At 60.3% G+C, this 114,128-nt stretch carries 102 protein-coding genes and 6 pseudogenes (2 of these 108 only partly in view); 62 read left to right on the top strand and 46 right to left on the bottom strand.

Annotated features, from left to right (window positions below; genetic code table 11):
- Together ACZ9DP_RS19545 and ACZ9DP_RS19550 are read left to right on the top strand one after the other, a co-directional pair.
- A protein-coding gene (locus ACZ9DP_RS19545; protein ID WP_074069284.1) for a branched-chain amino acid ABC transporter substrate-binding protein crosses the window boundary here: on the top strand, positions 1-394 show its 3' end. 728 nt of this gene lie to the left of the window's left edge; only the last 394 of its 1,122 coding nucleotides appear in the window; its start codon lies beyond the left edge, outside the window; it ends in the stop codon at positions 392-394.
- A gap of 133 nt (positions 395-527) precedes the next feature.
- Positions 528-1,496, top strand: coding sequence for a 2-hydroxyacid dehydrogenase (locus tag ACZ9DP_RS19550; protein ID WP_476203324.1), 969 nt, complete (start codon positions 528-530; stop codon positions 1,494-1,496).
- Between the two features lie 26 nt (positions 1,497-1,522).
- Here ACZ9DP_RS19550 and ACZ9DP_RS19555 read toward each other — a convergent pair whose 3' ends face one another.
- From ACZ9DP_RS19555 to ACZ9DP_RS19570, 4 genes are all read right to left on the bottom strand, one after another.
- Positions 1,523-2,707, bottom strand: a complete 1,185-nt coding sequence (locus ACZ9DP_RS19555) for an acyltransferase family protein (RefSeq protein ID WP_476203325.1) — start codon at positions 2,705-2,707, stop codon at positions 1,523-1,525.
- Between the two features lie 286 nt (positions 2,708-2,993).
- Positions 2,994-3,272 (bottom strand): N-acetyltransferase family protein, encoded by a 279-nt coding sequence (locus ACZ9DP_RS19560; protein WP_476203326.1) that lies wholly within the window; start codon positions 3,270-3,272, stop codon positions 2,994-2,996.
- Between the two features lie 48 nt (positions 3,273-3,320).
- On the bottom strand, positions 3,321-4,238 hold the full coding sequence (locus tag ACZ9DP_RS19565) for a response regulator transcription factor (protein WP_194727796.1): 918 nt from the start codon (positions 4,236-4,238) through the stop codon (positions 3,321-3,323).
- Complete coding sequence (locus ACZ9DP_RS19570; protein ID WP_194727795.1) at positions 4,231-7,617, bottom strand: hybrid sensor histidine kinase/response regulator; 3,387 nt, start codon at positions 7,615-7,617, stop codon at positions 4,231-4,233. Before ACZ9DP_RS19570 ends, ACZ9DP_RS19565 begins: the two co-directional genes overlap by 8 nt.
- A gap of 179 nt (positions 7,618-7,796) precedes the next feature.
- Between ACZ9DP_RS19570 and ACZ9DP_RS19575 the strand changes: the two are divergent.
- The 17 genes and pseudogenes from ACZ9DP_RS19575 (at position 7,797) to ureG (ending at position 23,629) form a co-directional block, all read left to right on the top strand.
- Positions 7,797-9,696: pseudogene (locus tag ACZ9DP_RS19575) on the top strand (acid phosphatase).
- 249 nt (positions 9,697-9,945) lie between these two features.
- Positions 9,946-11,238 (top strand): urea ABC transporter substrate-binding protein, encoded by a 1,293-nt coding sequence (gene urtA, locus ACZ9DP_RS19580; RefSeq protein ID WP_074069277.1) that lies wholly within the window; start codon positions 9,946-9,948, stop codon positions 11,236-11,238.
- A gap of 120 nt (positions 11,239-11,358) precedes the next feature.
- Positions 11,359-12,978, top strand: a complete 1,620-nt coding sequence (gene urtB / locus ACZ9DP_RS19585) for an urea ABC transporter permease subunit UrtB (RefSeq protein ID WP_476203327.1) — start codon at positions 11,359-11,361, stop codon at positions 12,976-12,978.
- On the top strand, positions 12,975-14,138 hold the full coding sequence (urtC, locus tag ACZ9DP_RS19590; RefSeq protein WP_239597763.1) for an urea ABC transporter permease subunit UrtC: 1,164 nt from the start codon (positions 12,975-12,977) through the stop codon (positions 14,136-14,138). The genes urtB and urtC overlap by 4 nt, the downstream gene beginning before the upstream one ends.
- Positions 14,139-14,144: 6 nt before the next feature.
- Positions 14,145-14,900: an urea ABC transporter ATP-binding protein UrtD gene (gene urtD, locus ACZ9DP_RS19595; protein ID WP_476203328.1), complete on the top strand. Its 756-nt coding sequence runs from the start codon at positions 14,145-14,147 to the stop codon at positions 14,898-14,900.
- A gap of 221 nt (positions 14,901-15,121) precedes the next feature.
- Positions 15,122-15,817 (top strand): urea ABC transporter ATP-binding subunit UrtE, encoded by a 696-nt coding sequence (gene urtE, locus ACZ9DP_RS19600; RefSeq protein WP_476203329.1) that lies wholly within the window; start codon positions 15,122-15,124, stop codon positions 15,815-15,817.
- Between the two features lie 161 nt (positions 15,818-15,978).
- Positions 15,979-16,800 carry an urease accessory protein UreD gene (locus ACZ9DP_RS19605; RefSeq protein WP_194727790.1) on the top strand — a complete coding sequence of 274 codons (822 nt, stop codon included), beginning with the start codon at positions 15,979-15,981 and terminating at the stop codon, positions 16,798-16,800.
- Between the two features lie 22 nt (positions 16,801-16,822).
- Complete coding sequence (locus tag ACZ9DP_RS19610; RefSeq protein ID WP_024315673.1) at positions 16,823-17,125, top strand: urease subunit gamma; 303 nt, start codon at positions 16,823-16,825, stop codon at positions 17,123-17,125.
- A gap of 10 nt (positions 17,126-17,135) precedes the next feature.
- A complete protein-coding gene (locus ACZ9DP_RS19615; protein ID WP_074069272.1) occupies positions 17,136-17,390 on the top strand; it encodes a DUF1272 domain-containing protein in 255 nt (84 codons plus the stop codon).
- An 11-nt stretch (positions 17,391-17,401) separates the two neighbouring features.
- Complete coding sequence (locus ACZ9DP_RS19620) at positions 17,402-17,707, top strand: urease subunit beta (RefSeq protein ID WP_022716977.1); 306 nt, start codon at positions 17,402-17,404, stop codon at positions 17,705-17,707.
- A 23-nt stretch (positions 17,708-17,730) separates the two neighbouring features.
- A complete protein-coding gene (locus ACZ9DP_RS19625) occupies positions 17,731-18,144 on the top strand; it encodes a lysozyme inhibitor LprI family protein (protein WP_074069271.1) in 414 nt (137 codons plus the stop codon).
- 11 nt (positions 18,145-18,155) lie between these two features.
- On the top strand, positions 18,156-18,779 hold the full coding sequence (locus tag ACZ9DP_RS19630; RefSeq protein WP_476205417.1) for a Urease operon accessory protein: 624 nt from the start codon (positions 18,156-18,158) through the stop codon (positions 18,777-18,779).
- A 3-nt stretch (positions 18,780-18,782) separates the two neighbouring features.
- Positions 18,783-20,495, top strand: coding sequence for an urease subunit alpha (ureC, locus tag ACZ9DP_RS19635; protein WP_022716980.1), 1,713 nt, complete (start codon positions 18,783-18,785; stop codon positions 20,493-20,495).
- 344 nt (positions 20,496-20,839) lie between these two features.
- Positions 20,840-21,706 (top strand): GGDEF domain-containing protein, encoded by an 867-nt coding sequence (locus tag ACZ9DP_RS19640; RefSeq protein WP_194727789.1) that lies wholly within the window; start codon positions 20,840-20,842, stop codon positions 21,704-21,706.
- Positions 21,707-21,784: 78 nt separating this feature from the next.
- The gene (gene ureE / locus ACZ9DP_RS19645; protein WP_039845664.1) at positions 21,785-22,264 is read left to right on the top strand and encodes an urease accessory protein UreE; all 480 of its coding nucleotides are present in this window, start codon (positions 21,785-21,787) and stop codon (positions 22,262-22,264) included.
- Positions 22,265-22,270: 6 nt separating this feature from the next.
- Positions 22,271-22,942, top strand: coding sequence for an urease accessory protein UreF (locus ACZ9DP_RS19650; protein WP_476203330.1), 672 nt, complete (start codon positions 22,271-22,273; stop codon positions 22,940-22,942).
- Between the two features lie 75 nt (positions 22,943-23,017).
- On the top strand, positions 23,018-23,629 hold the full coding sequence (ureG, locus tag ACZ9DP_RS19655; RefSeq protein WP_039845662.1) for an urease accessory protein UreG: 612 nt from the start codon (positions 23,018-23,020) through the stop codon (positions 23,627-23,629).
- Here the strand turns inward: ureG and ACZ9DP_RS19660 are convergent.
- On the bottom strand, positions 23,626-23,832 hold the full coding sequence (locus ACZ9DP_RS19660; RefSeq protein ID WP_476203331.1) for a DUF930 domain-containing protein: 207 nt from the start codon (positions 23,830-23,832) through the stop codon (positions 23,626-23,628). The genes ureG and ACZ9DP_RS19660 overlap by 4 nt on opposite strands.
- Here ACZ9DP_RS19660 and ACZ9DP_RS19665 point away from each other — a divergent pair.
- Entirely contained in the window at positions 23,808-24,023 is a 216-nt protein-coding gene (locus ACZ9DP_RS19665) for a hypothetical protein (protein ID WP_476203332.1), read from the top strand. The two genes, ACZ9DP_RS19660 and ACZ9DP_RS19665, sit on opposite strands and share 25 nt — an antisense overlap.
- A 135-nt stretch (positions 24,024-24,158) precedes the next feature.
- On the opposite strand, the gene ACZ9DP_RS19670 is transcribed toward ACZ9DP_RS19665, so the two are convergent.
- The 6 genes from ACZ9DP_RS19670 to ACZ9DP_RS19695 form a co-directional block, all read right to left on the bottom strand.
- On the bottom strand, positions 24,159-27,464 hold the full coding sequence (locus tag ACZ9DP_RS19670; RefSeq protein WP_476203333.1) for an efflux RND transporter permease subunit: 3,306 nt from the start codon (positions 27,462-27,464) through the stop codon (positions 24,159-24,161).
- A gap of 11 nt (positions 27,465-27,475) precedes the next feature.
- Positions 27,476-28,663 (bottom strand): efflux RND transporter periplasmic adaptor subunit, encoded by a 1,188-nt coding sequence (locus ACZ9DP_RS19675; protein ID WP_239597779.1) that lies wholly within the window; start codon positions 28,661-28,663, stop codon positions 27,476-27,478.
- Between the two features lie 413 nt (positions 28,664-29,076).
- A complete protein-coding gene (locus tag ACZ9DP_RS19680) occupies positions 29,077-30,048 on the bottom strand; it encodes an ABC transporter substrate-binding protein (protein WP_074069263.1) in 972 nt (323 codons plus the stop codon).
- A gap of 54 nt (positions 30,049-30,102) precedes the next feature.
- Positions 30,103-31,230 carry an ABC transporter permease gene (locus ACZ9DP_RS19685; RefSeq protein ID WP_476203334.1) on the bottom strand — a complete coding sequence of 376 codons (1,128 nt, stop codon included), beginning with the start codon at positions 31,228-31,230 and terminating at the stop codon, positions 30,103-30,105.
- Positions 31,227-32,111 carry an ABC transporter permease gene (locus ACZ9DP_RS19690; RefSeq protein WP_476203335.1) on the bottom strand — a complete coding sequence of 295 codons (885 nt, stop codon included), beginning with the start codon at positions 32,109-32,111 and terminating at the stop codon, positions 31,227-31,229. Before ACZ9DP_RS19690 ends, ACZ9DP_RS19685 begins: the two co-directional genes overlap by 4 nt.
- 12 nt (positions 32,112-32,123) lie before the next feature.
- Complete coding sequence (locus tag ACZ9DP_RS19695; RefSeq protein WP_455872522.1) at positions 32,124-32,906, bottom strand: ABC transporter ATP-binding protein; 783 nt, start codon at positions 32,904-32,906, stop codon at positions 32,124-32,126.
- Between the two features lie 99 nt (positions 32,907-33,005).
- Between ACZ9DP_RS19695 and ACZ9DP_RS19700 the strand changes: the two genes are divergently transcribed.
- Positions 33,006-33,419 carry a cupin domain-containing protein gene (locus ACZ9DP_RS19700; RefSeq protein WP_194727781.1) on the top strand — a complete coding sequence of 138 codons (414 nt, stop codon included), beginning with the start codon at positions 33,006-33,008 and terminating at the stop codon, positions 33,417-33,419.
- A 210-nt stretch (positions 33,420-33,629) separates the two neighbouring features.
- Here the strand turns inward: ACZ9DP_RS19700 and hydA are convergent.
- The 3 genes and pseudogenes from hydA to ACZ9DP_RS19715 all read right to left on the bottom strand — a co-directional run bounded on the left by hydA (position 33,630) and on the right by ACZ9DP_RS19715 (position 36,614).
- Positions 33,630-35,086: pseudogene (hydA, locus tag ACZ9DP_RS19705) on the bottom strand (dihydropyrimidinase).
- Complete coding sequence (locus ACZ9DP_RS19710) at positions 35,083-35,364, bottom strand: hypothetical protein (RefSeq protein ID WP_372414507.1); 282 nt, start codon at positions 35,362-35,364, stop codon at positions 35,083-35,085. The pseudogene hydA and the gene ACZ9DP_RS19710 overlap by 4 nt, the downstream one beginning before the upstream one ends.
- A complete protein-coding gene (locus ACZ9DP_RS19715) occupies positions 35,361-36,614 on the bottom strand; it encodes a Zn-dependent hydrolase (RefSeq protein ID WP_476203336.1) in 1,254 nt (417 codons plus the stop codon). The genes ACZ9DP_RS19710 and ACZ9DP_RS19715 overlap by 4 nt, the downstream gene beginning before the upstream one ends.
- 291 nt (positions 36,615-36,905) lie before the next feature.
- Here ACZ9DP_RS19715 and ACZ9DP_RS19720 point away from each other — a divergent pair, with 291 nt between their 5' ends.
- Positions 36,906-37,550 carry a TetR family transcriptional regulator C-terminal domain-containing protein gene (locus tag ACZ9DP_RS19720; RefSeq protein ID WP_074069255.1) on the top strand — a complete coding sequence of 215 codons (645 nt, stop codon included), beginning with the start codon at positions 36,906-36,908 and terminating at the stop codon, positions 37,548-37,550.
- 23 nt (positions 37,551-37,573) lie between these two features.
- Here the strand turns inward: ACZ9DP_RS19720 and ACZ9DP_RS19725 are convergent, their stop codons facing one another.
- The gene (locus ACZ9DP_RS19725) at positions 37,574-39,082 is read right to left on the bottom strand and encodes a GAF domain-containing protein (protein ID WP_476203337.1); all 1,509 of its coding nucleotides are present in this window, start codon (positions 39,080-39,082) and stop codon (positions 37,574-37,576) included.
- Between the two features lie 128 nt (positions 39,083-39,210).
- Positions 39,211-40,110, bottom strand: a complete 900-nt coding sequence (locus ACZ9DP_RS19730; protein ID WP_283068941.1) for a LysR family transcriptional regulator — start codon at positions 40,108-40,110, stop codon at positions 39,211-39,213.
- Positions 40,111-40,212: 102 nt separating this feature from the next.
- Here ACZ9DP_RS19730 and ACZ9DP_RS19735 point away from each other — a divergent pair, with 102 nt between their 5' ends.
- Positions 40,213-41,223 (top strand): zinc-dependent alcohol dehydrogenase family protein, encoded by a 1,011-nt coding sequence (locus ACZ9DP_RS19735; RefSeq protein ID WP_476203338.1) that lies wholly within the window; start codon positions 40,213-40,215, stop codon positions 41,221-41,223.
- A gap of 45 nt (positions 41,224-41,268) precedes the next feature.
- Here ACZ9DP_RS19735 and ACZ9DP_RS19740 read toward each other — a convergent pair whose 3' ends face one another.
- The gene (locus tag ACZ9DP_RS19740; protein WP_372414511.1) at positions 41,269-42,321 is read right to left on the bottom strand and encodes a magnesium and cobalt transport protein CorA; all 1,053 of its coding nucleotides are present in this window, start codon (positions 42,319-42,321) and stop codon (positions 41,269-41,271) included.
- Positions 42,322-42,432: 111 nt separating this feature from the next.
- A complete protein-coding gene (locus tag ACZ9DP_RS19745; protein WP_476203339.1) occupies positions 42,433-42,849 on the bottom strand; it encodes a rhodanese-like domain-containing protein in 417 nt (138 codons plus the stop codon).
- Between the two features lie 69 nt (positions 42,850-42,918).
- Between ACZ9DP_RS19745 and ftrA the strand changes: the two genes are divergently transcribed.
- Positions 42,919-43,908 carry a transcriptional regulator FtrA gene (ftrA, locus tag ACZ9DP_RS19750; protein ID WP_476203340.1) on the top strand — a complete coding sequence of 330 codons (990 nt, stop codon included), beginning with the start codon at positions 42,919-42,921 and terminating at the stop codon, positions 43,906-43,908.
- Positions 43,909-44,089: 181 nt separating this feature from the next.
- On the opposite strand, the gene preA is transcribed toward ftrA, so the two are convergent.
- The 4 genes from preA to ACZ9DP_RS19770 form a co-directional block, all read right to left on the bottom strand.
- On the bottom strand, positions 44,090-45,403 hold the full coding sequence (gene preA, locus ACZ9DP_RS19755; RefSeq protein WP_074069248.1) for an NAD-dependent dihydropyrimidine dehydrogenase subunit PreA: 1,314 nt from the start codon (positions 45,401-45,403) through the stop codon (positions 44,090-44,092).
- A 12-nt stretch (positions 45,404-45,415) separates the two neighbouring features.
- Entirely contained in the window at positions 45,416-46,777 is a 1,362-nt protein-coding gene (locus ACZ9DP_RS19760) for an NAD(P)-dependent oxidoreductase (RefSeq protein WP_283068933.1), read from the bottom strand.
- A gap of 398 nt (positions 46,778-47,175) precedes the next feature.
- Positions 47,176-48,129 (bottom strand): sensor histidine kinase, encoded by a 954-nt coding sequence (locus tag ACZ9DP_RS19765; protein ID WP_476205418.1) that lies wholly within the window; start codon positions 48,127-48,129, stop codon positions 47,176-47,178.
- A gap of 237 nt (positions 48,130-48,366) precedes the next feature.
- Entirely contained in the window at positions 48,367-49,161 is a 795-nt protein-coding gene (locus ACZ9DP_RS19770) for a response regulator (RefSeq protein WP_074069246.1), read from the bottom strand.
- 269 nt (positions 49,162-49,430) lie between these two features.
- On the opposite strand from ACZ9DP_RS19770, the gene ACZ9DP_RS19775 reads away from it, so the two are divergent.
- Entirely contained in the window at positions 49,431-49,637 is a 207-nt protein-coding gene (locus ACZ9DP_RS19775; protein ID WP_074069245.1) for a NepR family anti-sigma factor, read from the top strand.
- Positions 49,638-49,647: 10 nt separating this feature from the next.
- Positions 49,648-50,202: an RNA polymerase sigma factor gene (locus ACZ9DP_RS19780; RefSeq protein WP_022717008.1), complete on the top strand. Its 555-nt coding sequence runs from the start codon at positions 49,648-49,650 to the stop codon at positions 50,200-50,202.
- Positions 50,203-50,354: 152 nt separating this feature from the next.
- On the opposite strand, the gene ACZ9DP_RS19785 is transcribed toward ACZ9DP_RS19780, so the two are convergent.
- The gene (locus tag ACZ9DP_RS19785) at positions 50,355-51,725 is read right to left on the bottom strand and encodes an IS1182 family transposase (RefSeq protein WP_476203341.1); all 1,371 of its coding nucleotides are present in this window, start codon (positions 51,723-51,725) and stop codon (positions 50,355-50,357) included.
- Positions 51,726-51,837: 112 nt separating this feature from the next.
- Here ACZ9DP_RS19785 and ACZ9DP_RS19790 point away from each other — a divergent pair.
- From ACZ9DP_RS19790 to ACZ9DP_RS19805, 4 genes and pseudogenes are all read left to right on the top strand, one after another.
- Positions 51,838-52,794 (top strand): annotated as a pseudogene (locus ACZ9DP_RS19790) (IS110 family RNA-guided transposase); the annotation flags it as partial.
- 78 nt (positions 52,795-52,872) lie between these two features.
- A protein-coding gene (locus tag ACZ9DP_RS19795) for an IS630 family transposase (protein WP_476199126.1) occupies positions 52,873-53,816 on the top strand; the annotation gives its coding sequence in 2 pieces (ribosomal slippage) (positions 52,873-53,209 and positions 53,209-53,816; 945 coding nt in all).
- A gap of 14 nt (positions 53,817-53,830) precedes the next feature.
- A pseudogene (locus ACZ9DP_RS19800) lies at positions 53,831-54,046 on the top strand (IS110 family transposase); the annotation flags it as partial.
- A gap of 539 nt (positions 54,047-54,585) precedes the next feature.
- Positions 54,586-55,107, top strand: coding sequence for a cupin domain-containing protein (locus tag ACZ9DP_RS19805; protein ID WP_476203342.1), 522 nt, complete (start codon positions 54,586-54,588; stop codon positions 55,105-55,107).
- Between the two features lie 12 nt (positions 55,108-55,119).
- Here the strand turns inward: ACZ9DP_RS19805 and ACZ9DP_RS19810 are convergent, their stop codons facing one another.
- From ACZ9DP_RS19810 to hemP, 7 genes are all read right to left on the bottom strand, one after another.
- On the bottom strand, positions 55,120-55,521 hold the full coding sequence (locus tag ACZ9DP_RS19810; protein WP_194727736.1) for a hypothetical protein: 402 nt from the start codon (positions 55,519-55,521) through the stop codon (positions 55,120-55,122).
- A 9-nt stretch (positions 55,522-55,530) separates the two neighbouring features.
- Positions 55,531-55,878: an ElaB/YgaM/YqjD family protein gene (locus ACZ9DP_RS19815; RefSeq protein WP_074070363.1), complete on the bottom strand. Its 348-nt coding sequence runs from the start codon at positions 55,876-55,878 to the stop codon at positions 55,531-55,533.
- 146 nt (positions 55,879-56,024) lie between these two features.
- Positions 56,025-56,819: a heme ABC transporter ATP-binding protein gene (locus ACZ9DP_RS19820; RefSeq protein WP_074069242.1), complete on the bottom strand. Its 795-nt coding sequence runs from the start codon at positions 56,817-56,819 to the stop codon at positions 56,025-56,027.
- A 12-nt stretch (positions 56,820-56,831) separates the two neighbouring features.
- Positions 56,832-57,947, bottom strand: a complete 1,116-nt coding sequence (locus tag ACZ9DP_RS19825; RefSeq protein ID WP_239597807.1) for a FecCD family ABC transporter permease — start codon at positions 57,945-57,947, stop codon at positions 56,832-56,834.
- 1 nt (position 57,948) lies between these two features.
- Positions 57,949-58,872, bottom strand: coding sequence for a heme/hemin ABC transporter substrate-binding protein (locus ACZ9DP_RS19830; protein ID WP_476203343.1), 924 nt, complete (start codon positions 58,870-58,872; stop codon positions 57,949-57,951).
- Between the two features lie 11 nt (positions 58,873-58,883).
- Entirely contained in the window at positions 58,884-59,936 is a 1,053-nt protein-coding gene (locus ACZ9DP_RS19835; RefSeq protein ID WP_476203344.1) for a hemin-degrading factor, read from the bottom strand.
- Positions 59,937-59,945: 9 nt separating this feature from the next.
- Positions 59,946-60,122 (bottom strand): hemin uptake protein HemP, encoded by a 177-nt coding sequence (gene hemP, locus ACZ9DP_RS19840; protein WP_476203345.1) that lies wholly within the window; start codon positions 60,120-60,122, stop codon positions 59,946-59,948.
- Between the two features lie 143 nt (positions 60,123-60,265).
- On the opposite strand from hemP, the gene ACZ9DP_RS19845 reads away from it, so the two are divergent.
- The 6 genes from ACZ9DP_RS19845 (at position 60,266) to ACZ9DP_RS19870 (ending at position 63,525) form a co-directional block, all read left to right on the top strand.
- Positions 60,266-60,709 (top strand): hypothetical protein, encoded by a 444-nt coding sequence (locus ACZ9DP_RS19845; protein WP_476203346.1) that lies wholly within the window; start codon positions 60,266-60,268, stop codon positions 60,707-60,709.
- A 62-nt stretch (positions 60,710-60,771) separates the two neighbouring features.
- The gene (locus tag ACZ9DP_RS19850) at positions 60,772-62,052 is read left to right on the top strand and encodes an energy transducer TonB family protein (RefSeq protein WP_476203347.1); all 1,281 of its coding nucleotides are present in this window, start codon (positions 60,772-60,774) and stop codon (positions 62,050-62,052) included.
- A 109-nt stretch (positions 62,053-62,161) separates the two neighbouring features.
- Complete coding sequence (locus tag ACZ9DP_RS19855) at positions 62,162-62,575, top strand: DUF2325 domain-containing protein (protein WP_239597814.1); 414 nt, start codon at positions 62,162-62,164, stop codon at positions 62,573-62,575.
- Positions 62,572-62,838: a hypothetical protein gene (locus tag ACZ9DP_RS19860; RefSeq protein ID WP_476203348.1), complete on the top strand. Its 267-nt coding sequence runs from the start codon at positions 62,572-62,574 to the stop codon at positions 62,836-62,838. The genes ACZ9DP_RS19855 and ACZ9DP_RS19860 overlap by 4 nt, the downstream gene beginning before the upstream one ends.
- Before the next feature lie 10 nt (positions 62,839-62,848).
- On the top strand, positions 62,849-63,163 hold the full coding sequence (gene hmuQ / locus ACZ9DP_RS19865; protein ID WP_476203349.1) for a heme-degrading protein HmuQ: 315 nt from the start codon (positions 62,849-62,851) through the stop codon (positions 63,161-63,163).
- A complete protein-coding gene (locus ACZ9DP_RS19870) occupies positions 63,160-63,525 on the top strand; it encodes a bleomycin resistance protein (protein WP_194727728.1) in 366 nt (121 codons plus the stop codon). Before hmuQ ends, ACZ9DP_RS19870 begins: the two co-directional genes overlap by 4 nt.
- Positions 63,526-63,527: 2 nt before the next feature.
- Here the strand turns inward: ACZ9DP_RS19870 and ACZ9DP_RS19875 are convergent, their stop codons facing one another.
- A complete protein-coding gene (locus ACZ9DP_RS19875) occupies positions 63,528-63,899 on the bottom strand; it encodes a DUF423 domain-containing protein (RefSeq protein WP_476203350.1) in 372 nt (123 codons plus the stop codon).
- A 7-nt stretch (positions 63,900-63,906) separates the two neighbouring features.
- Positions 63,907-64,296: a group II truncated hemoglobin gene (locus ACZ9DP_RS19880; protein WP_476203351.1), complete on the bottom strand. Its 390-nt coding sequence runs from the start codon at positions 64,294-64,296 to the stop codon at positions 63,907-63,909.
- A gap of 151 nt (positions 64,297-64,447) precedes the next feature.
- On the opposite strand from ACZ9DP_RS19880, the gene ACZ9DP_RS19885 reads away from it, so the two are divergent.
- The 3 genes from ACZ9DP_RS19885 to ACZ9DP_RS19895 all read left to right on the top strand — a co-directional run bounded on the left by ACZ9DP_RS19885 (position 64,448) and on the right by ACZ9DP_RS19895 (position 66,606).
- Positions 64,448-65,011 (top strand): TetR/AcrR family transcriptional regulator, encoded by a 564-nt coding sequence (locus ACZ9DP_RS19885; RefSeq protein WP_476203352.1) that lies wholly within the window; start codon positions 64,448-64,450, stop codon positions 65,009-65,011.
- Between the two features lie 21 nt (positions 65,012-65,032).
- A complete protein-coding gene (locus tag ACZ9DP_RS19890) occupies positions 65,033-65,374 on the top strand; it encodes an SMR family transporter (RefSeq protein ID WP_074069229.1) in 342 nt (113 codons plus the stop codon).
- A 188-nt stretch (positions 65,375-65,562) separates the two neighbouring features.
- Positions 65,563-66,606: a Gfo/Idh/MocA family protein gene (locus tag ACZ9DP_RS19895; RefSeq protein WP_239597827.1), complete on the top strand. Its 1,044-nt coding sequence runs from the start codon at positions 65,563-65,565 to the stop codon at positions 66,604-66,606.
- Positions 66,607-66,648: 42 nt separating this feature from the next.
- Here ACZ9DP_RS19895 and ACZ9DP_RS19900 read toward each other — a convergent pair whose 3' ends face one another.
- Positions 66,649-67,839, bottom strand: coding sequence for a glycosyltransferase (locus ACZ9DP_RS19900; protein ID WP_194727723.1), 1,191 nt, complete (start codon positions 67,837-67,839; stop codon positions 66,649-66,651).
- 303 nt (positions 67,840-68,142) lie between these two features.
- Here ACZ9DP_RS19900 and ACZ9DP_RS19905 point away from each other — a divergent pair, with 303 nt between their 5' ends.
- The 4 genes from ACZ9DP_RS19905 to ACZ9DP_RS19920 all read left to right on the top strand — a co-directional run bounded on the left by ACZ9DP_RS19905 (position 68,143) and on the right by ACZ9DP_RS19920 (position 74,973).
- Entirely contained in the window at positions 68,143-69,483 is a 1,341-nt protein-coding gene (locus tag ACZ9DP_RS19905; protein ID WP_194727722.1) for a polysaccharide biosynthesis/export family protein, read from the top strand.
- A 32-nt stretch (positions 69,484-69,515) separates the two neighbouring features.
- Positions 69,516-72,776 carry a nucleotide-binding protein gene (locus ACZ9DP_RS19910; RefSeq protein ID WP_476203353.1) on the top strand — a complete coding sequence of 1,087 codons (3,261 nt, stop codon included), beginning with the start codon at positions 69,516-69,518 and terminating at the stop codon, positions 72,774-72,776.
- A 3-nt stretch (positions 72,777-72,779) separates the two neighbouring features.
- Positions 72,780-74,081 carry a glycosyltransferase family 4 protein gene (locus ACZ9DP_RS19915; protein WP_476203354.1) on the top strand — a complete coding sequence of 434 codons (1,302 nt, stop codon included), beginning with the start codon at positions 72,780-72,782 and terminating at the stop codon, positions 74,079-74,081.
- A gap of 208 nt (positions 74,082-74,289) precedes the next feature.
- Positions 74,290-74,973 (top strand): sugar transferase, encoded by a 684-nt coding sequence (locus ACZ9DP_RS19920; protein ID WP_074069225.1) that lies wholly within the window; start codon positions 74,290-74,292, stop codon positions 74,971-74,973.
- A gap of 450 nt (positions 74,974-75,423) precedes the next feature.
- Here ACZ9DP_RS19920 and ACZ9DP_RS19925 read toward each other — a convergent pair whose 3' ends face one another.
- Positions 75,424-76,917: an oligosaccharide flippase family protein gene (locus ACZ9DP_RS19925; protein WP_476203355.1), complete on the bottom strand. Its 1,494-nt coding sequence runs from the start codon at positions 76,915-76,917 to the stop codon at positions 75,424-75,426.
- 241 nt (positions 76,918-77,158) lie between these two features.
- Here ACZ9DP_RS19925 and ACZ9DP_RS19930 point away from each other — a divergent pair, with 241 nt between their 5' ends.
- A complete protein-coding gene (locus tag ACZ9DP_RS19930; RefSeq protein WP_476203356.1) occupies positions 77,159-77,953 on the top strand; it encodes a 4'-phosphopantetheinyl transferase family protein in 795 nt (264 codons plus the stop codon).
- On the opposite strand, the gene ACZ9DP_RS19935 is transcribed toward ACZ9DP_RS19930, so the two are convergent.
- The 4 genes from ACZ9DP_RS19935 to ACZ9DP_RS19950 all read right to left on the bottom strand — a co-directional run bounded on the left by ACZ9DP_RS19935 (position 77,877) and on the right by ACZ9DP_RS19950 (position 90,085).
- Positions 77,877-79,472 (bottom strand): glucosamine inositolphosphorylceramide transferase family protein, encoded by a 1,596-nt coding sequence (locus tag ACZ9DP_RS19935; RefSeq protein ID WP_476203357.1) that lies wholly within the window; start codon positions 79,470-79,472, stop codon positions 77,877-77,879. The two genes, ACZ9DP_RS19930 and ACZ9DP_RS19935, sit on opposite strands and share 77 nt — an antisense overlap.
- 49 nt (positions 79,473-79,521) lie before the next feature.
- Positions 79,522-87,123 carry an amino acid adenylation domain-containing protein gene (locus tag ACZ9DP_RS19940; RefSeq protein ID WP_476203358.1) on the bottom strand — a complete coding sequence of 2,534 codons (7,602 nt, stop codon included), beginning with the start codon at positions 87,121-87,123 and terminating at the stop codon, positions 79,522-79,524.
- Positions 87,120-89,039, bottom strand: coding sequence for an amino acid adenylation domain-containing protein (locus tag ACZ9DP_RS19945; RefSeq protein ID WP_476203359.1), 1,920 nt, complete (start codon positions 89,037-89,039; stop codon positions 87,120-87,122). Before ACZ9DP_RS19945 ends, ACZ9DP_RS19940 begins: the two co-directional genes overlap by 4 nt.
- Positions 89,040-89,302: 263 nt before the next feature.
- A complete protein-coding gene (locus tag ACZ9DP_RS19950) occupies positions 89,303-90,085 on the bottom strand; it encodes a glycoside hydrolase family 16 protein (RefSeq protein ID WP_237361706.1) in 783 nt (260 codons plus the stop codon).
- A 217-nt stretch (positions 90,086-90,302) separates the two neighbouring features.
- Here ACZ9DP_RS19950 and ACZ9DP_RS19955 point away from each other — a divergent pair, with 217 nt between their 5' ends.
- From ACZ9DP_RS19955 to ACZ9DP_RS19970, 4 genes are all read left to right on the top strand, one after another.
- Positions 90,303-91,736: a hypothetical protein gene (locus tag ACZ9DP_RS19955; protein WP_476205419.1), complete on the top strand. Its 1,434-nt coding sequence runs from the start codon at positions 90,303-90,305 to the stop codon at positions 91,734-91,736.
- Positions 91,733-92,989, top strand: coding sequence for a polysaccharide pyruvyl transferase family protein (locus ACZ9DP_RS19960; protein ID WP_476203360.1), 1,257 nt, complete (start codon positions 91,733-91,735; stop codon positions 92,987-92,989). Before ACZ9DP_RS19955 ends, ACZ9DP_RS19960 begins: the two co-directional genes overlap by 4 nt.
- A gap of 249 nt (positions 92,990-93,238) precedes the next feature.
- On the top strand, positions 93,239-93,946 hold the full coding sequence (locus ACZ9DP_RS19965; protein ID WP_194727712.1) for a Crp/Fnr family transcriptional regulator: 708 nt from the start codon (positions 93,239-93,241) through the stop codon (positions 93,944-93,946).
- 383 nt (positions 93,947-94,329) lie between these two features.
- Positions 94,330-95,097: a LuxR C-terminal-related transcriptional regulator gene (locus tag ACZ9DP_RS19970; protein WP_092586462.1), complete on the top strand. Its 768-nt coding sequence runs from the start codon at positions 94,330-94,332 to the stop codon at positions 95,095-95,097.
- Between the two features lie 680 nt (positions 95,098-95,777).
- Here the strand turns inward: ACZ9DP_RS19970 and ACZ9DP_RS19975 are convergent.
- A complete protein-coding gene (locus ACZ9DP_RS19975) occupies positions 95,778-97,217 on the bottom strand; it encodes an efflux transporter outer membrane subunit (RefSeq protein ID WP_476205420.1) in 1,440 nt (479 codons plus the stop codon).
- A gap of 565 nt (positions 97,218-97,782) precedes the next feature.
- Positions 97,783-98,307 (bottom strand): DUF6428 family protein, encoded by a 525-nt coding sequence (locus ACZ9DP_RS19980; protein ID WP_476203361.1) that lies wholly within the window; start codon positions 98,305-98,307, stop codon positions 97,783-97,785.
- A 42-nt stretch (positions 98,308-98,349) separates the two neighbouring features.
- Here ACZ9DP_RS19980 and ACZ9DP_RS19985 point away from each other — a divergent pair, with 42 nt between their 5' ends.
- From ACZ9DP_RS19985 to arsK, 6 genes are read left to right on the top strand one after another with little or no spacing between them, the layout of a single operon-like run.
- Positions 98,350-98,706, top strand: coding sequence for an ArsR/SmtB family transcription factor (locus ACZ9DP_RS19985; RefSeq protein ID WP_476203362.1), 357 nt, complete (start codon positions 98,350-98,352; stop codon positions 98,704-98,706).
- Positions 98,703-99,233: an arsenate reductase ArsC gene (locus ACZ9DP_RS19990; protein ID WP_476203363.1), complete on the top strand. Its 531-nt coding sequence runs from the start codon at positions 98,703-98,705 to the stop codon at positions 99,231-99,233. The genes ACZ9DP_RS19985 and ACZ9DP_RS19990 overlap by 4 nt, the downstream gene beginning before the upstream one ends.
- A 2-nt stretch (positions 99,234-99,235) precedes the next feature.
- Positions 99,236-99,928 carry an MIP/aquaporin family protein gene (locus ACZ9DP_RS19995; protein WP_476203364.1) on the top strand — a complete coding sequence of 231 codons (693 nt, stop codon included), beginning with the start codon at positions 99,236-99,238 and terminating at the stop codon, positions 99,926-99,928.
- Complete coding sequence (gene arsC, locus ACZ9DP_RS20000) at positions 99,925-100,347, top strand: arsenate reductase (glutaredoxin) (protein ID WP_074069213.1); 423 nt, start codon at positions 99,925-99,927, stop codon at positions 100,345-100,347. Before ACZ9DP_RS19995 ends, arsC begins: the two co-directional genes overlap by 4 nt.
- Positions 100,322-101,047 carry an arsenical resistance protein ArsH gene (gene arsH, locus ACZ9DP_RS20005; protein WP_476203365.1) on the top strand — a complete coding sequence of 242 codons (726 nt, stop codon included), beginning with the start codon at positions 100,322-100,324 and terminating at the stop codon, positions 101,045-101,047. The genes arsC and arsH overlap by 26 nt, the downstream gene beginning before the upstream one ends.
- Positions 101,044-102,270, top strand: coding sequence for an arsenite efflux MFS transporter ArsK (gene arsK / locus ACZ9DP_RS20010; RefSeq protein WP_476203366.1), 1,227 nt, complete (start codon positions 101,044-101,046; stop codon positions 102,268-102,270). Before arsH ends, arsK begins: the two co-directional genes overlap by 4 nt.
- A 29-nt stretch (positions 102,271-102,299) precedes the next feature.
- Here the strand turns inward: arsK and ACZ9DP_RS20015 are convergent, their stop codons facing one another.
- From ACZ9DP_RS20015 to ACZ9DP_RS20025, 3 genes are all read right to left on the bottom strand, one after another.
- On the bottom strand, positions 102,300-102,806 hold the full coding sequence (locus ACZ9DP_RS20015; protein WP_476203367.1) for a hypothetical protein: 507 nt from the start codon (positions 102,804-102,806) through the stop codon (positions 102,300-102,302).
- A gap of 46 nt (positions 102,807-102,852) precedes the next feature.
- Complete coding sequence (locus ACZ9DP_RS20020) at positions 102,853-104,199, bottom strand: mechanosensitive ion channel family protein (protein ID WP_194727704.1); 1,347 nt, start codon at positions 104,197-104,199, stop codon at positions 102,853-102,855.
- 517 nt (positions 104,200-104,716) lie between these two features.
- The gene (locus ACZ9DP_RS20025) at positions 104,717-105,385 is read right to left on the bottom strand and encodes a TetR/AcrR family transcriptional regulator (RefSeq protein WP_476203368.1); all 669 of its coding nucleotides are present in this window, start codon (positions 105,383-105,385) and stop codon (positions 104,717-104,719) included.
- 134 nt (positions 105,386-105,519) lie between these two features.
- On the opposite strand from ACZ9DP_RS20025, the gene ACZ9DP_RS20030 reads away from it, so the two are divergent.
- Complete coding sequence (locus ACZ9DP_RS20030; protein ID WP_074069208.1) at positions 105,520-106,260, top strand: SDR family NAD(P)-dependent oxidoreductase; 741 nt, start codon at positions 105,520-105,522, stop codon at positions 106,258-106,260.
- A 120-nt stretch (positions 106,261-106,380) separates the two neighbouring features.
- Here the strand turns inward: ACZ9DP_RS20030 and ACZ9DP_RS20035 are convergent.
- A pseudogene (locus ACZ9DP_RS20035) lies at positions 106,381-106,617 on the bottom strand (Ku protein); the annotation flags it as partial.
- Positions 106,618-106,775: 158 nt separating this feature from the next.
- Here ACZ9DP_RS20035 and ACZ9DP_RS20040 point away from each other — a divergent pair.
- The 6 genes and pseudogenes from ACZ9DP_RS20040 to ACZ9DP_RS20065 form a co-directional block, all read left to right on the top strand.
- Positions 106,776-107,126 carry a DUF2200 domain-containing protein gene (locus ACZ9DP_RS20040; protein WP_476203369.1) on the top strand — a complete coding sequence of 117 codons (351 nt, stop codon included), beginning with the start codon at positions 106,776-106,778 and terminating at the stop codon, positions 107,124-107,126.
- A 260-nt stretch (positions 107,127-107,386) separates the two neighbouring features.
- Positions 107,387-109,429, top strand: a complete 2,043-nt coding sequence (locus ACZ9DP_RS20045; protein ID WP_476205421.1) for an AI-2E family transporter — start codon at positions 107,387-107,389, stop codon at positions 109,427-109,429.
- 620 nt (positions 109,430-110,049) lie between these two features.
- The gene (locus ACZ9DP_RS20050; protein WP_476203370.1) at positions 110,050-110,634 is read left to right on the top strand and encodes a nutrient deprivation-induced protein; all 585 of its coding nucleotides are present in this window, start codon (positions 110,050-110,052) and stop codon (positions 110,632-110,634) included.
- On the top strand, positions 110,627-111,043 hold the full coding sequence (locus tag ACZ9DP_RS20055; protein WP_476203371.1) for a phage holin family protein: 417 nt from the start codon (positions 110,627-110,629) through the stop codon (positions 111,041-111,043). The genes ACZ9DP_RS20050 and ACZ9DP_RS20055 overlap by 8 nt, the downstream gene beginning before the upstream one ends.
- Positions 111,043-112,029: a DUF3618 domain-containing protein gene (locus ACZ9DP_RS20060; RefSeq protein ID WP_476205422.1), complete on the top strand. Its 987-nt coding sequence runs from the start codon at positions 111,043-111,045 to the stop codon at positions 112,027-112,029. Before ACZ9DP_RS20055 ends, ACZ9DP_RS20060 begins: the two co-directional genes overlap by 1 nt.
- A 114-nt stretch (positions 112,030-112,143) precedes the next feature.
- Positions 112,144-112,256: pseudogene (locus ACZ9DP_RS20065) on the top strand (ribonuclease); the annotation flags it as partial.
- 298 nt (positions 112,257-112,554) lie between these two features.
- Here ACZ9DP_RS20065 and ACZ9DP_RS20070 read toward each other — a convergent pair.
- Positions 112,555-112,746 (bottom strand): CsbD family protein, encoded by a 192-nt coding sequence (locus ACZ9DP_RS20070; protein ID WP_476203372.1) that lies wholly within the window; start codon positions 112,744-112,746, stop codon positions 112,555-112,557.
- Positions 112,747-113,336: 590 nt separating this feature from the next.
- Between ACZ9DP_RS20070 and ACZ9DP_RS20075 the strand changes: the two genes are divergently transcribed.
- The gene (locus ACZ9DP_RS20075) at positions 113,337-113,702 is read left to right on the top strand and encodes a response regulator (RefSeq protein WP_476203373.1); all 366 of its coding nucleotides are present in this window, start codon (positions 113,337-113,339) and stop codon (positions 113,700-113,702) included.
- 104 nt (positions 113,703-113,806) lie between these two features.
- Here the strand turns inward: ACZ9DP_RS20075 and ACZ9DP_RS20080 are convergent, their stop codons facing one another.
- A protein-coding gene (locus ACZ9DP_RS20080; RefSeq protein ID WP_476205423.1) for a sigma-70 family RNA polymerase sigma factor crosses the window boundary here: on the bottom strand, positions 113,807-114,128 show its 3' portion. The gene runs 206 nt beyond the window's last position; 322 of the gene's 528 nt are visible here — the last part of the coding sequence; its start codon lies off the right edge, out of view — the gene reads right to left on this strand; the stop codon is at positions 113,807-113,809.

Here is a 114,128-nt window from a genome sequence, read left to right on the forward strand (position 1 = left end):
GCTCGTTTCGGGCGACGGTATCGTCTCGAACGAACTTGCTTCCATCGCTGGCGACGCAGTTGCCGGTACGCTGAACACCTTCGGCCCGGATCCGACGCTCAACCCGGCCAACAAGGAACTCGTTGAGAAGTTCAAGGCTGCCGGCTTCAACCCGGAAGCTTACACTCTCTACGCCTACGCGGCCATGCAGGCGATCACCGGTGCTGCCAAGGCGGCCGGTTCGACCGATGCGGAAGCCGTCGCAACCGCGATGAAGGAAAAGGGTCCGTTCCCGACCGTTCTCGGCGACATCTCCTTCGACGAAAAGGGTGACCCGAAGATTCCGGGCTACATCATGTACGAATGGAAGAAGGGTCCGGACGGCAAGTACAGCTACTTCCCGCAGACTATGTAAGCTTCGCTTGCACGGTCCAATACCGTTTACGGAAGCCCGGTCTCGACCGGGCTTTTCTTTTTGAACAGGCGTTTCAATTCTTGCGGTCATCCTCTAGTTCTTTGAGGCGTAGAATTTTGAGACGGAAGCACCAATGTCCCCACCGCGCATCCTCGTCACCCGCCGCTGGCCCGCCGCGGCAGAAGCCGCCCTTGCCGAACGTTTCGACGTAACCTTCAACGAGAAGGATATTCCGCTTGGTCTCGATCAAATGCGGCAGGCGATGGCAGCCTATGATGCGGTCCTTCCCACCGTTTCCGACAAGCTGCCTGCCAGCGTTTTCGAAGGTGATATCCGCACGAAAATTCTCGGCAATTTCGGCGTCGGCTACAATCACATCGATATCGCCGCCGCCAAGGCGAAAGGCATCTTGGTCACCAATACGCCCGGCGTGCTCACCGACTGCACCGCAGACATCGCCATGCTGCTCCTGCTCGCCGTTGCCCGCCGGGGCGGGGAGGGCGAGCGCCAGCTTCGCGGCGGCGCGTGGAAGGGCTGGTGCCCGACGCACATGATCGGCACAAAGGTGGCCGGCAAGACGGTCGGGATCATCGGATTCGGCCGCATCGGCAGGGCCTTTGCGCAGCGCTGCCATTCCGGCTTCGGGATGGACGTCGTCTTCTACAATCGCTCGACGATCGATGCCGCGGAGGCTGCGCGCTATGGAGCTCGCCAGCTGGCGACGATGGAGGAGGTGCTGGCCGCTTCCGATTTCGTTTCGCTCCATTGCCCCGGCGGTGCGGAGAACCGGCATCTGATGAATGCAGCGCGCTTTGCGGCGATGAAGCCGAGCGCGTTTCTGATCAATACGGCGCGCGGCGACGTGGTCGACGAGGCGGCATTGATCAGCGCCCTTCAGAGCGGCAGCATCCGCGGCGCGGGGCTCGACGTCTACGAAGCGGAGCCGCAGGTGCCGGAAAAGCTGAAGTCGATGGAGAATGTCGTCCTGCTGCCGCATCTCGGCAGCGCGACGGAGGAGACCCGAACGGCAATGGGCATGAAGGTGGTGGAAAACATCACCGGCTTTTTCAACGGGCGTGAGCCGCCCGATCGCGTCGTTTGATTTCGTTCCTTTTGGCGCAGGATAACCTATCGCGAGAGCTGACGATCGGGCCCGCTTGTTGCAATCTTCCTGCCATGACCGCTCAAGCCGAACAGGACACGTGCCGGGCCAGGCACGAAGTCGACACAGACGGCGAACAGCACCGAAAGCAGGATAGTGGCGGCCGTGACGATCGAATAGCTCACGGCGACCGTCATATCGAGCGGTAGGACATAGTACAGCGCGGCTACCGTTACGGTTTGATGCACTATGTACAGCGGGAATACCAGCCGGTTCATCGCAGACAGCTTATCGCTGGGCTGATTGAAGTGACGAGCCGCAAATCCGACGAGCGTCAGGATCATGCTCCAGGCCAGCAAGAAGATCCCTGCCTTGAATAGCGGCGTATTTTGCGCGTAGCTGCCGATCGCCTGGTCCTCCGGCACCATCCAGGCGTAGCGATAGAGCAGCCCGCTTGTCACCAGGGCGATCGCAGCACTGACGAAGCGCCGGCCGATGATCGTTTCGATTAGCGCCCTGTGATGGCGGGCCATGAGAAAGCCCAGTCCGAACCAGCTTGCCCAAACGGCAAACCACGCGCCGTCATTGTAGAGGGCATTCGTTTGCTTCGGAAAGAAAGGCGAAAGCGCCAGGTTGAGTGCGAGCGGCAGCAGGAAAAAGAGGTAGATGAAGCCGGTTTTCGAAGTGCGTTCGAACCAGGCTGCGATCTTGTTTCCGGGCTGTACCAGGTATCCGAAGATGGGATAGCAGATCACTGACATGACCAGCAGATAGGCGACGAACCACATATGCGCCCACGTGAAGTTGCCCTTGGGGTAGCGACCTTCGGTGAAGTAGCGGGTCGTCCAGAATTCGAGAAGTGAACCCTGATAGCCGTTCTCGTACATTCGTTCGTACCACACCTGCGGCACAACGATCACTGCCATGGCAAAGAGGAGGGGTATCAGCAGACGAAACGTGCGCTTGCGCAGGAAGGACAGGCTGCCTGCCGAGCCGAAGGTAAAGGCCGCTCCCATGCCCGAGACGAAAAATAATAGCGCAAGCCGCCAAGCGCGCGGGAAGTCCATGACCAAAGAAAGCGTGGCGCTTGTCTTGTCGCTGTGGATCAGCCAGTTGATGTCGGGCAGGAAAGACGCCGACGAATGGTAGACGAGCAGAATGGCGAAGGCGAAGATCCTCAACCGATCCACATAGTAAAGCCTGCTTTTCATGCCCGCCGCCTGCCGCTCAATCGCCTATGGTGCCTTTTGCATACGCGCAAAGGATTTAAGGATCGCTGCCTAAGCTTGGTAAAAAATATTTCTCCTACCGGAAGGCGCAGATCCCCATCCACTGATGAAATGCGTGCCAATCAGGCACTGCCGGCCGGCAGGTTCAGTTCGAAAAGCAGTTCGTTGTCCTTCTCGCCAATCAGTTCCCAGCCAGCTTGACGATAGAGCTTCTCGGCTCTTGTTCCCGGGTCTGTTGTCAGCCAGATGCGATCATGGCCTGCATCCTTCAGGACCGAACAGGCGCTGGCAAGTAGGCCGTTCCGATACCGCGCTTTGCGTAAGCATCATCGACAAACAGCGCCCAGATGTTGCCGTTGCGCGGGTCGCCGGCGGAAAAACCTTGGACCTCGCCATCCTGTTCCCAGACGAATATTCCCGGGTTTGCAATAAACCAGCGCAGATCGTCGAGTGTAATCTTGCCGGGATCGGATAGCCTGTTTTCACGAACGCTGTTTCGGATTTCCACGATGCGTGCGATATCCCGTTCTTTCGCCTTCCGGATCAATATCTCCAGCCTTTGCCGTGTCGGGATCTCGATAAGCTGCCCAGACGCTCATATCTCATGCAGCACATGCGCCGCCTTGACCGCAGCCGAGGCCCGGTTTTCGACGCCAAGCTTCACGTAGATCTGCTCCAGGTGCTTGTTCACCGTGCGTGCCGACAGTCCCAAAATTTCACCGATATCGCGGTTCGCCTTGCCCTTGGCGATCCAGAGCAGCACCTCGGATTCGCGCTGGGTCAGGGAGAAATGCTGGCGAAGCACGGCGTCGTCGCTGCGTTGATTGGCGGCGGTCAGGCGGAAGAGATATTCGTCGGGTCCGATGGTGCCGAGGAAACCGAGTTGAAGCGTTGCCTGGCCCGCGTTCGCGATGGAGATGACGGCATCGCGCCCGGCTGCAGCGCGCATTTTCATCCACTCGGCAATATGATTGGTGACGATATCCATGCCGTCGTCACTGCCCGTCGCTGCATTGACGAGGCGGGTTGCCTGCGGCGTCGACCAGTGAACGGCACCGTCGCCTTTGACGGCAAGCAGGTGACGTCCAGCAGCGTCCAGGGCCACGCGGGCGCTTTGCGCCGAACGCGCGTTGCGTAGATGCACCCGAATGCGGGCGCGAAGCTCATCGATATTGATCGGCTTGGTCAGATAGTCGACCCCGCCAGATTCGAGCGCGTGGACGACGTGTTCGGTTTCGGTGAGGCCGGTCATGAAGATCACCGGCACCTGACTGACGGCCGCATTGGCCTTCAGCTTGCGGCAGGTCTCGAAGCCATCCATCGAAGGCATGACCGCATCGAGCAGGATCAGATCCGGCGTGATGCGCTCGGCGATGTTCAAAGCTGCAGAGCCCGAGGTTGCAATCAGCACGGAAAAACCGGACTGCTCCAACGCATCGGTCAAGAAGCCCAGGGCCTCGGGGGAGTCGTCGACCAGCAGAACGATATCGCGGGGGAGGGCCGGTTCAGCCAATGGTTTCTACCTTTTCGTCGAAGCCGTGCAGGAAAGTCATGAAGCCGGCGAGATCGAAGGCGGCGACATAGGTGCGGAGTTCATCCGTAAATGGCTGATTTGCCTCCACCTTGGCAAGGTCTGCGAGCTTGGCTTCGATGCCGCGGATATAGCCGATCTCGCCGAGGCGGAGCAATTCCTCGATATGCGCGCAACCGGGGCTTTTCATCGGCGGTTGAGCCACGGGAACGGTTGCCTGGGCGGCGTCGGCATAGATCCACTTCAGGCCAAGATGCAGCGCCAGCTTGTCGCGTAGCTGCTTGATATCGACCGGCTTGCCGATTGCATCGCTGTGACTGCCGTCGCTGTCGGCGGCGGCTGCCGCGTCTCCGATATTGGCGGAGAGCATGACGATCGGGGAGGTCTGGCCGCTTTCGCGCAGGCGCGATACGAGTTGCCAGCCGTTCATGCCGGGCATCGAAATATCGACGAGGAAGAGGTCCGGCTGGATGCCTTCGATCAGGGTGAGGCAGTCGGGGCCGTTGCCCGCCGTCAGCATGACGAAATCGAGCGGCACCAGGATTTCCCGCATCATCTCGCGATGATCTTCGTTGTCGTCGACGACGACGATCGTCCGACGCGGGCCGTCATAGCTGACGATCTTCTTTTCCTGGGGCGGCGCGATCATTTCGCGCATCACGGCAAATAGCATCAGGCGAACGCGGAAGGTCGAACCCTTGTCCTTCTCGCTGACGACAGCGATTTCGCCGCCGAGCGTGTTGGTAAGGAGTTGCGTGATCGTCAGGCCCAATCCAAGCCCCGGCATGGGGCGGATGCTATCGGCCTCACCCCGCTGGAAAGGTTCGTAGATGCGGCTCAGGTCCTTTTCGGCAATGCCGCGACCGGTGTCGGAAACGGTGAAGGTCGCGACCTGGCTGCGATAGCCGACATCGAAGGTCACGCTCCCCTCGTCGGTAAACTTGATGGCGTTCGAAAGCAGATTGACGAGGATTTGGCGCAAGCGTTTCTCGTCGGTGCGGACGAACTGCGGCAGAGACTGAGAGCGGTCATGCGTGAAAGCAAGACCCTTCGCCTGCGCCTGCGGGCGGAACATGTCGACGATCTGGTCGAGGAAATCGTGGATGTTGATCTCATTCGAATAGACCTGCAGGCGGCCCGCCTCGATCTTGGAAATGTCCAGCAAACCGTCGATCAGGCCGGAAAGATGCTCGGCGCTGCGGCGGATGACCTTGATGGATGACTGGCGCGGCGCAGGGATGGTCTCGTCGCGCTCCAGAATCTGGGCATAGCCGAGCACGGCGTTGAGCGGCGTGCGCAACTCATGGCTCAAGCCCACGACATAGCGGCTTTTCGCCCGGTTCGCGGCTTCTGCCGCCTCCTTGGCATTCTGAAGCGCTGCGTCGGTCTTTTTATGCGCGGCGATTTCCCTCAGCAGCAGAGTATTTTGACGCGAAGATTCCTCTTCGGCGACGACGCGGCTGTCATGCGCTAGCACGTAGAACCAGCAGACGACGCCGGCGATGACGGAGAAGACGAAGAAGACGATCAGGATCGTGCCGTTGACGACCTCCGCCGTTTCCGGAGAGGCCGAGGCGACCTGATGGGCAATCATCGCAAGGATTACGCCGACCGCTGTCAGGGCCAGAACCACGGCGATGCCGTAACGTCCGAGGCGGGTCGACAATTTCTCGATCACCGTCTCCGGCAGCAAGGTCTTGGCGACAGTGCCAACCTGCGTGTTGAACCGCGCCTTCGGCTTGCACATGTCGTGGCAGCGGCTGTCGAGCGAGCAGCAGAGCGAGCAAATCGGCGCTGCATAGGCCGGGCACCAGGCCATGTCCTCCGGCTCGAACGGATGTTCGCAGACGGAGCAGGTGATGTTCGTCAGGTTCTTCCAGCTGTGACGCGGTTTGCGCGCCAGATAGAACTTGCCCTTCGTCGCCCAGGCGATTAGCGGCGAGGCTGTAAGCGCGATCACCAGCGTGATGTAAGGCGCAAGCGAAGCGGCGATTGCGCCGAAGGCGCCGAAATGCGCAATCAGCGCAATCGTCGCCGAAAGACCCATGGCGCCGAGGCCGACCGGGTTGATGTCGTAGAGATGTGCGCGCTTGAACTCGATGCCGGGCGGCGCAAGGCCGAGCGGCTTGTTGATGAAGAGATCGGCCGAAATCGTGCAGAGCCAGGCCATGGCGATGATCGAGAATATCCCGAGCGTTTCCTCAAGCAGCCGGTAGATGCCGAGTTCCATGAGAAGCAGGGCGATCGCCACGTTGAAGATCAGCCAGATGACGCGGCCGGGGTGGCTGTGGGTCAGGCGCGAGAAAAAGTTCGACCATGCGAGCGAGCCGGCATAGGCGTTCATCACGTTGATCTTCAACTGGGAAACGACGACGAAGGCCGCCATCAGCAGCAATGCCCCGTTGTGCCAAGGGATCATGTAGCCGAAAGCGGTCAGGTACATCTGCGCTGGATCGGCGGCGCGGTCGACGGCCACGCCGGCACTTAACGTCAGCACGACGAGAAAGGAGCCGGCAAGCAGCTTTGGTGCGCCGATGATCACCCAGCCGGGGCCGGCCAGAAAGACGGCGAGCCGATGACGCAATTTGCGATGCCCGTCCGGCGGCAGGAAGCGGAGAAAGTCCGCCTGTTCGCCGATCTGGGACATGAGTGCAAGGATCACGGCCGAAGCGGCGCCGAACTCCATCAGGTTGAAATCCGCGATTGTACCTGGCGGGCCCGAAGCGTGACGAATGCCTGCGAAGGCGCGCCAGAGATCGAATTTTTCCCAATCCAGGATCGCGATGAAGATGAAGGGAAGGATATTGAGCACGATCCAGAAGGGCTGGGTGACGAGCTGGAACCTGCTGATCAGCTTGACACCGTAGGTCACCAGCGGGATCACCATGACGGCGCTGACGATGTAGCCGATCCAGAGCGGGATGCCGAGCGTCAGTTCCAGCGCGCCGGACATGATCGAAGCTTCGATCGCAAAGAGCATGAAGGTGAAGCTGGCATAGATCAGCGAGGTGATCGTCGAGCCGATATAGCCGAAGCTTGCGCCGCGCGTCAGAAGATCGATGTCAACGCCGTGCCTGATTGCATAGCGGCTGATCGGCAGGCCGATCGCGAGCATGGCGATCGAGGCGACGACGATCGCGAAGAAGGCGTTGGTCGTGCCATAGGAGAGGGTGATGGCACCGCCGATCGCTTCGAGCGCGAGAAAGGAAATCGCACCGATCGCCGTCTGCGAGATGCGCTGCGAGGAAAATTGCCGGGCGCTCTTGGCGGTGAAGCGCAGCGCGTAGTCTTCCAGCGTCTGGTTCGCGACCCAGCGATTATATTCGCGTCTCACCGGAATGATGCGTTGGCGCGCTGCCATGCCTATTTTCTAGCGCTCTCGATAAAATGATCATTGAATAGGCAGCTTTGGCAGGAATGACGGAAAACGCAAGAGGTGCAGTCTCGCAAGTTCACAGAACAGCCATATTTTTGAAACGCGTCTGTCACAGCCAAATCCTACCACTCCGGCATTCCTTCCTAAGAATTCGGAAATCCACTATGTCTGTGTTGCGCCATCGCCGGTTGACCACCGCGCTCCTCGTTCTACTCGCCGTCGTGCCGTCGCTTGCGAGTGCCCAGTCGGCGCCGGCCTATGTCGATGCCGGCGTCACCAACAAGCGCGGCGATGCCTGCCTTTCGACGGCTAACAGCAATGCCGCCGTCGAGCTTCTCTCCGGTTTTTTGAAGATCTGGACGCCGCGCACGCCGTTCGTCGATGCGGGTGTCGAGGCACCGGCCAAGGACAATTGCCCGGCCGTCGCCAAGTCCGATTGGGACGGCATTCCCTTCAGCCCGACCGACGGCCATATCGCCAACCAGGCGGTTCACCACGCAAATATCGCCTATGTGGTCAAGGTGACCCGTGCGCGCACTGCGCAGCAGGCCATCGCCGCCTATCTCGACGACCGGCGCGGCAAGAATGCCAGCATTGTCGATGGTCTCGGGCCGCTGACGGATGCCTGGAAGGCCGGGTCAAAGCAGACGACGACGATCACCGAGGTTGCCGCCGACGCGACGACAGTGAAGTACGACGACAATGGCAACAATCGCGGGCTCGGCAGCAAAGCGGACGAGAAGACCAAGATGGCGGCGAATCCGGATCTGGGCCTTGCGGTAGATCTCATCAACGCGGCGAGCGACGACGGCTCAACTGAGCCTACCAAACGCTATTTCAAATATGCGCGTCCCTACCGCTGGACCCAGGACGTGGTGGTCCTCCCGATGCTGGAGCCGGCCAAGAGCGGCAAGCCGGCCGAAGACGGCGGTTTCCCCAGCGGGCATGCGGCGGAAGCCTGGCGCGATGCACTCGCCATGGCCTATCTCGTGCCGCAACGCTTTCAGGAAATGCTGACGCGCGCCAGCGAAATGGGCGAGAGCCGCATCCTTGCCGGCATGCACTCGCCGCTCGACGTCATGGGCGGCCGCATGCTGGCCACCGCGACGGTTGTCTACAACCTCAACAAGCCGGAGAACGCCGCACTGAAGCGTGATGCTTACCGCCAGGCGCAGTCCTGGCTCGCCGCCAAGAGCGGCGCGACGGGCGAGGCCGGTCTTGACGCCTTGGCGCATGCGGCGCCGCTTGCCAACGACCGCTTCGCAGACAGCAGCGCGAACAGCGCCTATGTGCTTGAACGCCTGTCCTACGGTTTCGCGCCGATCGACGCGACCGACCAGCCGCCGCGCGTGCCGAAGGGCGCCGAAGTGCTTCTCGAAACGCGTCTGCCCTATCTCGATGCCGAGCAGCGCCGCGATGTGCTGAAGACAACCGAGATCGCTTCGGGCTATCCGCTGCTCGACGACGCGGAAGGCTACGGCCGCCTCAACTTTTTTGCCGCCGCCGACGGCTACGGCACCTTTGCGGATGACGTGACGGTGACGATGGACGCAGCCAAAGGCGGCTTCAACGAGCTGGATACTTGGAAGAACGCCATCGGTGGCAAGGGCCGGCTCGTCAAGCGCGGCAGCGGCATCCTCGGGCTTTCTGGCGCCAACAGCTATGCAGGCGGCACGGTATTGGAGGAGGGGGCGTTGGCGGCCCTGTCGCCGAGAGCCTTCGGCAACGGCGATCTGGCAGTCGATGGTGGTTCGCTCATTCTGGCTGCCGAAAGGCCCGTGACCATCGGCGGCGACTACCGCCAGCGCACCAACGCCGCGATGAAGCCGACGCTCGGAGAAGACGGCAAGGCGCGGGCTCATCGTCAAGGGCAAGGCGGCGCTTTCCGGCGAGCTTCGCGTGACGCTTGCCGATGGCTATGCGCCGGCGCCGGGAACGAAGATCGAGTTCTTAAAGGCGGGTTCCGTCACCGGGACCTTCGGGAACGTCACCGTCGAGGGCCATAAGGCAAGCGTTGCCTACGGCCCGACCGGGGTGACGCTGACCATCGAGGGTAACAGCTAGGCTAAACATCGGGCCATTCGGTTTTTAACCTGCGCCTCAACGGCTGCATGGCAGCGGTGACGCTGAAGACCTTCCCCTTACGGGGAGTCCAAATCTCCGCCGCGTCTCGCGCCGACCTGCCCATTTCGCCCCCACCTCTACGTCATATTGCGTATACGGTTTTGCGCTGCAGCCCCCGATAGTTCTTTAAGCAACAGTTAATCTCCGTTTCCGGCCTGTTGCGGAACAAGAAGAGGGGAGTTCAACCAGATGAATCTCAAGTCCTATGTAACGGGCGCCGCGCTTGGCGTCGTCATGGCGGCGTCAGCCGCCTTCCACGGAGCCGCTGCCGCCGACGACACGATCAAGGTCGGCGTTCTGCATTCGCTCTCCGGTACCATGGCCATTTCCGAAACGACGCTGAAAGACGCCATGCTGATGCTCATCGATGAGCAGAACAAGAAGGGCGGCCTTCTCGGCAAGAAGCTCGAAGCGGTTGTCGTCGATCCAGCCTCCGATTGGCCGCTGTTTGCCGAAAAGGCACGCGAGTTGATTGAAAAGGACAAGGTTGCGGCCGTCTTCGGTTGCTGGACCTCGTCTTCGCGCAAATCGGTCCTGCCGGTTTTCGAAGAGCTGAACTCGTTGCTCTTTTATCCGGTTCAGTATGAAGGCGAAGAGTCTTCGCGCAATATCTTCTACACGGGCGCTGCTCCGAACCAGCAGGCGATCCCGGCCGTCGACTACCTGATGGAAAAGGAAGGCGTAAAGCGCTTCGTGCTTGAAGGCACTGACTACGTCTATCCGCGCACCACCAACAAGATCCTGGAAGCCTACCTCGTATCCAAGGGCATTCCGAAGGAAGACATCATCGTCAACTACACGCCGTTCGGCTTCTCCGACTGGCAGACGGAAGTCTCCAAGATCAAGGAATTCGGCTCGTCCGGCAAGAAGACCGCCGTCGTCTCCACCATCAACGGCGACGCCAACGTTCCCTTCTACAAGGAACTCGGCAACCAGGGCATCAAGGCAACCGACATCCCGGTTGTCGCCTTCTCGGTCGGCGAGGAAGAGCTTGCCGGTCTCGACACCAAGCCGCTCGTCGGTCACCTCGCAGCCTGGAACTACTTCGAGTCGGTCGAAAGCCCGGCCAACAAGAAGTTCATCAAGGAATGGCACGCCTTCACCAAGAACGACAAGCGCGTGACCAACGACCCGATGGAAGCCGCCTATATCGGCTTCAATGCCTGGGTTAAGGCTGTTCAGGCTGCCGGAACGACCGATACCGACAAGGTTCTCGACAGCATCATCGGCACCACCGTTCCGAACCTCTCCGGCGGCTATGCCACCGTCATGCCGAACCACCACATCACCAAGCCGGTGCTGATCGGCGAAATCCAGGCTGACGGCCAGTTCGAAATCGTCCAGGAAACGTCAGCCGTCGTCGGCGACGAATGGTCCGACTTCCTGCCGGACTCCAAGGACCTGATCTCCGATTGGCGCAAGCCCATGAACTGCGGCAACTTCAACGTTGCAACGGGCAAGTGCGGCGGCAAGGGCTCCTGAGTACGAACCCGATCCGTTGACTGCCTGAAGCCTTCCGTCCGGATCCCTTGTCCGGGCGGAAGCTCCGTCCCGAGCGATTGCTGCCCACAAGGCCAACGACAAGCCAGGCGAGAGAGCCCCATGTTTCGCGCCATCAAGATTTTCCTTTTGACGATCTGCCTTGCCCTGCCGGCGTTCGCCACGGCGCTCGAGGCGCAGGACGATATCCACGCCCTTGTCGATGCACTCGGCGCCGGCGGGTTTCCGGAGCGCGAGGCTGCCATCAAGGCTCTTGTGGCTTCAGGAGATCCGCATGTCGGCCAGATCCTGCAGCAGCTGGGTGACGGCCAGCTTTACGTGAATTCCGAAGAGGGCGGCCCCGTTCTCCTGCAGGGTGGCTCCGACGACGAGCCGACCTATTCCGACCCGATCACCGGCGAGGCTGTCGCCGATATCGATCCGGACTACATGTCCAAGGTCAAGATCAACAATTCCCTGCGCGGCGTGATCGCCAGCGCCATGAGCACGCTGACGCTGCTGAGCCCGGACCGTTCCGCACGGCTTTCCGCCGCTCAAGGTCTGCTGAAGGATTCTGACCCTTCCAATCTCGAGCTTCTGAACTCGGCGCTCGCCGATGAAAAGGATGCCGAAATCAAGAACACGATGGAAGCGGCCCGCGCCGTCATGATGCTCAAGAGCGATGTCAGCGCCGAAGACAAGAAGGCGGCGATCGATACAATCGCGGCGCGCGGCGACCGCAATGCGCTCACCATCCTGACCACCGCGATGGAGACTGCACCCGACGACCTGAAGGCCGGCATCGAGGCCAATATCGCCGGTATTAAGCGCAATCTGGCGCTCTGGGATATCGTGCAGAACGTCTGGTACGGCCTGTCGCTCGGCTCGGTGCTGCTGCTCGCGGCAATCGGGCTTGCCATCACCTTCGGTGTCATGGGCGTCATCAACATGGCGCATGGCGAAATGGTGATGATCGGCGCTTACACTACCTACGTCGTGCAGGAACATGTCGCATCGAACTTTCCCGAGCTCGCAACCTATTCGCTGGTGATTGCGATTCCGGCGGCCTTCCTATTCACCGGCTTCGTCGGCCTCGTCATAGAGCGCATGGTCATCCGCTATCTCTACGGCCGCCCGCTCGAAACGCTGCTGGCGACATGGGGCGTGTCCCTCATCCTGCAGCAGGCGGTTCGCACGATCTTCGGCCCGACCAATCGCGAAGTGCGCAATCCAAGCTGGATGTCCGGCGCCTTCGAACTCGGCGGGCTGTCGATCACCTGGAACCGCATGTGGATCATCGTCTTTTCAATGATCGTCTTCGTGACTTTACTGCTGCTCCTGAAGCGCTCTGCCTTCGGCCTGCAAATGCGCGCGGTCACGCAGAACCGCCGAATGGCGTCGTCCATGGGCATCCGCACCGGCTGGGTCGATGCCTTCACCTTCGCGCTCGGCTCCGGCATCGCCGGCATGGCGGGTGTGGCGCTTTCGCAGATCGACAACGTCTCGCCGAACCTTGGACAGAGCTACATCATCGACAGCTTCATGGTCGTGGTCTTCGGCGGCGTCGGCAATCTTTGGGGCACGCTGGTGGGTGCGTTGTCGCTCGGCGTCGTCAACAAGTTCCTGGAGCCCTTCGCCGGCGCAGTGCTCGGCAAGATCCTCGTGCTCGTCCTCATCATCCTCTTCATACAGAAGCGTCCGCGGGGGCTCTTCGCACTCAAAGGAAGGGCGGTGGAAGCATGATTACGGCCTTCCTTCTCCGGTCTCTCGATCGCAAGATTTCCATTGCCATCGCCGTTTTGCTCATGGTCGCCGTGCTGGTGCCGGTTCTGAACCTCATGACAGGTCCGGCGAACCCGTTGCATATCCCGACCTACATCATGGCGCTGTTCGGCAAATACCTGACCTATGCGCTGCTGGCCCTGGCCCTCGATCTCGTCTGGGGCTTCTGCGGCATCCTTTCGCTCGGTCACGGCGCCTTCTTCGCGCTCGGCGGTTACGCGATGGGCATGTATCTGATGCGCCAGATCGGGTCGCGCGGCGTCTATGGCGACCCGATCCTGCCCGACTTCATGGTGTTCCTGAACTGGAAAGAACTGCCTTGGTTCTGGTACGGCTTCGACCAGTTCTGGTTTGCAGCGCTGATGGTGCTGCTGGTGCCTGGGCTGCTCGCCTTCGTCTTCGGCTGGTTCGCCTTCCGGAGCAGGGTCAACGGCGTCTATCTCTCGATCATCACCCAGGCGATGACCTATGCGCTGCTGCTTGCCTTCTTCCGCAACGACATGGGCTTCGGCGGCAATAACGGCATGACCGACTTCAAGGACATCCTCGGCTTCAACGTGCAGGCCGACGCAACGCGCGCAGCACTCTTCGCCGCGACCGCAAGCCTCCTGGCGCTGTCGCTGCTGATTGCTTCGGCCATCGTGCGTTCGAAGTTCGGCAAGGTGCTGGTCGGTGTGCGCGATGCGGAAAGCAGAACGCGCTTCCTCGGCTACCGCGTCGAACACTTCAAGCTCTTCACCTTTGTCGTCTCGGCGATGATGGCGGGTATTGCGGGTGCGCTCTACGTGCCGCAGGTCGGCATTATCAATCCCGGAGAATTCGCACCGGCAAACTCCATCGAGGTCGTCATCTGGACGGCCGTCGGCGGCCGCTCGACGCTGATTGGTCCGATCATCGGGGCGATTTTGGTCAATGGCGGCAAAACCATCTTCACCGGCCTTTTTCCTGAGTTCTGGCTCTTTGCGCTCGGCGGTCTCTTCGTTGCCGTCACGCTGTTCCTGCCGAAAGGTATCGTCGGCACGATCGCCCCATACCTCGGCAAGAAGAAGCCGAGGACGGAAACCGCGCCGCCTGCTTTTCAGGAAGAAGGCGTCGATGCAAAAATCCAGGCAGCGGAGTGAGCGGCTATGATCCCGGATATCAAACCCAACAGCGTGCTCTACCTCAACAACGTCTCGGTTTCCTTCGACGGCTTCAAAGCGCTGAACTCGCTTTCGATCGTCATCGAGCCTGGCGAGCTTCGCGCCATCATCGGCCCCAACGGCGCCGGCAAGACGACGATGATGGACATCATCACCGGCAAGACGCGGCCGGATGAGGGCGAGGTTTATTTCAACGGCGAGATCGACCTCACCAAGAAAGATGAAGCCGATATCGCCCAGCTCGGCATAGGCCGCAAATTCCAGAAGCCGACAGTTTTCGAAAGCCATACGGTCTGGGACAATCTGGAACTCGCGCTGAATCGCAAGCGCGGCGTTTTTCCGACGCTCTTTTATCGCCTCTCGTCCGACGACAAGGCGCGCATCGAGGAAATCCTCGGGACCGTGCGGCTGACGCATCGTAGCGACGAGCTGGCAGCCAGTCTGTCTCACGGGCAGAAGCAATGGCTGGAGATTGGCATGCTGCTCGCACAGGAGCCGAAGCTGTTGCTGGTCGACGAGCCGGTTGCCGGTATGACCGATGCCGAAACCTTGGAGACGGCGATCCTGCTCCGGGAAATCGCCAAGAATCGCTCGGTCGTCGTCGTCGAGCACGACATGGGCTTCATCCGCGACCTCGGCGTCAAGGTGACTTGCCTGGCGGAAGGCTCCGTGCTTGCCGAAGGGTCGATCGATTTCGTGAGTTCCGATGCGAAGGTGATCGAGAATTATTTGGGGCGGTGAGGGATGATTGATCAGTTTGTCGTTGGCAGAGCGCTGACCCTTCCCCAACCCCTTCCCACAAGGGGGAGGGGTCTAACCGGGTCGTTCCCTCATTGCCATGATTACCCGCTTTTGCATGGGTTGATGGATAGCAAGACGGTCGCTCCCAGTCAGCCACTGCCCCTTGTGGGAAGGGGTTGGGGAGGGGCCTTTGAACCCGCAACGCGCCAGGAGGCGGTCTCATGCTGACAGTCGAAAACGCAAACCTGCACTATGGCGCCGCACAAGCGTTGCGCGGCATCTCGATCAAGGCGGAGATGGGTAAGATCACTTGCGTGCTGGGGCGGAACGGCGTGGGGAAGAGTTCTCTTCTCCGCGCCGTCACCGGCCAGCATCTGCTGTCGGCCGGAACCGTGAGCTTCAATGACGTGGCGTTGAACGGCCTGCCGCCTTATGCGCGCGCCAAGCAGGGGATCGGCTATGTGCCGCAAGGGCGCGAGATTTTCCCGCTGCTCACCGTCAAGGAAAACCTCGAAACCGGCTTTGCTCCGCTTGGCCGCCGCGACCGCAACATCCCCGACGATATCTTCAGCCTCTTCCCGGTGCTGAAGTCGATGTTGTCCCGTCGCGGCGGCGATCTTTCCGGCGGGCAGCAGCAGCAACTGGCGATCGGTCGGGCCATGGTAACGCGGCCGAAGATCCTTGTGCTGGATGAGCCGACGGAAGGCATCCAGCCGTCGATCATCAAGGATATCGGCCGGGCAATCCGCTATCTGCGCGACTCGACCGGCATGGCGATCCTGCTCGTGGAGCAGTATCTCGACTTCTGCCGCGAGCTTGCCGACTATATCTACATCATGGACCGCGGCGAGATCGTCCACGAGGGTTCGGCGGAAACGCTCGATACGCCCGAGGCCAGGCGCCACCTGACCGTCTGAGCGGCATATGCCGCTTTCCAAGGCAGCTTCCATGTTCTGGGCAACCGTGTCTGCCGCCGTTCCTTCAAGATCGGCAGGCGGCATAAAAATTGCTTGCTTTCAATAATTTGCGGCATTGAATGAGAACGGCCGGGCAAACGGTAAAGGCACCAGGGGATGGAATGACGATCGCGGCGGCAATCACCAGGCCACAAAGGGCACAGGGGCGCGGGCACCTGGCCGCGAAGCTGCTGGACGGGCGGGCGCGCATCCACGAACTCTATCAGGAAGGTGCTGCCAAAATACGCCTCCCGGAGACTTTCGATGCTTCCATGGAGGCGGTCATCATCAATACGGCGGGCGGGTTGACCGGTGGCGACCAGATGAACTGGAGCGTCGTTGCAGGTCCAACCACGCGTATCGATGTGACGACACAGGCCTGCGAGAAGATCTACAAGGCATCCGCTGGAACGGCCGAAGTCACGACAACGATCGAGGCCGGCGCGAATGCACGGGTCGACTGGCTGCCGCAGGAGACGATCCTGTTCGATCGCGCCTCGCTATTCCGCCGCCTCGACGTCGATCTCGACGAAACGGCGGAGTTCCTGGCCGTCGAGGCGATCCTGCTCGGCCGCAAGGCGATGGGCGAGAAGATGGAGACCGGCCTTTTCCGTGATCGCTGGCGGATTCGCCGCGCTGGCAAGCTGATCCATGCCGAGGAGTTGCGGCTTGATGGCGCCATCGGCGCGCTGACTGCTCGCCAGCCCGTCCTCAGCGGACAGGTGGCTTTTGCAACGTTGCTCTATGCCGGGCCGCTTGCGGAAGCCTATCTCGCGAGCGTGCGCCCGCTGCTCGGCGGACATGCGGCAGGCGCCAGCGCTTGGAACGGCAAGCTCGTCGTGCGCGCTGCAGCCGCTGACGGCTTTGCCCTCAGAAAAATCCTGATCCCGGTTATTTCCGCCTTGCGCAACGGTGCGCCTGTGCCGAAAGTCTGGAATCTCTAGTTTCAAAGCAGATGGATGGACGATGAACCTCACTCCGAGAGAAAAAGACAAGCTGCTGATCTCCATGGCGGCGATGGTGGCGAGGCGCCGGCTGGAACGCGGCGTGAAGCTCAATCATCCCGAAGCGATCGCGCTGATCACCGACTTTGTCGTGGAAGGCGCGCGTGACGGCCGCCCGGTCGCCGAACTGATGGAAGCGGGCGCTCATGTCATCGGCCGGCATCAGGTGATGGAGGGCGTCGCCGAGATGATCCATGATGTGCAGGTGGAAGCGACCTTCCCGGACGGCACCAAGCTCGTCACCGTCCACGAACCGATCCGCTGAGGAGGTCGCAATGCTCGAACTTCGTCCGAACTGCGAATGCTGCGACAAAGATCTGCCGCCGGAAAGCCGCGAGGCGATGATCTGCACCTTCGAGTGCACTTTCTGCGCCGATTGTGCAAGCGATGTGCTCCGGGGCCAATGCCCCAATTGCGGCGGTGAGTTCACTTGCCGCCCGGTGCGTCCGGCCGCCATGCTCGCCAAATATCCGGCATCGACGAAACGTATCTTGAAGGCCGAGGGCTGCGTGCCCGTGAAGGCGGCGTGAGGAAAATTAAGATGATCCCAGGCGAAATCATTGCCGCAAGCGGCGACATCGAATTAAACGCCGGTGCACCGACCGTCACCATTGAAGTGTCGAACACCGGCGACCGCCCGGTGCAGGTCGGCAGCCACTACCATTTTGCCGAAACAAATGCCGGCCTCTCCTTCGATCGCGACAAGGTGCAGGGCATGCGCCTCGACATCCCGGCGGGCACGGCCGTGCGTTTCGAGCCGGGTCAGACGCGTTCCGTGACGCTGATCCCGCTCTCCGGCAAGCGTGAGGTCTATGGCTTCCGCCAGCTCGTGATGGGCAAGCTCTGAGAAGAAAAACCGGGAGGAAATCGATGCGGTTGAATTTGTACCTGACCGGTGCTGCGGCGGGAATGATCGTGGCTGGTGCCGCGCAGGCCCAGGAGCCGGATTGCAAGAACCCGAAGACGCAGGCCGACATGACTTTCTGTGAGCAGTCCCGATACGAGGCGGCCGACACGGCGCTCAACGAGCAGTGGAAGAAGACGCGCGCAGCGCTCGCGGCGACCGACAAGGATCTGGACGAGAAGGATCGCGGAGCCGAAAAAGCGCTGCTAACCGCGCAGCGCGCCTGGATTTCCTATCGGGACGCCCAGTGCGAGGCTTACGGCTTCCAGGCGCGTGGCGGCACGATGGAGCCTATGCTGGTCGCAGGTTGCCTTGCCAACCTGAGCGATGAACGCACCAAGCAGCTCAAAGAGCTTTCCGACGCGGTGGGACTGAGGTGAGCGGCAAGATCATGATCGTCGGCAATGGGGAAATCAGCAAGGAGGGAGCAGCGGCAATCGCGGCGGCGGACTTCGTCATCCGTTTCAACGAATGCCGCTCCTATGCCGCAAGCCCCGGCCGCACCGACGTCGTAGCCGTCTGCAACACCGGGCGCCCGGCCAAGGCGATGTTGGGTTCGGATACGTGGCGGACGCACCCGGCCGTCATGGATGCCTCGGAAATCTGGAGCGTCCGCGATCCCGAAAAATTCACCGTCTTGCGTGCGCCGCTCGCCGTTTCGCATCCGGAGCTCGACGACTTCTGTGACGATTATACGAGTCACTTCAACGTCTTCTGTAAGGACGCTGGCAAGGAACATATAGTCGTTGAGAAAGTGATTCATGAAGCAGTCGATGACGCCCTGGCTACCTTTGATCCCGCGCCTTATGTCGTTCCGAGCAGCGGCATGATTGCGATCGCCGCGACCTTGCGCAGGTTTCCGGAGGTCGAGATCGGCCTTGCCGGCTTCAGTCATTCCGGCTGGCAGTGGCATCCTTTCGCCGCCGAAAGGCAGCTTGTCGACAGCTACATCGCCAATGGCCGGCTGACGCGCCATCCTGCCGATACGTCTCTTTCTTCCTCCCAAGGAGCCTGACATATGCCCCACAAGATTTCCCGCGCCGCCTATGCCAGCATGTTCGGCCCGACCGTTGGCGACAAGGTACGCCTCGCCGATACCGAGCTCTTCATCGAGGTCGAAAAAGATTTCACGACCTATGGCGAAGAGGTGAAGTTCGGCGGCGGCAAGGTGATCCGCGACGGCATGGGGCAGAGCCAGGTGACGCGCGCCAACGGTGCGGTCGATACCGTCATCACCAATGCGGTGATCGTCGATCATACCGGCATCGTGAAGGCCGATATCGGCCTCAAGGACGGACGGATCGTCGCGATCGGCAAGGCCGGCAACCCGGACACGCAGCCGGGCGTCAATATCATCGTCGGACCAGGCACCGAGGCGATCGCGGGCGAAGGCAAGATCGTGACGGCCGGCGGGATGGACAGCCACATCCACTTCATCTGCCCGCAGCAGATCGAAGAAGCGCTGATGAGCGGTCTCACCTGCATGCTCGGCGGCGGCACCGGCCCAGCGCATGGCACATTGGCGACGACCTGCACGCCCGGCCCGTGGCACCTCGCCCGGATGATCGAGGCGGCCGACGCCTTCCCGATGAACCTTGCCTTCGCCGGCAAGGGCAATGCATCGCTGCCCGGCGCGCTCGAGGAAATGGTGCTTGCGGGCGCCACCTCGCTGAAGCTGCACGAAGACTGGGGCACGACGCCCGGCGCGATCGACTGCTGCCTGACGGTTGCCGACCAATACGACGTGCAGGTGATGATCCATACCGACACGCTAAACGAAAGCGGCTTTGTCGAAGACACGATCGGCGCCATCAAGGGCCGCACGATCCATGCCTTTCACACGGAAGGGGCAGGCGGCGGCCACGCGCCGGACATCATCAAGATCTGCGGCCAATCGAACGTCATCCCGTCTTCCACCAATCCCACGCGGCCCTACACGGTCAATACGATCGCCGAACATCTCGACATGCTGATGGTCTGCCATCACCTCTCGCCGTCGATCCCGGAAGACATCGCCTTTGCCGAAAGCCGCATCCGCAAGGAAACGATCGCAGCAGAAGACATCCTGCACGATATCGGCGCCTTCTCGATCATCTCGTCGGACAGCCAGGCCATGGGCCGTGTTGGCGAGGTGGCAATCCGCACGTGGCAGACGGCCGACAAGATGAAGCGCCAGCGAGGCCGTTTGAAGGAAGAAAAGGGCGACAATGACAATTTCCGTGTCCGGCGTTACATCGCCAAATACACGATCAATCCGGCGATTGCGCATGGCCTTTCCCATGAGATCGGCTCGATTGAAGTCGGCAAGCGCGCCGACCTCGTCATCTGGAATCCCGCCTTCTTCGGCGTGAAGCCGGACATGGTGCTGCTCGGCGGCTCGATTGCCGCTGCACCTATGGGCGATCCGAACGCCTCCATCCCGACGCCGCAGCCGGTGCATTATCGGCCGATGTTTGCCTCCTACGGCAAGAGCCTCACCAATTCCTCCGTCACCTTCGTTTCCCAGGCGTCGCTCGATGCCGGGCTGAAGGGAAGGCTGGGTGTCGCCAAGGACCTCGTTGCGGTCAAGAACACCCGCGGCGGCATCTCCAAGGCATCGATGATCCACAACAGCCTGACGCCGCATATCGAGGTGGATCCGGAAACCTACGAGGTGCGCGCCGACGGCGAACTGCTCACCTGCGAACCGGCAACCGTGCTGCCGATGGCGCAGCGCTACTTCCTCTTTTAGGGCACCAGGAGCGCCGGCTTCGGCCGCCGGCGCTCTTAAAGCGCCATATCAAAATTGCTCATCATAGGGTTGTATAATGCGATGAAAACTTGTCGCGAGCAACGGTCGCTTCCGTTTGAGATGCCGGAATCCTTTCGATTTATAATAACCTTTTATTTTCAATTGCTTGGATTTATATTGGAGGCTATCGATTTTGCTTGCTGCGGCGTCCACTCGGCGCGCCAAATCAATACAACATTAAATCGTATAAACTCGTTCCAATTTTAACGAACTGCTTAAGAAGCCGGCAGGAGTTGAGCTCTAATCAGATATCTCCGGGGACGCCGAGCTGGAGGTCGATTCTCATGAGGAGCTGGATTTTTCTCCAGGCTGAACTTGGCAATTTTCACCATCGCGGCACGATTTTCAGCTTTGCGCTGAAGATGAGTTTTGCCGCTGTTATCCTGTCGATCCTGTTGATCCTCGCAGTGATGCCGCTGCTTGCCTTCCTCGGCGTGCTGCCGTTCACGCTCGCTCTTACCATCAGCTACAGCATCGCGCTGTCCTGGCTTCTCAGTGGCATTGTCTGCGGAATTCTTTCGCTGATCGTCGGCCATGCAATGCATCAGCTGACGGTATCGCGCGCGGAGTTCGAAAAGCTCAGCCGGATCGATATGCTATCCGGCCTGTTGAACCGCCGTGCGTTTGCGGAAGCGCTCGACAGCATCGATGACGGCGCCTCGCTTGTGATTTTCGATGTCGACCGTTTCAAGGCGATCAACGACCGTTTCGGCCATGCCTGCGGCGACGCCGTCATCATAGCCGTTTCCGCAATTCTCGCTTCGGCATTCGACGGTTCTTCGGTTGTTGCGCGTCTCGGAGGCGAAGAGTTCGGCGTCATCGTTTCAGGCGGTGACGTCGAAGAACGGCTGCAGAAGATCGAAGCGGTGAAGACGCAGATTGCCCGACGGTCGATCGCTGCCGACGGCTGCGACATATCGATCACTATTTCGGCCGGTATTGCCGATCTTCTGCCCGGGCGCAGCAAGGAGGCCGTTTATGCGTCCGCCGACAAGGCGCTTTATCTGGCAAAAGCGCTCGGCCGCAACCGCGTCGTTCATGAAAGGAACGCGCTGGACCACACATGGCATCACCATCTGGTCGAGGGCGGCCTTGGCGTCCAGGGTGCAGTGCCAGATTTCGAAGATACGCAACGCGCCTATGGCATATAACGGCCGCGCGAAAGCATTGGCGCTTGCGCTGCCAGGCGCTATTTTGCATGGTCGTGATCTCACAGAAACGGACATGTCATGCAGCGCGTCACCTCCTATCTTCCGGCCGGAACCCCGTCTTCCAATCCTATCGGCAAAGTCGTCCTGCCGCATGATCTGAGGCATCTGCGCCGTAAGCTCCTGCATCTCGATAACGGCGACATGGTCATGCTCGACCTGAAGGAGCCGGTGCTGTTTGCAAGCGGCGACATGCTGGTGCTCGAGGACGGCGAACTCATCGAAATCCAGGCTGCGGACGAGAAGCTTTTCGAGATCAGGGGCCGGGACCGGCTGCATCTCATCGAGCTTGCCTGGCACCTCGGCAACCGCCACCTCGGCGCGCAGATCGAAGAGGAGCGCATCCTGATCCTGCGCGACCACGTGATCCGGTCGATGCTCGAAGGGCTCGGAGCGACGGTCAGCGAGGTCGCCGAGCCTTTCCAGCCCGCCCGCGGCGCCTACCATTCACACGGCGGCCACTCACATGGGCACGACCACGGCCACCACGCGCATGATTGAACTGCAATGAGCGAGAGCGGCGACCTGCAGGCCTTGCTGCGTCTCATGGCATGGCTCTCGCCGGCCTTTCCGGTCGGCTCGTTTGCCTATTCCGGAGGACTCGAGCGCGCCGTCCATGACAGGCTTGTTACGGATGCAACCTCGCTGGACGGATGGATCGAAACGCTACTTTCGCATGGGAGCATCTGGAACGATGCCGTGCTCTTTGCAGCGAGCTGGCGGGGGCAATCGGATGCAGGAGTGCTTGCGGAGCTTGCCGCGCTGGCAGAGGCCCTTGCCGGCTCGCGGGAGCGCCATCAGGAAACCACGCTGCTCGGCGATGCCTTTCTGGCGGCGGCGCGCGCCTGGCCCGATACCGTCGTTGATCGCCTGCCGCAGGCCGTTGCCTATCCCGTTGCCGTCGGCGCGGTCGCCGGAGCGCATGGCATCGAACTGCAAAATGCGCTCGCAGCCTTCCTGCATGCCTATGTCTCGCAATCGGTCTCGGCGGGCATCCGGCTCGGCGTTGCCGGGCAGAAGGACGGCGTGGCTATCCTTGCGCGGTTGGAAGAGGCGATTGCCGCGACCGCTCACCGTGCGTCAGGCTCGACGCTCGACGATCTAGGTTCGGCGGCGGTTCAGGCGGATATCGCCTCGCTGCGGCACGAGACGCAGACAACGAGGCTCTTCCGCTCCTGATCGGAGCTCTGCGCTATTTGCCGGTGGCAGCGCCGTTATCCGGACGCTATCATCGGCCGAATTGGAGTGTGACATATGAAATCAAGAAACGGACCTCTTCGTGTGGGCATCGGCGGGCCTGTCGGCTCTGGAAAGACGGCGTTGACGGAGAAGCTCTGCAAGGCGATGCGTGACGACTATTCTATCGCCGTCGTCACCAATGACATCTACACGACCGAGGATGCCGAAGCGCTGATGCGCATGCAGGCGCTGCCGTCTGACCGCATCGTCGGCGTGGAAACCGGCGGCTGCCCGCATACGGCAATCCGCGAAGATGCGACGATCAATCTCCAGGCGATCGCTGGCTTGAATGAGCGTATTCCGGACCTCGATGTCGTCTTCATCGAGTCCGGCGGCGACAATCTGGCAGCGACATTTTCGCCCGATCTGGCCGATATCACCATCTATGTCATCTCCGTCTGCCAGGGCGAGGAGATCCCCCGCAAGGGCGGGCCTGGCATCACCAGGTCGGACCTTTTGGTGATCAACAAGAAGGACCTCGCACCCTATGTCGGCGCCGATCTCGACGTCATGGACCGCGATGCGGCGCGCATGCGCGAGACGCGTCCTTTCGTCTTCTCTGACATGAAGCGTGGCGAGGGCATCGGCCCGATCGTCAGCTTCCTGAAAGAGCAGGGCGGGCTCTAAGAACGGACGCGTCCCTGGTTCCTGTATCTCCACATGGCGACAGCGTTAGCCTCGTCGTCCAAGGGCAGGAAATGCGTTTCCCACTCGCTTTCCGGAATTTCTTCGCCAACTGAAAACTCGAATGCGACGATCGCCTCGATAGCCGGCGCGGCCTCGCATTTGTATTTGTATTGTACCAATGGCAGTGGAAGACAACGTATCACTGAACCAGTTGCTTTCGGCGTTTATCGCTGACGGCATTGGTCATCGACGTGCCATCATGAGCCTGAAAAAGCGGGCGGCACGCGGAAATGTCGATGCCGCGCTTGCCATCCTTGATCGCGCGCCTGATGTCGATCCTGATCCCGGTGACGAACTGGCCGAGGCACAGGGAGCATCGAGCTTCCGTCCATAATCGCATCCAAGGCGGCTGGTTCAAGCCGCCTTTCTTTCGCTGCTTACCTTTGTTTCGTAGATTTGACAGGAAACCCGCTCACAACGGCGGCTGCAAGCAGCTTTCGCGATTCCAATTCCACATAAATGTGCAAGCTTACTCCGCTGCGAAAGGCGGCAGGCGGAGCACGTTCTTGTCGTTGGCATTGGCGCTCTTGCGCTTGCCTTCCGGGTGCTCTATCGCCTCCACCCGTTCGCTGAGAGCGCCGACAGCTTCCGTCAGTTCCTCTCGGGACATCGCCAGTTCCTCCTGATCCTTCTTGCCGACGAGGCGGCCGAAGAGCCAGCCGAGCAGGAGCGAGAGGTCGTCCATGATCAGGAAGAAGGACGGCACGACGACGAGTGAAAGCACCGTCGAGACGATGATGCCGCCGATCACGGCGATCGCCATCGGCGCACGGAACGAACCGCCTTCGCCGACGCCGAGTGCCGAGGGCAGCATGCCGGCGGACATGGCGATCGAGGTCATGATGATCGGCTGGGCGCGTTTGCGGCCGGCCTCAACCATAGCTTCGACGCGTGTCATGCCGTGACGGCGCATTTCGATTGCGAAGTCGACGAGCAGGATGGCGTTCTTCGTCACGATGCCCATCAGCATGAGGTTGCCGATCAGAACCGGCATCGAGAGCGGGTTGTTGGTGATGATCAGAGCAACCGCCACACCGCCGATTGCCAGCGGCAGCGAGAACAGGATGGTAAACGGCTGGATTACATCCTTGAACAGCAGGATCAGGACGGCCAGAACCAGCATCAGGCCCATCAGCATCGCGTTGACGAAGCTCTGCTGCATTTCCTTCTGGACCTTTGTATCGCCGCTTTCGACAAGCTGCACGGTCGATGGGATATGGGTGTCCTTGACGATCTGCAGGAAGCGAGCCGATGCCGTATCGAGAGCCACGCCCTGCGGTAGGTCGGAGCCGATCGCGACGACGCGATTTCGGTTGTTGCGTTTGATCGAGCTCGCGCCTTCCGCATAGTCGATGTCAGCCACGGTCGAGAGCGGCACGATCGCGCCGCTCGCCGTCTGGATCTTCAGCGCACGGATGGCCGCAAGATCGCGTCGCATATCGATTGCGGTCTGAACGCGGATCGGGATCTGGCGGTCGTCGAGGTTGATCTTGGCAAGCGCCGCATCGACGTCGCCGATCGTGGCGACACGGATCGTATCGGAGATCTGCTCCGGCGTGATGCCGAGGCGGGCGGCCTGGTCCTTGCGGGGACGAACCTGCAGTTCCGGACGCGGCAGGGCGCCTTCGGCACTGACGTTTGCCAGCAGCGGTTCTGCACGCAGCTTCGATTCCAGAAGGCCGACAGCCTCGTTCAGATCCTTCTCGTTCTTGGAGAGGAAGTTGAACGACAGGTCACGCTCGCCGCGGTCGTTGAGCTTCAAGATTCGAACGTCGGGAATATCCTTCACCCTGGCGAAGACTTCCTTTTCGATATCCCATTGCGGACGGTCGCGGCCATGAACCTCGACCTTGGGCAGATGCGGGCCGATGACCGGGATGGAGCCAAAGACATCGTTGATAACCCTCTTCACCAGCGAGTGGTCCAGCTTGAAGAGCGAAAGCGTGATCGTTGCACGGCGCAGTTCAAGGTCGCCCTTTGGGGATGCGCCGCCGAGAACAAAGACGCTTTCGACGCCGTTGATGTCCTTGACCTTGTTGTAGATCGCGTTGGACGTCTGTTCGGTGTCTTCGAGCGTCGCGTTCGGCGGCAGCTCGACGGAAAGCACGATGCGGGACGCATCCTCCGGCGGTAGGAAGCTGCCGGGAACCTGGGCAAGCAGTGCTACCGAACCGATCAGGAAGGCGATCGCCGCAAAGAGCGTCGCATAGCGCGTCCACCAGCGGGCGGTCGTGGCGCGCACGAGACGCGTATAGCCGCGGAAGAAGAGGCCGTCATTGTCATGATGGTCGTCCTGGCCATCTTGCGGGCGCATCAGGTAGGCGGCCATCATCGGAGTGATGAGACGTGCCACGACGAGCGAGAAGAACACCGAAAAGGCGACCGTCAGGCCGAACTGGATGAAGTACTGGCCGGGAATGCCCGGCATGAACGAGACCGGTACGAAGACGGCAATGATCGTGAACGTCGTGGCGATGACGGCGAGACCGATTTCGTCCGCCGCTTCGATCGCCGCACGATAGGGGGTTTTGCCCATCTTGATGTGCCGGGCGATGTTTTCGATTTCCACGATCGCATCGTCGACGAGGATACCTGTCGCGAGCGTGAGCGCGAGGAAGCTGACGAGGTTCAGCGAGAAGCCCATCAGGTCCATGATCCAGAAGGTCGGGATCGCGGACAGGGGGAGGGCGATCGCCGAAATCAGCGTTGCGCGCCAGTTCCGCAGGAACAGGAACACGACGACGACCGCCAGCAGCGAGCCCTCCATCAAGGTGTGGAGGGCAGCTTCATAGTTGCCGTAGGTGAAGTAGACGGAGTCGTTGATCAGCTCGATGCCGACATTTGGATTTTCCGCACGCACCTTGTCGAGGCTTTGCGCCACCGTTTCGGCGACGCTGACTTCGCTGGCGCCCTTGGAGCGGAAGACGCCGAAGGTAACGACGGGCGTATCGTCGAAACGCGAGAAGGATTTCGGTTCCTGATAGGTGTCTTTGATGGCGCCGAGTTCGGCGAGCTTGACGAAACGGCCGTTCGGCAGGGCGATCGTCGTATTGGCGAGTTCCGCCACGTTGCGGGCGTCGCCGAGAACGCGGATCGCCTGCTCGCTGCCCGCGACCTGGCCGCGTCCGGAGCCGAGGTCGACGTTGGTTCCGTGCAGTTGCTTGTTCACGCTGGCGGCAGTGATGCCATAGGCGTTCAGCTTGTCGGGGTTGAGCTCGATGCGTACTTCACGTTCGGCACCGCCATAGCGGTCCACGCGGCCGATGCCGGCCTGACCTTGGAGGGCGCGCTTGATCGTATCGTCGACGAACCAGGAGAGTTCCTCGAGCGTCATGTCCGGCGAGGACACGGCAAAGGTCTGGATCGCCTGGCCTTCGACATCGACCTTGGCGACGATCGGTTCCTCGACATTGGCCGGAAGATCGCTGCGGATGCGGTCGATCGCGTCTTTGGTGTCCTGGACCGCCTGCTCCGTCGGCACTTCCATGCGGAACATCACGTTGGTTTGCGACTGACCGTCGGTGACCGTGGACTGGATTTCGTCGATGCCGTTGATCGAGGCGACGGCGTCTTCGATCTCCTTGGTCACCTGCATTTCGAGTTCGGCAGGCGAAGCGCCGCTCTGCGTCACGGTGATCGAGACGAGCGGCACGTCGATGTTCGGGAAGCGCGTGATCGGCAGCTTGTTGAAGGACTGAATGCCGACAAAAAGCAGCAGCGCGAAAAGCAGCAGCGGCGCTACGGGATTTCGGATGGACCAGGCTGAAAAGTTCATCGGGCCGTCTCTCAGTTGGAAGCAGCGGGCTGTTCGCGAACAGGCGTAATGCGGTCGCCGTCGCGGACATAAGCACCGGCCTTGGCAACGACTTCCTCGCCGTCCTTCAGGCCCTTCACAATCTCAATATAGGCGCCGTCCTGGATACCGGTTTCCACTTCGGCGAATTTCACAACTCCGTCTTCGACCTTGCGGGCGGACGAGCCTTCACTGCTTGTCAGGACAGCCGAAAGCGGCAAAGCCACGTTCTCGGCCGTCTTCATGATGATTTCGGCGCTGCCGTACATGCCCGAACGCGCCTTGCTGTCATCATCGATCAGGATATGGACGAAGCCGAGGCGCGTCGTCGGATCGACCGTCGGCGAAACGAGGCGCACCGAACCCGTTAGCTTGTCGCGGCTGCCGGCAAGCGAGATCGTCGCCTTCTGGCCCGGCTCGATCTTGATGATATCGCTCTCGCCGACTTCGGCGACCAGTTCGATATCGTCGTCGCGGATGACGGTGAAGAGTGGTTCGCCCGAACCCAGGGCGATCGCGCCGACCTTGGCGTTCTTTGCCGAAACCGTGCCTGCGACTGGCGTCCTCACATCGGTGCGGGCAAGCCTCAAATCCGTGTCGGCGATCTGGCTGTCGACGACCTTAAGGTCCGCCTGGGCAACTTCGATCGCCTGCTCGGCGGAGTTCACACGGGCGTTGGCAGAAGCGGCAGCGGCATCTGCCTGTTCCACCGTCGCAGTGGATACCGTGCCCTTCTTGCCCATTTCCTGCGCGCGGGCCTGCTGCTGGCGGGCCTGCTCGGCATTCGCCTCTGCTTCGACCAGTTGTGCCCGCAACTGCGCGAGCGTTGCTTCGCCCTTCGCCTTGGTTGCCACCATCTGGCTCTTTTGCAAGAGCAGCGCGTCGTCGTTCAGCGTCGCAAGCGTGCTGTCTGCTGCAACCTTGTCGCCGACATCGGCATTCAACGCGCGGATTGAAAGGCCCTCGACCTGCGGCTGGATATAGACTTCCTCGACCGGCTTCACGGTGCCGGTCGCAACGACACGGTCGACGAGCGTGCGAATTTTGGCGGTGGTCACGACGATCGCCGGCAGGTTCTGCTGCGGTTTCGTGGTTGCGGTTTCCTGCGCGAAAGCGGGAGTTAGCGCGAGCGCGGCGATCAAAAGGGTGGAGGCGCGTAGTATAGTCAGCGTGCGTGCCATGCGTCGTGATCCAAATTATATGACATAGTCAGCCAAAATCGCGCGTTGTCCCTCAGCTCGCGAACAGGCCATTTCGTCTCTGTGTTCTCAGAGGCATTCCCGCATTATTTGCCGTCTCTATTACAGAGAAGTCACTCCTCCGGCAAATCCGGCTTGTACTTGGTATCGATTTGCTCGACGCGCAAGACCGGCAGAAAATAATTCCCCTATCCGAACATACTAATTGCCGTTTACGTCCAGATCAATCACCGCATGGTTATGTGTTCATTCCGATGATTGATCGCAGCCGTATATTCCTAATGACGTGCGAAAGCCTGCCGATGCGACATCGTCCCCGAAATTTTTGAAGCGACGTTAAAAAACCGAAAACGCGCGGGTGTCGCCGCGCGTTTCCATTTTTGCATTGGCTGGAATTACTTCGCAGCCGCGTCCGTGATCTCGTGCGTCCAGGCGCCGGCCGGCTCCTTGGTGATGATCTTCTGGTCGAGAAGAGCCTTGGCCGTGCGATCGTAGAGCGCTGGGTCGAGCTTGCCGGTGCCGTCGCCGATCAGCTTGGCGATTTCGCCCATCATGCGCTTCTGGTGGTTCTCGTCCTGGCCGCCGGCATCGACGACGATCTCGGCTGCTTCATCCGGGTTTTCGGTCGAGTATTTCCAGCCCTTCATCGAAGCCTTGACGAACTTGACCATCTTTTCCTTGAAGGCCGGGTCCTTGAGCTTGTCTTCCATTGCGTAGAGACCGTCTTCGAGAAGGTCGTTGCCCATTTCCGTATAGTTGAAGACGATCAGCTCTTCCGGCTTGAAGCCCGCATCGATCGCCTGCCAGTATTCATTGTAGGTCATGACCGAGATGCAATCTGCCTGCTTCTGCAGGAGCGGCTGCACGTCGAAGCTCTGCTTCAAAACGGTCACGCCATCCGCGCCGCCGTCGGTCTTGAGGCCGAGCTTGTTCATCCAGGCGAAGAACGGATATTCGTTGCCGAAGAACCAGACGCCAAGGGTGCGGCCCTTGAAATCGGCTTCGGACTTGATCGGGCCGTCCTTGCGGCAGATCATCTCCATACCCGACTTCTGGAAGGGCTGGGCGATGTTGACGAGCGGCACGCCCTTTTCGCGGGCAACCAGCGCGCCACCCATCCAGTCGACGATCACGTCGGCGCCGCCGCCGGCAATGACCTGTTCGGGTGCGATGTCCGGACCGCCCGGCTTGATGTCGACGTCGAGGCCCTCTTCCTCGTAATAGCCTTTTTCTTTGGCGACGTAATAGCCGGCGAACTGGCTCTGCGTGACCCATTTCAGCTGCAGCGTCACCTTGTCGGCGGCCATTGCATGGGCAGCCGCGAGCGACATTGCGCTTGCCATCATTGCAACCATCAGTTTTTTCATTTTCTTTTCCCTCTGAAGTTATGCCCAATCCCATTTGCGAGAATAAAGCGACGTCTAGCCACCACGGATAGACGGATGCCAGAAAGTCACCGCCCTTTCGGCGAGGGCGACGGCTCCATAGAAGATCGAGCCTGCCAGCGCCGCAACGGCGATTTCGGCCCAGACCATGTCTACATTCATGCGCCCGATCTCGGTGGAGATGCGGAAGCCCATTCCGACGATCGGCGTTCCGAAGAATTCCGCAACGATGGCACCAATCAGCGCCAGCGTCGAGTTGATCTTCAGCGCATTGAAAATGAAGGGCATGGCTGCCGGAAGCCGGAGCTTCAGCAGCGTTTGCCAGTAGTTCGAGGCATAGGTGCGCATCAGGTCGCGCTCCATGCTGCCGGACGCGGCCAGGCCCGCGACGGTGTTCACCAGCATCGGGAAGAAGGTCATGATGATGACGACGGCGGCCTTCGACGGCCAGTCGAAGCCGAACCACATGACCATGATCGGCGCCACGCCGATGATCGGCAGCGCCGAGACCATATTGCCGATCGGCAGCAGGCCGCGGCGCAGGAACGCCACGCGATCGGCCAGGATCGCGACGATAAAGCCACTGGCACAGCCAACGGCGTAGCCGATCAACACGGCCTTGAAGATCGTCTGCCTAACGTCTTCGCCGAGGATCTGCAGCGACCCGGCGATACGTGCGCCAATAGCGCTTGGCGGCGGTAGGAGCACGAAGGGAATGCCCGCCCCGCGGGTCGCCGTTTCCCAAAGGATCAGGATCCAGGCGCCGAAGATCGCGGGGATCAGCAGGCGCAGGAACGAGCTTTCGAAATTCGAGGCAGGCTTGATCTCGCAAAGCACGGTGACGCAGCGCCAGGCAAGCAGCCAGCAGGCGGCGATCAGGAAGAAAAAGGATTTCGCCGCCATGCCTTCGTTGCCGGCAAGGCCGGAAAGCAGCATCCAGGCGGCTTCATGAGTGCCGATCAGCAAAACGGTCGCGGAATAGAGCCGCGGCAGAGGCGCTACCGAAATGAGGGCGGATGCCGCGACGATGACGACGACAAGTGTCACCGTTTCATCGCTGAAGGGGCGGGGGGCGGCTTCGCTGAGAAGCGGCAGCGAGAGCAGCGCCGCGCCGCAGAGAAAAAGAGCGACCACGGCCTGCCAGGAGATATTCAGCTTCTTCATGCCGGCCTGCCTCCCATGGCGCGATCGACGAACTTCGACACGAGGCCGACGATCGCAACGAGCATGGCCGCCAGCACGGAGCCTGCCACGAGTGCCGCCCAGATATCGATCGTCTGGCTATAATAGGAGCCCGCCAGCAGCTTCGAACCGATGCCGGCGACCGCGCCTGTCGGGAGTTCGCCGACGATTGCGCCGACGAGGCTCGCGGCAATCGCCACCTTCATCGACGTGAAGAGGAAAGGGATCGAGGCCGGGACGCGCAGCTTCCAGAAGGTTTGCAAAGCGGTCGCATTATAGGTGCGCATCAGGTCGAGATGCATGATCTCCGGCGAGCGCAGACCCTTCACCATTCCGACCGCGACAGGAAAGAAGGAGAGATAGGTCGAGATCAGCGCCTTCGGGATCAGGCCGGTGATGTTGATGGCGCCGAGCACCACGATGACCATCGGCGCGATCGCCAGGATCGGCACCGTCTGCGATGCGATGATCCACGGCATCAGGCTACGGTCGAGCGTCTTGATATGCACGATGCCGACGGCGATCGCGATGCCGAGCAGGGTTCCGAGCGCAAAGCCGAGAACCGTCGAGGACAGTGTCACGCCGGCGTGGTAGACGAGGCTGCGATTGCTGGAGAGTTTTCTGAGGAAGGTGTTCTCGAAGACATTGCTTGCCACCTGATGCGGCGCCGGCAGGATCGGCTTCGGCTGCGAGAGCGTCTTTTCGACGAATTCCATCGCGGTAGAGGTGACGTTGCGGCGCTGATCCATGTCCCGCTGGAAGGGCGCGTTCATGAAGACCGCCGCGACGTACCAGACGACGATGAGCGCCAGCAGGATCGTCAGGACGGGGATAAATTTGTCCTTGAGGGTATCGGGTTTCATAGGCCTGCCCTCCTACTCCTCATAGCTATGCCCCGCCCTTAGCCCCTCACGCACGCGGTGGGCGATTTCCAGGAATTCCGGGGTTTCGCGGATGCCGAGGGGGCGCTGCGCCGGGAGCGTGGAGTCAATGACGTCGGTGACGCGACCGGGGCGCGGGGACATGACGACGATCTTCGTGGAGAGGTAGACGGCTTCGGGGATCGAGTGCGTGACGAAGCAGATCGTCTTGTTGGTGCGCGCCCAAAGCTTCAGAAGCTCTTCGTTCAGGTGGTCGCGGACGATTTCGTCGAGTGCGCCGAAAGGTTCATCCATCAACAGCAGGTCGGCGTCGAAAGCCAGTGCGCGGGCGATCGAGGCACGCTGCTGCATGCCACCGGAAAGCTGCCAGGGAAATTTCTTCTCGAAGCCGGAGAGGTTGACGAGATCCAGTGCCTCGGCGATGCGCTTTTTCTGGTCGGCGGCGGCATAACTCATGATTTCCAGGGGGAGCGCGATGTTCTTCTCGATCGTCCGCCACGGATAGAGCGCCGGCGCCTGGAAGACGTAGCCATAGGCGCGCGCCTTGCGGGCGTCGTCCGGCGTCATGCCGTTGACGGTGATCTCGCCTGAGGTCTTCTTCTCCAGATCGGCGATGACGCGCAGGAACGTCGTCTTGCCACAGCCGGATGGACCGATGAAAGAAACGAAATCGCCCTTGCGGACATCGAGATTGACATCGCTCAGCGCATGCACCGGCCCGTCATTCGTCTGGTAGGTGAGACAGAGATCCTTTGCGGATACGACGGATGCTTGCATCGATGCTTTACCAGTCCTGTTTTCCCCGCGTCGCCGCGGTTTGCGTGCTATGATGATCGCCGGTTTTCTTTGCCGCGGCAAAATTCATGGAGAATGACGATGGATGCGAAGTCAAAGCCCACCTGCCACATCATTCGCCCCAGCCACGCCTATAGCGGCAAGCAGGGGCTGAGCTACTTCGAGGGCATCGCTGCGGAAACGGTCGGCGCGAAGGGCATCTGCATGCATCTTCTGACGATCCCACCGGGCGTACGCGCCAAGGCGCATCTGCACGAGGCGCATGAAACGGCGATTTACATGCTCTCCGGCGAAGCGCACACCTGGTACGGCGACGAGCTGGAGCATCATGTCGTCGTCCATGCCGGCGAGCTGTTTTACATTCCGGCGGGCGTCCCGCACCTGCCGGCGAACTTCAGCAGCACGCCGTGCACCGCGATCATCGCGCGGACAGATCCCAACGAGCAGGAAAGTGTAGTGCTGCTGCCGGAACTGGATAGATTGGTGGAGGGGTGAAAAATACCCCCCTCTGCCCTTCCGGGCATCTCCCCCACAAGGGGGCAGATCGGATGGAGGACGCTCGTCGATCCCCATGAAAGCGCCGGGCGCATTGTGCCGTTCAACTACGGTGATGCGGTAGCCGCATGTTCCCGCTCTCCCTTTTTGTGGGGGAGATGTCACGAAGGGGCAGAAGGGAGTATCCCGCACGCTCGACATCCCTTCCGATCACACGCCGCTTGCCGGAATGCCGGTGCGCTCGACCTTGCGCGGCGCGGTGACTTCCTTCCAGGTCGACAGCGCCTTGCTGACGGCGGTGACCGGTTCGCGCTTGACGAATTCGCCATGGCCCTCGCGGGTCTTGATCGTGTCCTCTTCAATGGCGACGACGCCGCGCGTCAGCGTGTAGCGCGGCAGGCCGGTGACCTGCTTGCCTTCGAAGACGTTGTAGTCGATGGCCGACTGCTGGTTTTTCGAGGTGATGGTCTTTGCGCGCTTCGGGTCCCAGACGACGAGATCCGCGTCGGCACCAACGAGGATCGCGCCCTTCTTCGGATAGATGTTGAGGATCTTCGCGATGTTCGTCGAGGTCACGGCGACGAATTCGTTCATCGTCAGCCGGCCGGTATTGATGCCATAGGTCCAGAGCATCGGCATGCGGTCTTCAAGGCCGCCGGTGCCGTTCGGGATCTTGGTGAAATCGCCGACGCCGAAACGCTTCTGGTCGGTCGTGAAAGCGCAATGGTCGGTCGCGACGACCTGTAGCGAGCCGGAGGCGAGGCCAGCCCAGAGGCTATCCTGATGCTGCTTGTTGCGGAAGGGCGGTGACATGACGCGGCGGGCGGCGTGATCCCAGTCCTTGTCAAAATACTCCGTCTCGTCGAGCGTCAGGTGCTGGATGAGCGGCTCGCCATAGGCGCGGATGCCTTTCTGGCGGGCGCGGCGAATCGCTTCGTGCGCCTGTTCGCAGGAGGTGTGGACGATATAGACGGGGCAGCCGGCCATGTCGGCAATCATGATGGCGCGGTTGGTCGCCTCGCCTTCCACTTCAGGCGGCCGGGAATAGGCGTGCGCTTCCGGGCCATGTTGTTGCCTTCGGCCATGAGCTTTGCCTGCAATTGCGCGACGACGTCGCCGTTTTCGGCGTGGACCAGCGGCAGCGCGCCGAGTTCGGCGCAGCGCCGGAAGGAGGAATACATCTCGTCGTCGTCCACCATCAGCGCACCCTTGTAGGCCATGAAATGCTTGAAGGTGTTGATGCCCTTATCCTGGACGACGGTCTTCATCTCATTGAAGACCTGCTCACTCCACCAGGTGATCGCCATATGGAAGGAATAGTCGCAGTTGGCGCGGGTCGATTTGTTATCCCACATCGTCAGCGCTTCAAGTAGCGACTGGCCGGGCGAGGGCAGGGCGAAATCGACCACCATCGTCGTGCCGCCGGAAAGGGCCGCGCGCGTGCCGCTCTCGAAATCGTCGGAGGAGTAGGTGCCCATGAACGGCATTTCGAGATGCGTATGTGGGTCGATGCCGCCCGGCATCACGTAGCAACCGGACGCATCCAGCGTCTCATTGCCGGAAAGGTTCGGCCCGATCTCGACAATCCTGCCGTCTTCGATCTTCACATCGGCCGTGTAGGTGAGGTCGGCCGTGACGATGGTTCCGCCCTTGATGACTGTGCTCATTCTCCGAACTCCCTGGCGCTGCGCGGTGCCTGCGCAAGCTGTTTATCCAATGACTGGCGGTAGCGGATGCAGCCGCGCATGAACTGGGGCCAATCCGGCACGATCTGGCCGCCTGTGGGTGAATCCGGCAGAAGCGCCCACATGTCGGGGTGATGCCAACAGAGCTCGTGCATGGACGTATCCCGGTGGGTGCGAATCGCATGGCGCATGGCGCGCGCTGCCGAAAGCAATTCCGCATGCGTCATGGTATTCAGATCGGCATCCGCATCGGCCGTCATCTGACGATCTCCGCCGTCTCGGCCACGGCATGAAACAGCACGTCCGCACCGGCGGTCGCCCATTCCTTGGAAATCTCCTCCGCCTCGTTGTGCGACAGGCCGCCGACGCAGGGGCACATGATCATCGTCGTCGGCGCGACCTTGGCAGCCCAGCAGGCGTCGTGGCCGGCGCCGGAGATGAGGTTCATGTGGCTGTAGCCGAGCCTTTCGGCGGCGTCGCGCACGGCGGTGACGAGCTTCGGATCGAAGGTCACCGGTTCGAAATGGCCGATCGCCTCGATCGAACAGCCGACGCCCAGTGCATCGGCGATCTTCGGCGCTTCGGCCTCGATCTTGGCGCGCATGCGGTCGAGCTTTTCCTTGTCAGGCGAGCGGATGTCGACGGTAAAGATCACCTTGCCGGGCAGCACGTTGCGGGAGTTCGGCGAGAAGAGCACCTGGCCGACGCCGCCGACGGCGCCCGGCTGCTCGCTCATGGCGACCCCTTGTACCATCTCGAAGATGCGCGCCATGGCAAGCCCGGCATTGACGCGCATGTTCATCGGCGTCGAGCCCGTATGGGCTTCCCTGCCGGTCAGCGTGAATTCGAGCCACCAGAGGCCCTGACAGTGGGTGACGACGCCGATCTGCTTCTCCTCGGCTTCGAGGATCGGACCCTGCTCGATGTGATATTCGAAATAGGCGTGCATCTTGCGGGCGCCGACTTCTTCGTCGCCGAGCCAGCCAACGCGCTTCAGCTCGTCGCCGAACGTCTTGCCCTCGGGATCCTTGCGGCCATAGGCATAGTCCAGCGTGTGAACGCCGGCGAAAACGCCGGAGGCAAGCATGGCCGGGGCGAAACGGGCGCCTTCCTCATTGGTCCAGTTGGTGACGACGATCGGGTGCTTCGTCCTGATGCCGAGGTCGTTCATCGTACGGACGACTTCGAGCGCACCGAGCACGCCGAGCACGCCATCATATTTGCCGCCGGTTGGCTGGGTGTCGAGATGCGAGCCGACATAAACGGGGAGCGCATCGGGATCGGTGCCAGGACGGGTTGCGAACATCGTGCCCATCTTGTCGACGCCGACGGTCAGGCCTGCGGCTTCGCACCATGTGCGGAAGAGGCTGCGGCCTTCGGCATCGGAGTCCGTCAGCGTCTGGCGGTTATTGCCGCCGGCAATTCCGGGGCCGATCTTTGCCATGTCCATGAGACTGTCCCAGAGACGGTCTCCGTTGACGCGCATATTCTCGCCTGGTGCTGCCACCATGTCTGAAATCCTCACCTGTTTTTTACGGTCATGCAAAGAACATGCGCCGTCTGTTCCCATCGTCAATTCCCGGCGCGCTTGTTTGTTTTGTTACGCCGGAAAATCGCCAGTTGCCTTTGTTTTGCATCTGACAGATAATTTGACCGATTGGTAAACATTACAGCTTCCCGCGCCGGGCTCAAGACGAAAATCAGGAAAAATTCAGACAAAATTGCAGGGAGTTGCTCAAAAGGACGGCAGAAGGAACCGTTCGACTGAAGCAATTGAATTTCAAGGGGAAACGAGAGCCAGATGGCAATTCCGAGAGCAGCGAAGACCCAGCGGCGCACGCGGATCCAGGAGGAGAAGGAAGAGCAGATTCTGGAAGCTGCGCTCGATGTGTTTTCCGCCAGGGGTTTCCGCGGCTCGACGATCGACCAGATCGCAGAGGTGGCCGGCATGTCGAAGCCGAACCTGCTCTATTACTTCCGTACCAAGGAGGCGATGCACCGGGCGCTGATCGACCGGGTGCTCTATACTTGGCTTGAGCCGCTTCGCGCCTTCAATGCCGAGGGCAATCCGGAGACCGAAATCCGCAGCTATATTCGCCGCAAGCTGGAATTGGCGCGCGACTTTCCTCGCGAGAGCCGGCTGTTTGCAAACGAGGTGCTGCAGGGCGCGCCGCATATCGAAGACGAGCTGAAGGGTCCGCTGAAGCAGCTCGTCGATGAGAAGGCCGAGGTCATCCGCGCCTGGGCGAAGGCCGGCAAGATCGCCAAATGCGATCCCTACCATCTGATCTTTTCGATCTGGTCGACAACGCAGCATTATGCCGACTTCGACGTCCAGGTGCGCGCCGTGCTCGGACAGGAGCATGCCGGGGCAGGGCGCTTCGAGGATGCGGCGCGCTTCCTCGAGCAGCTCTTCATCGGCGGGCTGATGGTTCGCCCGGCCTGACAGCCCTCTTCAGTGGTGCTGCCTCACCCGGTCAGGCGGCGAATGGCTTCAAGCGTCACGCCGATCGTCTCCGCGCCATGGCGTTGCGCCGCGGAAAACGGCAGCGATCGTCCGCGCATCAGTTCAGACCAGGCCTGGAAGCTCTTGTGGAAGGTGAGGGCGTGGCTGTCGGCGTCGTGTTCTGCTGGCCCTGGCGAACCGCCAGCCCAATGAACCGTTCGCAGCATTTCCTGGCGGAAGAATACGATATAATCGCGCGGTGGCTGCGAGGTCGGAATGGCCATCAGTCCGGCGACGTCGCCATTCAATTCCGCCTCGGGCCAGAGTTCGGCAACACGATCGGTCGCGAATACATGGCCGGATACCTTGCGGTTCAGCGTATCGATCAGCGCAGAGAATTGCTGCTGAGTGGGAGCGAGCCCTGAAAGCGCCGTGCGGCCACCGATCCAGACGCCGATGCCGTCTGCCGGAACAGCGCCCGCGATCACTTCGGCCAGCCAGGCCGGATCATCGGGCAGGCCGGTATTGTCCGCAACGGCGGCCAACAGCCGCTCGACGATCTTTCGCGCCCCGGTTTCGAATTCAAGCGCTAGCCGGCACTCCCGGGTTTCGAGCCGCGAGGCGAACATCTGGGCGAAGAGTTCCGCCGTCAAGCGCCGTTCGACGGGGAGCAGGCGGGCAGCATAATGATGGCAGGCAAACAGGCCCCAGAGCCTGCCATCCACGACGATCGGAACCGAAAACGAGGCGGCGACGCCCATGTCCTTCAGGTGGTCGATATGGCCCGACGGGCTCGCACGCAGGAGCGACAGGGAGAGATCGACCGCCCGGCCATGCGCGTCGAGTTCCGGCACGACCGGAACCGGCGCGGCATCGACATCGGCGATGATGCGGAAGAGATTGCGGGCATAGAAGGCGCGCTCCTGGGCCGCAATGTCGGTGGCCGGAAAGTGAAGGCCAAGCAAGGATCCTATGCCGGATCTCGCGGCTTCCGCCACGATTTCGCCGGACCCTTCGTCATCGAAGCGGTAGACCATCACGCGGTCGAAGCCGGTAATGCCGCGCGCTTGCCGGGCGCTCTCGCGGAAAAAGGCTTCCAGGGTCTGCGCCTGGTCGATGCGCGCCATCATGGCGGGCATCGACAGCGTCGAGCCGCCTTGGCCCTCGCGCTGCGACGGTTCGGCCTCGATGACGAACTCACCCTCGCTGCAGTGCAGAGCCACGTCGAAAATGGGGCCGCCCTCCGCAAAGGCGATGCCGGACAGCCGCTCGAACATGACCGGACCTCGGATGACGGTCAGCCGGTTGCGGATCGTGTGCAGCGTCCTGGACATGATGATGCCGGAGAGGGGCTGCCGAAGCACCTGTTCGCAGCCTACGCCAAGAAATTGTTCGAGATTGGCCGACGCGCGGACGATTCTCCAGTCGGCGGAAGCTGCAAGCAGGAAACCGAAGGGCTGGATGGCGGCGCGCTGAAGGATAGCTCCCCCGTCGCAATTCGTCAGGTCCGCACCGTTGCAGGCTTTGCTCACGAGACAGGAGACTCCGGTTCCGTTTCAGTTACCCCATTTCGGCGTAACAAGGAAAGGGATATACGGCAGAAACGCACTATTTCCAGTGAATACACCAAAAAATTCAGAGGGTTCCGAGACTTTCTTCGCTAACTCATGAGAGCCGGGAGCTTCGCGGCCAAGGTGTCGATTACGAGCCGAACCTTCGGCTGCATTGCAGGCGACTTTACCCAGACGACATTGGCGTCAAAGGCAACAGCCGCAATATCGGTCAGGACCCGGCGAAGCTCGCCGGATGCAACGCGGTCCCGCACGAGCCAGCACGGTAGCCAGGCAAGGCCGACGCCTTGTGCCGCGGCGTCGGCGATGGTGGCAAGATCGTCGAGCCGCAGCCGCGATCGCGGCAACACCTGCCGGAAGGGTTCGGCGTTTGTCGGGAATATCCAGGTGCGGTTTCGATCCTGCCTCCCGTAGACGATGCCGTCATGGGTTTCGAGGTCTTCGAGCTTGGCTGGAATGCCGCAGCGTTCGAGGTAGCCCGGCGAGGCGCAAACCGTCATGCGCTGCTGGGCGATGACGCGCACCATCAGGCCGGGATAGTCCCCGAGAGGGCCGTTGCGCACGGCAATATCGAAGCCGTCTTCGACCAGATCCACGATCCGGTCGTTGAAGGAAAGATCAAGTTCGAGATGCGGATGCTCGTCGAGGAGTTTGATGAGTATCGGCGCCACACACTGACGGCCGAAAAGAACCGGCATTGTGACCCGCAGGCGCCCGCGCACCTCCCGCTTGCCGCTTTCGAGAAGCGCTTCGCCACGCGTGATCTCCTCGACCGCGCGCAGGCAGTGCTCGTAAAAGAACTGGCCTTCCTCCGTCAGGCTCTGCGCTCTGGTCGTGCGGTGAAACAGGCGCACACCAAGCCTCTGTTCCAGCCGTGCGATCGTCTTTCCGACGGCTGAGCGCGTCAAATGAAGCCGCTCGGCGGCTGCGGAAAAGCCGCCTGCTTCAGCGACCTCGACAAACACCGATATGCCTTTGAGTTGTTCCATTATTGGATCCTTTAGGGAAACATTTTGTGGAATTAATAACGCAACTGTCGATCAAATTTCAACGATATGCTTCGGCTCCGTCAACCGAATGGAGTGAGAAGAATGTCGGCAAAGCAATGGTCGATCGACAATATCGGACCGATGAATCTGATGGTGCGTGAAGCGGCGGTCGAAGAGGCGAGCGGCAACAAGGTGCTGGTCCGTGCCGAGGCCGTATCGCTGAACTATCGCGACAAGCTGGTGCTGGAGACCGGCATGGGTCTGCCGCTGCAGTTTCCTTTCGTTCCGGCATCGGACCTTGCCGGCGTGGTCGAAGCTGTCGGCCCCGGCGTCACGCGCTTCAAGCCGGGCGACCGCGTCATCACGACCTTTCTTCCCGGGCGCATCAACGGGCCAGGCCTCGGCGATGCCCGCCACCCGCCCTACAAGACGCTCGGCGGATATTACCCGGGCGTGCTTTCCGAGTATGTGACCTTTTCCGAGGACTGGTTCGTTCACGCGCCCAAGACGCTCGATGCCGTTGAGGCGAGCACGCTGCCGTGCGCAGGTCTGACGGCGTGGTTCGCGCTCATCGAACTCGGCAGGCTGAAGGCGGGCGACAAGGTGGTCATTCAGGGAACCGGAGGGGTGGCGCTCTTCGGTCTTCAACTTGCCAAGATGCACGGTGCCGAAGTCATCATCACCTCGGCAAATGCCGAGAAGCTCGAGCGCGCCCGTGCTCTCGGCGCCGATCATGGGATCGGCAGGGAGAATTGGGCCGAAAGCGTCCTCGAACTGACGGAGGATTACGGCGCCGACCATATCTTCGAAATCGCAGCCGGCGCCAATTTCGGCGAGTCCCTAAAGGCCGTGGCGGTCAACGGCCGGATTTCGGTGATCGGTGTCATGGATGGCTTCGATCTATCTGCGCCAGTGCAATCGCTGCTATTGAAGTCGCCGACGGTACAGGGCCTCAGTGTGGGACACCGCCGCGCGCTGGAGGACCTGGTCCGCGCCGTCGACCGCACCGGCCTGAAGCCGGTGATCGACAAGCGCTACAGCTTCGACGAACTGCCAAAGGCGCTTCAGCACCTCGATCGCGGCCCTTTCGGAAAGATCGTCATCGAGTTTTGAGCCGGGTTCTCCACTCCCGTCAGAGCATTCTGGCGGGAGCCCCGGCTACAGCCACTTCGCCCGGCGGAACAAGGCGAAGAGCGTTACGCATAAGGTTGCGATCACGCCCAGCACCACGAAATAGCCGTACTGGAATTTCAGTTCCGGCATATCGTTGAAATTCATCCCGTAGATACCGGCGATCGCCGTCGGAACAGCAAGGATCGCCGCCCAGGCGGCGAGCTTGCGGGCAATCGCGGTCTGTTCGGTCTGGCCGATCATCACGCTGGCTTCGAAGGCGAAGGCGAGGACTTCACGCAGCGCGTCGATATCCTCCTGGACCCGGCGCACATGGTCTGTGACGTCCCGAAACAGCGATTGAAGCGTCGAGTCCATACCCGGAAGGTCGATATGCTCATAGCGGCGACAGACGTCCACGAGCGGCACGACGGCATTGCGCAGCCGCAGCAGCTTGCGCCGCAGCATGTAGAGGCGCTCGATGTCGACCTTTGTAAGCTGTTCGCGCAGCATCAGATCTTCGAGCGTCTCGACTTCTTCCTGCACCACTTCGATCACCGGCATGTAGTTGTCGACGATGAAATCGAGGATGGAATAGAGAATGTAGTTCTCCCCATGGGCGAGCGCGGCCGGCGTCGCCTCGCACCGCTGCCGCACCGCCAGGTAAGAGGACGATGCGCCATGGCGCACGGAAACGACATAGCCCCGGCCGACGAAAAGATGGGTTTCGCCGAAGACGATCTCGCCGTCCTTCATGTGGGCGGTACGGGCAACGATGAACATGGCGTCGCCATAAATCTCCAGCTTCGGACGCTGATGCGGCTGGGCAGCATCCTCGATCGCCAGTGGGTGGAGATTGAATTCGGCCTGTACCTGGTGCAGCAGCATCTCGTCCGGCTCGTGCAAGCCGATCCAGACGACTGCATTCTCGTGCGTTCGCCATTCGCCGGCCTCTTCTATCCGAATATCGCGGATGCGCTGTCCCTGCTGGTAAACGGCAGCTGCGACGACCCCCGGACGGGCAGAGGGCGACGATGCCGGCGCAACCGCGCCGGTTTCCGCGCGAGCGGAGGTGCTGTTCAGATCTTTGGTTCGTTCCAAAACCGTCTATTCCTCCCACTGCGGCATCCCCGGCCGATTGCTGCCCAAACGCAAAGAACCATAGCTCCATTTTGCGAAATACGCATCCGCAATAGCGTTAAACGAGGTCCGTCACTGCGCGGCCATTGGGGCTTCACCGTCCGTAAAGGCGAAGCCCTCGTCAGCCCAGCCGGTCATGCCACCGATCATGACCTTGACGGAGAGGCCGAGCCGCGCCAGGCGCAGCGCCGCCTTGTCGGTGCCGTTGCAATGGGGCCCGGCGCAATAGACGACGAAGAGCGTATCGGCCGGCCACTCCGACATGCGGTGGGCGGTCATCTTGCCATGCGGCAGGTTGATCGCGCCCGGCACATGCGAGCGGGAAAAGAGCGCCGGGGATCGAACGTCGATAAGGACGAAGTCAGCCTTGCCCGAGGAAATGGAGGCCTGGACGTCCCAGCAGTCCGTTTCGAAGGCGAGCTTGCGGGCGTAGTAGGCGGCGGTTTCCTCCGGGGAGGCGGCGGGTGTTTCGCTGACGGGGCTCGGCATGGTTTTCCTTTCACGGTTCGAGTTGCCGCCGACCATCGCCGATGTTATGGCATGGCGAAATTGGCTTTAATGACGGTTAGCGTAAAGATCATGCCAAATTCGCCCAGACGTCCGCATGTCGTCGTGCTTGCCTATGACGGGCTATGCACTTTCGAATTCGGTATTGCTTACGAAGTCTTCGGTCTTCCACGTCCGGAAATGGGCGAGGGCTGGTATCGTTATTCGGTCTGCGGCGTCGAACCGGGGCCGCTCCGTGCTGCGGGCGGATTGAGCGTTTCGGTCGATCGGGGCCTGGAGGTTCTGGCCGAAGCCGATCTCATCGTCGTGCCGGGTTGGCGGTCGATCGATGCGCCGGTGCCGGAGCCGTTGATCGATGCGCTGCGTCAGGCTCATGAGCGCGGTGCCCGTATCATGTCGCTCTGCTCCGGCGTTGCCGTGCTTGCCGCTTCCGGTCTTTTGAGCGGCCGGCGTGCGACGACGCATTGGCGCTATGTCGCGTCGCTCGCAGCGCGCTATCCGCAGATCGCCTTCGATGCGAACGTTCTCTACATGGACGAGGGCAGTATCCTGACGGCCGCGGGCAGTGCGGCCGGCATTGATCTCTGCCTGCACGTCGTGCGCGGTGATTTTGGCGCAGAAGCCGCAAACAGTGTGGCGCGCCGTCTGGTGCTTCCGCCGCATCGCGAAGGCGGGCAGGCGCAATTCATCAGCGCGCCCGTGCTCGAAGAGCGGGAGGGAATACGGCTCGGGCCGCTGCTCCAATGGATGCGGGAGCGGCTGGACGAGGAGCAGTCGATCAGCCTGCTGGCGCAAAAGGCGGGCATGAGCCTGCGCACCTTCCAGCGCCGCTTCGAAACGACGACGGGCCTCAGCGTGGGCGAATGGCTGCTCAAAGAGCGGCTTCGCCACGCCCGCAATCTCCTGGAAAAGGAACTCGCCGCATCGCTTGACGATATCGCCGCCGCCAGCGGCTTCGGCACACTGGCGACGATGCGGCATCATTTCCGCAAGCGGCTCGGGACAAGCCCGAGTGCCTACAGGAAGTCGTTCGGGGTTTAGTTGCGGGGCGCCATGTTGCTGCCCCTCACCCTCACCCTCGTATGCGGGGAGAGGGTACGTACCATCCTCAAGGTCGAATGCCCAAACGGTGCGGCTTACTTCCTTCTCCCCGCCTGCGGGGAGAAGGTGGCGGCAGCCAGATGAGGGCATCGCCGCAGTCTTGCGAGGTCGCGACCGCCTTCTACTCTGCCGCCTGTCTTGCCATCGGATTGTTCGGGTGGGTCGTCCAGTTGGCGTAGTTCGGGTCGACGGGACGGCCCGTGCGCTTGTCAAGCGCGCCGGCGGGCAGGGCTTCCAGGGTGATGCAGTTTTCGACCGGGCAGACGTTGACGCAAAGATTGCAGCCGACGCATTCGTCTTCCATCACCTCGAAATGGCGCATGCCGTTGACGAACTGCGTGATCGCCTGATGCGAGGTGTCCTCGCAGGCGATGTGACAGCGGCCACATTTGATGCAGGCGTCTTGGTCGATCTTCGCCTTGGCGACATAGTTGAGGTTCAGATACTGCCAGTCGGAGACGTTCGGAACGGCGCGGCCGGTGATATCGTCGAGCGACCTGTGGCCCTTGGCGTCCATCCAGTCGGAGAGCCCGGTGATCATCTCCTGCACGATCTTGAAGCCGTAGGTCATGGCCGCGGTGCAGACCTGCACGTTGCCGGCGCCGAGCGCCAGGAACTCGGCAGCATCGCGCCAGGTGGTCACGCCGCCGATACCGGAGATCGGCAGGCCGTAGGTTTCCGGATCGCGGGCGATCTCGGCCACCATGTTGAGCGCAATCGGCTTCACCGCCGGGCCGCAATAGCCGCCATGGCTGCCGCGGCCATCGATCGACGGTTCAGGAGAAAACGTGTCGAGATTGACTGCGGTGATCGAGTTGATCGTGTTGATCAGCGAGACGGCGTCCGTACCGCCGGCCTTGGCGGCGCGTGCCGGCTTGCGGATGTCGGTGATGTTCGGCGTCAGCTTGGTGATGACCGGCATGCGCGTGTACTGCTTGCACCAGCGCACGACCATCTCGATATATTCCGGCACCTGCCCGACCGCCGAGCCCATGCCGCGCTCGGACATTCCGTGAGGACAGCCGAAATTGAGTTCGATGCCGTCGGCGCCGGTTTCCTCCACGAGCGGCAGGATCGCCTTCCAGGCGTCTTCCTCGCAGGGAACCATGATCGAGGCGATCAGGGCGCGGTCCGGCCAATTCATCTTCACCTGCTTCATTTCGCGCAGGTTGGTGTAAAGGTCGCGGTCGGTAATGAGCTCGATATTGTTGAGACCCAAAAGGCGGCGGTCAGCGCCCCAGATCGCGCCGTAGCGCGGGCCGTTGACGTTGACGACGGGCGGGCCTTCCTCGCCGAGCGTCTTCCAGACGACGCCGCCCCAGCCCGCTTTGAAGGCGCGCTCGACGTTATAGGCCTTGTCGGTCGGCGGCGCGGAGGCGAGCCAGAACGGGTTGGGCGACTTGATGCCGACGAAATTGTTGCGGAGATCAGCCATTGTTCATTCTCCTCACGCGACGGCGACGGCTGGCTGCGCACCGGCAGCAAGCGTACGGTTGATGGATTCGGCAGCATCGCGGCCTTGCGCGACGGCAGATACGGTCAGGTCATCGCCGCCGAAGACGCAGTCGCCACCCGCCCAGACGCCGTCGAGCGAGGTGCGGCCTTCGCCGTCGATGGCGATCCGGCCGGATTCCATGCGCAGCGAACCGAGACCGGATGCTTCAAAGGTCTGGCCGATCGCCTTGAAAATCTGATCGGCGGCGATGACGCCGGTTTCGCCGGTCGTGACGAGACGGCCGTTGGCGAGCTTGGTATATTCCACCTCGATCGCGGCGACCTTGCCGTCCTGCGACAGGATTGACTTCGGCGCCAGCCAGTGGCGGATGATGACGCCCTTGGACGTCGCGAGGTCCTGCTCGAACTCCGAGGCGTTCATGTGCTCCTTGCCCCGGCGGTAGCAAATCGTCACTTCTTCGGCGCCAAGCAGTTTGGCCTGAACGGCCGCATCGATGGCGGTCATGCCGCCGCCGAGAACGACGACGCGGCGGCCGACGGCAACGTCCGCCTTGTTCGTGGCTTGACGGAGACCGGCGATGAAATCGACCGCGTCATCGACACCCGGCAGGTTCTCACCATCGACGCGCAACGCATTGACACCGGCAAGGCCGATGCCGAGGAAGACGGCGTCGTACTGAGACTGCAGATCGGCAAGCGAGAAATCACGGCCAAGCTGCTGGCCGTGGCGGACTTCGATACCGCCGATCGAAAGCACGTAATCCACTTCCTTCTGGGCAAAGTCGTCGACCGCTTTATAAGTGGCGATACCATATTCATTCAGGCCGCCGGATTTCGACTTGCTGTCGTAGATGGCGACGTCGTGGCCTTTCACCGCAAGGCGGTGAGCGGCGGCAAGGCCGGCCGGGCCGGCGCCGACAACGGCGATCTTCTTACCGGTCGAGGCGGCGCGTTCATAAAACTGCCTGCCTGCCTGAATGGCCGTATCAGTCGCGTAACGCTGAAGGCGGCCGATCTCCACGGGCTTCTCCTCTGCGGTATTGCGCACGCAGGCCTGTTCGCAGAGCTCTTCGGTGGGACAGACGCGGGCGCACATGCCGCCCAGGATGTTCTGGTCGAAGATCGTCTTGGCCGAACCGATCGGGTTGCCGGTTGCAATCTGACGGATGAAGAGCGGGATGTCGATGGAGGTGGGACAGGCCGTCATGCACGGCGCATCATAGCAAAAATAGCAGCGGTCGGCGGCCACCAGCGCCTCATGCTTGTCGAGGCGCGGATGCAGATCGGAAAAATTAGTTTCATACTCGGCGGTCGAGAGCCGGCCGGAATGAATCCCAGTTTCCAGTCGTTCCATTGAAGTTCCCTCATTATTGGTAAACGGCTAGTGAGGGAAAGCGTAACTCAGGATAAAAAATTTATCAAACGGTAAAATTTTGAAACGTATATTCGCATAAGTATTTGTTTTTGTTATTTTAAGTCGCGCCGTGGAGCACCTGTGCCCATCATTCACGAAGGCAGCCATTCGCCACGTTGCAAAAAAGATTCATAAAAATTCAATTTTTTTCGGATCCGGCGGAACCAAAGGTCAACGCGGTCGTTATTGCGGCATCCGGATGATGATCGCATCGACCCAACATGCGCGCCCCCAACCCATCATCCGGATTACTCACGGTCCCCTCCCGATGAGTGAAAACAGCCAGTGCGCCGCCCTCGCACTGGCTGTTTTTTGTTCTGGGCCAGCAACGGCGAAACTCAGGGGCGCTTGAGGATTTCGAATTCCGTCTCGGGGATCTGCAGGTAATATTCGATACGGCCAGGAACGAGCCGGAGCTCCGCCTTGCCGCTCATGGACGAGGGAACGACGCGTTCCAGCACGGTCTTGCCGAAGCTGTTTTCACTGAACTCGTGAATCTCTGTCCGGTTCGGAAGGATTTCCACCCAGGCGATCTCGATCGCCTTCTTGCCGTTGTGCTTCGCTTCCTTGCAGTTCAGGGTGATCGAAGACGCGCCGCCGGCAATTGCGCCATAGGAGGCCGAATTGACGATCAGCTCATGAAGCGCCAATCCGAGATGTACGGCGGCATTCGGCGTCATATGCGCATTGATGCCGAAGATCGGCATGGAGCCTGCCGTTTCCGGCCAATAGGGTGCGAACTGCTTTTCCGCAAGGTCGAAGAGATAGGCGCCGCGCCAGCTCGAATCCGTAATCAGATCCTGCGAGTTGGAAAGCGATTGAAGGCGACCGCGGAACTTTGCAAGGAAGCTGTCGAGCGACAGCGTATTGCGGGCCGTTTGCGTCGCGATGCCCTGAATGATCGCGAGCAGGTTCTTCGAGCGGTGCGACAGTTCGCGCAGCAGCGATTTCAGCACTTTTTCACGGTGTCGCATCTCGGTGACTTCGGAGATGACCGAAAGAATGCCGAGCGAGCCGCCGTTATTGATGCGCTGTACTTTGAGTTCGTAGGTCCGGACCTCGCCATCGACGTCCATATCGATCTCGGCATTCGTCGCCGTCCCGGTTTCGAGCACCTTGAACTTGAGTGTCCTCAGATAATCGCCTTGCGCCTTGCCGAAGAGGTCGTTGTCGCTGCCGCCGGCGAAAAACAGTTCGGCGAAATGGCGGGGAAGATTTTCGGCGTAGGAAAGTGTCAGCGTGGAATCCTGGAAGAGAATCGAAATTCCGGCGCTGCTCAGCGCCCGCTCCATCATCGCGGACTTGCCCTCCAGCGCGAAAGGCTTGCCGGTTAATGGTTCTGTCGTATTCACCAGGCCGCCTTTCCTTCGTCCTTCTTGCGCAGCTGGAAAGAGGTTGCCATTTCAGGAACCCCGCTGGTCATATTATGACCAAGCGTTGGAGAAACCGTTAAAGCTGTTGCCGGAGCGGCCCAGCTAGCTGGGAACGCCTCGCTATTGGCTTTGTTCCGTCGCTTTGACGGTTCAGCTTCATGCCGCAACCTTGGTGGATTCATTGAAGAATAGCGCCTGGCTGATCAAAGCCTTGACCATGTCTGGATTGAAGGGCTTGGTGACCAGGAACGTCGGTTCCGGCCGCTCACCTGTCAAAAGGCGCTCTGGAAAAGCGGTGATGAAAATCACGGGCACGCTTGATGTCTTCAGGATGTCGTTCACGGCGTCGATGCCGGAACTGCCGTCTGCAAGCTGGATATCCGCAAGGACCATGTTCGGCTTGGTCTTGTTGTAAAGAGCCACGGCCTCGGAATGCGTGCGGGCGATTCCGGTCACCTTGTGGCCGAGGCTTTCGACCATCTGCTCGATATCCATCGCGATCAGCGGTTCGTCTTCGATGATCATGATATCGGTTGCCACCTGGCGCGAGATCTCCTGCGAGGCCTTGTCGAGCAGGCTCATCACTTCCTGGTCGTCGGTCTCGAGTATGTCGGCGATTTCGCCGACGCGGAAATTCTCGACCGACGCGAGGATGAAGGCCTGGCGGGCAAGCGGCGAGACCTTGCTGAGGTTTACGGTCGCACGCTGCTCCCAGGCATAAGGCGACGCCGGCTCGGGAATCTGGATGGCAGTGGAACCAAACAGTTTCGTGAACAGTTTGTAGAGTGCGACGCGGTCGTTCTCGGTATCCGGGAAAATGGATATATCGGCGATGATCGCTTCCAAAACTGCGGCAACGTAAGCATCACCCGAAGTCTGGGTGCCGGTAAGCGCGCGGGAATAGCGACGCAAATAAGGAAGATGCGGCGCAATTCGAGTAGAAAGTGTCATTAAAAACTCCCGTCCGTAGGCCATAACTGGCTCTAATGCAGTGGAAACGTCGCGCTATTAAAAAAGTTCCAGTATATGCGGAACTTTTTTCACAGCCTTGCATTATGGTGGCGACGAATGAAGGGCGTACCGCGATTTTGAGCCTCGATAAACGGCAAGTATCTGAGCACCAACCGCCTCGAGCGGCGGAGGGTGCTGTTGGCATATCACGCCGCAGCGCAAACGTATCGTCCATTCAGACAAAGACAACGGCGAGAAGCGACGAGTTTATGAAAAAGCAGCAGAACGAAGAACAGAATCAGCGGCGGCTGGAAATGCGCGCGAGCGATATCCTCGATCCAAACAACCAGATCGGCGTCAAACTGCGGTCCCTTTATGCGGCGGCACAGGACGAGGCGATCCCCGATCGTTTTCTTGATCTGCTCGAGAAGCTGGACCAGGCTGAGATGATGGCTTCGGCCAAACTGGCCGAGTAAGGGCGAGCTGATGGATAAGGCTAAACCAAGCTTCAAACGCGAACTGCTGGCGGCTTTGCCGAGTCTGCGTGCATTCGCGATTTCGCTGATCGGCCGGCACGATCGCGCCGACGACTTGGTGCAGGACACCATCATGAAGGCCTGGGCAAAGCAGGATCACTTCGAGATGGGCACCAACATGAAGGCCTGGCTTTTCACAATCCTGCGCAACGAACTCTATAGCCAGATGCGTAAGAGCGGCCGCGAGATCCAGGACAGCGACGGCCTTTTCACCGAATCCATGGCGATGCATCCGGCGCAATACGGCGCGCTCGACCTGCAGGATTTCAAGAAGGCGCTTGACCAACTGCCGCCGGATCAGCGCGAGGCGATCATTCTCGTCGGCGCATCAGGCTTCTCCTACGAAGAAGCCGCGGAGATCTGCGGATGCGCCGTCGGCACCATCAAGAGCCGCGTCAATCGTGCGCGCCAGCGGCTCCAGGAACTGCTGCAGATTTCCGGCGAAGCGGATTTCGGCCCGGATTCGACGTCCGCGCCGCTGACGTCGAAGGCCTTCGCCTTCTGATCCACGCGTTGAATGGGAGGAAAAGGCCGGCTGCCTCAGGCGCCGGCTCAGACCGCTGACAAACCCGTCGATATTTTCGGCGGGTTTTGTTTTTGCGGATTGGATTTTTTGGGCTGCAGAGGCTTGGCTGAGGGAAAGAGGGGCGTGTTGGCTCACGCCATGGCCGGTTTCGGGCCTTTTGTGAGGGCCATTGCGATCTTCTTGATGTTTTGGGCGGCTGCAGCCAACAGGCATTGGCATGCCACTCGGGTGAGACTTCGGAAGCGGGCATAGCGGTGCCCGTGAAGCTGCTTTGCGTCGGCGAACGAGCGTTCGACCGTCTCTTTGCGGCGCTTATAGATTGCCTTGCCCCAAGGAGTCAGGCGGTGGGCGTCGGTACGCTCGCGGGCATCGGCCCAGACATGGCGGGTGATGGTGCGTGTCGCCGCGGCGTTATTGGTGCAGGAAGCCAGCAGCGGGCAGGTGCGGCAGATGGCGGGATCGGATGCGTAATGTCTGTAGCCGTTGCGGTCGGTGGTGACATAGGCGAGCAGTTGGCCTTCGGGGCAGCGATAGCCGTCTATCTGAGGCTCGTAGACGAACTTCGACTTGCGCATCATGCCGGGCTTGGGCGGGGTCGGATTGCGGTAGCCGGTGACCCCGAGGATGGCGCGGTCTTCGAGACCCTTGGCGATGCCGGACGTCGCATAGCCTGCATCCAGGCCAACCGCGCCGACCTCGAAGCCGAACCGCTCACGCTGCCGGTCCAGTCGGTCGAGATAGACGATACTGTCGTGCACATTGGCAGGCGTCACATGGGTATCGGTGATGATGGCAAGCTTACCGTCCACCGTGCGGTGATCGAGATAGAAGAAGCCCTTCGGCTTGCCGTCGCGCACCATGTAGCCGCTGTCAGGGTCGGTGCGGGAGACTTTGGTTTCCTTCACTTCCGGCTCGCGGTCCTTTTGCTTCAGCGGCTTCTGGTCGTGAAGCGCCCGCTCGGCCTCGATCGCCCGGTCAAGATCGGCCCAATAATCGGCGCGCGACTTCTCGATCATCTGAAGATCGTATTTGCCCTTGTTGGCATTCGCCTTCAAATGCGTCGAATCCGTATAGAGCACCGTGCCGTCGATCAGCTTGTGGGCGATCGCCTGCTCGACGATATGATCAAAGATGTCCTGGGCGACGCGCGTGTCGTTGAAACGACGCCGCCGGTTCTGCGACAGCGTCGAGGCGTCAAACACCCCATCCGTCAGTTTCATCTGCAGAAACCAGCGATAGGCGACGTTGACCTCGATCTCGCGCACCAGCTGACGCTCAGACCGGATGCCGAACAGGTAACCGATGAACAGCGCCTTGAACATCAAGGTCGGATCGAGCGGCGGTCGGCCATTGTCGGCGCAATAAAGCCCGGCAACACGATCATGGATGAAGGAGAAGTCGATCACCGCATCAATCTTGCGAAGCAGGTGATCCTTCGGCACCAGGCTGTCGAGTGTCACCATCTCGAGAGCCGTCTGGGAAGGGACAGGTTTCTTCAACATGTCCCACTGAATCACAAAACCCCCAGCCAGGCCAGATCCTATGAGGAGGTGGATAGCGGTCCGCGCTGTGGCAAAGTGAGGCTCGCTAAAACATCTCACACTGGAGGCCAGCATGCCGGTTGCAGCACACCACCCCGAAACGCCGACCGCTATCCACACCGATCTTCGCGCAATTTTCGTCTCGATGGAACTCTCCCGCTCGAAATGGCTGGTCACCTCGCTGTCGCCGGGTGGCGGCGAGAAGATGTCCAAGTACTGGGTGGAGGCCGGCGACATCGCCGCCCTGCTGGAACGGTTTGCCGAACTCAACAGGAAGGCCCAGGCGCGGACGGGACGATGCTTTCCGATCATCGTCATCCAGGAAGCTGGGCTCGACGGCTTCTGGATCCACCGCGTGCTGGAGGCGGAGGGGATCGAGAGCCACGTCGTCGATCCCGCCTCGATTGCGACCTCGCGCCGGCGGCGGCGGGCCAAGACCGACAAGATCGATGGCGAAGCGCTGGTGCGCGCGCTGCTCGCCTATAAGCGGGGCGAGCCGCGCGTCTGCGCCATGCTCAGGGTACCGACACCCGAGGAAGAGGACCGCCGCCGCCTTGCGCGAGAGCGCAAGGTCTTGACCAACGAGCGCGTAAGGCACGTCAATCGCGTCAAGGGCCTGCTGTTTGCCCAGGGCGTGTCCGGCTACGAACCACTGCGTCGAGACCGGCGCAAGTGCCTTGAGGAACTGAGGACCGGCGACGGGCGTCCGCTGCCTGTCCATCTGAAGCGGCAGATTGGCCGCATCCTCGACCGGCTGGAACTGCTGATCGAACAGATCAAGGCGATCGAGGCTGAGCGCGACGCCATGCTGGCGGCCCAGCAGGGTGCTTCATCGGCGCCGACCATGCTACTCGCTCTGAAAGGTATCGGACCAGAGTTTGCCGCCGTGCTGTGGTCGGAAGGCCTGTCCCGCCACTTCGACAACCGGCGACAATTGGCTGCCTATGCGGGCCTGGTCGCAACACCGTGGAAGAGTGGGGCGATTGATCACGAGCAGGGCGTGTCGAAATCCGGCAATCCTAGAGCGCGTCCGCTGAACGCGGAATCGGAATTGAGATGACAGTCGCTGTTTGCCGTGATTCCCTGTCTTCGAATCAGGGAGATAGGGATGTCACGTGCATTAAGCGATGATCTTCGCAGCCGTGTTCTGGCGGCTTCTGCAGACGGGATGTCTGCACGCTCGGCAGCGGCGCGGTTTGGGATTGGGATTTCGACGGCCATTGCCTGGATCGCCAATGCGCGACAGGGTCAACTGACCGCAGGCAAACAAGGCCGACGTTCTGGCTCCAGGCTGGATGCGCATGAGGCATTTATCATCGGCCTGATCGATGTGGAGAAGGACATCACGCTCAACGAGATGGTTCTGCGCTTGAGCACGGATAAATCTGTATCGATCGGCCGTAGTGCTCTTGATGTGTGGCTTCGCAAGCGGGGCTGGACCTTTAAAAAAAGACCGCACATGCATTGGAGCAGGAGCGAGACGACCTTTTGAGCCGGCGTCAGGACTGGTTTGATGGCCAGCCCGATCTCGATCCCGCCAAGCTGGTTTTTATCGATGAAACCGGTCTTTCCACGAAGATGGCGCGACTGCGCGGGCGATCTCTATGCGGACAACGCTGTCGGTCGGCCGTTCCCCACGGACACTGGAAAACCACGACCTTTACAGGCGCGCTCAGGCTTTCCGGCATGACGGCACCGATGGTCCTCGACGGCCCGATGAACGGTGCGGCATTCCTGGCCTACATCGAACAGGTTCTCGTGCCGACGCTCAGTTCGGGTGATACCGTCATCATGGATAACCTGCCGGCTCACAAAGCCGACGGTGTCCGCCAGGCCATCGAAGCTGCTGGCGGCAGGCTGCTCTATCTCCCGCCCTACAGTCCCGACTTCAACCCGATTGAAATGGCCTTTTCCAAACTTAAAGCGCTTCTGCGGGCAAAGGCCGAGCGATCCGTTGACGCCTTGTGGGATACCGTCGGCAAAATCGTCACGCTCTTCAAGCCGCAGGAATGTGCAAACTACTTCGCAGCAGCCGGATATGACCCCGATTAAAATGGACGTGCTCTAGGCTACGAACGACGCTCGTTCAGCTTGCCTGGCTGTGGGTGCGCCATCAACCGCAATCGGCGCTCACCCTATGGTTCAAGGAGCGGGTGAAGCAGAACAACGGGCGGCTGAAGAAGACGCTGATTGTGGCGCTTGCTCGCAAGCTGCTTGTGGCGATGTGGAAATACATCAATGCCGGCGTCGTCATCGAGGGAGCGGCCATGACGACCGCCTGATGCGTTAGCCATCAAACTGAATTCTGCCATCTTCCGGGACCTGATCAGTCCCGGCGGATCCAGGTGGGACGAACCGAACAAACCCTTGGCTTGAAATGCCGCCTGTCCAGAAGGGTTTCGTCCTCCTGAGCCCTTGCCCCGTCGCAAGCGGGATGTTGGTGCGCGCTGTTTCGAACGGCGACCGTATATAAGGTGGATCTGGCTCGGACAAACGGGCCGCGTCATGCCATCGGGCTCAGACCATGGATTCCGCAATGGACCAACCAGGAGAAGTGGAAATGTTGCCCTGACATCCCCGTTCCCCTTGACCTTCCTCATATAAGGGGTTTGTCAGCAGTCTGGGCCGGCTGCCTCAGGCGCCGGCTTTTTGTTGTGCAAGCGATGAAGACTAGCCCTGAAAACTTGGCAGCAAATATGCCGGTGGCGCCGCTGCGCAGGATGCTTGACGATTGAGGCGCGGTCACTAGCTGTTTTCATGACCGGTGCTCGTTGCGGATTTGAGCGTGGCTTGCGGGCATGGGCTACCCGAGGAGCAACTCATGGATAGCAACGAACGTTCACCATTTATCACCCACTGGCGCAATATCGAGCGACCCGATGAGCCGCATTATTCAGGACGCGATGAACGCATGAGCATTGGCGCGCCTTTTGGCCGGGCGTTCAGCCTTTCGAAACTCGGCATTCATCATGAGCGGTTGCCGGCCGGCCGGCGTACATCGCTTCCACATGCCGAAAGCGCGGAGGAGGAATTCGTCTTCGTTATTGAAGGATATCCCGACGTGTGGATCGATGGCCATCTGCATCGGCTCGCACCTGGCGACGGCGTGGGGTTCCCGGCTGGCACCGGCATAGCCCATAATTTCATCAATAACACTGAGGAGGAGGTCCGGCTGCTCGTGGTCGGAGAGAGACACAAGCCGGAGAACCGTATTCACTATCCTCTCAACCCGGAAAGGAAGGAGCTGATTGACGACTGGTGGGACGATTGGCCGAAGCGGCCACTTGGCCCCCATGATGGACTTCCGCACCACATTCGGAAAAGTGCGAGCGAAACGGGCTAGAGGTCAGGATCCCTAGTCGCGGTGTTTGGAGCCCATCAGGTTTGTTGCAACGAGCGCGGCAAGCACGCCAGCCGTCAAAAGCGGCTGTGAACGGACAAGGCTGATGCCGACGGCTGCCAGCGACTCGATCGCCAGGCGGCGCTCCTGCGCGCGACGCGCTTCCTGTGCGTTCATGATCTTCATGACGATCAGCACGACGATGCCGATCAGCAGGGCGCATGCCGCAAGAAAGAGCGCAGCACCCACCGCGCCGTAGATGCCCGCGAGCCAGATTGTCCCGGCTGTGACCGCAAGCACATAGGCGCTCAGAAGGAAGATTGCGGCGAGCACAATGAAAATACCGTTGCGCTTGGTTCGCGCAACGGTCCTGTGAAAACTGTTTCCTATCAAAAGGCTGAGGATCGGAAAGAGCATCGATCCTCCTTAGCGGCGTGCGAGGAGCGCGAGCACGAGGCCGAAGGCGGCCGCCGCACCGATCGTTGCGATCGGATGCCTGCGTACCGTATGGCGAACTTCATTTGCGCCGCGCAGATAGCTCTCCTGCAGATCGTGGAGGAGGTCTTCGCTGCGGCCAAGGAGTTCGTCATAGCCAGCAGCCGCCTGATAGCGGAGCTTTTCGCCGCGCCGTCGCGAATTCTTTGTAACCAGCTTCGTCAGGGTCGCGATTTCGTCGCGCAGGCTTTCGATCTGATCCTCGATTGTGGATTCGATGTCATGAAGCGTACCGTTGCCATGGCGCCGGCCGCGAATGGACGGGAGGATGGAAGCCATGATGCTCTCCTTGGCATGGGCGCGCGCAAAGTCGCGGGCCGGTTTCAAACGAGGTCAGCACCGATCATTGCAATAAGTCGTATCGCCCGGCATTGATCCAAATCATCGACACGACAACGCGCTGGCCAATCAAAAGTTCCGGCGGTTTAACGGCCGGCAAGCGCGCTGTGAGCCAGGACAAAGGGTGTTGCGTCCATCGGAACCTGATTGATGCGCAGCGGGCATCCGAATACAGATTGCATGCGCTCGTCGGTGAGCACGTCGCTGACGCTGCCGGCAGCGGCTAGTCCCCCGGCTTTCATGAGGACGATCTGGTCCGCGAAAAGAGCGGTCAGGTTGAGATCGTGCATGACCGCGATCACGCCGCCGCCTGCATCGCAGAATTTCCGCGCAAGGCTCATGATCGTCAGCTGATGGCTTATGTCGAGGCTGGAGACCGGCTCATCGAGCAACAGCCAGCAGGGTTTTCCGTCCGCGACCGGCTCGCAGATCTGGCACAGCACGCGCGCGAGCTGGACGCGCTGCTGCTCGCCGCCCGAAAGCTCCTGGTAGAAACGGCCTTCGAAGCCTCCGAGGTCGACGGCGGCGAGCGCCCGTGCCGCGATCTGCTCTGCCTGTTCGGGGTGCAGGTTCAGCCCTGTCGTCAGTCCCATGCGCACGACCTCGCGCACTGTGAAGGGAAAGGAGATGGCGCTTGCCTGCGGCAGCACGCCGCGAATGGCGGCCAGCTGCCAGGGTTGCATTGTCTTGACCTCTTCGCCGTTGATGCGCACGGAGCCGTCGCAGGAAAGCTCGCCGGAGATCGCCTTCATCGTGGTCGTCTTGCCGGAGCCGTTCGGTCCGGCAATCGCCGTCAACTGGCCGGCCTTCGCCGTAAAGCTGACGTCATGCACGATTGACTTGCCCGACAGGCGGACCGAGATGCCGGAAAGTTCGATCATCGAAATTCACTTTTAGAGCGCAAGCCGCGAGCGCTGCCGCAACAATATCCAGAGGAAGAAGGGTCCGCCGACTGCAGCCGTGATGATGCCGATCGGCAATTCGGCGGGCGCGACGATGGTGCGCGCCAGAACGTCGGCGAAGATCAAGAGCGAGCCGCCGAGGAGAGCGGAGGCTGGCAGCAAATAGCGATGGTCGGGGCCGATGATCATGCGCAGCAGATGCGGCACGACAATGCCGACAAAACCGATGCCACCGCTGACGGCAACCGATGCGCCGGTTGCGGCGGCAACGGTTACGATCGCGATATTCTTTAGCCGCTGAACCGGGACGCCCATATGAAACGCGGCCGCTTCACCAAGTGTTATGGCATTCAGTCCGCGCGCCATGAAGGGCAGGACTGCGAAGGATGCCAGAATGATCGGCGCGGCGGCGGCGATCTTCATCCAGGTTGCACCTGCGAGCGAGCCCATGGACCAGAAAGTGAGATCGCGAAGCTGCTGGTCGTTGGCGATATAGGTCAGCAGACCTGTCATCGCACCCGTCAGAGCTCCGAGCGCGATGCCCGCCAGCAGCATCGTAGCGACCGAGGTCTGGCCATTGGTCGTTGCGATCCGGTAAAGCAGCACCGTCGTAACAAGGCCACCGCCGAAAGCTGCAACCGGCAGGGTATAGATGCCGAGCAGCGCAAGGAATGGCATGGCGATCGTTCCGCCGAGCACGATCATCACGACGGCGCCGAAGCTCGCTCCGGACGACACGCCGACGAGGCCGGGATCGGCAAGCGGATTGCGGAACAGTCCCTGCATCACAGCGCCGGAGACGGCGAGCGAGCCGCCGACGAGAAAGCCGAGGATGGCCCGCGGCATCCGGATGTCGAAGATGATGATCCGGTCGCGCATGTTGAGCGCCGCCTCCGAACCCGCCACGTTTGCAATCACGTCGACAATCGAGGCATCCGAGGCGCCGGTCGTCACCGAAAATAGCAGCGAGAAGACGGAACCCACCACGAGCAGGCCGATCACGAGGAGCGCCAGCCGCCCTCGATCGCCTGCCTCGCGGTGCTCGCGAAGCGCGGCTATCGAAAAAAGTGATCGTTTCTGTCCCGTCATGGCGTCCAGCAGAGCCATCTTAGCCCCCGTAGATGGCCGCGTTCAATTCGCGGACGGCGCCTGCGGTGCGCGGACCGAAGCCGAGCAGGTGCAGGCCATCCATGCGGATGACGGCCTTCTTCTGGGCCGCGGGGGTCAGTGCGAGCGCCGGCTGCTTGAAGAGGTCGTCGTTGGCCGCCGCGTGACTGCCCTGGCGGTTCATCATCAGGATCACATCGGGCTTTGCCTCGACAATCGCCTCATCGGTCACCGGCTTGTAGCCGGAGAAGCTGCCGACGGCATTGATGGCGCCTGCGAGCTTGATGATGCCATCAGCCGCCGTGTCCGTGCCGGAGGCCATGATCTTGCCGCCCTGCGTGCTGAGGATGAAAAGCACGCGCTTACGCTTCGCTTCCGGCCGCTTGCCGGCATCGGCGATCGCGGCATCCAGATCGGCGCCGACCTTGGTTTCCAGCGCCTTGGCCTTGTCGGGCACCGCAAGCAGTGTGCCGATCTTGTCGATCTTCGTCAGGATACCTTCGCGATCGTAGGTATTCGGAACCGTCTCGAACGGCACGCTGGCGTTCTTGAGGACGGTCAGCGCTTCCGGCGGGCCCGATCCTTCGACAGCGATGATCGCGGTCGGGTTGACGGCAAGGATGCCTTCCGGCGAGAGAGCCCGCATATAGCCCACGTCCGGCAGCTTCATGGCCGCTTCGGGATAGGTGCTAGTGGAATCGCGGGCGATGAGGCGGCTTTCTTCGCCGAGCGCATAGACGATTTCCGTTACGTCGCCGCCGACGGCGACGAGGCGTGAGGTGTCGATCTTTTTCGGTTCCTCGGCCTGCGCCGCCCGGATGAAGCTATTTTCCGCGGTTGCAGCGGGCAGCAAAGGCAGTGCCATGACGGCCGCCGTCAGCGTCAGTTCGCAAAGGCGGCGGCGCAAGTTTGAAGGTATTTTCATCGTTCCGCTCCTTACGCTGCGATGCTCGTTCCGGCCTTCGGCAGGCTTTCGACGATTTCGCGCCAATCGATACGCTCGTCGAAACCTTCCTTCCGCTTGCCGAAGAACTGGATGATCATTTCGCCCTTGGCGTCATAGGCTTCCAGCGAAGTGACGTGGCCATCCTTGGTGGGCTTGCGCACGGCCCAGGTCTCGGCGATGTGGTCCTGGCGAAGGTGCAGGTGGAAGGTCGGATCCATGATGTTGATCCAAGGTCCCATCGCCTGAACGTTGAAGATCGGGCCGGAGTGGATCTGCACGATGCCGTTGTTCGCGACAAAGCACATGATCGGCAGACCGGCTTTGACGGATGCGTGCATCATCTCGGCCGTCGCCGTGTTGCGGAGCTTCCAGGCGTAATCGTCGCCGACCGTGCGCAGTGCGGCCTGGCGGCCGATTTTCAGGCGCTTCAGCATGCCGAAGAATTCATGCGTGTCCGTGAGCTTGCTCCAGTTGTCGCGCAGCTCGTCGCGGCCGACGTCGCCGCTCTCATCCTCTGAAGCGGAGATTTCGGCTTCGACGAATTCCTGCGACTGGTCGTCGAGCTTCAGATCAGCGACGATCGAGCGGTGGGCCTCGACGTTCGAATTCGGACGCAGATGCACCTTGTGGACCGCGTTACCCGTCTTGTCGAAATACTGCAGGCTGAGGCGTTCCTCGTCGCCATTCTTCTTCGTGACGGCAAAGCCATGGGCCCAGCGGCTCGGGAAGATGCGAAGGTCGATGTTTTCGCCGAGCACGATTGCGCTCTGCATGCCCATTTTGATGTTTTCGAAGACTCCGATCTTTTCGTGGACGGCACTTTCATTGCGCGACAGCGCCATGACTTCGCCGAGTTCGGCCACGCGCTCCAGAAGCTTCAGCGCGCTGGCGTCGATGCGGGTCGCGGAAATGCCGACTTCGGCGGCGACGAGGGCCGCTTCGGAAATGTTCAGCCGCGCTGCGATATCGCGCTCGCGCATCTGCGTATTTTCGGCGCGGAACGCGCGAATTTCGGCCGGTGCCGGTCTGGTCTCATCAGTCATCTGCCACCCTTACTTATTGAGAATGAGTTTGCCCTGCCGGGTAATTTTCATGCGGTAGACCACGCCGTCATGCCGGATCATGATCTCGTTCGCGCCGCGGAAAATTTCCGCGCTTTCGATGGTGCGAATTTCGGCTGCCTCCCGGTGAGGTGCATGCTTAAAGGTGTCTGGCTTCTCAACCATCATTTCGGTTGGCAATTTCCGCTGGTGCCGGGGGCTTGTTTTCCTCCGGTCTTGATACAATTATCTTGACTTTCATAGTCACCATTTTTTAAAGACGCAATAGAAGACTTTTCAACTCAAGTTTTAGAAATTACATGGAGAACGGTATGGCGGCGGGCAGATTTGCGGCACTTGTGGCAGGCGGATTGATGACGGCCGGAAGTTTTTGCCCCGCTTATGCGCAGGATGCCGCCGCGGCCGCCCCCGCGAATGCCCTTGAAGTCGAGTTGAATGCGCTGACGCCCTCGCAGAAGGGCTGCATGATGACCTTCGTAGCGCTCAACAAGCTTGCCGCACCCGTCAACAAGATCTCTTTCGAGCTTGCCTTCTTCAACGACAAGAACGCCGTCGACAAGATCACCGTGCTCGACTTCCGCGATCTGCCGCAGGGCAAGAAGCGGGTGCGGCAGTTCGACATGCCGAATGTGAAGTGCGAGGCCATGACCCGCATTCTCATCAACGATACGCCGGTCTGCGACGGCCCGGCAGCGGGCGAATGCATGAAAGGTCTCGTTACCCGTTCGCAGATTTCCGTTCCCTTCGAGGGGTGAGCAATTCGCGCCGGAGTTGATCTCCGGCGGGCTTCAGTTTCAAACCGGCCGGGGCAGGGCACATGGCAGTTTCAGCGAAATCCAAGTTGCGACGCGATTTCATCGTGGAGCAGGATGCTGACGGTTTGAACGACAATATGCCGGGTATCCACCCCGGTCATGAAATGCCCGAGCTGCGCAATGCGCAGCGCCAGCCCGCCGCAGAAGCCGTGATCCACTATGCGCGCCTCTCGCTGATCGAATCGTTCCCCGAACATCCGCAGACGCAAAAGACAGCCGCGGCAGACGCGCCGCCGATGGACCATGGTGCCCTTGAAAAGCAGGCAAACGAGCCAAAGCCGACCAAGCGACGCGTCGCCGCTGCCTGCCTGACGTCCTTTGCCTTTCACGCCATTCTCTTCACGGCCCTGGCAATCGGCTTCGTCGTGACGCCACACGACCCGGAGGAGGAAGCGGGCGAGGCCGTGAGCGTCGTCATCCTTGGCGATTCCGAAGCCGACCAGGCCTCTGCCGGCGATCCGGATCTGCAGGTCGAGCCGCAGCCGGAAGAAGTGGTTGCCGAAACGGTGCAGCCGCAGACTGTCCAGCCCACGGAAGTCCAGCCGACGGAGGTTCCACCGGAAACGGTGCAGCCGACCCAGGCGGAAGCCGTACCGCCAATGCAGGAGGTTACGCGTGTTTCTCCCGAGACAGTAACGGCGGCAGAGCCTGAGGTGTTGACGTCGAATGTTCCTGCTGAGACCTCGGTCGTGCAGCCGATGGCCACGGAGACACCGGAGGAACTGAAGCCTGTCGAGCCGGTCGAGACCGCCGAAGCGCTGCCGGAGCCGGTGCAGCCGCAAGAGGCACCGACGCCGACAGCCAAGCCGAAGGCTGAAAAGCCGAAGCCGGTGGAAAAGAAGCAGCCGCCGAAGAAGACGGAAAAGAAGATTGCCGGCTCCCAAGGCGAGAACAAGCAGGATTCCAGGCGAGGGGCCAGCGACGGAAGCGAGACGGCAAATTCCGACCAGAACTCGCGCAGCGCCGGGAGCTCCGGCGGAGCCGGGAGCGCAGCCGTTGCCAACTATCCCGGCAAGGTGCAGTCGCGCATTCGCCGCGCAGTCAAGGTGCCTACGGAATATAAACGGATGAGCGCTTCGACGAGTGTCCGCGTGCGCCTGACGATCGGCGGCGACGGTTCGCTGGTGTCTCTTTCCGTCGCGCGCAGCTCCGGAATTCCCGAGCTGGATCAGGCGGTTGTGGCCGGCGTGCGCCGTGCCTCGCCTTTCCCGCCGCTGCCTTCCGAGTGGGGCAAGCCGAGCTGGACCTTCACGCAGGACGTGCAGATCTCGGGCCGGCGATAAAATATGACAAAAAATATCAACTTTATACTTTACTCTAAAAATCAAGTTTAATAAGGTCCGTTCGCACACGTTAGAATCGTGTGACGATCAACGAGCGAACGGGTGATAAATGGCTCGGAAGGCGAAGAAGGGATCTAACCGGGAAATCCGCGTCAGCGCGGATGTGGCTGCGCACACGGCGCAGCAATCTTCCGGCGGATCGAAACTGGATGGCCGCAGTTTCCTCTATGTCGGCGGCCGCGATTGCCAGGTTGCGCATCTTCGCCAGATCGCGAGCAGCTTCGGTGCCGAACTGATCCATCATGACGGCGGGCTGCGCGAGGCGGTCTCGCGGATCGATACGGTTCTTCCCTCCGTCGACTGCGTGTTCTGCCCGATCGACTGTATCAGCCACGATGCCTGCCTGCGGGTGAAGACCGGCTGCAAGAAGTTCGGCAAGGCCTTCATTCCGCTGCGCAATGGCAGCAAATCGAGCCTCGAGCGTGCGCTGCAGACAATGAACGAACGAGACAATTCCCGATGAAAGACCAGCGCCCTGACGGGTTCATGATGATCGGCCTGCATAAGCTCGCCGCGCAGAATGGCGACGGCCTCGTGCCTGAGCTCTACGATCTCTTGGTGAAAAATGCCGAGCGCCAGCAGTTTTATCCGAACGTGACGGAGTTTCCCGTCTGGGAAGCGCGCATGCCGGGAGAAAAGACCGATGCAGCGCTTGGCCGCGAGGCGGCAAACGGCAATAATGTCGTTGCCTTCCCGCAGGCCCGCGCGGACGGCACGAAGGTGTGAGGAGCTCCCGATGTATATTGCGATGAACCGCTTCAAGGTCGCAACCGGCGCCGAGGCGGATTTCGAAAATGTCTGGCGCAACCGAGACTCCAGTCTGGCGCAGGTGTCCGGCTTCGTCGAGTTCCGCCTGCTGCGCGGCAAGACGGATGCGGAGGAGGGCTATACGCTATTCTCGTCGCACACGGTCTGGCAAAGCGAAGAGGATTTCCAGAACTGGACGAAATCCGAAAACTTCCGCGCGGCGCACCGCAATGCGGGTAACCATAAGGTCATGTACAAGGGGCCGCCGGTATTCGAAGGTTTCAACGTCGTGGACGGCATATGAGCGGCGATCCGGACCGTATCGAAGTTCTTCCGGTCCTGCCGTCGCTCGATATTGCCGAGACGCTTGCCTTTTATCGTGACGAACTCGGCTTTGCGCAGATCGTGCACCATACGCCTGACTATCTGATCGTCAGGCGCGATGAGATGGAACTGCATTTCTGGCGCACCGACGATGCCAGCCTGCCGGAGAAGACGTCGATCTACCTGCGTGGCGGGGGCATTGCGGCCCTCCATGCGGAATATCGCGCGAAGGGCGTCAGGCATCTGACGGATATGCAAGTGCGACCCTGGAACATGGAGGAATTCTACATCCATGATCCGCACGGGAACCTGCTGCGCTTCGGCCGGGTGCCGCAGCGCTAAGCTTATGGTTTGTTGCGCATCAAGCCGCCGGCGGCGATCGCCAGCCAGCCGAGCATCATCGCCCAGCCGCCAGTCGGGGCGGCAAAGGGAAATAGCCCGATCCCCGCAAGGCGCAGCATAGCGAGATCGCCGGCAAAGAGCAGTGTGCCAACGATGATCAGAAAACCGGCCAGCCGGGCGGTTCTGATCTCCTTAATTCCAATTGCGAGACCTAATAGTGCAGGGGCGTGTGCCAGGCACATCGCGGAGGCGGAGGCTGCGAGCGCGGCTTCACCACCACCGTGGGCCGCGAGGGCGGCAAGTGCCACGCCTGCCGCGCCGAAGAGACCGGCAAAGACGAAGAAAAACGCTGCGGCACGCGTGTTCGAGATCATGGTGATCTTACTCCCTGTTCTGCATATGAAACGCCAGCCGTTCGATCGGCGGCCAGATGATCTCACGCAGCTTCTCGTTGACGATCGTCTCGTCCATTGCGCGGCGGAAGCAGAGCAGCCACTCGTCACGCTCGATCGGGCCGATCGCGGCGACGAAATGGCGGCTGCGCAGCCGCGGATGGCCGCGTTTGTCAGTATAGAGCGGCGGGCCGCCGAGGTAGCCGGTCAGATATTCGTAGAATTTCTCCTCGCTACCTTTGAGACTCGGCGGATGGACCGCGCGGACACGCCTTGCCTCCGGCAGCGTGTCCATCAGCTCGTAGAAACGCTGCGCCAGCGCCCGCACCGTGAGGCCGCCGCCGATCGCTTGATAGAGCGTGATAACCTCTTCCGTCAAATTCCGTCCCCTGAAATGCACTTCTTAATGCACTGCTGCTGCGCTATTCGCAACCGGTTGCGATGCGCGGCATTTCGACCAGGATGCCTGAGGCAGAGCGTGCCCGCAGATTCTGATTGACAAAACCGTCCAGACGGTATTTTTATGGAACATGTCAACTGCTCATCATCGCAAGAAACAGCCTGTTCTCGTGCGCCGGCAATTGCTGGATGTCGCCGCACGCCTTGCGACGGAGCAGGGCATGGCGTCGGTGACGCTCGATGCCGTCTCCGGCGCATCCGGCATCAGCAAGGGCGGTTTGCTGCACCATTTCCCGACCAAGAACGCGCTGCTGGATGCGTTGTTCGACAGTCTGCTCGAGCGCTTCGATCAAGAACTCGGTGACCTGATGCGGGCCGATCCGGTGCCGCAAGGGCGCTTCACGCGCGCCTATCTTTTCGTGTGCGCCGACATCAGCAAAAGGACGGATGACTCCCGCCACTGGACGCAGGTGACGATTGCAATGCTGGCCGAGCCGCGACTGCGCCAGCGTTGGCGGGAATGGGTGCGGGAGCGGGCGGAAGAATATGTCGGCACCGACTCGTCGATCGACGCTCAGATCGTGCGCTTTGCTGCGGACGGTCTCTGGCTTGCCGACGCGACTGAAAGCAACTTGATCGGTACTGCCGAACGCAGCGCGCTGATTGCCCGGCTTACCGAACTCACGAAGCGCTAATTATTTTCGAAGGACAGAACCATGAGCCCGGCTGCCGTCTACGCGCTGCTTTTCGCCGCAATCATCCTGGAAGTGATCGGCACGACCGCGCTGCAGCTCTCGCAGCAGCTCACGCGTTTCTGGCCGAGCGTACTTCTCGTCGTCTGTTACACGGCTGCCTTCTACGTCCTGTCGCTCACTTTGAAGGTGATCCCGGTCGGCATTGCCTATGCGATCTGGAGCGCTTTGGGAATAGTGCTGATTTCGGTGGTCGGGTTTGTCTGTTTCAAGCAGCGCCTCGATCTTCCCGCCGTGCTCGGGCTCGGGTTGATCATTGCCGGCGTTCTGGTCGTCAACCTCTTTTCAAAATCCATTTCTCATTGATTTTTCTTGGTTTTCTCCTTTCATTGCCTCGCTTTGCAAGAGCAGCGCCAAGAGGTCTATGTGCCGGCTGCGTTGACGAGCATCGCGGATGCCCCAAATGAGCCGGTAAGGAAGGCACTGGAGCCGGTTGAAGAGCGCGGCCCGAAACCGCACCGGACGGCCAAGCCGCTCACTGCTGAGGAGCATCCATGCGACTACTCGTTCTTGGTACGGGCGTGATGGCGAAGAACCAGTTGCGCCATTTCGCGCACATGGATGGTGTCGAGGTCGTCGGCGCGGTCGATACCGATCCCGATCGCCTGAAGCTCTTCGCCGATGAATTCGGCGTCGAAAAGCGTTTCCTGACATTGGACGACGCCATAGCCTGGGGTGATTTCGACGCCGCGACGAACGTCACGCCGGACCGCATCCATCACCCGACGACCATGGCGCTGATTGCTGCCGGCAAGCATGTGCTCTGCGAGAAGCCGCTGGCGGAAAACTATCCGAAGGCTCTGGAGATGACGGAAGCGGCGGAAACGGCAGGCGTCGTCAACATGGTGAACCTCACCTACCGCAACGTCGCGCCGCTGCAGCGCGCCCGCGAGATGGTACTCGCCGGCGAGCTCGGCACCATCAAGCATGTAGAAGCATCCTATCTGCAGAGCTGGCTCGTGTCGCGCGCCTGGGGCGACTGGCGCACGGAATCGACTTGGCTCTGGCGCCTTTCGACCGGCCACGGCTCGACCGGTGTGCTCGGCGATGTCGGCATCCACATCCTCGATTTCGCCGCTTATGGTGCAGCGACCGATATCGATCACGTCTTTGCCCGGCTGAAGACCTTCAACAAGGTACCGGGCGGCCAGATCGGCGAATATCTTCTGGATGCGAACGACAGCTTCACGATGTCGCTCGATTTCGCCAATGGCGCGCTCGGCGTGGTGCATGCCAGCCGCTGGGCGACGGGCCACTTGAACGAGCTCAAGCTTCGCATCTACGGCGAGAGGGGAAGTCTTGAGGTCAACCATCGCCCTTCCGGCTCGGATTTGCGCGGCTGCCTCGGCGACAACGTCGAAAGTGCGACCTGGAGGGAGATCGAGGCCGCTCCGGTGGCGACCAACTACCAGCGCTTTGCCGACGCGGTGATGAGCGGCCTGCAGCCAGACCCCAACTTCCGCCACGCCGCCAACCTGCAGAAGGTGATCGATCTTGCCATGATCACCGAGCGCGAACGGCGTGAACTGAAGGTGTGATTTCGCAAAAGCTCTGCGCGCCCTGCCAACGCGGACGCTCCGTCAGTGGACGATATCCGTTCCAGGCGGGGGGACGGGAAAGACGCTGTCCAGAGGAAACCGGCGGGCCTCCGCATGGGAGCTCGCAGCAAGCGCGCTACTTCTTCTCGCCCGAAGTTCCTCCTGGATGATCGAGTCCATGCCGAACTTGAAATTCCTGGTGCTGAACCGCGCTGCGTGCGTGCGAATGGTTTCGGGATCGAAATCCTCGGCGTGTTCTTCGAACGACCGCACTGCGTCGACGATGGCTTCAACGTTCTGCTCGTAGAAGAGGAGGCCGGTTTCTCCCGGCACGACCGTTTCAAGCGCTCCGCCACTGCCGAAAGCGATGACCGGCCGGCCGCTCGCCATGGCTTCCACCGGGACAAGGCCGAAATCCTCCTCTCCGGGGAAGATCAGGGCGCGGCATCGGGCCAGTTTTTCCTTGAGAACCGGAAAGGGCACCCGCCCCAGGAATTTCACGGTCGGCCCCGCGATCGACTTCAGCATGGCAAGCTCTTTGCCTTCGCCGATGACGACGAGGTTGCGTCCCATTTTGGAAAAGGCCCTCACGGCGAGATCGACCCGCTTGTAGGAGACGAGCTGCCCGGCGCAAAGATAAAAGTCCTCGATGGTATCCGACGGCGCATAGTCCTCGACTGCTACTGGCGGATAGACGACCGTGGCGGAGCGTCCGTAATACTTGCCGATGCGCGCTTTTACATGGTGCGAATTCGCGACGAAACGGTCGACGCGCATGCTGGTGCTGACATCCCAGGACCGCAGAAGCGGGGCGATCACCGGAAGCATCATTCTGGAAGCGAGGCCGGCATGCGAACGATAGACGTGATAGTGGTCCCAGATATAGCGCATCGGCGAATGGCAGTAGCAGACATGTGTCGAATGCGGCGGAGCAATGATGCCTTTGGCGGGGCCTGATTCGCTTGAGATGATCAGGTCGTATCCGCTGAGGTCGAGGCTTTCGAGCGCGAAGGGCATCAGCGGAAGCAGCGACTGATAATGCCTGACGGCACCCGGCAAGCGCTGCAGAAACGACGTCTTGACAACATGCCCCCTTATTTTTTCGGAGACACGGCTTTCATCGTAAACGAGGGTGAAGATGTCGGCGTCTGGGAACATGTCGCAGAGGGCCTCGACGACCTTCTCGCCGCCGCGCATCGAAACCAGCCAGTAATGAACAATCGCGACACGCATGATGTTTCCCTCGCCAACCAGTCGAGTCATCATCGTTGAAGCGGGGGACATTCCACAGAGCCTAGATTGGTCTGCAACGGCCCTAAAACGGGGTAGAGCCACGGCCGAAAGACCTATGTGGAGTGGGCACTTCGCCGGAGATACCGCAACTGGGGGAAGCGGCCGGTGGTTTTCTACTCCGTCTTCCTCAGATTGGACTAAAGCAGCCTGCGTCGCGGTGGATTTACTCGAGTTGCATTAGGCGCATCATCGAAATTCGGCGGTTTGCCCGCTGCAGAATGACGAGGAAAACAAGGTCGCGCCATGCCCATTGCTGCCGTACGCAATTCAAAAACCGCATTGCCCGGCGCCCGTCGTGTCCTCCGCTTCATCATGGCGGCAGGGCTCATTGGCACCGCTTTGACCGGACAAGCCGTCCATGCCGCAGACGACAGCTACCGCATCAGAGCGCAGACGAGGATGAAGGTCTCGGTCGTGGAATGGGTGTCTTCAACGGGCGAGTACAAAGAATGGACCGCTCTCAACGGCGAATTTGCCGTGTCTCAGCGCGGCGATATCTCGATGCCGATGGTCGGCGAGATTGCCGTTCTCGGTAAGACGACGGAAGAAACGGCGATCCTGATCGGTGAGAGGATCAAAAAACTGACGGGGCTTGCGACCGCTCCCATCGCCTCGGTTGAGATCGCCAGATATCCGATGGTCTATGTAACGGGTGCCGTCGAGCGGCCGAACGAGTTCGAATTCCGGCCAGGACTGACCGTCAAGCAAGCGCTTGCCCTGGCTGGCGGACGGGAACGCCGCAACGACCGCTCCGGCGAATATGCCGACGCCGAGCAGATTCGTTACGCCGGGGAATTCAGCCGCCTCGAGCTTCAGGCAAAACAGCTCATGGCCCGCCGCGCCAGGCTGATCGCCGAGCTGAACGACAAGCCTTCCGTGGATTTTCCTCCGGAACTGACCGGCGCCCCCGAAGGTTCAGTCGTGGGCCAGATACTGAAAAGCGAAAGCGCTCTCTTCACGGCAAGAGCCGACGCCTTGCGGCACCAGCTGGAATCCGCAGCAGATCTCATGAAGCTCTTGCGAAGCGAGATCACTGTGCTCGACGAGAAGATGGTGGCGCAGGAAAGGCAAGTCCAGATCGCCCAGGATGAGCTTGGCGACATCGCAAAACTCGTCGACACCAAGATCCTGACCACCTCCCGCAAGACATCCCTCGAACGTATCGTCGCCGATATGCAGAGCGACAAGCTCGATCTGGTCGTCGCGTCCATGCAGGCCAAGCAGAAGCTGAACGAAACCGAACGCGAAGCACTCAACCTGAAGGGCGAGCGCAAGACAGAGGTGGGGCAGGAACTGCAGGTAACAGAAGCGGAGCTGGAAGACGTGCGGTTGAAGCGCTCCACGACCGTTCAGCTGCTGCAGGCCGCAGGCGCATCCATTGCACGCTATGAAAGCCTCCAGGCCGTCGACGTGCAACCGCTGGAATATTGGCTGACCCGCGGCGGTGACTCGGGCACTGCCGCTCCGGTTCCCGATAGCGCTGAGCTTGAGCCGGGGGATGTGCTGGACGTTCGCTACAATGTCTCCAAGAACCTGGACGGCTCGATGCTTTCGTCCGCCAATCCTCCTCCGCGGGTGCAGTAAATCATATGAATTCGAGGATCGGGCAAAACAATATGGTTGTTCACGACATCGGCAAGCTTATCCCCGGCGATCAGTTCGGCAAGAAGCAATCAGCTGACACGGAAAATATATCGTTCGGCGACATATGGCGCTTTCTGAGGCGCCACACCTTGATACTTGCCTTGTTCACAGCGGTAGGCGCTGCCGCGGGCGGTGTTTACGTCGCCACCCAGCCGCCGCTCTTCTTCGCGGCTGCCCGCCTCGTCATGGATCCCGAGCAGGGCCGGATCGCGTCCCAGGATGCTTTCACTGGAACGATCATCATCGAGGCGGCTGAAATCGCCAGTCAGGTGGAGATCATCCAGTCGGAGCCGATCGCGAAAGCGGTCATCAACAAACTCAATCTCTCCGAGGATCCGGAAATCCAGGACAATGCGTCGTGGCGGTCGATCGTCAAGGACTGGCTGCAGTCGATGATCGGCGAAGCGGCTGCACCCGCCGCACCCGGCCAGGAGGCGTCGGACGAGGAGATACGCATGCGCAGGACGATGGCGTCGTTCCTGTCGCGGGTCTCGGTCGTCAGGGTAGGGCAATCCTATATCCTCGAAATCGGCTACAAATCTACCGATCCGCAAAAGGCGGCTCGCGTCGCGAACGCCCTTGCGCAAGCTTATATGGATTCGGCCGTCTCCGCGCGCGCCGCAGCAGCGCAAAGCGGGGCGAACTGGCTGGAAACCCGGTTGATCGACGTGGAGAAGCAAGCCCGGCAGGCGGCATTGGATGCAGAAGAATTCCGGGCCATGAACGGCATCATGGAACTCGGCACCACATCGTCCCTGGACCAGCAGCAATTGTCCGAGATCAGCAGCCAAGCCATTTCCGCAAGCGCCGAGACCGCTGCCGCGTCCGCCAAGCTCGATACCCTCAATCGGATGATGGCGGGGGAAACGGTTCGCGGCAGCGTTCAGGAGACGATCGACAACCCCCGCATACAGAAACTCCAGGAAGACGTCAGCCTTGCTACGACCAGGCTGAACAATCTGATAAGCCGCTACGATCCCGGCAATCCCGCGATCGCGGCCGCCAAAGAGGAAGTTGCACGGCTAACCGGCGATATCAGGAACGAACTCGTCCGCATCCAGGAAGTATACAAAACGAACCTGCAGGTCGCGCAAACCCGCGAACGCCTCCTCAATGACCAGATGGCGGCGCTGACTGCTACCGGCACGGACAAAAACCTGGCGCGTGTGAAACTCACCGAAATGGAAAGCCGTGCGACGACCTATCGCCGCATCTATGAAGGAATTCTCCAACAACTGACGGGCACGTTGCAGAAGCAGTCTTTCCCGCTCGGAGATGCCCGTGTCGTGACGGCCGCGTCCGCGCCGCTGACGAAGAGCTCGCCGAAACCCTCCATTATCCTGCCCTTCACCACGCTGATGGGCCTGGCCGGTGGTCTCCTGCTCGCGCTGCTTTTTGATGGAAGGGGCAAGGGGATTCACTTGAACTCCAGGTTGCGGCAGGAACTCGGTATAGCGTCGCTCGGCAGCCTGCCTCTTCAGGGCGCAACGGCAGTTTTGCCCGCCGGGGCGAAGGCGGCAAACCTGCAGGCCGCGATGCCGTTGCGGGGTGTGCTCGATGCGCCCTATTCCGATTTCACCGAAGCCTTGCGAGGCGTGAAGAACTCCATTGGTTCGGCATTCCGCCCCAATTCGCCAATGGTCATCGGCATCACGTCGGTCGGCAGCGGCGAGGGAAAGACGACGGTTGCGGCGAACCTCGCGCAGCTCTACCAGAATGAAGGCACGCCGGTCGTCCTCGTCGATGCCGATTTCCAAAAAGGCTTCCTGAGCAAAGTGGTGAGTGCCGCCGGGGAGGACTTCGGGCTCGGCTTGCTGCGGATGGATCATGTTGGCGCGCATGAGCCGCAAGCCGCCGAACATGTCGGGGCGGGTCACGATGAGCACGGCCGCAGGAGCAGGAGAAACAGGGACGACGAGCATGCTGAAGCCTCCACGCTGGTTCCCGTGCTGACCGTTGAGGAGACAAGGCGGTCTGCCGCGTGCCACCAGATATTCGGTCATCTTGCCGCGCTCAAGACGGAAATTGAGCTACTCCGCCAGAACTACGGCGTCGTCATCGTCGATCTTGCGGCATTCGAAGGCTCGGCGGATACCCGACATATCTTCAACATTCTGGATGGCATCGCCATTGTCGTCGGCAAGCCGAAGAAAATGACCATCGAGCGGCTGTCGGCCGCGCTTGCGAGCTTCGGCGCGTCGCGGGTGAACCTGCTCGGGATCATCGCTAATCGCAGCGGTGGCAGCAAGCGTTCACCGGGAAAGCCTGTTTCGTCGCGGCGGAGCGAACCTACCGCAAAACCGGCCGCTCCCCATCTGGCCTTCAATGACAAGCCGCGCGGGCGCCCGCTCAAGGTGGCTGTCGGCATCGCGAGTTCGGGCAGGCGCGAAATCCTTTCTGCCGTGCTTCCCCATATATCGCACCAGACGCGTCAGCCCGAGGAGGTCGTCATCTGCGTGCCCTCGCTTGAGGATGTCGACCGAGCGAGCCTTTCCTCTCTCGCATGTCCGGTCAGGGTACTGGTTTCAGAGCGCGGACTTTGCCTTCAGCGCAATACAATTCTCGACAGCATCGTCGGTGCGGATGTGGTGCTCTTCCTCGACGACGATTTCCTGATGACGCCCACTTATATCGAGGACACTGAGCTGCTGTTTCGCACCCGGCGCGATATCGTCATGTCGACGGGCACGGTCATCGCCGACGGGATCACCGGGGCGGGTATCTCGGTCTGCGACGGCCTGAAACTCGTACAGAAGGTTCGCCGCCCGCAGAAACGGGAGAAATCCTTTAAGCCGATCTATAACGCCTATGGCTGCAACATGGCTGTCCGTGTTTCGGCGATCATGGCTTCAGGCGTCCGGTTTGACGAGAATCTGCCGTTTTATGGCTGGCTTGAAGATGTCGACTTCAGCCGCATGATGGCGCGATATGGCGAAGTCATTTGTGCCGACCATCTGCAGGGCGTGCATCTCGGCACGAAGGCCGGTCGAACGACCGGCATCAAGTTCGGATATTCGCAGATCGCCAATCCCATCTATCTCGTGCGCAAGAACACCCTGAGTTCGGGGCGGGCGGCTGCGCAAATGGGCCGGAACCTGGCCGCCAATCTTGTCAAAGCCTGGCGCCCCGAACCCTGGGTCGACCGGAAAGGGCGTCTGAAGGGCAATGCGATCGCAATTTTCGATCTTCTGATGGGCAGGCTTGCCCCGCAGAATATCAGGACGATGGGGTAGGTCGTGATTCAGCGTTATCCCGATCGTGTTGTCGTCATCAATGACCGTTCGACAAAGGTCGGGGGAGCCTCCAACCTCGCCATTCTGTCGGCGCATTTGCTCAAACGCGCCGGCATTCCCGTAACCTATCTGGCGGGCGACGCGGCCGGAAGCGAGCTGCCGGCGGACGACACCATCAATCTCGGCGGCGCACCGCTGACCGCCCAGGGGCGGATCGCAGCCTCGATCAACGGGCTTTACAACAGGCAGGCTCTCGATGCCGTGCGCGAGGTCATCGATAGTGCCGACACGGCCTCGACCATCTATCACGTCCATGGCTGGTCGAAGATCCTTTCGCCTTCCATCTTCCAGGCCCTGTGGCCCGTCCGCCAGCGCGTGGTTCTGCATGCACACGATTATTTCCTGTGCTGCCCAAACGGCGGCTTTGCGAACTACCGGAAAGACACCGTCTGCACGCTCACGCCGATGTCGGTGCCGTGCATGATGACGCAATGCGACAAACGCGGCTATCACGAGAAGATCTGGCGTTCTGCACGCCACTTGCTGCGTGAGCGGCTCTATCCGACGGACGAGCTCCCGGCCAATATCGTCATAGTGCATCAGCGGATGCGTGAATATTTCGAGCGCGCCGGCATCTGCACCGATCATATCGAGACCATTCGCAATCCGGTGGAGCCGTTTCTGCGCAGAGGGGCCGAACCCTGGACGATGCGGGATTTCTTCTTCGTGGGAAGGCTCGAGCCGGAAAAAGGGTTCGAGGATGCCGCGCGGGCGGCGCGGCTTGCCAATGTGAGGCTCCAGATCATTGGCGATGGCGCAGGGCGGTCGATATTGGAACGCGACTATCCTGAAGTCGTCATCCACGGCTGGAAAGCGAAAGGGGAGATGCACGAACTCCTGCGCAATGCGCGCGCCATCGTCGTGTCGTCGCGCGTGCCGGAACCTTTCGCGCTTGCAGCCGTCGAAGCGATCGGAAGCGGAATTCCCGTTATTGTGCCGGACGCCGCCTTGTTGGGAAACGAGCTTGAGGAATTCGGTTGCGCGCTGACATTCAGGACGGGGAACATCGGATCGCTGGCGACGGCAATGCGACGGCTCGCAGCCGATGATGCGGTGGTACGCTCCATGAGCTTGAACGGCCTCAGCAAGGCGCCCGGGCTTGCTCATTCGCCGGAAACCTGGGGCGAAGCGCTGATCGCTCTCTACGGCCGGATCTTGGCGCGAACGAGCTTGGCTGGCGTTGCCAGTCGGCTACCTGAACGATCCGGCAATCGATCCGCCGCCTATCGCCATCCATTCATTTAATTGAACGGCATCAAGCAGATACCCTTATTGAAAGCGGTTGCGTCCTCTCGTGTATCGACAGTTTTAAGAGGTGAATAAATCAATGGTCCCGCCATCGGTATTCGGGCCTACTTCTATCTGACTAAGGCTTAGCCGTTCTGGTCAATTGTCTATTCTGGCCGACACTGCCAACCTTAACTGTGGGTTGAGATACAAACGGGGTTTCAAAATGCTATCGTTCTTTGATGGCGTTGCTCAGGACGGGCAATCGGCTCGGCTACGACGGCCGACGTCGAGAGATTATCGCCTGAAGCGTGCCGGGGACATCCTGATTTCCGGATCGGCGCTGGTTTTCTTTCTGCCGTTTTTCGCGCTTATCGCGGTGGCCCTGCTGCTGGTTGATGGGCGGCCGCTCATATTCCGACACGAGCGTGTCGGCCGCTACGGCCGTTCATTCCCATGCCTGAAATTCCGCTCGATGCGGAAGGACGCCGATGCGCGGCTGGCCAGCATTCTCGCCAACGATCCCGTGCGGCGCGCCGAATGGAATGAAACCCAGAAGCTGGTCAACGACCCGCGCGTCCATTGGCTCGGAAAATATCTCCGGATGACGAGCCTCGACGAGCTGCCGCAGCTCTGGAACGTCTTTTGCGGCGATATGAGCCTTGTCGGGCCGCGGCCGATCGTGGCCGATGAAATGGAGCGTTACGGCCGTCAGATCCATTACTATCTCGCCATGACGCCGGGCCTTACCGGTCTATGGCAGGTGCACCGGAACAAGGACACGACCTATGATGAACGGGTGCAGTTCGACGTGGACTATTATCACAGCTGCTCGATGTCGGCTGATTTGAAGATTATCTGGAAGACGATCGGCATCGTTCTTTTCGCGCGCAACGAATCTACCAGATGAAAAAGGCCATCACGGCGCCCCATATCACCAGGCAAAAGAGAATAGCCGCCCACCGCAGAACGAATTTTGCGGTGGGAGAACGCATGCGTTCGAAAGGGACTTTTGAATGCATCCGTCCGGCCTCCTGCCGACGTTTCAACACCAAGACCCCTTGGCTTCGAAACTGGTTGGGCTTAGACGCCTTGCTTCGCGCAACTTCAAACTGAACTGCCCGCAAAACATTCTTCGCTTCGACGAAGACAACAGCAAGCATGAATGTCAATCGACATGCCAATTATGCGTCCGGTTGTGCTCCTTTTATGGCGATTCTCCTCTATCTCGCAAGTCTACTTGGCTTTCCCATCGGTTTTATAGCCTGAAAAATAAGGGCAGCAGAGGCTATATTTGACAGCAGCTCGCGCCGTTCGATCAGGGAAACCGATAGATTACGAACAGGCAGAACTGCATCCATTAAATGGCCGGCCTGAACCTCTTTCTCAGATATTGCATGACGAAGTCGTATTCATGCAGTCCTTCGGACGAAGACATGCGGGCCATGAAAAACATGCTGCCAAGATAGACAAGCGCTGCAGCGGCGGCCGTTGCAATCGATAGCCACAACTGCCGCAGAGGATGGTCAACGGAGTCGCCGAGATAGATTCCCGGCACCAGGCAGAGCGCCATCAACAAGATCGGAGCGAAATATTTGACCCCTTCCTTGGCTTGCCGGGCAAGGCTCAGGCCGATCGATGCACGGACGATGGCAAGCGAAGTGGTGAGGCTTATCGCGGCGGCGATCGCCTGTCCGGCCAGTATGCCATACAGCCCGTAAGCATATCCGAGCGAGCAGATCAGCATCATTTTGGAGCAAAGCTCGATGACGTTCTTGACGACGATCAGATGCATCTTGTCGGCCAGGAAGCAAATGGAGTTCACGAGTGCCGTGGGAAGGCTGATGATGGCGATCAGCGGCAGGCATGTGAGGATGAAGGCGGCACCATGCCAGGAAGGCCCAAGCAATATCGTGACGACCACATCCGCGAGGATCGACAGAAGCACAAGCGCCGGCGCGACCAGGAAGACGATCGTGCTTGTGGCGCGCAGATAGGCTTCACCAAGCTCTTCATGCGACGGAATCTGCGAGAATGCGACGAGAAACGGCCTGAAGAGCGGTTGGACCACCGACTGATAGGGAACGGCAGTAATGTCGCTTGCAACGGAATAGCGGCCGAAGGAAACCAGGTCCATAAAGCGCGGCAGGAGGAGTTTTTCGAGCTGCCAGTTCACCGATTGGAGAATTTGCGACAGCATGTACCATCCGACAATGGGCGCAAACATCGACCAGTCCTTGAGTGACAGAACTGGCCGCTGTGGCGCGTAAATATAGGAGACGATCATCATCAGCATCGGGCCGACAACCGTGCCAACCGCGATCGCCCAGTAGCTTCCGGTATACAAGGCCATGGCTACGGCAGCACACAAGGAGGCTATCTTGCCCGCGGCCTCCAGGATGAAGTCCGGGCGAAAATCGAAGCGCTGCGTAAAAAGTATCAGCTTCGGGCTCTTAAGTCCGCGCATGACAGGCGCCAGCGAAAGCACGCAGATCAGGGTGGTCAGCCGCGGCTCGTCATAGAACAATGCGAGCGGATAGGCGAGCGCACACAGCAGCATGCCAACGATCAGACCCCTTGTCAGGCCGATCGTCAGAGCCGTGTCGAACATATCCTTGGTCGGCGACGGGTCTCTGATGAGTGCGGCGGCAACCGGCATCTCGAAAATCGCCTCGGCTATGAGAACCGAAGACATCGCCATCGCCACCAGTCCGAAATCGGATGGGCCGAGCAGCCGGGCGAGACACAGGAGCGTTACGAAATCCAGTGCCTTTGAAGCCAACTTGCTGCCGACCGTCCAGGTGCCGGCTTTTGCCGTCAGGCTGGATAGCGACGATGGCTCACGCGAACTCATTAATACGACTCCATCGGTGCCGGCACTTTGAAGATTACCAAAATACGGCGAAGGCCGGAGCATGGCCAAGGTGCCCATAAGCGTATCTCTCTACCGACTTTGGATAGCTTGCCTGTCGGGCCGCAGACCAGACAAACTGGTGCTCCGTGCAGGTGACGCCTGCTGCCATTCTGAGCTTGGCTGGCAGACAAACGGCGGTCCTGATCGCTCTCTATGAACTGTCGGCAGGGGGGTGGGGGTAATGCGTGACGGCTTGAGCGCTGATGTCATCGATATCTGGATATGGAACCTGGAGGAGGCGAGCACTTCGCAGGCACCATATCTCGCAACGCCATTGACGGCCCGCGAGCTCGATGCGGCAGCGCGCTTTGTCCACGAGCGTGATCGCCGCAGGTTCGTTGCAGGCCGGTCGGGGCTGCGTCGAATTGTCGGCAGCTACCTCGGAATTGAGGCCAGCCGCCTCAGCCTGAGCTACAATGCCTATGGCAAGCCGCGCATCGCAGCGTCGAACGGCAGGATGTTGCATTTCAACCTCAGCCATTGCGGCGGGATGGCGGCGCTTGCGGTATCAAGCTGCTACCAGGTCGGGATAGACATAGAAGAGGTCCGGCCTCTGAAGGAAGACAATGTCAGCCGTTTCCTGTCGCCGAAGGAGGAAATGACCCTCGCTGCACTTCCGGCCGCAGAGTATCGTCGGGCGTTTTATTCCGTCTGGACACGCAAAGAAGCCTTCGTCAAGGCGATCGGGGTCGGTCTCTCGTTTCCTCTGGATGCATTCGACGTCACCGTTGGCGATGGTCTTCCGCCGCGCCTTGAGCGCCTGGATGCAGACGGAAATACGCCGACGGATTGGAGTCTGTTCGACCTCGAAATGCCACCTCCATTTGTCGGGACGCTTGCGGCGCTGACCGGCGGAAGGCATGTCAGCCTGAACTATCGAGACGAAAACGCCCTGTTCTTTATGTCAAGCGCGCATCCAGAACGTAACGATTGGCCGCCTCATCAAAATGATGGCAGCCAAGCAGGCCTTTCTTGAAGTCCGGCGTAATCGTTCGTATGCACCGCTCGCTGTAGCTGTCGAGGCTCAGCTCGTCGATTTCCATGATGTTCAGTCCATATCCGTAGATGCCATAGGCATTGCGCTGCGATGGCCTGTAAAGGCGGCCGCCGCGTTCGAACATGCGTCCGGCATTTCGCGCGAGCGTGCTGTCTATGACGACCGGATTATGCCGGTGCGGCGTCACGCGCTCGAGCTTTGGACCGTCGACCTCGAAAACATAGAGTTCGCTGCAGTGATCTTCATAGTCGTGGAAATCCGACAGATTGGTGAAAAGCCACCATTTTCCTCCATGACGCATCAGCACGCTGTCGGCGGCCGACCTGCCTTCGAGCGCCGTCGAGTACAATTCCCATTTCAGCGGAAATTCGACGCAGCGCCAGATCTGGATCTGGCGCGATTGGTGCCGCTCGGGCATCATGAAAATATCCTCGCCATCCCTGAAGACAAAAGGGTAGGAAAGGTGGTGCTCGCAACGCAAGGCTATCCCGAGGTGTTCGAGCTTGTCTCCGCGGAAGCGCCCGACGGCAATGTGGGCATTCTTCTGGCCATCCGCATAGGCTTCGCAGAAGAGGTAACATTCGTTCTCGTATTCGAAAAGGAACGGATCCGCCTTGATCTCGTTCATCGTTGGCGGAATTTCAACGGATTGCTGTGGGTCGAAATCCTCGATGTGACCCCCGCCAGTATAGAGGGCCCAAACGGACGAACCGGAATGAAGCTTCTTCCTCAGCATTTTGATGCAACGTGCGGCGAGGTCGCCAGCAAGCGTAGCAACGTAGCGGCCAAGGTCTGACGCGGACGGCGGGGGGATTGCCGGGATGGGCCGGCGGGCGATCACATGCAGTTGCCGTGTTTCGGCAAGGCGTCTCAATTCGCGCATAAGCAAGGTCACGCCACGCTCCTTAATGGAGGCGGCAACGCGCGCAGCACTTGTCTTGGTATTGAAGAAGGAAGACGCGATGACGTCAACGCTTCCGTCTGGTGCTCCGGATTTATAAAGCAAGAGCTCGACCGATGCCGCCTTCGAAATTGTGCCACGATAGGCGAACCAGTCGACATTGTCCGAGACCTGATCGCTGCAACTCAACGCCCATTCTCCGAACGGCAAGGCATCACTTACGCCTGATGGCAGGCCCGAGGGCGTCATACGAATGACGATGTCCACTTCCAGGTCCTGCATGAGGCGTCGAAGGATGTCCTGGCTCTCCAACATTTCTAAATCGCGCGATCCCATGTCGTCGAACCGCTGGGTTTCCGGCGAAAAGGATTTCGGCAGATAGGGGGTCTCATGGGTAAGGAACCTGCGTTCCAGACGGGCCTCGAGTGCGAAGAGCTTCGGAACCCGAACCTTAGGTGCCGTCTGATGCACGATGATGCTTGCAAGATCAAAAAGAGGCTCGGAAGCAAGCCGGTCAAGCACCATCAATTGCCATGCTTCGAGCCGATCCCTCGACTTTGCCAGGACCGCAACTTTCAAAGGTCTGTGTGCTGCCATTCCCATCCACGCGTGCTCCCAAAATAGACGAACGTCTGACGGATTGCGCTCAGTGAGCTATTCCGCCTGATGACACGTCCGAGGAGACTCCAAGCCGCGCGGATATGAGACTTGCCAGAGCCTTGCCGGAATCTATCAGCGAGTCCTCATGCCAGCCTTCCAGGTCGAGCACTGGCGTGTCCTCGGCGACGGCGTTCCTCCAGCCGAACCTCAACTTTCGTGCCCGGCTATTGTGCGCCTGACTGCGCACCAGGACAATTGATGAATCTCTGATCGCCGGGTCATTGTGATGCGCGGCTGCGGAATTCATGAACGCAGTGACCATCGCATTGGCGCGATCTGATTCCAAAGGTTCGGCACTTTTCACGTGAAGAAGCTGCATCAGCTTCCATGAGATGTTGAAGTGCCTGAAGTAATCCTGGGCGGTAATGTCCCCCTTCATCAGCTTGCTGGTGAAGTGCAAGACCCGCTTCGCGCGCCGCTCCGTCTGCCACCACATTAGGCGGCTCTTGGGCAGCGATGATACGAATGTGGGGCACCAGCTATCGATGGCAGCGGTACAGCGCACGTCTATACCGCTTTCGCGCAACTGCCGGCTGATCTCCATGACCAAAATGCCGTTCACACACAGACCGACCAGGGCCAAACGACGGGTTCCCACCGGAATTTTCATCGCTTCGATCGCTTGTCTGGCTATATCTTCCACCGACATATCCGCCGGTGCGCTCGTCAAATCAGCGCTGAACATGTTCAGGTTGTGAACGGAAATGCTGTCGTCGATCTCGGTGGCGAGCGCGTAATACAGGAATGGATGATTGAACGTATAGACAACAGCATCGCTGCTGCCTGTCTTGCATGTCACCAATTCCCAAAGGGACGACTCCGTGTCAACGCCTTCCAGTGTCTTGGCGATTTTTGCCGTGAAATCCTGGAATGTCCGAAATTTGGAAATCATTTCGGGATTTGGAACGATCTTGTAGGCCGCCTCTACTTCTTGCAGGAGTTTTGCCGCGAGAACGGAGTTGCCGCCGACGGCAAAGAAATCGTCATCAGGCTGCAGTTGGTCAACGTTCAAGACGCTACACCACATTGAGGAGAGGCGTTTGGACAGCTTCTCTCGCCGCCGGATCTGCTGTTCGGCAAACCTGGCCAATTGCGCGATAGACGGGTAGCGCAAGAGGTGCTTGGCTTCCAGCGGGAGATTGGCGTCCAGCATGCGCGCTGCCATGCGGAAAATCGTGAGGGAGTCGGCTCCAAGCGCATAGAGATTGTCGTCCACGCCGATATCCTGGCTGCCGAGTATGTCCTGCCAAATAGCCGCTAGTTGCTCTTCCATTGGAGTGCGCGGTTTGGTTTTTTTAGCCTCGGTGCTGTGGGCAGGAATTCCACGCTGCTGCAACGTCTTGCGATCGAGCTTGCCGTTGCCTGTCTGCGGCAGTTCGCTGACGGTCACCCAGTAGGTCGGCACCATGTAGCGGGGCAGCTTCGCCGTGGCGAAGTCCGAGAGCTCGGCTGCGCTCGGCTCGGCGCCTGCTTCCGGTACGATGTATCCAACGAGCAATTTGCCGTCACTCTTTTTCTCCGCAGCGACGACCGCGCATTGGCGCACGCCGGGAGCCTTCGAAACGACGGCTTCGATATCGCCGAGTTCGATGCGGAAGCCGCGGAGCTTGATCTGCTGGTCTCGGCGTCCGAGCAGTTGCAGCGAACCGTTCGCAAGACGGCGTCCGACATCGCCGGTCCGATAGAGCCGCGTTGGCCGGTTCGAACCGAAGGAGATCGGAACGAAGGCCTTCTCGGTCAGATCCAGCCGGTCGAAGTAGCCGTTCGCCAGGCCGTCGCCGCCAATGCACAGCTCGCCGGTGACGCCGATGGGCGCGATGTCGTTGTTGCGGTCGACGATGTAAAGCTGGGTATTGGCAATCGGATGGCCGATGGTGATCGGTGCCTCCGCGTCGGTAATGCGCGCGACGGACGACCAGACCGTCGTCTCCGTCGGGCCATACATGTTCCAGAGCTCGCCGCCGATTTTCAGCAGGGATTTGGCGAGTTCTTTCGGCATGGGCTCTCCGCCGCACAGCATCTTGAGGTGCGGTTTGTCCTCGAGGCCGGCCTCGACAAGCATCTGCCAGAGCGTGGGGGTCGCCTGAAGCACGGTCGCACCGCTCTTTTCCACGAGATCGACAATGGCGAAGCCATCCTGCACCTGCTGCCGGTCGGCAATCACCATCTTCCCACCGGTAACGAGCGGCAGGTAGAGCTCGAGCCCCGCGATGTCGAACGAGATCGTCGTCACCGCAAGGATCGTATCCCGATCGGTGAAGCCGGGCTCCTTCGCCATGGAGAGGAGGAAGTTCGTCAGCGCCCGATGGGACACTTCGACGCCCTTGGGTGCCCCGGTCGAGCCGGAGGTAAAGATGACATATGCAGGGGCAGCGGAATCGGGCGGCAGAGCGTCAAGCGCAGTGCTGGTCATTCGGCCTACCGCCTTTGCTTCCTCGTCGATGCGAATAACGGGAATGTTTGCGGGGGCGAGGGACGCCATGGCATCGCTGTCGCATATCAGGCCGCCGACGCGCGCGACGTCGAGGGTCTGGCAGAGGCGCTCTTCAGGATGGGAAAGATCCATGGGCACGTAGGTGTGCCCGGCCTTCATGATCGCCAGCAGCGCCACGACCATGTCTAGCGACCGGTCGACGAGCAGTGCGATGCGCTGGCCGGGCTCGGGAATCGCCTCTTGAATATATCGGGCAAACTGATTGGAGCGGGCTTCCAGCCTGCCGTAAGTGATGGAGCGGCCGCCATGTTCGGCTGCAATCGCATCGGGCTGCTTCGACGCCTTGCGGGCGAAGAGGGAGACCACGTGCTCATCTCGCGGATAGTTTGCGGCCGTGTCGTTCAAGCCGTCGATCAGCCAGCCGCGTTCGTCGTCGCTCAATAACGGCAGCCTCGAGATCTCGACGTCGATGTTCTTGGACAGCGCTTCGGCGAGCGTTGCGAAATGGTGGATCCAGCGCTCGATCGTCGATCGGTCGAAGACCTCCGCATTGTATTCGACATCGATGCGGACGGCGTTTTCTTCTTCGAACGCGCAAAAGAACATGTCGAAATTGGAAAAGCCCTTCACGTTGTTGGCCATGTTTGCCGTCAGGTTCCCGAAGGGCTGATCTGCTGCGGTGTGGTCCAGATTGAACTGGATTTCCGTCAATGGCAGGCGGCGCGAATCCCGCTTTACGCCGAGTTTGCGCACGAGCGTGCCATAGGTGCAGGACTGATGCTCTACCGCCTGCAGAACAAGCCGCTGCGTTGCCCTCAGATGCTCGCAGAAGCTCGTCTGTGATGCGACGGTCTGGCGGATTGGCAGGAGATTGACGCAATGGCCGAAAAGGATCGCTTCTCCGATCAGGTTCTGACCGGCTGCAGGAACCGCAATCACGATGTCCTCCTGCCTGGAAAGCCGGGAGACGACGACCTGCAGCATCGCCAGCAAGGTTGAAAACAGCGTTGCGCCGGACTGCGCTCCAGCTTTTTTCAGCGCCTTGTAGACATCGCCCTCGATGTAGCCCGTGCAGGTACCACTGGCGAAGTTGCGATGTTCGGGCCGCGTCCGGTCCAGCGGCAGTTCCGGCAGTTCCGGAATCTCCTTGAACTGATCGAGCCAGAACTGCTCGTCCTTCTCGGATTTTTCGGGTGTGGGCGCAAGCTTCGTCGCATAGGTGGCAAAGGAGAGCGCCGGCTCGAATTGCGGTGTCTCGCCGTTGCGGAAAGCCGCATAGGCCATCGCTAGCTCGTCGAGAAGCACGCTGATCGACCAGCCGTCGCAGATGATGTGGTGTCCGCTGAAGACGAAGACATGCTTGTCGACTGCCAGACGCGCGATGAAGGCGCGGGCAAGCGGGCCGTCGACGAGGTCGAAGGGCGTCCTTGCATCCTCGTCGAGCATCTCCCGAAGCTGCGCTTCGCCGTCGGGCCGGCCGGCGAAATCCACCAGCGGCGCCTTCAGCGCGAAATCGTCGGCGAAGCGGAAGTAATCGCCAGCGCGACTGAAGCGGATTCGAAGCGCATCATGGCGATCCGTCACAAGGCTCAGTGCCTTTGAAAAGGCAGCTTCGTCGAACTCGCCGTCCAGCGTCAGCGAAATGGACAGGTTAAAGGAGCAGGACGCTTCATCGCCGGTCTGGGCTGCCAGCCAGATCTCCGTCTGAGCTTCCGTGAGCGGGACGGATTCCAGCCTTTCTGCGGGCGTGACCGGCGCATCTACCGCTTCGGACGGGGCAGCAGCAGCTGGAGCCGGAGCAATTGATAGTACCGCCTGCGGCATGCTTACGGTTGCGGCGCTTTCTGCCACCGCCACCGGTGGAGAGGTCGCCGAGGATTGCAGCAACTGGAGCTGCTGGGCGAAGAGTGATTGGAGCAGTTGAATCTGCGATTGAATGAGGGCCTGCACTTCGCCCATCGATGCGGACGGCGAAGGGGTAGGCGCAAGAGGCATCTCCGACGCGGCAGAAACCGCCGCTGTTGCAAGAAGATGCGCCGCAGGCGGCGGAGATGCTGCCGGCGCTTTCTCCGGCATTTTCTCATCGAGATGTTTCGCCAGGTTGGCGATCGACGGAATGGTGCTCAGAAGATCGCGGAACGAAATCTTGACCCGGTAGTCCTTCTCGATCCTCTGCGCGAATTGCCCGATGAAGAGGGAATCGAAGCCCAGCTCGATAAATGTCGCGGCGACGTCGGCCGGCCTCAATGCATTGCCCGACATCTCGGCGAGAGTGGCCAGCAATTCGCATTCAAGCGCAGGGGTACGATCGGCGGAAGAGGGGGCGTTCGTTGGAGCGACGCTGACAGTTGCCGGCATTTGGATCGCAGCCGAAGGTTCGACCACGATTTGCAGCTCGGAGCGAGACAGCGCGTAAGAGCCCGCATTGCGGCGCGCCGATGGAGGCGCATCGATCCAGTGACGCTGGCGCTGGAACGGGTAGACCGGCAGATCAAGGTGTGCCGTTGCGCCGTTGGGCAGTTCCGGCCATTCAAGGACGCAGCCAGCCATCCACAATCTGCCTTGGGCGCCGGCGAAGACATCGGCAGCTTCGGGCGCGCGATCGTGTTCGGGCAGAGACTGGATCACGGTATTCAGATTGTCCCGTGCAACGGTCTGCGAAGCAAATACGGAGAGCGTCCGCCCTGGACCAACCTCCAGGAGTATGGGTTTCCTCCCGTCGCAAAGCTTTGCGAGGCCAGCGGCGAAATGAACGGCGTCGCGGCAGTGCCTTGCCCAGTAATCCGGCGAAGTGCCCTGTTGCGCCGTCTGCCAGTCTCCGGTCACGCAAGAGATATAGGGAACCGTTGCGGTTCCGTAGGTTACCTTGGCTGTCTCCTCGTAAAGTGCGGCTGCCGCCTCGTTCATCATCGGCGAATGGAAGGCATGCGACGTGTGCAGGCGGCTGAAGGCAATGCCACCAGCTTCGAGCGCTGAACAAACCTCGTCGATCTCCGCGAACGGGCCGGAGATAACCGACAGCTTCGGAGCATTGACGGCGGCGATCTCGACATCGCCTTTCAGGTAAGCGGAGACGGTTTGCGCGTCGGCGCGAACCGAAACCATCGCGCCTTGCGGCTGGCTTTGCATGAGACGCCCGCGGCTGGCGACAAGCCGGAGTCCATCTTCGAAAGAAATCACGTTGGCAAGCGTTGCTGCTACGAACTCGCCGACGCTATGGCCGATCATCGCGTAGGGCCTGAGGCCTCGGCTCATCCACAGCCGTGCCAGCGCATATTCGACGAGATAGAGGCATGGTTGAGCGATGCGCGTGTTGCGCTGTTCGTCAGCCATTGACTCCGGCACCGGTCCGGAATGGCAGATGAAAATCCGAAGATCAAGGCCGAGCATAGGCTTCAGCAGTTCGGCGCCCCTGTCGATCCAGCGTGCGAATTCCGGTTCGCTGTCATAGAGTCCAGCACCCATGCCGACATATTGCGCGCCTTGTCCCGGAAACATGAACGCGACCGGAGGGGCGTCCGAGGCGATGGAATCCGCAGTGCGTTCCGCGCCGAGCTTATCCCGCGCCTCTTCGACGGTCCGGGCCGATATCGCAAAGCGATGGCTGAACTCGCATCTGCCGTTCTGCAGCGTTGCGGCGACGTCTGCGAGCGAAATCTCCGGGCGCTCGGTCAGGTGAGCGCTGAGATTGGCGCGCATAGCCGACAAGGCTGCCGGATTGCGTGCCGACAGCGGCAGGATGTACGGCTTGGTGACGTCTGAGCATGCCTCGCGGTCTTCGCCAATCGCTTCTTCGAGAATGACGTGGACATTCGTGCCGCCGACGCCGAAGGCGCTGACGCCTGCGCGGCGCGGATGTCCCTGTGCCGGCCAGTCCGTCATTTCGGTGGGAATATAAAAGGGGCTCTCCTCGATATTGAGCCGAGGATTGGGGCGGCTATAGTTTGGCATCGGCGGAATCTTGCCGCGATGAAGCATCAGCGCTGTCTTGATGAGACCGGATACGCCTGCAGCACAGTCCATATGCCCGACATTGCCCTTCACTGAACCGAGCGCACAGCTCTCCCGCGCGTCCGCAATGTCGAGATAGGCCTCCTTCAGGCCGCCGAACTCGATGGGATCGCCCAGGGGCGTCGCTGTCCCGTGGCATTCGACGTATCCGATTGATGCGGCTGGCACTCCTGCATTTGCCAGGGCGGCGGAGATCGCCTCGGCCTGTCCGCGGACGCTCGGTGCGGTGAAACCGACCTTGTCGGAGCCATCATTGTTGATGCCGTAGCCGCGGATGACTGCGAAGATGCGATCGCGGTCCCTTCGCGCGTCTTCCAGCCTCTTCAGGAGTACGACGCCTGCGCCGCTTGCAAAGACTGTTCCATCCGCGTTCGCATCGAAGGGCCGGCAGGTGCCGTCGGCCGAAGCCATGCCGCCTTCCTGGTAGATATACCCCCGTTTTTGCGGCAGCGTGATGGACACGCCGCCAGCGAGCGCCATGTCGCAAGCATAGGTCTGTAGGTTCTGGCAGGCCTGCGACACGGCAAGTAGCGAGGTCGAGCAGGCCGATTGCAGCGTGAAGGCGGGGCCGCGCAGATCGAACTTGTAGGCAATACGAGTCGCGAGCGCGTCGTTGAGCGCTCCTACGAGCTGCTGAAAACAGCCGATCTGATAATTGGAGGCGAATTCCTCCGCCTTGGCACGATCGCCAAGGACGTTGTTGATCAGATAGGTCGGCATCGACGAGCCGGCAAAGACGCCGATCATGCCCGGATAGCGATGCGGATCGTAGCCGCCGTTTTCGAGCGCTTCCCAGCAGATTTCCAGGAAGACGCGATGCTGCGGATCGGTGAGTGCTGCCTCGCGTGCAAACATGCCGAAGAATTCGGCGTCGAACATGTCCACGTCCGGAAGATGCGGGCGGGCAGCGACATAATTTGCGGCGGCGCGTTCTTCGTCGGTGAAGCAATCTTCGATTTCGTCCGGCGCGAATATCGAAAAGGCATTCCGGCCGTCACGGACGAGCTCCCAAAGCGCTTCCACGGAGGGTGCGCCGGGGAAGCGCCCGGACATGCCGATGATCGCGATGCCGCCCGGACCCTGATCGTCCTCGATATCAATTCGATCGAGATCGGCGTGGGCGGTTTCGTGAATTCCCGTCATGAAGCGCTCCTTCGGAACTGGGACATGGTTTTCCTCTGAAGTGCCGCCCGCTGGGCAGCGGCGATGGATCGCGCGTTGTTTTGGGATTTGCCCTCGATATGGCGGGCAAGCTCGCGGATGGTCGAATGCTTGAACAGTGCGACGACATCCACGGCGCGCCCGAGCCTTGCTTCCAGTCCCGCATGCACCTGCAGAAGCTGGAGAGAGGTGCCGCCGAGATCGAAGAAGTTTCTGTCGAGATCGATCCCTTCGGCACCCAACGCCTCGCTCCAGAGCTGCGTCAGTAGCGTTTCCGCTTGCGTGCTTGCCACGGCGTCCGCATCGGGCCGGGCGGCCTCGACCGGCGGCGGGAGGAGGCTCGCGCGGTCGACCTTGCCGGCCGGGGTGAGCGGGAATGCATCGACCACGACGGTCGCACTCGGAATCATGTAGACCGGAAGTGTGGCGCGCAGCCTCGACATGACCTCTTGTGCGAAAGCCGGATCGCTAAGCGCAGTTTCCGCGTGCGGGCGCAGATAGGCGACGATACGTTTCAGGGTGGGACCCTGGAGGTGGCAGAGAACGATGGCGTCGGAGAGTGCCGGGTCGTTCCTCAGTGCGGTCTCGATCTCGTCAAGCTCGATGCGCTTGCCGTTGATCTTGACCTGCCGGTCGCGGCGTCCCTTGAAGCTTATCGTGCCGTCGGGCTGGAGAAGGGCGATATCGCCGGTCAGATAGCAGCGTTTCGGGCCGGCCTCCGTGGCGACCATGACGAATTTTTCCGCGGTGCGCTCCGGACAACGGAAATAGTCGATCGCCAAGCCGTCGCCGGATATCGCAAGCTGCCCCTCGCGGCCGGGCGGAAGTTCCCGCAATTCCTCGTCCAAAATGCAGATCCCGGTATGGGCGATCGCCTTGCCGATCGGCAGCTCCGCCTCCGCAAAGCCTGGCGGTACGGTGAAGGCCGCTGCAAACACGGTTGTTTCGGTCGGGCCGTAGGCGTTGCTCAGCCGGCAGCCGGGATAGCGCTGGAGGAATCGCCGGGCATGCACTGGAGAGCCCACGTCGCCGCCGAAAAGCACATGGCGCAGCCTCGGCAGATCGCCCCCTGCATAGTCCGCGAAGAGATTGAACAGCCCCGTGGTGAGAAAGGTCATACTGACGCCGGTGTCACGCATGACGCCTCCAAGGCGCGCCAGGGAGAAATCGGCATCGGGCATGACGGCGACCGTGCATCCGTTCAGCAGCGCGCCCCAGATTTCGAAGGTCGTCGCGTCAAAGGCGATTGTAGCGGCGTGAAGGATGACGTCGTCACGTCTGAAATCGATATAGTTCTGATCGAGGACGACCCGCGCGATGCTGCGGTGGGCAATCGTAACGCCTTTCGGCCGGCCCGTGGAACCGGACGTGTACATGATGTAAGCCGGGTCGCTGCCAGTGACCTCGATGGCCGGCCGTTTGGCGACGGCGCTGTGTGCGAGCCTTCCAATCACAACTCCTGCATCGATGATTGTGCCGCGCAGGTCGGGGACGGAGCTAGCCCTTCCAGCGGATTCCGCATCGACGAAGACAACCTTGGGGGCGCACTCGGCGGCGACATAGGCGAGATGCTCTTCGGGATAGGCCGGATCGAGCGGTACATAGACGCCGCCGGCCTTCAGGATCGAAAGCATGCAAATGACGGTATTGAGCGCGCGCGGAAGCAGCATACCCACGACATCGCCCTTTCGGATTCCAAGCTCCGCTAGGTATCCCGCCAGGGCGTCGGACAATCTGTCGAGCTCATCGTAGGTGAGACGCTCGTCGCCGAAGACAATCGCCGTCGCCTGCGGAGCGATGCGAGCCTGCTGACGTACGATGTCCTGGAGAGAGCGGTCCCGGTCATAAGACACAACAACATCGGCTTCGTTCGTTTCAAGAAACGCCGGATCAGTCACTGATTTGCCCCCAATCATTGCCCTGCAGGAGATCGTCCCATCGAAAGAATGAGGAGACAGGATTTCATGATCGAGGAAAATCGCCAGTTGATCATTGGGATGACAGCAAGTGCACGAAAGTCTTAGAGGGCCGGTTTTCCCATACCCTGTCCCATGTGGCAGGCGCCCGCGCACCTCTGCTAACGCCTTGTGATACATGCGTTTTTTTAGAGTGCGGATGGATAATTGATCGGATGCGAGGGTGAGCCTGCGGTTGCGGAGCGTCACCTGACGCTATAAGCCCGGACGTAATCCACGAACATATGCGAAGGATCGGGAACGTTCATTTCGCCAGCGTCTTTCGCCAGTCCCAGATTGACAAGGATATACATCGGCTGGCGGTGCTCCGGCTGGGTTTTAGTTTTCCAGACCAGCTTCTCGTCGAAATACATGCGGATGAATTCGGAATCTATTTTCACGCCATATGTATGAAAGTCGGTGGGCCTTGCGTCGCGGAACACCTCGATGCGCGAGAAATCCGAATAATGCCCGCCACCGCGGTGCCAGACATGGACGGTCGAAGAATATCCTTCCGGTTTGTCTCCGTAGAATTCAAGAACATCGATCTCGGCGGTCGATTTCGACCTATCCTTGCCAATCAGCCAGAAAGCTGGCCACACGCCAGGCCCGATGGGCAGCTGGGCGCGCGTCTCGAAATATCCGTAGCACTGCGAAAAGCCAATTCCCTTGGGGTCAACGGAGGCAAGCAGCCCGGAACGCCAATCGCCCTGGGCGTTGCGGGCCGCCTCGATGCGCAGAACGCCGTCGGTGACGACAAACGGAAAACCGAGTTCGGGATTGGCAAAACGGGCGCCGCCGAAATCGCCAGACCACGGCGTATGAGCGATCCAGCGGGTTCCGGGCCCCCAGGCCGACACGCTGAGATCATCGAAGTTGTCTTCGAAAGTGAGCTTCATCTCCTCGGTATCGATTTGATCGCCGGTGTCGCCGGGCACGCAGTCTTCGGCATGTGCCAGGCCGGCGCACAGAAGCGCGGCAGCGATCACGATTCCCAGCCGGCGGCCAGACGATCGCGGCCAGCCTGTACGACGAAGACAGGTTTTGAGCGTAAACGTTCTCATGCCGCGGACCGTACCGACGCGCACTTTCGCGGGAAAGGGCCCAATTCGACCGAAGGACTACCGCAAAGGGCTTAAGGCGGACGTAAATACAAGCCGCTTCGGCGCATGATAGCTTTCTGTTGAGGAAAACTGGGTGCGGTGGATGCGGGTCGAATTCATTGGGCTGATGACCATTGTGCTGGGAGCAATTCTGGTGTTCGCCCCGGTCAGGCATTCTTTCACATGGATGATGCTGTCGACTGCATTCGGCGCGGCGGCGGCCATTGCGCTGCCCGGAATGGGCGGAGCGTCAATCCTGGTGCCCAACCTACTTCTGCTGTTTTTCGTTCTACGCATCTTCATGGCATTCGGCGAGGGACAGATCTTCGCTGCAGTCTCTCCGTCGCGCGCTGGATTCATCCTGTTGGTATTGACGGTCTTCGGACTGTTTACGGCATTGTTCCTTCCGCGGTTGTTTCAAGGAATGACGGAAACCATGATCGTCGAGCGGTCGGTCGGCCTGCGAAACATAATCTCGCTCGTGCCGCTGCGTGCCTCGTCGAGCAATATAACGCAGACCGTCTATGCCGTGGGCGGCCTGGTGGCGTTCGCCAGCACCTTCGCCTTCTTTAGGCGCGCAGGCGCGCATGACGATCTCATCAAAGCCGTGTTGGTCACCGCGACGGTAACATTGAGCTTCGCACTGGCCGATATCGTCACCTATTTCACGCGGACCGAATTTTTGCTCGGCTTTGTCAGGACGGCAAACTACGCGCTGCTGACCGCTGCCGAAAAGGGCGGGCTGAAGAGGATTTCGGGGACTTTTCCGGAAGCATCGGCATTTGCTGGCTATACGCTGGTGCTGTTTGCCATCATCGCCAGCCTCTGGCTCGAAGGCGTCCGTGGCCGGGCAATCGGCCCTTTGACGTGGCTTCTGTTCATCGCATTGCTCTTTTCGACATCGGCGACGGGGCTTATCGGTCTGGCGATTATTGTTCCGGTCCTTTTCTTGCGATCGTTTTTCCGGTCGCCCGCTGACCGATCTCGCCAACCGGCGCTCTTTATTGCCGGCTCGCTCGCGGCGGCCCCGCTCATCGTGTTTCTTGTCCTGGCGACGCTGCCCGGACTTTCGGCAGGCGTTGCCGGCTTCTTCGACGAGATGCTGTTTTCGAAAGTCGACAGCCAGTCGGGACAAGAGCGTGCGGAATGGAATGCCGTTGCCTACAAGACGTTCCTCGACACGTTCGGTTTCGGTGCGGGGCTGGGTAGTGCACGGGCCTCCAGCTTCGTGCTGGTGCTGCTGTCCAATATCGGGGTGCTCGGCGCGTTTTTGTTCGCGCTGTTCATATGGTCCGTACTGTCGTTGAAGCCGGCTGTTGGATCGTCGCAGCCGAATGAATGCGGTGCGGCAATACGCGCCGCGAAAATGGGGATCCTGGCGGTGCTGGTCACGGCTTCCACATCAGGCACCGTCTATGATCTCGGGCTGATGATCTACATTCTTGCCGGCGCCACGACCGCCCTGACTGCGCCCTATCCGCTCCGCGCGAGGGCCTCTGCCTCTAATACCATGAGCTTACTGGATCGGCGGTCATGAGCAGGATGCCCTTCAAGATCGTCGTCTTCAACGTCAAATACAGCGAAAACCTTGGCGACGGCATATTGGCTTTTTGCATCGAGCACGGCCTTTCGCAAACGGGCGGCGGCATCGAGGTGGAGACTGTCGATCTTGCCGGCCGTCGCGGGTTCGGCGGTGCAAGCAGCAGCCGGCGCCGGCATCTGCTCAAGCTGCTTCAAAGGTTGCCAAAGCCTGCGCGGCGGCTGGTTGTCGGGTTCGTCGTCCGGCGAGCGCTCCGGCGGCAGCGTGGGGAATGGGAACGGAAGATTGCCGCGGCGGATGCAGTCGTCATCGGAGGCGGCAATCTGTTCCAGGACGACGACCTGAATTTCCCGTTAAAGATCGGAACAGTTCTGGATTGCGTTCGGCGCTTCGACCGCCCGCTTGCGATTTATGCTGTCGGCGTAAGCTCCGATTGGTCAGAGCCAGCCAGGCGACTGTTCGCCCGCATCGGCGGCGTGCGGCTGCTGCACCTCTCGGTGCGCGACAGGTTTGCTTACGATAGCTGGCGCCGTCATTTTCCGGCCGGTCCAGTTCCGGACATCATCCCTGATCCCGGGCTCCTGATCGCCCAGATAGCCGATACGACGCGCGTACCGAGCGCGAAAAAGACGGTCGCCATCTGCGTCACTGAACCGGTCGTGCTCACGCGGCATGCCAGCCAGACGGGCCCGATACCGCTTGGGGATGCGGCTGGGTACTGCAAGCTTGTAAACGCGCTGATCGAGGACGGATTCAGCGTCATGCTGTTCTGCAACGGCGCCACGGAAGATCACATTTTCGCGAGGACGATCGTGAACGAAGGCTCGATGGTACGTCATCTTACCTCAGGCGTACTCCATCTTGCCGATCGGCCTGCGGACGTAGGGCAGTTGCTGCGGCTGTTGAATGCCGCGGATGCCATCGTTTCCCATCGCCTCCACGCCTGCATCGCCGCCTATTCCTTACGCATTGCGCATGTCGGACTAAGCTGGGATAAAAAGGTCGAGGGCTTCTTCCGCTCCGTCGGGCGCGAAGCCTATTTTGTGGATGAAGAGCATGTAACGGTAAGCGAAATTCCTGCTCTTCTAAAAGCCGCGCTCGCCCAAGGTATTGATCAGGAAAGATATAATCTGACGATGGACTGTGCGGAAACGGGAATGCGGCGCTTGCGATTTGCGCTGCGGCCAGGCCTGATCAGCGAATATCCGATGTCGGACGACGTGCGAGGCATTGCGGCCGGCCCTCGTTGAATTCCGCACTGAAAGACCAGATGTTCCCCTGGCTTGCCGATCACAGCGGAGCGTTGTTTCCCGTCGCCCGCAAAAGATTCAATGTATGCGCGTAAAGTCCTGCGACAGGCTGCAACACCGCACTCCCAAGCAACTTAAGCAATATGGAGTAAGCGACACGGCAAAAGACGCATGATATTGTGTATTTTCCAACCTTAAGATTATACTTTTGTTCAGTCAAAGCGGATGTTCGCTTACGGGGTTTGGGGAATGGTAACACTGACCACCGCGGAATATGAGCTTTCGGCAAGTCGTCATCTCAAGCGTCGCGAATTTGCGGGGGGAGCGTACCGCGGTTACCAAGCCGGCGAAACGATCTTCGAGGTCGGAAATCGCCGGGCCCGCATCTTCTATCTGATCAGCGGCTGGATAATATCCTGGAAGCTGCTTCCAAATGGCACACGCATGGTGTCCGATTTTTCGCTTCCCGGCGATATCGTGTGGACTGCTTCGGCGGAATTGTCGCGCGAGACGATGCAGGCGCTCTCCAACATCCGCATCTACGAGCTGCCGGCGCTCGGCGATCGAAAGCCCGAGAGCGCTTCGAACGACCTGCACCGCGCGCTGCTCCTGGAGATGGTGCGCCGTCAAGCCCGGCTGACCGAAAGGATGGCGAATATCGGGCGCCGCGATGCTCTTGCCCGGACGGCGCACCTTCTTCTCGAGCTGGCCGTTCGGCTGGGTGTCTTCCAGCACGAGTCGGCGGATGGTTTTGAATGTCCGCTGACACAGGCCGAAATCGGTGATGCCGTCGGTCTTTCGACCGTCCATATCAATCGCGTCCTGAAAGATATGCGGCTCAGCGGCCTGCTTGTATTCAAAAGTGGCGTCGTCGAGTTCCTCGACAGGAAGAAACTCGAGGAACTGGTCGATTTCGACCCAAGCTACCTGGCGCCGCCTGCGGAGCGCCGGCTGTAAATTCCTGAAATACTTCCAGGTGTTTTGGGGCTATTCGAAAGAAGAGCCGACAGGGCATCTCTGTGGATAATTCTATAAAATATGAGGATTATTCACAATATTCGTAGCTCTTTGTGGCTAAAGTGATTAGGGGCAATGTTATTGTGCGGTAAGAAATAAGTTCTAGATGTGATCTTTTATGAGTAGTGGTTAACATATGTTAATGCCGACATTTATAATTAATGCAAGTTTAATGTTGGGCGTTTGGATTTCATACGACTGTAAAAGTACTTTAGATCTGGCCCTAAAGTTTGATCTAATCGTATGATTTGCAAGTAAAGCGTATGTATTTCAAATTGGCCCCTAGTTTTGGCTGCCAATTTTGTTGAGAGTAGGAGTCGGCTGTGAACGGGCAACAAATAACCAACGAAAATACTGGTATCGCAAGGACAACCCGCCTCATTTCCTTGAAGGCGAGGGATCCGGTACGGAGTCTGTCGTCGGCGAATTTCGTCACGACGGAAGAGCATGCGGAGTATCTGCTGCTGATCGATTCGCGGGCGCTTGACCGGGAGTGCCTGTCACGCAGCCTTCGCGAGTATCAACCGGCCTTGAACATCATTTCCGCCAATTCGCTGGAGGACTGGCAGAACCAGCATATCCAGCATGATCCCGCCGTCATCCTTTTGATGATCGGCGGAAAGAAGATCACGGATGCCGATGTGGGCCAAGCGATCGCGAAATTGACCGAGAAGTTCAAATCCAGCCCTGTCGTCGTGGGGGCGGAAAGCGACGAACTTTCGCAAATCCTCAAAGCGCTGGAATACGGCGCCCGAGGCTACATACCCACCACTGTCAGTATTGGCGTTGCTGCAGAAGCGATCGGACTGGCCCAGGCCGGGGGAATTTTCATTCCCGCGAGCAGCATTCTTGCTGCGAGGCATGTGATCAGTGCTGTCAGCAACGGCATGAACTGCACCGATGAACTCTTCACGCCGCGTGAAGCGGTCGTGGCAGAAGCCTTGCTGCGCGGCAAGGCCAACAAGATCATCGCGTATGAAATGAAGCTTTGCGAAAGTACGGTAAAGGTTCACATCCGCAACATCATGAAAAAGCTGAATGCCACCAACCGGACGGAGGTTGCCTACAAGATCAGGGATTTCATGCATTGATCATGCGTGGTTGCTGCTGAACTCCCCGAATTGCTGTGAAGCCTTCGCATGCTTTCGCGGGCAGGGCCGTCTCGAGTGCCACCTGGGTCAGGGGTGGAATGCGCGGTTTGCCTCGAAGGAGCCGAGTTCCGATGCTTGTTGGCCGAGAAGGAAGAGGATCTGAGTATCCCCGGCGCCCCTACAAGCGGGGACGCTGTTATTCTGTATAAGACTGAAGACTGCTCGATATTCTTGGGGGCCGAAAAAGCCGGGCTCGCTTCAGCAATGAAGCGAGCCCTTCCGCAAGGAGCTTTTCGCGGTCATTAGCCCGCGAGTATTAGCTGCCGCATTTGGAATTGGTTCTACTCGGTACTGCCCCCGATCCCGACGCAAGGATGCCATACTACTGCACGAAATCAACTAATCCCTTTGGGTGATAGCCGAGCGGGCCGGTTCCTGTCCTCTTCCGGTACAGGAAGCGCGTTCGCGCGATCGTCATAGCGCGTATCGGGGCGTAGGGCAGGCTCATCCATTTGTAGAAATGTTCAAGACCGGGAAATCGTGGTCTGATGCTTGAGAGCGGTATCATCCTTGCGAGACCGTCTCATTACTCCTCCGATGAAGGGAGAAGGGCTCGTCAATAGGCAGAACGGGTCCTTTTTCCTTGACCGCGAGCGGTCGCGCCGCGTGCTTCGGCTTTTTCAGCTCTTTGTGGGGCCCTTTGCCACGGTGGCGGAGACAGAGTTGACCTTGCCGCCCGGGGCATAGCCGCCGCCGATGGCGACGTTGAGGGAGACGTAGTCCTTGGCCATCTGCTGCACGGCCGCCGCCAGGCTCGCCTGGGCCAGCGACACCTGGCGCTGGGCGTCGAGCACGTCGAGCAGCGAGGAGGCGCCGTCCTTGTAGCTTGCCGTCGACAGTTCCAGCGATTCCTGCGTCGTCTTGACCTGGGCGCGCAGCGCTTCCACCGTCTGGGCGTCGCGGCGCACCGCCGACAGCGCGTTCTCCACCTCCTCGACGGCGTTGAGCACCGCTGCCTTCCAGGCGAGATAGGCGGTCTTGGCGTCCGACTTGGCAATGTCGACATTGGCGCGCAGGCGGCCGCCGTCGAAGATCGGCAGGTTGAGCGTCGGGCCGAAGGACCAGGTGGTCAGGCCGCCGCCGCGGCCACTGGCCGGGTTGACCCAGGTCGGCGAGATCGAGCCGGACAGCGCGATCGACGGATAAAGCTGCGATTGGGCGACGCCGATATTGGCGGTCGCCGCTGCCAGATTGCGCTCGGCCACGCGGATGTCGGGACGGTTGCGGATCAGGTCGGCCGGGATGCCGGAGATGATGCCGGCACGGTAGACCGGCTGGGCGGCCCCCCTCTGCAGTTCGGCCATCAGCGAGGAGGCCGGCAGGCCGAGCAGCGTGGCGATGTGATGCGCCGAGACGCGGAAGTTGGTTTCCAGACCGGGGATTTCGGCCTGCGTCGACTGCACCAGGCCCTCGGCCTGGACGACGTCGAGCCTGGAGGCGGCCCCGGCTTCCAGCTGGAACTTGGTGAGGTCGAAGGTCTCCCGGCGCGATTGCAGGTTGGCCTTCGACAGCGCAATGCGCTCCTGGTAGAAGCGGGCGTCGATATAGGTCGAGACGAGATCCTGCAGGAAGGCAAGCCGGGCCACGTCGGCGCTGGCATAGGCCGAATCGAGCGAGGCAAGCGCGCTTTCCTTGGAGCGGCGGTACTGGCCGAAGAGATCGAGCAGCCAGGAGACATTGGCCTCGCCGCCAGTGGTGTTGGTAGCACCCACCCGGGTGCGCTCCGAGCCCATCTGGCCCGACACCGTGTGCGAGGCGCCGACCACCAGGCTCGGCAGCGAACCGGCCCCGGCGACCGTCACATTCGAGGACGCCGAATTGATGCGCTCCATCGCCTGCAGCACGTCGAGGTTCTGGTCGATGCCGCGCGCCACCAGACTGTCGAGCTGCCTGTCACGATAGGCCGACCACCAGGCCACCGTCGCAACATCACCGATATTCTTGGTGCTGCCCTCACCGAATTTCGCCGGCAGCGGCATCTCCGGAGGCGTGTGGTCCGGTCCGCTCACGCAGCCCGCCAGCAAAGACGCGATTACGAAATACGCTGCGCTACGAGCCAGTGTTGTTCGCCCCCTCAACCTGCCGACCTCCTTGGTTTTGCCAAAAGTACGCTAGACGTGGTTAATGAAGCGTTGCATTCGCGCGTTCGGTCGACCTGCTGCCGGAATGCGACGATGCGGAGGGCTTGGTCTGGGGCCGGGGCAACCATTTAAAGCTCACGTCTCGCGGGTACACCCGCCGACGGGGTGCGGGGAGAGGCCGGCACAAAAACCGGTGGTCGGAAACGAAAAGCGTCGTTCGGGTCAGCGCTCGTTGGCGCCTGGAGGCAGGACGAGGCATTGGCGCAAGGCATCAGGCGAGAGGTCTTGCCCGCCATCCTGGCTGCTTGAGGACGGGAGCTTTGCCGCGAGGAATCCTGCGCCGGCTCGGGTGGCGGTTCAAAGATCGGATATATGGTGACGCCCACAGCAAGGCTGACGGAAAAGCACGCTACAATGTAAAACAGCACAAACCTCATGGAACGTATAACGGCAGTGTCCCGACGACATATCAACCTGCCCAATATGATTAGGAAGGGCCGGAGATAACTGTCGCTGATGTGGGCCGTTGGCTTTTCAATGCCTTCTAGGCGCAGCAGGTATCTTTGCCATGCGTGGGCCTGCAGCAGGCTTCAGTCTTTCGTGCTTCCTCTTTGAGCCAGCGGTCGCGCGGCTTGCAGCTTGCCGGGCGAGGCGCAAGTTCGACGTGCACCATGCCGCCCAGCAGGGCCGGCATGGCCGCGCAATAAAGCTGCATTGGCCGCATGCCGTCGCTGATTTCGAATGTCAGCCTCGCAGACCCGTCGAGCTTCACATGCTCGGTCACCTTGCGGATGATTGCATGGAATTTTCCAGCCGGCATATGCGTGCGGTCGTCCTCTTCGATGTCCCATAGCTGGATGAAAATCTCTCGCCATGCTTCCGGGTTGGCGCCGCAGTCGAGCGCTGCGAACTCACCGGCCTTGACTTCGGTGACGTGGTAGCCCGGTTTCACCGGCCGGCCGTCGTAATGGAAAACCAAGGGCAAATCCTTGGCGCCTGCCAGGAAGTCGAGAAGCGGGCCGAGGCTGATGTCGCGGTCCTGCATTTTGCTGTTGTCGATCGCGTTCATTTGCATTAATCCTAATTTCAACGATTCAAGGATTATTGAAATATGGATCAACGTCAAGCCCTGAGCGCCTTCGCCGCGCTCTCCCAGGAGACCCGCCTGCAGATCGTCCGCATGCTGGTGGTCGCGGGTCCAGACGGCATGGCCGCCGGCATGGTTGCGGAGAAGACGGCCGTCTCGCCGTCGAATGTCTCCTTCCATCTCAAGGAGCTCGAACGATCCGGCCTCATCAGCCAGAAGCGTGAATCGCGCTCGATCATCTACACCGCGAACTATAATGCGCTGGGCGGTCTGATCCGCTTCCTGATGGAAGATTGCTGCGCCGGGAACCCTGAAATCTGCGCGCCTGTGGCGGCGGTCGCCGCATGCTGCGCGCCTAAAGTGGAGGAGAAAGTGCAATGACTGCCGACCGTCTCTACCATGTGCTGTTCCTGTGCACCGGCAATTCCGCCCGCTCGATCCTGGCGGAGTCCATTCTCAACGCCGAAGGCAAGGGCCGCTTCCGAGCGTTTTCGGCAGGGAGCCAACCCAACGGTAAGGTCAATCCCTATGCGCTGAAGGAGCTGCAGGCGCTGGGCTATCCTTCGACCGGCTTCAGCTCGAAGAGCTGGGACGTGTTTGCCGAGGCGGGTGCGCCGGAAATGGATTTCATCTTCACGGTCTGCGACAGCGCCGCGGGCGAAGCCTGCCCTGTCTGGATCGGCCATCCGATGACTGCCCACTGGGGCGTCGAGGATCCGGCCGCTGTCGAGGGCAGCGAAGTCGAGAAGGGCCGGGCTTTCGCGCAGGCCGCACGGTTCCTGAAGAACCGGATCATGGCATTCCTGAGCCTGCCTTTGTCGTCGATCGACAAGCTCGCTCTGGAGCAGCACCTGCGCCAGATCGGCGCCATGGAAGGTTCGACGAGCAATCCGGTGAAGGCAGGATAACGATGATGTTCGATCTGCCGCGCCGCCTGGTGTCCGAGGGCCTCGGCACAGCACTTCTCGTCGCGACCGTGGTCGGGTCGGGCATCATGGCGACATCGCTGACGCAGGATGTAGGACTGGCGCTGCTCGGCAACACGCTGGCGACCGGCGCCATCCTGGTGGTGCTGATCACTATCCTCGCGCCGGTTTCCGGAGCTCATTTCAATCCGGCGGTCTCGCTGGTCTTCGCGATATCGCGGTCGCTGCCGAAACGCGATTTCCTCTGCTACGTCCTGGCGCAGGTTGCTGGCGGCGCCATCGGGACGATTGCGGCCCATCTGATGTTCGATCTTCCGCTCGTCCAGCTGTCGACAACGGTGCGCACCGGCGGGGCGCAATGGTTTTCCGAAGGTGTCGCGACCTTCGGCTTGGTGGCGGTGATCCTCGCCGGGATCCGCTTCGAGCAGAAGGCGGTGCCATGGTTGGTGGGGCTTTATATCACGGCCGCCTACTGGTTCACCGCTTCGACTTCCTTCGCCAATCCGGCCGTTGCCTTCGCCCGCTCGCTGACCGACACCTTTTCCGGCATCCGCCCGGTCGATCTTCCGGGCTTCTGGATCGCCGAAATCGCCGGCGCGGTCGTGGCGCTCTTTCTTTTCACCTGGTTGCTGCAGCCGGGTGCATCGTCAACCCTCTCACCTAAGGCAAAGCTATGAAAGCCACCATCTATCACAACCCAGATTGCGGCACGTCGCGCAACACGCTGGCGATGATCCGCAATGCCGGGATCGAGCCGACGGTCATCGAGTATCTGCAAACTCCGCCGTCGCGCTCGGAGCTAGTCAAGATGATCGCCGACGCCGGCCTGACGGTGCGCCAGGCCATCCGCGAGAAGGGTACGCCCTATGCGGAGTTCGGGCTCGATGACGCGGCCCTGACCGACGATCAGCTTCTCGATGCGATGCTGAAAGATCCGATCCTCATCAACCGGCCCTTCGTCGTGACGCCGCTCGGCACGCGGCTCGCGCGGCCATCCGAGGCGGTTCTTGATATCCTGCCGGAGACCCATAAGGGCGCCTTCGCCAAGGAAGACGGCGAACAGGTTCTCGATGCGGAAGGCAGGCGCATTGTCTGATCTGCCGGCAGCCTCCCGCGAACATCTGCGGCCGCTCGATCTGGCAGCGCTGCAACCGCCATTCTCGAAGCACAAGCCCCGTATCCTGATCCTCTACGGTTCGCTACGCACGGTCTCCTATAGCAGGCTGCTCGCCCATGAGGCGGCGCGCCTGCTCGAGCACTTCGGCTGCGAGGTGCGGATATTCAATCCGGAGGGATTGCCGCTTCCTGATGCGGAGCCGGTGAGCCATCCGAAGGTCCAGGAACTGCGCGATGTCTCGCAGTGGTCGGAAGGGCAGGTATGGGTTTCGCCGGAACGCCATGGCGCCATGACCGGCATCATGAAGGCGCAGATCGACTGGATTCCGCTTTCGGTAGGCTCGGTGCGGCCAACGCAGGGCAAGACGCTCGCCGTCATGCAGGTGTCGGGCGGCTCGCAGTCTTTCAACGCCGTTGGGCAGATGCGCATGCTCGGCCGCTGGATGCGCATGATCACGATTCCGAACCAGTCGTCAGTCGCCAAGGCTTTTCAGGAGTTCGACGCGGACGGCCGCATGAGATCCTCGTCTTATTACGACCGGGTGGTTGACGTCTGCGAGGAATTGGTGAAATTCACGTGGCTTACCCGCGACGCTTCAGCCTATCTCACCGATCGCTACAGCGAGCGCAAGGAAGAGGCCGATAAGCTCGAACAGCGCGTGAGCCTGAAATCCATATGACCGAACCTCCGCCGATTGCTGCCATTATCGCCCTTGGCATCACGCAGATCATCGGCTACGGCACGCTCTATTACAGCTTCAGCATCCTCGCCCCCGATATGTCGCGGGATCTCGGATGGCCGTCCGAGGCCGTCTTCGGCGCATTGTCCGCGGCTCTCCTGATCGGCGGCCTTATGGCACCTGCGCTCGGTAAATGGATCGACCGCTTCGGCGCCGGACGGATCATGACGGCGGGATCGGCGACCGCGGCGGCGGCACTTGTCGCCTGCGCGCTGGCGCCCGGCAGGATTTCCTTCGTGGCGGCGCTAATCGGCATCGAGGCGGCGTCGAACCTCGTTCAATATGGCGCGGCCTTCGCGCTGCTCGTGCAGATCCGGCCGCAGGCGGCACAACGGAGCATCACCTACCTGACGCTCATCGGCGGGTTTGCCTCGACGATCTTCTGGCCGATCACGACGATGCTGCACGCTGAGATGTCGTGGCAGCAGGTCTATCTGGTATTCGCGGGCCTCAACCTCATCATCTGCCTGCCTATCCATGCCGTGCTCTCGCGGCAGATGCGCCGAAACCGGGAGCGAAGCGGCAAGGCCTCGCCGGCGAGACGCGTGGAAGGAACGCTTGCCGCATCGGCGCGCAGGATGGGTTTCGTTCTGATGGCGCTTTCCTTCTCCCTCCAGTCGCTGGTGAGTTCGGCCATCCTCGTCCATATGGTGCCGCTGCTTTCCGGCCTCGGGCTCGGCGCGACAGCGGCGCTGGTCGGGACGTTCTTTGGCCCCTCGCAGGTTCTCAGCAGGTTGACGAACATGCTCTTCGGCGTGAACCTGCCGCCGCTCAAGCTTGCCATCATAGCGGCCACGCTTATGTCGGCAGCGGTATTCCTGCTCATCCCGACCGCGCCTTCCGTTGCCGGCGCCATCGCATTCGCAGTTGTCTTCGGCCTGGGGAACGGCCTTTTCAGCATCGTCACCGGAACGCTTCCGCTGTTGCTCTTCGGAAGCGACGGCTATGGAAAGATGCAGGGCCGGGTGATGGCGGCGCGCCTGATCGTGTCGGCGGTCGCACCCTTTGCGCTGGCCTACCTGATCGGGAGCATCGGCGTCGTCTGGTCGCTGGCGTTGACATCGGCGGCAGGCGTCCTTGCCGTGCTGGTTCTGGTGGCCATCGGGCAACTCGCCAGGAACGGCTCGGCCTCGGAAGCGGCCGCGACGCAGACGAGCAACTGACGAAACCGGCTGGACAGACTTGCGGAAGTTCACTGACGCATAAGATCGATGTTGCTGGTGACGACCGACCCTCCGGTCGCATGGTCGCGATCGACCGTGCGCAGGCGCAAGCCATCCGCCCCGACCTTCTCGATGGTCATGGTGGCGTTCCGGTCGCCGTTCACGGGGCGGGCCCAGCGTACGGAAAGATTGATGGCGTTTCCGCGGCGGCTTCCAGAAAGCGCAGACGGCAGGCCCATCGGTCCGACATAGGTCCCGGTATATCGCCCGCCGCTGACCCTCAGATTTGCCGAAACGGCCCGGCGCACGACGACAAAGCCCCGGCAGTTGCCGTTCATGGAGAAGTTGGCTCGGCCCGCCGTCGTTGCGAAGCTGCATCGCACGTTGACCGGATCGCTGCCGATCCGCATCAGCACCTGGCCTGCACCTTGCCAGTTTCCGGCAAGCGACTGGAGGAAATTGGCTTCCTGAGCGGCTGCCGCAAGCGGCTGGGAGGCGGCGAGTGTGAGGGAGAGCAAGTAAACGGCGCGGCGCATGGCGGTGACCTCGTGTACGGATATTGCCGAACGTCTTTGAGGCAGTTCAGTTCCCGGATTTTGGGCTGCCGGAAGCGCGCTCATCATCTGGCCGTTGCCGAAGAGATGCGCGGGCAAGCTCGACAGGTGTCTTCATGATGATTTCGCGATGCGGGAACGGGATCGAAATGCCGGCTGCCTTGAATGCATCCCATAATGCCATGAGTACTTCACCGCGCACGTTGGTAAGGCCGTTGCTCGGGTCGGAGATCCAGAATCTCAGCTTGAAATCGACCGATGATGCCCCGAAGGCCGTCATCCAGCAGACCGGCTGGGCGTAGGTGCCGGCAACCCGCGGAATGGTCTTGGCCGCCTCGATCGCGATGCGGGCAACCTCGTGCGGATCGCTGTCATACGAGGTTCCGAAATCCACCTCGATGCGGACATAATCGCTGGAAAACGACCAGTTGACGACTTGCTGGGAAATGAAGTCTTCGTTTGGAATGAGGTACTCCTTGCCATCTCTGGTGATGACGGAGACGAAGCGGGAGCGCAGGTCGCGGATAGAGCCGAAGGTTTCCCCCAGCGTAATCGTGTCGCCCGGTTTGATGGATTTATCGAGCAGGATGATGATTCCGGATATGAAGTTGGAGACGACCTTCTGCAGGCCGAAACCAATGCCGACGCCGACAGCACCTGAAAAAACCGTGAGCGCCGTCAGGTCGATGCCTGTCGCAGACAAGGCGATCGTGCCCGCAAAGACAATGAGCCCAATCTTGATCAGTTTGCTGATGAGAACCTTCAAGGAGGGCGTGAGATCCGCGGACTTCTGGATCCAGTTCGACGACATGTTGCCGATCAGAACCGCAAGCCAGATCAGCGCGACGGAAAGGACGATGGCCTTCAAGACGAGCAGCATAGAAAGGCGAACGGCGCCGAGATTGACGGCAATACCATCGAGTGCTGCCAGAAGCGCGCGATCCAGCCCAAGCGCATAAAGTGCAAAGTAGAACCAGCCGGCGGCGGCAACGACACGCGCCAGCATCTGGTTTCGGATGATGCGCGTGAGTACCGAGATGACGAACCACGCCACCACGAGAGTGAGGGCTGTTGCTACCAGCCACCGGTGCGATGGCCACGCAATTCGCAACAGCACCACATCCGCAATCGCCAGCAGCACAATCAGAAAGAGCCAGCGTGTTCGCCGCATGAATGCGATGATGACGCGAAGCAGATCCGGATTTCCCTTGATGGTGCGGGCGCGCGATTCCAGAGCCGGCTCGATCCGTTTTGCCAGCAAGCCGGAAAGCAGGTAACCGGCGACAATCAGGGCGGACTGATAGAGCGTCCACTCATTGAGAAGGAAAGCCTGCAGCCAGGATCCGGCAGCGTTGACGGCCTCTAGGAAATCCATCGTCGTTCTCTCGCGATTTTGCAGAATAACCAGCGGGAGAGGGGTTTTGTTCAAGTGCGAGTGTCGAGGCAGTTCGTCCGGCCTGAAGTGGGCACGCGGGTAGAGTTCCTCTGCGGCCGAACTCACCAGGTAAAATCGACCGACCGCGGAAGGGCGATCGCTTGATCGGGTGCATCCTAGGCTTCGGTTTCAAGCAATTGTGCCTCACGCCGTCGCCACTCGATAGGTTTGCTTTCATATCCTATTTCAAGGCCGGCGATGACGGAGCCGTCTTCAAAAACCTTCCCCCGCCATTTGTCGCCGATTGGGCGATATTCTGCTCGAGAGCTGCCCTATTATCGCGATTGCCGCACCTAAATTAGAAGCGATTGGCAAACCTCCTGCTCGGTCCCCCCCAATCGCAGAAATATCTCGGGTCTCGGTTTCGAGAGACGCCCATCGGAGGTGAATGACTTTGCTCGGTTGATTGCGTTATCAATGAGAATCGATAGAGCGCAGCCCGTAAGCCTGCGCGCTTTTACGCGGAATCGGTGTCGCTCCTGATGCGGGCATCCCATCCCAGTATCGAGACCTCAGCCACGGCCTCAAGCTCGGCACGGCTGGCCCCGTCGCGAGCCAGGATTGACATGCCAAACTGGACAGTCTGCACGAAACGCGAAAGCGCATGGACGTCCGTTGCGACTGGAACTTCACCATCCGCCACGGCCCGATCCAAGCGCGCCTTCAGGCGTTCGAGCGTGACGGCACGTGCTGATCGTACGAGTTCACCCAATTCCAAGTGGCCTTCGCTGCCGACCGATGAGAGGGCCACCATGCAGCCATGGGGAATGTCTGCAACACAGCCGGTCAGGGCCGCAGCTGAGTCCAGCAGAAATGAAGCGATCGCTTCACGCGCCGTCCGCGCTGAATGGAATTTAGCCCAGACGAGCGCCTCGTAGCTCTCGCGATAATAACGCACCGCTTCCGCGTAAAGCGCTTCCTTTGATCCGAATGCTGCGTACAGGCTGGGTGATCCGATCCCCATCGCCTCGGTGAGATCAGTTATTGACGTGGCTTCAAAGCCCTTGAGCCAGAAGAGACGGGTCGCCTTCGCCAAGGCGGCTTGTCGATCAAATGCGCGAGGGCGCCCGCGAGCGCGGGACGGAGTAGATTCGCAGGCTTGAGGCTTTCGGTCCGATTTCTGCATCAATCGTTATATAAACCTCTCATCCTTCCTCGGCAACTTGCATACGTTTTTGTATCGATCGATATAATATTCTTGACGCACCGCTTTCACGTCCCTACGTATTTCTGTGTCAATCACTACAGAAAGGACAGATAATGAGTGAATTGGTTGGAAAGCGAGCTCTTGTGACGGGCGCATCGCGTGGTATCGGCGCCGCTATTGCGCTAGCACTTGCGGACAAGGGCGCGGACGTGGCGATCACCTACGAGCGTTCGGCTGATCGCGCAGCAGAGGTTGTTCGAGCTATTGAGGGGAAGGGCAGGCGCGGATTTGCTATCCAGGCCGACAGTGCCGATCCGGCGGCCGTGAAGCGCTCGGTGGAGGAGGCCGCCCAGGCGCTTGGCGGTCTCGACATTCTTGTCAACAATGCGGCAATCGCGCTTTACGATGCGATCGCCAACGTCAGCGTCGCTCACATCGATGCGCTGCTGAACGTCAACGTGCGATCACCCGTGCTCGCTTCGCAGGCCGCCATTCCATATCTTCAAGCGGGAGGTCGCATCATTACTATCGGCTCGGCCGGCGCCGAACGCATCGTTGGCGAGAGCGGTACGGTGTATTACATGACAAAATCCGCGCTCCACTCGTTTACGCGCGGCCTCGCTCGCGAACTGGGAGCGCGTGATGTCACCGTAAACCTGGTCCAGCCGGGATCGACTAATACAGACATGAACCCGGCCAACGGTGATTTTGCCGACTTCCAGCGCGCACTGATGCCTCTTGGCCGGTATGGCGAGCCGCAAGATGTGGCGGCGGCTGTGGCCTTCCTCGCGAGCCCTGCTGCAAGGCAAATTACAGGAACAATCCTCACAGTGGATGGCGGCTTGAATACCTGACCGCCTGAAGTTGGATGCCCTCCGAAGTTCCCGAAACTGCTCACGCTGGCTCGCAGACGCTTGATGATGGATTCGCGAAGGAACTTCCGAGGGTGTGCGGGCGAACAAGATCCGGACGCACGCGATGATGTGTTTTGCGAGATCGAGCATTTCGCCCTCCATCTTCAGCTTTGGTATCTCGTCGAAAGCCTTCGCGGACGACCTGACTTCGTAGTCGAAGTTCAACGCGGTGGCGATGAGGCCATTGCTATGAGCGCGGAGTACCGTGCGCATCTTGCGCAACAGCACCGCCCGCGCGATTGCTGCCACGTTTGACTTGCGCATGGCGTCGCGCAGAAGGACGAACGCATCCTGAAGTGCAGAGTCTTCCGCTATCGGCCCCAGAGATTCGCGCCACTTGATGGACATGCCGGACTTGCTCTTTAAGCCTCCCGCGCTGCAAAGGATTGCTGTTGAGCGTCCGTTGGCTAAGTTAGCGGTGACAAAAGCTCACAACGCTTCCGCCGGGGGGATGCATGACGAAGCATCGAATCTATTCAGTCAGTATCGCGAGCGTCTATCCGCACTATGTCGCCAAAGCGGAGAAGAAGGGGCGCACGAAAGCTGACGTCGATGAGATCATCTGTTGGCTGACGGGACATACCCAAGAGACGCTAGATAATCAGTTGGCGAATGACACAAAATTTGAGGACTTCTTTGCGCAAGCGCCTCAAATGAATCCCTCGCGATCGCTAATTACCGGTGCGATCTGTGGCGTTCGCGTGGAAGACATCCAAGAACCTACGATGCAGGAAATCCGCTACTTGGACAAACTGATCGACGAACTCGCCAACGGGAAAGCGATGGAGAAGATCCTGCGAAAATAGCCAGGCGGGTGGTTCGAACGCGCAAGGCTTGATGTTCTGAGCCTGGGCATGGGATCGCTTCGACCAAACTAGGCCCGCCGTCGCTGCATACCCAATCTCGATCCTTTCCGAGGGGCGGCCTGGAGCGCGACCCAGGCAGGAGCGCATTCATAGTGGATCCCGGGCCCCGCGAGAACACCTTCATCCTGGAGAGTGGCACCCTGCCGCTCGGCCAGTGCAGCAGCGCAATCATTGCTAAGTCCTATCTGCGCGCTACCTCCATGAGTCTTGGACCAATTGGCATATCGACGCCTTCAAGTCACGACCATAGCAAGGAGGCGGAATTGAAAAACGGCCTCGGGGGTTCTCGTCGTATATATTCAATTCCGCCCGCATCACCCTCACGCATGCCTGCCTTTGCGAGTGTGCTCGCAGTCATTGCCATTCTCTACTTTGCAAAGGAAGTCCTCCTTCCTCTGGCAATCGCTGTTCTGCTGACGTTCGCACTGGCACCAATCTCCTCACGTCTTCGTAAGCTGGGGCTTCCTCGCATTCTGGCGGTAATAACTACCGTCATGCTCGCCTTTCTTGTTCTCATCCTGTTCGGCCTTGTGGTGGCCGGACAGGTTACTGAAGTCGTGCAAAACCTCCCTGCCTATCAGACCAACATTGTGGGAAAGATCCGGACGCTCCAGGAAAGCGGAAGCGATACGGGTATCGTTCGGCGGCTGACTTCAGTCGTCGAAAGTGTCGGACGGGAACTCAACAGCGTGGAGCAGAAACCGACTGCTCCCGTGGGCGAGCGATCATCGAGGGAGCCTCTGCTCGTAGAGATATTCGCGCCAAGCCGCCCCATTGCAACGCTGACAAATTTGATCGGCCCCTTGGTCGGTCCGATCGCGTCATTGGGACTAATCATAGTCGTCGTCATATTCATGCTCCTGGAGCGGGAGGAGCTTCGCGACCGCTTTATCCGGCTCGTCGGCTACGGAGACCTCCATCGCACCACCGAAGCCCTGCAGGAGGCGGGAAGCCGCGTTGCGCAGTATCTCCTCATGCAGTTGGTCGTGAACTGCGCTTACGGCATCCCCTTGGCGCTGGGGCTTTGGGCGGTGGGAATTCCCAATGCAGTGCTCTGGGGGATGCTTGCCATCGTTCTGCGGTTCGTCCCATATATCGGGCCGGTAATAGCTGCCGTACTGCCGCTCTTCCTGGCGTTCGCAGTCGATCCGGGCTGGAGCCTTGTTCTTTGGGTCGCCGCGATCTTTCTCGCGCTGGAGCTGACGAGCAACAACATCGTCGAACCATGGCTGTATGGTTCCCGAACAGGCCTCTCTCCCCTTGCCATCATCGTTGCAGCTATTTTCTGGGCATGGTTATGGGGACCGGTTGGCCTTATCCTGTCGACGCCGCTGACCGTGTGCCTGGCAGTTCTAGGGCGTTATGTCCCGCAGTTTGAATTCTTGGAAGTCCTTTTTGGCAGCGAACCGGTGCTTGATCCCAAGGAACGCCTCTATCAAAGGCTTTTAGCTGGGGATCCCGACGAGGCCACCGATCTCGCCGAGGAGATCCTCGAGGAAGATTATCTGGAGGAATACTATGGCAAAGTTGCTATTCCAGCCCTTCTGCTCGCCGAGCAGGACCGCCGCAGAGGCGTCCTGACAGCGGAGCAGATGGAACAAGTGTTCGGTACTGCCATCACGTTGGTCTCGAATCTGGAAGAGATCGCACGGGAGGAGGAGGAGGAAGAAAAGCAGGAGGACAAAACCGCAGACGAGACACCCTTGACGGCCACGAAGGATGAGGGAGAGGGCGACGAGGAACTGCCGGACGGGACCGGGAAAACGGTCTTCTGCATTGGTGGCAGGGGGCCTCTTGACGATGCATCAGCGGTGATGCTGGCCCAGGTTCTCCAAGTGCAAGGAGCGGAAGTGGTGGCAGCAAGGCACTCCGACATCGCCAGCCGCCGCAGCCGCGATCTCGTTCCGAATGCAGCAAATGCCATCGTCGTCTGCTTCCTGAACTTTGACTCTGTCAGGCATGCCGGCATACTTGTACGCCGCTTCAAGCGCATGTATCCCACCACGCGCGTAGGCGCAGTGCTGTGGTCTGAAAACGATGAGGACACGCAACTGCACCAGCTTCCGGAGGCTGATTTCATTGCTTCCACCTTGACCACCGCCGCGCGTGAGATGCTCTCCGATGCGCCGCCGCCGTCTCCGGTAAGCCCTCGGAGGCTCCGAATCAGGCGACCCAAAACCGGGACTGGCACAGCCCTAAAAGCGCCCTCTGGTCCTCCCGATCGGCCCCAAGGGACCGAATAGCCAATCGTTCAACTGCCTGCAGAAGATTGTGTTAGCGGGTCATCCCCCAGACATCGCCGATCAGCGCAGCGAGGGACCCACCGCTGCGATGGGCGGTTCCTGATCCGGCTCCGTGCATCTTCGATTTGATCCGAGGCCTCGGCACTCGCAATGCGGATCGAGGCCGCCCCCGATCTCAGCAACACCTTCCCGCAAGCCTGCGTCAAACAAGGCACGAGACGCCGCACGGAACCGAACTGGGCTGAACATGCCGTCGAGCTCAAAAAGCCAGGCACCTTGCTCATTCTCTGTGAGGAGTATCGTGGGTCGCACCCCGAAGGGCACGGCTACAGCCGCTTCTGCGAACTCTTTCGTAGCTTCTCACAGCGACTTTCGCCGACTATGCGCCAGGAGATGCGGCCCGCGACCCGTTCGAGGCGAGGAGGAAACGCGTCGTTCGGGGCAAGCCAAATTGGCCATCGATCATGTCGAGGAAGCGAAGGAGCGATGTCTTTTTCCGTCGAGGCAATTCGCCAATTTTTAGTTGGATGCAATCCTAGAGTGACCGGGAACAAACATCTGCTCTTCCGGTTAGGGGTGATCGCAGCATCCGCCGCTCGCACCTTCTGGGAGGATTGAAAATGCCAGACGAAATCATACAGGCTCCAACTGGGCCGATGCCGTCGCAAGATGAACGGTCTCCGGTGGACGATGGCGTCCCAACCGAAATTCAGCCAGTCGAAGTTCGTGATCTCAAAACTAGGGTCAGCGATGACCTTGGGGAAGTCAGCAAGGCGGCCAAGGATGCCGCCCAGACCGCCACGCAGAAGATTCAGGATACTGTGGCGGAACAGACCGACTTCGCCGCTCACCAGGTCGGTGGCATCGCAACCGCTCTGCAGAAGGTGGGCGCGGAACTCGAAAGCAGCGATCAGGCACAGGTGGGCCGGTATGCAAAGCAGATCGGCGAGAGCGTCGCGGTCCTCGCGAAAAAAATGGAAGGCCGGGATCTCCGAGAGATTGCCAGCATGGCTGAGGATTTCGGCCGCAAACAGCCTTTGGCTTTTCTGGGGGTAGCGGCACTTGCCGGCTTGGCAGCGAGCCGTTTTCTGACTGCTTCTGCAATCCGAAAGTCGTCTCCGAGCGCACCAGAGAAGATGCAGGCGTCTACCGACTTCCAGCTTTCGTCAACCGCAGGAACATCCGGAGGTCCGCGCAATGGCTAAAGAAAGCGATAACGCGCCATTATCGGAACTCGTTGGCGGCCTTGTCAGCGATGTCTCTGGCCTCCTTCGCAAGGAAATAGACCTGGCTAAGACGGAAGCCTCTGAAAAAATCTCTAAAGCGCTCAGCGGCGTCGAGGTCCTGGTGATTGGCATGGTGCTGGCAATCGGCGCTGTCGGTGTCCTGCTAAGCGCCTTGGTAAGCGGCTTAGCTGCGTTCTTGGTAACGCAAGGCTTCACGCAAACATCCTCCCAGGCTCTATCCGCGCTGATTGTCGGCTTTTTAATTGCCGGTATCGCGTGGGTGCTGGTGTCTAAAGGTCTTGCTACATTGCGCGGTGCCAATCTGAAACTGGATCGAACGGCTGCATCCCTCCGCCGAGATGTCGAAGTCGTTAAGGAGAAAATATGATGAATCAATCATCGGAGAAATCGTCGATCGATATTCAGCGCGAAATCGATGCCGACCGTCGAAGGATCGAAGACCGCATCGGCGCTATTCAGGAGAGAATGTCCCCAGGTCAGCTCGTCGATGAGGTCCTCGCGTATGCCAAAGGAAGCGGTGGTGGGGAGTATGTCAGCAACCTCGGAACAGCCCTCAAGGTCAACCCACTCCCCGTCGCTTTGATCGGCGTGAGCCTAGCATGGCTGATGGCTAAACAAGGCGGGACGCTGTCACCTACCCGCACGGCCGTTGACACGCCGCTTGAAAATTATCCGCTTTATGCTGCCCACGGAGGCGTTCGACGCGTCGGGCCGCCAGAGGATGTTGGCGGCGCCAGATATAGCCACTTCATCGACGATGCCGGAGAGCGGTTCAAGGCTTTGACTGATGAGGTCGGAAATCGCGCTGGCAACTTCGTCGACTCGAGCGGAAGAGCATACCGAGGATTTGCCGACGCGACGGGTAAACAGATCTCCAATATCACAGATGAAGCGGGCGCTGTGCTGGAGGCCACGACAGGCTGGGCTTCGGAAAGCTGGAAACAAGTTAAGGATGCCGCCGGGAACGTGGCTCAGCAGGCGAGCGATGCCGCAGGTTCGGTATCGCAGTCCGCGTCCTCGGCGAGTTCAATACTTGCAGAAAAAACGACACGACTTAATACAGCGATCCTTGCGCATTTTCGCGATCAGCCGCTGGTTGGGGGCGCGCTGGCCTTCGCCGTGGGAGCCGCTATCGGTGCTGCCCTTCCTCGCACCGACAAGGAAGATGAAGTCCTTGGAGATGCAGCCGATAGCATTAAAGCGGACATCGCATCGAAAGCCACCGAGATTGTTGATGAGGGCAAGGATCTCGCATCGGATGTCTACGACAAGGCTGCTTCCGTCGCTGTCGACGTGCACGATACCGCGAAGGCACGGATCACAGAAGAGGCTGAACGTCTTAAGACGAAATAGGAAGAGCAGTCGGGCCTGCTTGCGCCCGGCGCTTTCGACCTTATCGCCCGTCAGATCACAAGCCTCGCCCAAAGTCCCAATTCAACGCTCGGCATCGCTTCTTTCTGGAAATGACTTTTGATCGTCATCCTGATCGTGAGCGGCGAGTCGAATGCCGAACTGAGCACCAGACGGCGAAGGACACCACCACGGGGCCGCCTTCGCCGATGGGGTCGCGCGGTGCGTAGGTCGCGGATACATGGGAAAGACCGCAGATCGGCTGCATTAGCGGACAAGCGAGACGCTGCACCTCTGCCGTCACCGGTAGCGTACCGACTTCATCCAAGAAGCTGAAGAGCGCTAAGAAGTCGTCAAACCAGCCGTAGCCGATCACCTTCAGATAGGTGAAGTCGGTCTGCCAGGGCTGGGCGGTTTCGTCTTGTCCTTGGACTCGTCGCCGGCCTTGATCGCGATGCAGGCGCACCGCATGTCCCGGTACCCCGTCGCCCAAGGGCGGCAGTCGTTGACAACGGAATCAGAGTTCGGTCAGGTGCGATCAACGACGCCCTTGACCGCCTCCTTGATTTTGCCCTTGGCGACCTGGGCCTTGCCCTTGCCTTCCTGCGCCGTGCCCTTAGCCTGCATTTCCCTGTTGTCCACGGCTTTGCCAGCAGCCTGGCGTGCCTTGCCCGCCAGTTCGTTGGCCTTGCCCGATGCCTTGTCAGATGTGCTTCCCACGTGACTTCTCCTGAACAGCGCGAAACATGATTGTTTGCATGCCGGTTAACTGCGGGGCTGTCGTTTCGTTCCCTGCACGGTGCTGGTTTAGGCGATCATCGCAAGAAGCGCCTCGACTACCGGAGCGCCGCGGTTACCGAGGGGAGGTCGATGCTTAGAGATCCCTGTTGAAGGTGTCTCCGAGCGGACATGGAAGTAGAATCGCAGTCCTGCCGTAGCCCGAACTAACTTGATCGGACGACGTAATGGTCAACACCTGAGATGGAGTGGCGTCTCAGCGTGTCGTTACCTACCCATAGGTGATTCCCAAGAGCTTCGTATCACCGTAATCCTGAGGCGGGAGAGGCGAGCGGACTATCCCAAGATGACTGGCGGAGTTGAATGAAGGTTTCGCGGAACCATCGTTTTTCCAGGATCTGATAGAAGCGACGCTCAGGACGCAACATCTAACGATCTCGCTCTATGCGGGCGTTGCGGAGTGATAGCGCACCCACAGTTCGCCTTTGAGTAAATGCTTGCAATCCTGGTCGTATCCGATCAGGTAAAGGGGCACCGGGGTTCCCTTCGGAACTTCCCCGAGTGTGTTCTGTTTGAACATCGCACTCAGGGGGCTGACCAACATGCTGCGCTTTCTCGTGATTTCCAGTCGTACGACCCCATCGACCGTTTCGAACGCTTGGAGATCACTCAACTTTGTTCTGGCAGGCCCCGTTGCGGCCAATGCTCTTTCATCTTTTGACCTTGGCGGCCACGATGGCGCGATCATCGATCTCGACTACGAGGGTGACGAGATGATTGCGTGCGTAGAAATCCTCGAGGCCCGCCAGATCCCTTTCGTATTCGCGGCCTTCGTTTCGAGTTCATTAAAGCCCCCTGGATGCTTCGTTCTGAGTGAAGCGAAAGAAGACATCTTGGCGATTCATCGTCGCCTCTGGGAAATCTTTCGGGCACATTAGGATTGGCTTGAACTCTTCGATCAAGGTCGCAGGGCGTTTGAGTTCCTTGGAGAGCGTCCTCGACGTGGAGTGCACCTGAAATTGCCTGCATTGGCGCTTTCTTTTTACCGGGTAGCAGCTTCGCTAAAAGAGGCCTCGTCCAAGGCCACCATCAGCGCCATCCGTGCGCGGCCGACCCGGCTCTTGATGGTACCGATTTCGCACCCGCAATCCTTTGCGGCATCGGCGTACGAGCGCCCGGACACGACGAGCATCAACGCCTGTCGCATGTGTTTGGGAAGACGGTCGATCGCCTCGGAAACATCTTTCAGCCGCAATGGCCAATCCTGATCCGATGGCACGGAGTTTTCGAAGGAGCCTTCGGAAATGTCGGAGGCCAAACGGTAACGCTTCGACCGCTTGTACTGACTGCAATACTGGTTCCGG

The sequence above is a fragment of the Rhizobium sp. USDA 4016 genome (assembly GCF_056279705.1).

Excerpts from the sequence above, each read along its gene's own strand:
- ACZ9DP_RS19550 (WP_476203324.1), top strand. The coding sequence starts at position 528 with ATGTCCCCACCGCGCATCCTCGTCACCCGCCGCTGGCCCGCCGCGGCA.
- ACZ9DP_RS19555 (WP_476203325.1), bottom strand. The coding sequence starts at position 2,707 with ATGAAAAGCAGGCTTTACTATGTGGATCGGTTGAGGATCTTCGCCTTC.
- ACZ9DP_RS19570 (WP_194727795.1), bottom strand. The coding sequence starts at position 7,617 with ATGGCAGCGCGCCAACGCATCATTCCGGTGAGACGCGAATATAATCGC.
- urtA (WP_074069277.1), top strand. The coding sequence starts at position 9,946 with ATGAATCTCAAGTCCTATGTAACGGGCGCCGCGCTTGGCGTCGTCATG.
- urtB (WP_476203327.1), top strand. The coding sequence starts at position 11,359 with ATGTTTCGCGCCATCAAGATTTTCCTTTTGACGATCTGCCTTGCCCTG.
- urtC (WP_239597763.1), top strand. The coding sequence starts at position 12,975 with ATGATTACGGCCTTCCTTCTCCGGTCTCTCGATCGCAAGATTTCCATT.
- urtD (WP_476203328.1), top strand. The coding sequence starts at position 14,145 with ATGATCCCGGATATCAAACCCAACAGCGTGCTCTACCTCAACAACGTC.
- urtE (WP_476203329.1), top strand. The coding sequence starts at position 15,122 with ATGCTGACAGTCGAAAACGCAAACCTGCACTATGGCGCCGCACAAGCG.
- ACZ9DP_RS19605 (WP_194727790.1), top strand. The coding sequence starts at position 15,979 with ATGACGATCGCGGCGGCAATCACCAGGCCACAAAGGGCACAGGGGCGC.
- ACZ9DP_RS19610 (WP_024315673.1), top strand. The coding sequence starts at position 16,823 with ATGAACCTCACTCCGAGAGAAAAAGACAAGCTGCTGATCTCCATGGCG.
- ACZ9DP_RS19615 (WP_074069272.1), top strand. The coding sequence starts at position 17,136 with ATGCTCGAACTTCGTCCGAACTGCGAATGCTGCGACAAAGATCTGCCG.
- ACZ9DP_RS19620 (WP_022716977.1), top strand. The coding sequence starts at position 17,402 with ATGATCCCAGGCGAAATCATTGCCGCAAGCGGCGACATCGAATTAAAC.
- ACZ9DP_RS19625 (WP_074069271.1), top strand. The coding sequence starts at position 17,731 with ATGCGGTTGAATTTGTACCTGACCGGTGCTGCGGCGGGAATGATCGTG.
- ACZ9DP_RS19630 (WP_476205417.1), top strand. The coding sequence starts at position 18,156 with ATGATCGTCGGCAATGGGGAAATCAGCAAGGAGGGAGCAGCGGCAATC.
- ureC (WP_022716980.1), top strand. The coding sequence starts at position 18,783 with ATGCCCCACAAGATTTCCCGCGCCGCCTATGCCAGCATGTTCGGCCCG.
- ACZ9DP_RS19640 (WP_194727789.1), top strand. The coding sequence starts at position 20,840 with ATGAGGAGCTGGATTTTTCTCCAGGCTGAACTTGGCAATTTTCACCAT.
- ureE (WP_039845664.1), top strand. The coding sequence starts at position 21,785 with ATGCAGCGCGTCACCTCCTATCTTCCGGCCGGAACCCCGTCTTCCAAT.
- ACZ9DP_RS19650 (WP_476203330.1), top strand. The coding sequence starts at position 22,271 with ATGAGCGAGAGCGGCGACCTGCAGGCCTTGCTGCGTCTCATGGCATGG.
- ureG (WP_039845662.1), top strand. The coding sequence starts at position 23,018 with ATGAAATCAAGAAACGGACCTCTTCGTGTGGGCATCGGCGGGCCTGTC.
- ACZ9DP_RS19665 (WP_476203332.1), top strand. The coding sequence starts at position 23,808 with ATGGCAGTGGAAGACAACGTATCACTGAACCAGTTGCTTTCGGCGTTT.
- ACZ9DP_RS19670 (WP_476203333.1), bottom strand. The coding sequence starts at position 27,464 with ATGAACTTTTCAGCCTGGTCCATCCGAAATCCCGTAGCGCCGCTGCTG.
- ACZ9DP_RS19675 (WP_239597779.1), bottom strand. The coding sequence starts at position 28,663 with ATGGCACGCACGCTGACTATACTACGCGCCTCCACCCTTTTGATCGCC.
- ACZ9DP_RS19680 (WP_074069263.1), bottom strand. The coding sequence starts at position 30,048 with ATGAAAAAACTGATGGTTGCAATGATGGCAAGCGCAATGTCGCTCGCG.
- ACZ9DP_RS19685 (WP_476203334.1), bottom strand. The coding sequence starts at position 31,230 with ATGAAGAAGCTGAATATCTCCTGGCAGGCCGTGGTCGCTCTTTTTCTC.
- ACZ9DP_RS19690 (WP_476203335.1), bottom strand. The coding sequence starts at position 32,111 with ATGAAACCCGATACCCTCAAGGACAAATTTATCCCCGTCCTGACGATC.
- ACZ9DP_RS19695 (WP_455872522.1), bottom strand. The coding sequence starts at position 32,906 with ATGCAAGCATCCGTCGTATCCGCAAAGGATCTCTGTCTCACCTACCAG.
- ACZ9DP_RS19700 (WP_194727781.1), top strand. The coding sequence starts at position 33,006 with ATGGATGCGAAGTCAAAGCCCACCTGCCACATCATTCGCCCCAGCCAC.
- ACZ9DP_RS19710 (WP_372414507.1), bottom strand. The coding sequence starts at position 35,364 with ATGACGGCCGATGCGGATGCCGATCTGAATACCATGACGCATGCGGAA.
- ACZ9DP_RS19715 (WP_476203336.1), bottom strand. The coding sequence starts at position 36,614 with ATGGTGGCAGCACCAGGCGAGAATATGCGCGTCAACGGAGACCGTCTC.
- ACZ9DP_RS19720 (WP_074069255.1), top strand. The coding sequence starts at position 36,906 with ATGGCAATTCCGAGAGCAGCGAAGACCCAGCGGCGCACGCGGATCCAG.
- ACZ9DP_RS19730 (WP_283068941.1), bottom strand. The coding sequence starts at position 40,110 with ATGGAACAACTCAAAGGCATATCGGTGTTTGTCGAGGTCGCTGAAGCA.
- ACZ9DP_RS19735 (WP_476203338.1), top strand. The coding sequence starts at position 40,213 with ATGTCGGCAAAGCAATGGTCGATCGACAATATCGGACCGATGAATCTG.
- ACZ9DP_RS19745 (WP_476203339.1), bottom strand. The coding sequence starts at position 42,849 with ATGCCGAGCCCCGTCAGCGAAACACCCGCCGCCTCCCCGGAGGAAACC.
- ftrA (WP_476203340.1), top strand. The coding sequence starts at position 42,919 with ATGACGGTTAGCGTAAAGATCATGCCAAATTCGCCCAGACGTCCGCAT.
- preA (WP_074069248.1), bottom strand. The coding sequence starts at position 45,403 with ATGGCTGATCTCCGCAACAATTTCGTCGGCATCAAGTCGCCCAACCCG.
- ACZ9DP_RS19760 (WP_283068933.1), bottom strand. The coding sequence starts at position 46,777 with ATGGAACGACTGGAAACTGGGATTCATTCCGGCCGGCTCTCGACCGCC.
- ACZ9DP_RS19765 (WP_476205418.1), bottom strand. The coding sequence starts at position 48,129 with ATGGAGCGGGCGCTGAGCAGCGCCGGAATTTCGATTCTCTTCCAGGAT.
- ACZ9DP_RS19770 (WP_074069246.1), bottom strand. The coding sequence starts at position 49,161 with ATGACACTTTCTACTCGAATTGCGCCGCATCTTCCTTATTTGCGTCGC.
- ACZ9DP_RS19775 (WP_074069245.1), top strand. The coding sequence starts at position 49,431 with ATGAAAAAGCAGCAGAACGAAGAACAGAATCAGCGGCGGCTGGAAATG.
- ACZ9DP_RS19780 (WP_022717008.1), top strand. The coding sequence starts at position 49,648 with ATGGATAAGGCTAAACCAAGCTTCAAACGCGAACTGCTGGCGGCTTTG.
- ACZ9DP_RS19785 (WP_476203341.1), bottom strand. The coding sequence starts at position 51,725 with ATGTTGAAGAAACCTGTCCCTTCCCAGACGGCTCTCGAGATGGTGACA.
- ACZ9DP_RS19805 (WP_476203342.1), top strand. The coding sequence starts at position 54,586 with ATGGATAGCAACGAACGTTCACCATTTATCACCCACTGGCGCAATATC.
- ACZ9DP_RS19810 (WP_194727736.1), bottom strand. The coding sequence starts at position 55,521 with ATGCTCTTTCCGATCCTCAGCCTTTTGATAGGAAACAGTTTTCACAGG.
- ACZ9DP_RS19815 (WP_074070363.1), bottom strand. The coding sequence starts at position 55,878 with ATGGCTTCCATCCTCCCGTCCATTCGCGGCCGGCGCCATGGCAACGGT.
- ACZ9DP_RS19820 (WP_074069242.1), bottom strand. The coding sequence starts at position 56,819 with ATGATCGAACTTTCCGGCATCTCGGTCCGCCTGTCGGGCAAGTCAATC.
- ACZ9DP_RS19825 (WP_239597807.1), bottom strand. The coding sequence starts at position 57,947 with ATGGCTCTGCTGGACGCCATGACGGGACAGAAACGATCACTTTTTTCG.
- ACZ9DP_RS19830 (WP_476203343.1), bottom strand. The coding sequence starts at position 58,872 with ATGAAAATACCTTCAAACTTGCGCCGCCGCCTTTGCGAACTGACGCTG.
- ACZ9DP_RS19835 (WP_476203344.1), bottom strand. The coding sequence starts at position 59,936 with ATGACTGATGAGACCAGACCGGCACCGGCCGAAATTCGCGCGTTCCGC.
- hemP (WP_476203345.1), bottom strand. The coding sequence starts at position 60,122 with ATGATGGTTGAGAAGCCAGACACCTTTAAGCATGCACCTCACCGGGAG.
- ACZ9DP_RS19845 (WP_476203346.1), top strand. The coding sequence starts at position 60,266 with ATGGCGGCGGGCAGATTTGCGGCACTTGTGGCAGGCGGATTGATGACG.
- ACZ9DP_RS19850 (WP_476203347.1), top strand. The coding sequence starts at position 60,772 with ATGGCAGTTTCAGCGAAATCCAAGTTGCGACGCGATTTCATCGTGGAG.
- ACZ9DP_RS19855 (WP_239597814.1), top strand. The coding sequence starts at position 62,162 with ATGGCTCGGAAGGCGAAGAAGGGATCTAACCGGGAAATCCGCGTCAGC.
- ACZ9DP_RS19860 (WP_476203348.1), top strand. The coding sequence starts at position 62,572 with ATGAAAGACCAGCGCCCTGACGGGTTCATGATGATCGGCCTGCATAAG.
- hmuQ (WP_476203349.1), top strand. The coding sequence starts at position 62,849 with ATGTATATTGCGATGAACCGCTTCAAGGTCGCAACCGGCGCCGAGGCG.
- ACZ9DP_RS19870 (WP_194727728.1), top strand. The coding sequence starts at position 63,160 with ATGAGCGGCGATCCGGACCGTATCGAAGTTCTTCCGGTCCTGCCGTCG.
- ACZ9DP_RS19875 (WP_476203350.1), bottom strand. The coding sequence starts at position 63,899 with ATGATCTCGAACACGCGTGCCGCAGCGTTTTTCTTCGTCTTTGCCGGT.
- ACZ9DP_RS19885 (WP_476203352.1), top strand. The coding sequence starts at position 64,448 with ATGTCAACTGCTCATCATCGCAAGAAACAGCCTGTTCTCGTGCGCCGG.
- ACZ9DP_RS19890 (WP_074069229.1), top strand. The coding sequence starts at position 65,033 with ATGAGCCCGGCTGCCGTCTACGCGCTGCTTTTCGCCGCAATCATCCTG.
- ACZ9DP_RS19895 (WP_239597827.1), top strand. The coding sequence starts at position 65,563 with ATGCGACTACTCGTTCTTGGTACGGGCGTGATGGCGAAGAACCAGTTG.
- ACZ9DP_RS19900 (WP_194727723.1), bottom strand. The coding sequence starts at position 67,839 with ATGCGTGTCGCGATTGTTCATTACTGGCTGGTTTCGATGCGCGGCGGC.
- ACZ9DP_RS19905 (WP_194727722.1), top strand. The coding sequence starts at position 68,143 with ATGCCCATTGCTGCCGTACGCAATTCAAAAACCGCATTGCCCGGCGCC.
- ACZ9DP_RS19910 (WP_476203353.1), top strand. The coding sequence starts at position 69,516 with ATGGTTGTTCACGACATCGGCAAGCTTATCCCCGGCGATCAGTTCGGC.
- ACZ9DP_RS19920 (WP_074069225.1), top strand. The coding sequence starts at position 74,290 with ATGCTATCGTTCTTTGATGGCGTTGCTCAGGACGGGCAATCGGCTCGG.
- ACZ9DP_RS19925 (WP_476203355.1), bottom strand. The coding sequence starts at position 76,917 with ATGAGTTCGCGTGAGCCATCGTCGCTATCCAGCCTGACGGCAAAAGCC.
- ACZ9DP_RS19930 (WP_476203356.1), top strand. The coding sequence starts at position 77,159 with ATGCGTGACGGCTTGAGCGCTGATGTCATCGATATCTGGATATGGAAC.
- ACZ9DP_RS19935 (WP_476203357.1), bottom strand. The coding sequence starts at position 79,472 with ATGGCAGCACACAGACCTTTGAAAGTTGCGGTCCTGGCAAAGTCGAGG.
- ACZ9DP_RS19940 (WP_476203358.1), bottom strand. The coding sequence starts at position 87,123 with ATGACGGGAATTCACGAAACCGCCCACGCCGATCTCGATCGAATTGAT.
- ACZ9DP_RS19955 (WP_476205419.1), top strand. The coding sequence starts at position 90,303 with ATGCGGGTCGAATTCATTGGGCTGATGACCATTGTGCTGGGAGCAATT.
- ACZ9DP_RS19960 (WP_476203360.1), top strand. The coding sequence starts at position 91,733 with ATGAGCAGGATGCCCTTCAAGATCGTCGTCTTCAACGTCAAATACAGC.
- ACZ9DP_RS19965 (WP_194727712.1), top strand. The coding sequence starts at position 93,239 with ATGGTAACACTGACCACCGCGGAATATGAGCTTTCGGCAAGTCGTCAT.
- ACZ9DP_RS19980 (WP_476203361.1), bottom strand. The coding sequence starts at position 98,307 with ATGAACGCGATCGACAACAGCAAAATGCAGGACCGCGACATCAGCCTC.
- ACZ9DP_RS19985 (WP_476203362.1), top strand. The coding sequence starts at position 98,350 with ATGGATCAACGTCAAGCCCTGAGCGCCTTCGCCGCGCTCTCCCAGGAG.
- ACZ9DP_RS19990 (WP_476203363.1), top strand. The coding sequence starts at position 98,703 with ATGACTGCCGACCGTCTCTACCATGTGCTGTTCCTGTGCACCGGCAAT.
- ACZ9DP_RS19995 (WP_476203364.1), top strand. The coding sequence starts at position 99,236 with ATGATGTTCGATCTGCCGCGCCGCCTGGTGTCCGAGGGCCTCGGCACA.
- arsC (WP_074069213.1), top strand. The coding sequence starts at position 99,925 with ATGAAAGCCACCATCTATCACAACCCAGATTGCGGCACGTCGCGCAAC.
- arsH (WP_476203365.1), top strand. The coding sequence starts at position 100,322 with ATGCGGAAGGCAGGCGCATTGTCTGATCTGCCGGCAGCCTCCCGCGAA.
- arsK (WP_476203366.1), top strand. The coding sequence starts at position 101,044 with ATGACCGAACCTCCGCCGATTGCTGCCATTATCGCCCTTGGCATCACG.
- ACZ9DP_RS20015 (WP_476203367.1), bottom strand. The coding sequence starts at position 102,806 with ATGCGCCGCGCCGTTTACTTGCTCTCCCTCACACTCGCCGCCTCCCAG.
- ACZ9DP_RS20020 (WP_194727704.1), bottom strand. The coding sequence starts at position 104,199 with ATGGATTTCCTAGAGGCCGTCAACGCTGCCGGATCCTGGCTGCAGGCT.
- ACZ9DP_RS20025 (WP_476203368.1), bottom strand. The coding sequence starts at position 105,385 with ATGCAGAAATCGGACCGAAAGCCTCAAGCCTGCGAATCTACTCCGTCC.
- ACZ9DP_RS20030 (WP_074069208.1), top strand. The coding sequence starts at position 105,520 with ATGAGTGAATTGGTTGGAAAGCGAGCTCTTGTGACGGGCGCATCGCGT.
- ACZ9DP_RS20040 (WP_476203369.1), top strand. The coding sequence starts at position 106,776 with ATGACGAAGCATCGAATCTATTCAGTCAGTATCGCGAGCGTCTATCCG.
- ACZ9DP_RS20045 (WP_476205421.1), top strand. The coding sequence starts at position 107,387 with ATGAGTCTTGGACCAATTGGCATATCGACGCCTTCAAGTCACGACCAT.
- ACZ9DP_RS20050 (WP_476203370.1), top strand. The coding sequence starts at position 110,050 with ATGCCAGACGAAATCATACAGGCTCCAACTGGGCCGATGCCGTCGCAA.
- ACZ9DP_RS20055 (WP_476203371.1), top strand. The coding sequence starts at position 110,627 with ATGGCTAAAGAAAGCGATAACGCGCCATTATCGGAACTCGTTGGCGGC.
- ACZ9DP_RS20060 (WP_476205422.1), top strand. The coding sequence starts at position 111,043 with ATGAATCAATCATCGGAGAAATCGTCGATCGATATTCAGCGCGAAATC.